We start from the raw sequence: 115,343 nt of genomic DNA, 5'->3' as shown, positions 1-115,343 counted from the left end.
ACGCGATCCAGAAAGAACACAAGAAGCTCACCGACAAGAACGACATGGCTGACTTCCTCGCCACTCAAGGCGTGGACAAGGACAAGTTCCTCGCCACTTTCGACTCGTTCGCTATCAAAGGCCAGATCGTCAAGGCCCGTGAGCTGGCGAAGAAGTACGAAATTACTGGCGTGCCAACCATGATCGTCAATGGTAAATACCGCTTCGACATCGGCTCTGCCGGTGGTGCCGAGCAAGCATTGAAGCTGGCTGACGATCTGGTCGCCAAAGAGCGAGCGGCGAACAAGGCTGCTGCCAACTAAGCGCGGCATTCGCCATGCGCCGCTGGAAGTCCGAACGCATCGTTGGCCTGCATGATCCGCAGGTCAACGAGCATCACCTGGCGTCTACGGGCCTGCCCGCAGACCAGCGTCTGCGCTTGCTCAGTTTCAACATTCAGGTCGGCATCAGCACCGAGCGCTATCGGCATTACCTGACCCGCAGCTGGCAGCATCTGCTGCCGCACACCGGGCGTTCCGGCAATCTACAGAAGATCGGTGACCTGCTCGGCGACTTCGATCTGGTCGCGCTGCAGGAAGCCGATGGCGGCAGCCTGCGTTCGGGCTACGTCAATCAGGTCGAACATCTGGCCCACCTCGGCGCCTTTCCCTACTGGTATCAACAACTCAATCGCAACCTCGGTCGACTGGCCCAGCACAGCAATGGCGTGCTCAGTCGCCTGAAGCCGTGGGCGATCGAGGATCATCCGCTGCCCGGCCCGAAAGGTCGCGGCGCGATCCTGCTGCGCTTCGGCGAAGGTCCGGAAGCGTTGGTGGTGGTAATGATGCACCTGGCCCTCGGCGCGCGGACGCGCAGCCTGCAACTGGCCTACATTCGTGATTTGATCAGCGGCTACAAGCATCAGGTGCTGATGGGCGACATGAATACCCATGCCAGCGACCTGCTCGAACACTCGCCATTACGCGATCTCGGCCTGCTGGCCCCGCAGGTGGAAGCGACCTTCCCCAGCTGGCGCCCACAGCGTTGCCTTGATCATATTCTGCTCAGCCCGACCCTGACCCTGGAAAAGGTCGAGGTACTGGCCCAGCCCATTTCCGATCACCTGCCGGTCGCGGTGGAAATTCGTCTGCCGGGTTCGCTCACGGCCGACGCATTGCCCGCGTTGAGCCCTGCCCCTCGCGGAACCTGTGAATGAGCGACGACGCCCAGCGCTGGAAAGAGAAGTACCTCAAGAGCATCGAACAGCAGGACAAGCTCGAACGCCGCTGGGCCGCGCGACTCGACCTGCTGCGGCGCGGTCTGGTGCGCAGCACGCTGGCGGCCGAAGGCACCGACAAGGCTGTCGATCAGTGCATGAAAGAAATGCGCGAAGTGGTGCGCACCGATGACATGGACGCCGGCCTCGCCGCCCTGCTGCCGCGTCTGGAAAAAGCCGTGCTCGACTCCGAGCAGCGCCGTGAGACCCGCATTGATCAGGTCAGCACCGCGCTGACCGCGCTGGTCACCCAGTTGCAGGCTTTGCCATTGCCGCGCGAAGTCGCGCAACCGCTGAAGAAATTCGCCAAACAACTGGACAGCCGCGTCGGTCAGGCGCGGGAAATGCCACTGCTGCTGAGCGAGCTCAGTGGCTTGCAGGGCAAGGCCTTGAGTCAGTTGGAGACGCCTGCCGAGCCGGGTCGGCCGGGGTTGTTGCAGCGTTTGTTTGGTAGTCGCGACAGTGAAGAAACCGTTGCACCGGCGGCCGACATACCAGCAACACCAGTGCCGCAGCTGGTCGAAGCTCAGCAGCCTGAACCGGAGCCTGCGCAATCGGCACCGGTGGCCAACGCGGAGCCAGCGATCGCAGCGCCCGAGACCATCATCGAAACGTCCGCCCAGACGCCGCCTGATGAGCCGCAAGTCGTTGCGTTCGCTGCGCCTGTGGTCGTCGTTGAAGCCGAGCCAGCGCAAGTTGAACCCGCCGCGGACGCCGAGATGACCGTCGCTGCGCCAGCAACCGAGGCGTTCAACCCCGATGAACTGATCCACCCCGGCGATCCCTCGCCGCTGCTCCTCGACAGCCTGCCCTTGCCCGAGCCAATCGCTCAAGCATTGGCCGCTATCGACCCGGAGCAGTCGGAACACGACATCCTCTTCGCTCTGCCGGATTCCCCGGAGCCGTCCTACAGCTCCGTGGCCAGACACATCGAAGACACGCTGATCGGCCTGCTCGACGACCTGACCCTGCCCGAGCGCCACCGGCCGCAAGCCGAAGCCATGCGCGAACGGCTCAAACACGGACTGAACTGGTACGAGCTGCTACCGATCCTCGACGATCTCGCAACCTTGATGCTGGCGATTACCGATAGCGGTCAGCACGAATTCGAAGCCTATCTGCAACAGCTCAACGAACGCCTTGAAGCGTTCCAGAGCAACCTGCAAGCGGCCAGCGAAGGGCATGCCGACAACAGCTCGGCGGCGCGGGCCATGGACACGCAGATTCGCGAGCAGGTCGACGGCTTGCAGAGCAGCGTCCAGCAAGCAGCCGACCTCGATGACCTCAAGCATGTGCTGGAGAATCATCTGGAAGGCCTGCTGGGAACGATGGATCAGCACCAGAAGCAGCGCGACGCCCGCGAGCAGGAAGTCGCCGCCAGGTTGAAGAGCCTGTCGGAGCGCGTGGCGCATATGGAGCAGGAAGCCATGGGCTTCCGTGAACATCTTGAAGAGCAGCGGCAGAAAGCCCTGATCGATCCGTTGACCGGCCTGCCTAACCGCGCGGCGTGGAGTGAACGCCTGGAGCATGAAATCCAGCAATGGCAGCAGCACGGCAACACCCTTAGCCTGGCCATGCTCGACCTCGATCATTTCAAGCGCATCAACGACAGCTACGGCCACCTGGCCGGCGACAAAGTCCTGAAGATCATCGCCACAGTGCTGCGCAAGCGCCTGCGCGGCTCGGATTTCATCGCCCGTTTCGGCGGTGAAGAGTTTGTGCTGTTGCTGCCGGCGACGCCGCCAGCGGTTGGCGCAAAACTGCTGGAAACCCTGCGCGCGGCGATCGAAGCCTGCCCGTTTCATTTCAAGGGCGAGCGAGTGACCATTACGATTTCCATGGGACTGGCATCGTTCAAGGTCGGAGAACACAGCGATCTAGTGTTGAAAAGAGCCGATCAGGCGCTGTATCGGGCAAAAAACGCCGGACGCAACCGAGTGGAGCTCGGCTAAGGCAATTGTTCCATTTTGTTTAATTCCGCCCGCTGGCGAACGCTGGCCAAACCGGTACGTTACACTGTTGCATTACTGTCTTCTGCGTATTGTCCTCTGCCATGAAATTCTTTGCCCTTGTTGCCTCGCTGTTCGTCCTCGCTGGTTGCGCCAGCGGCCCGCGTTACGACACCAGCCACCCTTCGGCCAATTACGACAGCCGCATCCAGTTTGTCGTGGTGCATTACACCTCGGCGTCGCTGGAGCGTTCGCTGCAATTGCTGACCCATGGCGACGTCAGCAGCCATTACCTGATCGGCGATGACAACAACGCCACAATCTACAAACTGATGGACGAAAACCAACGGGCCTGGCACGCCGGCGAGAGTCAATGGCAAGGCCGCACCTGGTTGAACTCCAGCTCCATCGGCATCGAAATCGTCAATCCCGGCTACAAGGACACCCCGACCGGGCGCCTGTGGTATCCGTACAGCGAAGCGCAGATCCAGTCGCTTATTACGCTGCTCAAGGACATCAGCAAACGCAACGGCATCAGCCCGCGGCACATCATTGGTCACAGCGACATTGCGCCGCTGCGCAAGCTTGATCCGGGGCCATTGTTTCCGTGGAAACGTCTCGCTGATGAAGGCTTGGGACTGTGGCCGAACGAGCAAGCGGTAGCGCGTCAGCAAGCCGTGTTCAACAGCAGTCCGCTGCCGGAACCAGGCTGGTTCCAGGCGCAACTTGCGCGCCTGGGTTACGACACGCCGCAAACCGGCGAACTGGACGTCGCCACGCGCCATGTCCTCGCCGCGTTCCAGATGCATTACCGCCCTGCTCGCTTCGACGGCACGCCGGATGCGCAAACCGCAGCACTTCTTCTGGTCCTCAATCAGACAAAATAATGACGCCCGCCCGACGGTCAGGGCGAAATCGCAATCAGCAGCTATAACTCATGGTAATTCTTCGGAAAATCCTTGATGGCTGCGACCCGAGAGACGCTGCGTAGCTGGTTTTATCGCCCTGCTTTTTTGGCGATGATCGCGGCTGTCCTCAGCGCCAGCCTGTTGATCGCCGGCGGTATGTTCGCGGCGATACGCCAGATAGAAATGCGCGAGAGCCAGGAAATGAACGCCCAGGGCGAGCGTTTCCTCGCTCGCCTCGAACAATTGTTCGGTCAGTTGCGCGAAAGTCTCGACGACCTTGAAGCCCAGCCCTTGCGCGGCTGCGACGAAGAAATGATCGCGACTCTGCAGCAAGTCACCTTCAACTACCGCTTCGTCTATGAAGCGGCATATATGGACGCTTCGCGATTCTGCTCCAACCGTCCGCGCCAGGAAGGTCTGTCGTTGGTGCGCGCGCCGGACATTCAGGGCCCGACCTACAGCTATTGGCTGAATACCACCACCGAACCCGATGAAAACCGCGCGGCACTGATGCTCGGGCGCGGTAACTTTCGTGTCGCTACCTCGCGCGGACATTTGACCGACATGGTCGATCTGTCGCCCGGCAGCAGCCTGCTGGTGGTACTCGATCACGGCACTCGCGCGATCCCGGTGCTCGGCACCGCACAGACCTGGCCACCGACCGAACCCTGGCCACCGAAGAGCCGTGATGCGCTGCAAGTCACACAAACGCGGCTGATCTATCGCATGCCCACCGACAACCCGGAATATCAATTGGTGCTGATCACGCCGCGCACGGGCATGCACGTCCCGGCTGTGTGGTGGTGGCTGTTGCCGGTGTGCCTGATCGCCGGCGCCGTTGTCGGCTTTCTGACCTTGCTGCTGGTGCGTCAGCGCCAGTCACTGGATGCCGAGCTGCACGGAGCGATCCGCCGGGGTGAGTTGCAGGTGCTGTATCAGCCGATCTTCGACCTCGACAGCCGCCACTGCGTCGGCGCCGAAGCGCTGCTGCGCTGGCGGCGCCCGGACGGCACCCTGACCAGCCCCGACCTGTTCATTCCCATGGCCGAGAACACCGGGCAGATCCGGCAGATGACCGACTTCGTGTTGCAGCGTCTGCTCGAACAACTGGGCCAGTTACTGCGCGCCAATCCGCAGCTGTATATCTCGGTGAACCTCGCGGCCTGCGATGTCATGGTGCCGCGCATCGGCCAGGTCATGGCGCGGCTGCTGGCGCTGCACCGTGTCGCCGCGCGGCAGATAGCCTTCGAAGTGACCGAACGCGGTCTGATCGATGTAGTGGTGGCGCGGGAAAACCTGCAAGCCTTGCGCGACGTTGGCCATCAGGTGCTGATCGATGATTTCGGCACCGGCTATTGCAGCCTTGCCTATCTGCAGACCTTGCCGGTGGACTGCCTGAAGATCGACAAGGCGTTCATCGATGCGCTGGGCCATGACGCGGCGAGCAGCGGCGTCGCTCCGCACATCATTCACATGGCGCAGGCGCTGGATCTGAAAGTGATTGCCGAAGGCATCGAGCTGGAATCCCAGGCAGCGCTGCTCAGCAGTGAGGGGGTCAAGTTCGGTCAGGGCTGGCTGTTCGCCCACGCCTTGAGCGCCGTGCAATTCATCGAACTGATCACCCGAGGTCGACGCCTGGCCGGGCGGCGTATGGACGACGAGGCTTAAACGGCCAGCGCCATGTAGAACTGGGTGCCCTGCCCAGGCCGCGAGTAGACGCCCATGCGCCCGCCGTGCAACTGGACGATTTCCTTGCACAGCGCCAGGCCGAGCCCGGCGCCGCCCTTCTTGCGCCCGACCTGCACGAACGGCTCGAAAATCCGCCCCTGCTGGCCGTAGGCAATGCCTTCGCCATTGTCTTCGACGCTGATGATCACCCGCTCGCCATGGCGGCGCGCCTGAAGACGGATCTGGCCGTCGCGGGCGGTATGGCGCAAGGCGTTGTCGATCAGGTTGTCGAGGACGCGATCGAGTTGCGCCTGATCAGCCTGCAACCTTGGCAGCGGGCCTTGAATCTCGACGTTCAGCGCAACACCTTTGGCCGCAGCCACGTCGGCAAAGCGCAGTTGCGCCTGCTCCAGCAGGTCCTCAATGGAACATGGCGCCAGGGTGAGTTTCTGGAGACCGTTCTGGTAGCGCGAGAAATTCAGCAAGTCGTTGATCAACTGCATCAGCCGCTGCATTTCTTCGTTGACCGTATCCAGCAGGTCAGCTTCGCGCGATTCAGCCGGGAATTTCGCCCTCTCGCGAAACAGTCCGAAGGCCATGTGCATGCCGGTTACCGGCGTGCGCAGTTCATGGGAAGCGCGCAAGACAAACTCACTGCGCACGCGCTCGAACGCGCGTTGCTCGGTGACGTCGTGCAGCACCATCACCGCACCGAGAATATGCCCCTGGGTATGACTGACCGGCGTCAGGCTGTAAGTCAGCAGGCGCGATTCGCCATCGACTTCGATGCTCAGATCTTCCGGCGCGCGCTCCAGCGTGCCGCCGCGCAGGACCAATTGCAGTTGTGCATCCAGTTCCGGGCGGCCGAGCGCGGTGCCCAAGCCTTGGCCCAGTCGATCGTCTTCCCAGCCCAACTGGCGCTGAGCAACAGGGTTGAGGTGCTCGAGCTGGCCCTGGCGATCAATCATCAATAAACCGTCGTCGATGCTGTCGAGCACCGCTTGCAAGCGCTGCTGACCGGCCAACAGTTCGTCGACATTCATCGCCTGGTGTTCGCGCAACGCCTCGGCCATCAGGCCGAAGCGGCGCGACAGCAGGTTGACTTCCATGGCCGTGGAAATCGGCAGAGTCACGTCATAGTTGCCCTGGCCGATGTTGTCGGCAGCCTTGGCCAGCGCTTCGATCGGTGCGCCGAAGCGCCGAGCAATGCCCTGCGCCGTGACAAAACCGATGATCAGCACTGCCAGCCCGACCAGGCCAAGCAGCCCGGCTATCAGCAGGGCGCGTTCGCGAGCGGCGTGCTGCACCTCATTGATACTGTCCAGCGCGTGCTTGTGCTCAGCAATCAACCCATTACGCAGGATATTGAAGCGCTCGCGGAAATCCGCGCTGGTGCTGGCGTTCTTTGCCGCTTCGGCGGTGACGTCGAATGAGGCGAGGAAGTTCAGGTAATCGGCCTTGGCCTGGCGGAAACCGTAAGGCTGGCCATCGCCCTCCTGCTGCTGGGCGATGCCTTGGTCGAGCAACTCGAAGTAGTGCTGCTTGGACGCTTCGAACGCGACGGGGTCGGGCTTCTCGGCGAGCATGATGATCAATTGATCACCGAGGGTCTGGCGCAGCTTGAGGCCCAGATCCAGAGTGACAAAGTTGCTGCGCACCAGCGCTTCCTGCGACCCGGCCATCTGCATCACGCTGACCAGCCCGAGCAAGAGCCCGAGCAAGGCCACGGTGATCAACGCAGAAATGCTCAGGAACAGGCGCGTGCGCAGCTTGATCGCCAGTTTCATCGCGCAGTGCTCACAGGTTGTACTGCTTGCGTTTGCGATACAGGGTCGAGGCGTCGATGCCGAGGGTTTTCGCCGCTTGATCCAGAGTGCCGGCGGTGGCCAGAACCGCGCCGATGTGCGCTTTCTCCAGCTCGTCCAGGCTCAGCGCCGCGCCGACCCGTGGCGCGTTGTTGGCCGGTTGTTCGGCCATGCCCAGGTGGCTGATTTCCACGCGTTCCTGCGGGCAGATGATGCTCGCTCGCTCGACCACGTTGCGCAGTTCGCGAATGTTGCCCGGCCAGCGATAACCGAGCAGTGCTTCGCGGGCCTCGTCGCTGAAGCCCCGCGCCGGACGCGCGTACTCTTTGACGAAACGTGCGAGGAAGCGATCGGCAAGGGTCAGGATGTCTTCGGCGCGCTCGCGTAATGGCGGCAGATGCAGGGTGATGACGTTGAGGCGATAGAGCAGATCTTCGCGGAAGCGGCCGTCGCGGACCATGTCTTCGAGATTGAGGTTGGTGGCGGCGAGGATGCGCACATCGGCGCGGCGAGTGACCGGATCGCCGACCCGCTCGTATTCCTTGTCCTGGATGAAGCGCAGCAATTTTGGTTGCAACGTCAGAGGAAAGTCGCCGATCTCGTCGAGAAACAGCGTGCCGCCATCAGCCTGATTAACACGCCCCAAGGTGCTTTCACTGGCACCGGTAAACGCGCCACGACTATGGCCGAACAGCTCGCTTTCCATCAGCTCGGCAGTCAGCGACGGGCAGTTGATGGTGACGCAGGACTTCTTCTCGCGCTTGCTCCAGCCGTGGATCGCACGGGCCAGTTCACCTTTACCCGTACCGGACTCGCCAAGGATAAGAATGTTGGCGTCGGTGCTTGCGACCTGCCGTGCGGTTTCCAGCACGACTTTCATCGCCGGGCTGTGGGAATCGAGACCGTCTTTCGGTTTGCGGATCTCGCCTTCCAGCGCTTCGAGCCGCGCGGAGAGCTGGCGCACTTCCAGCTGCTTGGCGGTGGCCAGGCGCAGTTGATCAGGGCTGCACGGCTTGACCAGATAATCGGCGGCGCCAGCCTGGATGGCATCAACCGCAGTGTCGACCGCCGAATGGGCGGTGACGATCACTACGCGCATCCACGGCGCCTGAATGCGCATCTGTGCAAGGACGTCGAGACCGTTGTCCTCGCCCAGACGCAAATCAAGGAAGCACAGATCGAAGACCTGACGTTGCAGCAAAGCATCGGCCTGAGCTGCGCTATTGGCGGTGGCTACCGTATAGCCTTCGTCTTCGAGGCAATAACGAAACGTACGCAGGATGGCGGATTCATCGTCCACCAGCAGAATGCGGCCTTGTTGCTCAGTGGCAGATTCCATTTTTCCTACGCTCCATAGTGATTAGTCTTGGGTTAGTCCCGGAAAAATCGGGCAAGTTGCATGGTTGATTCTGAACGATACCAGCCATAGGAGGGTAGCTCTCTACTGCCATAACGGCTAATTCATTGATTTCGTTGAGTTTTAAAACATTCGGCGTTTTGCAGGGCAGATCCTGCGTCCTCTTCTGACATCTGCGTACCGGTAGCAATTCCATATCATCGAAATTTCCCACGAAATAATCGTGCATTGCGCACGACCGCAGAAGAGCCATCGTGCAGGATGCGTCGCAGGAAATTTCCGAAGAGTACGTAACTTATTGTTTTTATTGATAATTTCTGACATCAAAAAACTGGCATGCAGGCTGCAATACCTCACTCAGCCCGGGCAGAACAGCACTGCCCCAACAGAACAAGCGTGAGGAACACAGGATGACTCGCCCAATCGCCGCCCAAGTACGTATTTCGCCACTGCAGATCCAGCAAGGTCTGTTCGGTGTACTGGCGTTGCTGATCACCCTGATCGTCTGCCAGCAGTACATGAGCTGGGAAAACAGCCGTAAACCCGAGCCATTGATTTCGATGCAGCACAGCACTCAGACGCACTTCAGTGCCGTGAGCAGCAGCCAGGCTGAAAACGCTTCGATGCACATGATCGATGTCGACCAGGCGCAACCGCTGGATCAATTGCCACGGGAAGAGCGCTGGGTTTTCTAAGTCAGTGAATACACTCGGGCGCGTAGCGCCGGAAACCGGAAACACCCCTAAATAGAGAAGTAAGGAGAATCACCATGTTGAGCTGGGCAATTACATTCTTGATCATTGCCATCATCGCCGCCGTTCTGGGCTTCGGTGGTATCGCGGGCACCGCCACGGGTATCGCCAAGATTCTCTTTGTCGTGTTCCTGGTGATGTTCATCGCTTCCTTCTTCTTTGGCCGTCGCGGCCGAGGTTAACGATGATCGGTCTCAAGACATTGGCCGCCGCCCTGTTTCTGGGCGGCAGTGCCATGGCCATGGCGGCCAATGACGGCCAGACCCGGGTCAACGAACTGCTCGCCTCCGACGCGCAGTACCGTGAAACCTGGGAAGGCGTGATCAAAAAGGAAGAGCGCGTACCGGAATGGGTGATCAACCTGTCCGGCACTTCCGAGCAACAGATGCACGCCGTTACGGAAGATGGTGATCAGTATCTGGTCGGCCCGCTCTGCGAGAGTCAGGACAAGTGCCTGAATCACCGGTTGATCGTGGCCTTCAGCTTCGACAAGGATGACGCCTACGCCATGCTGGTCGATGTGCCGGAAGGTCTGCCGCAAGACAAGTCGCCGACGCGACACGCGACTTATCGCTTCTTCGGCAAACCTGATCAGGGCATGCAGGATCTGCTGATGGAAACCCTGAAGAAAGATCCGAAGTGGTACTGACGCAGGACGCGCAAAGGTTTCGAACACGAAAGCAGCGCCCCGCTGCTTTCCATTGCGCCGCCCGATGAGGGTCGGTGCATGACCAGGGGGCCGGGACGTTCTGACTGATGCAGAGTCGGAGTGACCTACGGGTACAGGGAGTACCTGCGCAAGGGCCGGGTCAGGGTAAAAGCTGCGCCGCAGGTTCGTCGACCCGATGGTCTGACGAATCTGCGCTGGGCTTTGAATCAGCTAAACCATTGATCCAGCGCGCCAATACCCTTCTTAGAATCGTCGACACTGTGCGGAAAAACATTTCGCGGTGTTTCCTGACGACCGTATATCGACAAAGATCGCGCTCGATTCGTGTGACTCCTAGTCTTTCGATTTGGAGTTTTTCTGGAAATTTCCGCCAATTCCCGCTGTACAAAATTTGACCGCCCTAAGCTGTAATGGCCGGTTCACGGCACTTATGCCGGCTGAAATGTCACAATCGAACCGCTTGGGACGCCAGTTTCAATTGAAAAAACTCATGCCGATTCGGCATAGGGTAGGCGTTTACGGCATTAGACGGCGCCACCTTGCATCGGAATAGTTGCGCCTTTTTTCGCCTGCCGAAGAGCCGTAAACACGCGCTTCGGGGCACCTTATACGGAGGCAGATGCACAGACTTTTCCGCTGATGAGCGTTCCAGTTCCTGCATGTGCCTGAGTCAAACGCAAGTAAGGGTAAAGATAATGAAGAAGGCAAAAATCAGCCTCGCCTGGCAGATCCTCATCGGTCTGGTTCTGGGGATTGCACTGGGTGCGTTGCTCAATCACTTCAGCGCCGAGAAGGCCTGGTGGATCAGCAACGTCCTGCAACCGGCAGGCGATATCTTTATCCGTCTGATCAAGATGATCGTGATCCCGATCGTCATTTCCTCGCTGATCGTCGGCATCGCTGGCGTGGGCGACGCCAAGAAGCTCGGGCGTATCGGCCTGAAGACGATCATCTATTTCGAGATCGTCACCACCATCGCCATCGTCGTCGGCCTGGTGCTGGCCAACGTGTTCCATCCGGGCACCGGCATCGACATGAGCACTCTGGGCACGGTGGATATCTCCAAGTACCAGGCGACCGCCGCCGAAGTGCAGCATGAACATGCGTTCATCGAAACCATCCTCAACCTGATCCCGTCGAACATCTTCGCGGCCATGGCTCGCGGCGAAATGCTGCCGATCATCTTCTTCTCCGTACTGTTCGGTCTCGGCCTGTCGAGCCTGCAGTCGGACCTGCGCGAGCCGCTGGTAAAGATGTTCCAGGGCGTTTCGGAAAGCATGTTCAAAGTCACCCACATGATCATGAACTACGCTCCGATTGGCGTATTCGCACTGATCGCGGTGACCGTCGCCAACTTCGGCTTCGCTTCGCTGTTGCCGCTGGCAAAACTGGTGATCCTGGTTTACGTCGCCATCGCGTTCTTCGCCTTCGTGGTACTGGGCCTGATCGCCAAGCTGTTCGGCTTCTCGGTGCTCAAGCTGATGCGCATCTTCAAGGATGAGCTGGTGCTGGCCTACTCCACCGCTTCCTCGGAAACCGTGCTGCCACGGGTAATCGAGAAGATGGAAGCCTATGGCGCACCGAAAGCCATCTGCAGCTTCGTGGTACCGACCGGTTACTCGTTCAACCTCGACGGCTCGACCCTGTACCAGTCGATCGCGGCGATCTTCATTGCCCAGCTCTACGGCATTGACCTGTCGATCAGCCAGCAACTGCTGCTGGTGCTGACCCTGATGGTCACCTCCAAAGGCATCGCCGGTGTACCGGGCGTGTCTTTCGTGGTGCTGCTGGCGACTCTGGGCAGCGTCGGCATCCCGCTTGAAGGCCTGGCGTTCATCGCTGGTGTCGACCGCATCATGGACATGGCGCGTACCGCACTGAACGTGATCGGTAATGCCTTGGCGGTGCTGGTTATCGCGCGCTGGGAAGGCATGTACGACGACGCCAAGGGCGAGCGTTACTGGAACTCCCTGCCGCACTGGCGCAGCAAGGAAAAACTGCCGGCTGGCGAAATCTCCAAGAACTGACACCCCCCTGTAGGAGCTGCCGCAGGCTGCGATCTTTTGATCTTGCTTTTAAAAAACAAAATCAAAAGATCGCAGCCTTCGGCAGCTCCTACAGTAGATTGAGGCCACCCAGTAAATCGGGGGGCGGCAGATCCATACGAACCCCGGAGCAATCCGGGGTTTGTCGTTTCTGGTGACCCCGCTATCATTCGCCGCATTCTTCGGGGGATTTGACTGATGCTTAATGGCCTGTGGCTTGGCTTCTTCATCGTGGCAGCCGTGTCGGCGCTGGCGCAGTGGCTGATCGGCGGCAACGCCGGGATCTTTGCGGCGATGGTGGAAAGCATTTTCGCCATGGCCAAGCTGTCGGTCGAAGTCATGGTGCTGCTGTTCGGCACCCTCACCCTGTGGCTGGGCTTTCTGCGCATCGCCGAAAAGGCCGGGATCGTCGAGTGGCTGGCCAAGGTGCTCGGTCCGCTGTTTCTGCGGCTGATGCCGGAAGTCCCGGCCGGCCACCCTGCCCTTGGCCTGATCACGCTGAACTTCGCCGCCAACGGTCTGGGCCTGGACAACGCCGCCACGCCGATCGGCCTCAAGGCCATGAAAGCGCTGCAGGAGCTCAACCCCAGCGCCACCATCGCCAGCAACGCTCAGATCCTGTTTCTGGTGCTCAACGCCTCGTCGCTGACCCTGCTGCCCGTGACCATCTTCATGTACCGCGCCCAGCAAGGCGCGCCGGATCCGACGCTGGTGTTCCTGCCGATTCTGCTGGCGACCAGTTGCTCGACCATCGTCGGCTTCCTCTCCGTTGCCTTCATGCAACGCCTGCGCATCTGGGACCCGGTGGTGCTCGCCTATCTGGTGCCCGGCGCGCTGATCCTCGGCGGCTTCATGGCCCTGCTTGGTACGCTTTCTGCGACAGCACTGGCGGGATTGTCGTCGATCCTCGGCAATCTCACGCTGTTCGGCTTGATCATGCTTTTTTTGCTGATCGGCGCGCTGCGCAAGGTCAAGGTGTACGAAGCGTTCGTCGAAGGCGCGAAAGAGGGCTTCGATGTGGCGAAGAATCTCTTGCCGTATCTGGTGGCGATGCTCTGTGCGGTTGGCGTGTTGCGCGCCTCTGGTGCGCTGGATTTCGGCCTGGACGGTATTCGTCATCTGGTCGAGTGGGCCGGCTGGGACACGCGCTTCGTCGATGCGTTGCCGACGGCGATGGTCAAACCGTTCTCCGGCAGCGCCGCGCGGGCGATGCTCATCGAGACCATGCAGACCTCCGGCGTCGACAGCTTCCCGGCGCTGGTCGCGGCGACGGTGCAGGGCAGTACCGAAACCACTTTCTATGTGCTGGCGGTGTACTTCGGCGCAGTGGGCATTCAGCGCGCGCGGCACGCGGTGGGGTGTGCGTTGCTGGCGGAGTTTGCTGGTGTGGTTGGCGCTATCGGCGTCTGCTACTGGTTCTTCGGCTAACCACAAATCCACTGTGGGAGCGAGCCTGCTCGCGAAGGCGTCGTGTCAGCCACATCAATGTGAATGACACTCCGCATTCGCGAGCAGGCTCGCTCCCACAGGGGTTGTGTCGGGCTTAAGGTTTTGGGGGGGCGAGCTTTTGGCCTTGGTCGACGGCCCACGCGACGACCTTGGCCGTAAGGCGATCACTGGCCTGGCCAAACCCGGCGACCACCGCTGGCACCTGCACATCATTCAACGACTGGCGCTCTTCAAAACGGCGGCTGGCGAGGATGCGCTGGTCATAGCCACGCACCAGCAACGCATCGACCCGCACCACAACGCCGGCCTGGGTGCCCTGATATTCCGTCTGAAACGCCTGCAAGCTACCGCCCAGTTCCAGATCTGCCTGAAAGTTGCTGTCGTCGGTGCTCAGCAGCGTCACCCGACCATCACGCTGGAATCCATCGAGCAGACGATTGCGCAGCAATACCGGCGCCGGATCGCTCCAGCGCGAGCCCTTGTAGCTGCTGATCACATCGCCCTGCGGGATCACGGCAATGCTCGGCCGGTTCAGCGCTTCGCTGGCCTGCAATTTATTCAAGCGCAGCGACCACGGCTGAACCGTCGCCGGGCTGGCCGAGGCGGGCGCCGGTGCAGCGGGCAGGCGGTAAACATCCGAAGGTTCCGACTTGGGCAAGATCGAGCACGCGCCGATCAGGGTCAGGCCAGCGCCGAGCAGGGCGATTCGAGTCAGTTTCATGGGGTGAATTCCTTGTTCTTGTCGCTGCCCAGCAGGTAGCCGCTGGGGTTGGCCTCAAGGCGTTGGGAAATGGCGCGCAGCGAGGTCAGCGTCTCGCGCAGTTCGCGAATCGCCGGGGCCAGGCCGTTGAGGCCCTGCATGCCGTTATCCAGCGAATTCTGATTTTTGCTGAGCAAGCCGTTGATGGTCACGCTGCTTTGCTCCAGCGACTTCATCGCCTGTTCGGCGCTGCCAAGGGCCTGTTTGCCCTGATCGTTGAGCAGGCCGTTGGCGTTGCGCATCAGCAGTGAGGTCTGCTCGAGCATGCTGCCGGCCTGTTTGCCGACGGTCGCCAGTTGCTGCATGGCTTGTTTGATGTCGCCGCGCTGGTCGTTGATGGTGCCGGTGGTCTGTTCCAGATGGGCGAGGGTCTTGCTCACGCGCTCGACGTTTTCCGCGGAGAACATGTGGTTGGCGTTCTGCAGCAGGGCGCTGATGCCGGTCATCAAATCGCTGCTGTCGTTGAGCAGACGCGAAATAGGCGAGGGCGAGGCGACCAGCGTTGGCAGCTTGCCGTCATGCCCGCGCAATTTCGGGCTCTCTGGCGTACCACCGCTGAGCTGGATGATCGACGTGCCAGTAATGCCGGTCAGTGCCAGCTTGGCCTGGGTGTCTTCCTTGACCGGCGTGTCGCCCGCCAGACGAATCCGCGCCAGCACCCGGCGCGGGTCCTGCGGGTCAAGGCGCAGGCTGACCACGTCACCGACCTTGATCCCGCTGTACTGCACCGAGCTGCCCTTGGACAGACCGCTGACCGCCTCGTTGAATACCACTTCGTAATCCTTGAACTCGGTGTCGACGCTGGACTTTGCCAGAAACAGGCCGAAGAGCAGGGCGCCGGCCACGACGATCACCGTGAACAGGCCGATCAACACATGATGGGCTCGGGTTTCCATATCAGACCTCGTTGAGCAGTTTGGCGGCGTCCAGCGCCGAGCGGCCGCGCGGGCCGTGGAAGTATTCGTGAATCCACGCATCGGCGGTTTCCGAGACGACGTCGATAGGGCCGGCAACCAGCACTTTCTTCTGCGCCAGCACCGCCACGCGATCGGTGATGGTGTACAGCGTGTCGAGGTCGTGGGTCACCAGAAACACGCTCAGCCCCAACGCATCGCGCAGGGTCAGGATCAATTGATCGAACTGCGCCGCGCCAATCGGATCGAGTCCGGCGGTGGGCTCATCGAGAAACAGAATGTCCGGATCCAGCGCCAAAGCCCGCGCCAGCGCCGCGCGCTTGATCATGCCGCCAGACAGCGACGCCGGGTATTTATCCGCCGCCGACAACGGCAGCCCGGCCAGCGCCAGTTTCACCGCCGCCAGATGCTCGGCGTCGTGACGGCTGAGGCCGGCGTGTTCGATCAGGGGCAGGGCGACGTTCTCGGTCACGGTCAGCGACGAGAACAGCGCGCCTTTCTGGAACAGCACACCGAAGCGGCGTTCGATCAGCGAGCGTTCATGCTCGGCCAGGTTCGGCAGGTTCTGGCCGAAGACTTTGACCATGCCTTCGCTGGGCCGATTCAGCCCGACAATGCTGCGCAGCAGCACCGATTTGCCGGTACCGGAGCCGCCAACCACGGCGAGGATCTCGCCCTTGTACACGTCCAGATCAAGGTTCTCGTGCACGCTCTGCGGGCCGAAGCGATTGCACAGGCCACGGACTTCGATCACCGCCTCCGAGGGCGCGCGGGGTAGACGACTCACCAGCCCATCTCCATGAAAAACAGCGCAGCCACCGCATCAAGCACGATCACCACGAAAATCGACTGGACCACGCTGGAGGTGGTGTGCGCGCCGACCGATTCGGCGCTGCCGCTGACCTTGAAGCCTTCCAGGCAACCGATCGCCGCGATCAGGAAGGCGAAGATCGGCGCCTTCACCAGCCCGACCAGAAAATGCTGAATGCCGATGTCCGATTGCAGCAGCGAGAGGAACATCGCCGGCGAGATGTCCAGCGACACCGCACAAACCACACCGCCGCCGACGATCCCCGAGAGCATCGCCAGAAACGTCAGCATCGGCAGCGCCACCAGCAGCGCCAGCACACGCGGCACCACCAGCAATTCGATCGGGTCGAGGCCAAGGGTGCGGATCGCGTCGATTTCTTCGTTGGCCTTCATCGAGCCGATCTGCGCGGTGAATGCACTGGCGGTGCGCCCGGCCATCAGGATCGCCGTGAGCAACACGCCGAATTCGCGCAGGAACGAGAAGCCGACCAGGTCCACGGTGAAAATCGTCGCGCCGAAACTGGCCAGTACCGTGGCGCCAAGAAACGCCACCACCGCACCGACCAGAAACGTCAGCAAGGCCACGATCGGCGCAGCGTCGAGGCCGGTCTGCTCGATGTGCGCGATCATCGGCGTAATGCGCCAGCGCTTGGGCCGCAACAGACCACGGGCGATGACTTCGAGAATCAGGCCGACGAAGCCGAGCAGCTGCATCGTGTCTTTCCACACCGTATCCACTGCGCGGCCGATGCGCGTCAGCAGTTGCACGCTGACGCTGACTTCCGGCTCCTTGATCGGCACGCAGAAATCGCTCAGCGAGCAATACACGGTTTGCAGCAAGGCGCGGTCGGCAGTTGAAAGGGTGCAATCGGGGTGTTCGGCGGTTTTGCCCAAGCGCTCGGAACCGAGCAGCTCGACCAGCAACGAGGCGCCGGCGGTGTCCAGGGCTCCGAGGCCGTTCAGATCGATGGAAGTGTTGGCGTCGTACTGGCCGCGGAGCTTTTCGCTCAGATGCTTGAGCGCGGTGTAGTGGGCGAGCGTCCAGTCGCCGCTGACCCGCAGACGGGCAGGGCTGAGCGCGGTGTCCAGATGGGCACTGCCGGGGGTTGGGCTGCTGGTCATAAGCTCCGTGCTTGTACGGCCGTTACGAGATCCTACGTAATAGCACGAACCGGATTACTTTTCTTTGGCCGGTGTGCTGTCGGTAATTGCGAAACGCAGCACGCCGATCAACTGGCCATCCTCGGTCAGCACCCGCACCTGCCACTTGCCCGCCGGGTTGCCGGGGAAATTCTGTTTGTGCGTCCACGCCCGGTAGCCTTCCTTGCGCCCGCCATGGATGTCGAGGGCGATGCGGTCGACCTCTTTGCCGTTGAAGGTCCACACGTGATAAATCCGCTCGTCGAGACCGCGCGGCGCGTTGATCGCAGTGTAGGCGTAGAGCCCGCCGCTGCGGATCTGCTCGGCACTGACGGTGTCGAGGCTGGCGCCGGGGGTGCGATCCTGCAATTGCGTGCTGATCGCTACGTCGGTCATCCACAGCGTTGCCGGCGGCACCCACGAACGCAGCGCCCAACCGACGCCGCCGATGCCGAAGGTAATGAACAGAATCGCCAGGGCATTGCGCACTGTGCGGATCGGGAAGATTGACGCCAGGCTCGGGAACGACAGCAGCACGGCAATTCCCAGCGCCCATTTGAAACTCTGCGCGGTGGTCAGGTGCATGATCACCGGCAACGCAGTGAGCAGTGCGGCGAACAGGGTCAGGGTGTGCAGCGCGAGAAACGCCCAGCGCCGTGGCGCCAGCCATTTGTAGTACAGCGGATCGACGATGGAGATCAGTGCGGCAACGCTGAGCAGCCCCGTGAAGACAAACTGGCCGCTGTTCCACGTAGTGGTGATGAAGAAGAATGGCAAAACGAAAAACAGGCTTTCCTGATGGATCATCTGCGTCGCGTAACGCAGCAGCGGCTGGGGAATTTCGCGTTTGAAGATCCGTGTGAACAGCCCGGTCAGGGTGTTTTCCAGCATCAGCCAGATCCAGCTGAGCAGCATGATCACCGTGATCCAGCTCGCCAGACCCTGTTGGCGATCGACGAGGATGAAACTGCCGACCCCGGAAATGAACCCACCCGCCGCGATCAACCCGGGGTAGCGCTTCATCAGCTCGAGAATGCGCTGGATAAGGAGGGTCAGTTTTGGCATTTTGGCGGTTCACGACGATATGGGGAAAATCCCGGAAAGGTTAACGCCGCATGACCCCTGTGGCGAGGGGATTTATCCCCGATCGGCGGCGCAGCCGTCGTAGATCCTGCGAGCGAATTCTGTCTGGATATACCGAGCTGCCCTTATCGGGGCTGCTGCGCAGCCCATCGGGGATAAATCCCCTCGCCACAAGTGCTCACTCACCACAGGATTAATGGCTTCCAGCAATTTTGTGGCGGCGATACACACGCCAGCCGATCAACATCAGCAGCACCAGACCGACGCCGCCTGCAGCCAGCCACAACACCTGATCATCACTGATCAACGGCTTCTCGATCCGAATATACCCCGGCTGCAGCAACAGCTCGCGCATCGCCTTGTTCGCCGCTTCCAGCGTCACCCCTTGCAGCTCGCGCGCGGGATTGGCAAAGCGGCCATCCTGATAGTCGGCCAGCGCGCTCCAGTAATAGTCAGCCAGTGCGCTGTTGCCCTGCACGGCCCAGGCCTGGTGAGCGATGGCGGCTTGCTTGATGCGGGCGAAGGTGCTCGGGTCGAGGCCGTTTTGCAGCAGGTCGGCCTTGAGGTCATCAAGCACTTGAATGGCTTCGTCGACGTCATCGCGATCCAGGTCAGCGTTGAGGCTCATGAAGCCGACACCGCCGAACACTTCGCGCTCGGCCCACGGCCCGTACGACAAGCCGTGGTTGAGACGAATCTGCCGGTAAAGCGCCCAGTCGAGGTAATCCTTGAGAATGTCGAACGTCTGGTCGTACTGATCGTCGAGCACCGGTTCCGGCACCAGCCAGTGCAGCTTGGCGCTGTCGCCGATAAAGCCACGGGTGAGGGTGCGTTCATGGGCGGCACTGGTGCGGATGTCCGGCAGCGGCCGATGTTCGCTCGGCTCGACCGGCTCCAGCTCACCCCAGGTACGCTCAAGATAGGCCGGCAGCAGTTTGTCGAGTTCGCCGACGACGATCAGGGTCATGTTGTTCGGCGCATACCAGGCCTTGCGCACCTTCTCCAGTTGCTCTTGGGTCAGATGGCCGACTTCGGCACGCTGCGGGCATTTCAGTCCCAGCTCGACAGCCAGTTGATTGCTCGCGGTATGGCCGAGGTCCTGACGGTCGAGGAAACGTTGCAGCTTGGTGTAATGCCCGCCGTCCTCACGCTCGACCACTCGTTTCGCCGCGTTGATTGCGTTGTCGTCAATTCGAGTCTGGGTCAGCAGCGCGAGCAGCAGGTCGAGCACCTTGCGCTGGTTTTTCGCCGGGGCCTCGATGACGAACGTGGTGTCGGCGTTGCTGGTGAACGCGTTCCAGTCCCCGCCCAGCGCCTGCATACGCTCTTCCAGACCGCCTTCGCCAGTGGCGTCGATACCGCTGAACAGCAGGTGTTCGAGCAAATGCGGCAGCTCTTTCTCGTCGCAGTCGAAGTCATCCAGGCCGACGCCGACCACCAGCCGGATCGCCACATGCCCACGCTCGGTGCCGGGTTTGAGCATAAGTTGCAAACCGTTGGGCAGCGCATAGCCTTCGACCTGAAACCGATCCAGGGCAAAAGCGGGCAGGGAACCGAGCAACAGACAGGCGAACAACAGGCAACGCATAACAGGCTTCCATACGGCTGATTTGGAGATCCGTGTCGTCAGTCAGGGCCCCATCGCTGGCAAGCCAGCTCCCACAAGGATCTGCGGCGCTTACAAAACCCTGTGGGAGCTGGCTTGCCAGCGATGACGGTCTCAAGGCTGAACCACTGTAACTGACTGGCCCCAGCCCCAGACGTTCAAGGCGAATGCGTAATGTCGGCCATGTCATCCACCGCCAGCGCGCCAGTGTCCGCCGTTTCCAGCACCACATAGGCGCTGCTGCAGAACAAAGAATTGAGCCGTTTCATGTCGGCGATCAACTCCAGATGCAGCGAGCTGGTCTCCAGGCTCTGAACGATCTTGCGTTGCAAACGGCTGACATGCGCATGGGCCAGACGCCGTTCCTGCGCACGAAAGCGGCGTTTCTCCCGCAACAACTGCCGCGCGCTTTCGCGGTCGCCGCTGAGAAACACCGACAGGCCCAGGCGCAGGTTGGCGATCAGTTGCTGTTGCAGCCCGGCAAGATCTTCCAGGCCTTCTTCGGAAAACGAACGCCGTTGCGAAGTCTTCTGCTGCTGGATCTTGCGCAGCATTCGCTCGATCAGGTCGGCGGCGAGTTTCAGGTTGATCGCCAGTTCGATGATCTCGGCCCAGCGCCGACTGTCGTGCTCGCCGAGATCCTCGCGGGGCATCTGCGCCAGATACAGCTTGATCGCGCTGTACAGCGCCTCGACGTCGTCGGTCAGTCGGCGCATCTCCTGCGTGACGGCGGTCTGCTTGCCGCGCAACACATCGAGGGAGGCGTCGAGCATGTTGTCGAGCAGATCGCCCATGCGCAGGGTTTCCCGCGCGGCATTGGCCAGCGCCAGGCTCGGCGTGACCAGCGCGGTCGGGTCGAGATGGCGCGGCTTGGCGGTGCCGTTGACCTCCGGCCGCTCCGGCAACAGCCACGCACAAAGCCGCGCCATCGGCCCGACGCTCGGCAGCAGGATCAGGCAGCGCGCGGTGTTGTAGAGCAGGTGGAAGCCGATGACCATTTCCTGCGGGCTGAAATCAAGGCTGTCGATCCAGTGCACCAGCGGGTCGAGCACCGGGATGATCAGCAGCAAACCGATCAATTTGTACAACAGACTGCCCAGCGCAACCTGGCGGCCGGCGGCGTTCTGCATGCTGGTGCTCATGAAGGCGAGGATGCCGCTGCCGATGTTGGCGCCGATCACCAGACCGATCGCCACCGGCAAACTGATCACCGCAGCCCCGGCCAGCGTGGCGGTGAGCAGCACGGCGGCGAGGCTGGAGTAGGAAATCATCGCAAACAGTGCTCCGACCAGGGCGTCGAGGAGGATGTCGCCGGTCAGCGAGGCGAAAATCACTTTCACCCCTTGCGCGTGAGTGATCGGCGCAGCGGCCTCGACGATCAATTGCAGGGCGAGAATGATCAGCCCCAGCCCGATCGACACCCGGCCCATTTGCCCGAGCCGCGTCTGTTTGCGCGACAGAAAGAAAATCACCCCGAGGAAAATCAGCAGCGGCGACAGCCATGACAGATCGAGGGTCAGCACCCGCGCCATCAACGCGGTACCGACGTCTGCGCCAAGCATGGTCGCCAGCGCCGGGGTCAGCGCCATCAGACCCTGACCGACAAACGAAGTGACCAGCATCGCCGTGGCGTTGCTGCTCTGCACCATCGCGGTGACGAGAATACCGGCGATGAACGCCAGCCATTTCTTCGACATGTTCTGGCCGATGACATGTCGCAGATTGGTGCCATAAACCCGCAGGATGCCGGTTCGGACGATGTGCGTGCCCCAGATCAACAGGGCGACGGCGGACAACAGATTGAGCAGGGTGAGCATGCAGACCCCCTGTAGTAGCAGCGCCCCAGAGGGGCAAGTGAACGGCACCGCGCGGTTTCTACGTTCTTGATACTTAAGCTGTAGTTGGCTAACGGTCTCGGCGCCAGCATTGCACAGCTAAAGAGTGGATTGAAACAAAAGTGTCATGAAAAGCGCTTCATACACTCCCTTTAAATCAACGCCGTCTCCTTTGGGAGCTGGCTTGCCAGCGATGGCGTCAGCACAACCAACATTGATGTCGCCTGACACTCCGCTATCGCTGGCAAGCCAGCTCCCACAAGGTCCGCAGTGACTGAATGTTGCACAAACAACTGTGGGAGCGAGCCTGCTCGCGAAAGCGGTGGGCCAGCCAACATTGTTGTCGACTGGCACTCCGTCTTCGCGAGCAGGCTCGCTCCCACAGGGGTGTAGCGTGCTGCCGGGACTACCGGGTTATTGGCCCGGCACATCCTTGCGCAGTTTCACCGGATCCTGCTGTTTCTTTTTCCGGGCCATCGCGCCGCGCAGTTTGATGTTGATAGCCTCAACCGCCAGCGAGAACGCCATGGCGAAGTAGACGTAGCCTTTTGGCACGTGCACGTCGAACGATTCGGCGATCAGCACGGTACCGACCACCAGCAGGAAGGACAGCGCGAGCATTTTCAGCGACGGGTGCTTGTCGATGAATTCGCTGATCTTGCCCGACGCCAGCATCATCACCAGCACCGCCACGATGATCGCCGCGACCATCACCGGCACGTGGGAAACCATGCCGACGGCAGTGATCACCGAGTCCAGCGAGAAGACGATATCGATGATCGCGATCTGGATGATGGTGTAGAGGAAGTTGCCGCCCTTGCCCGATGGCGCGTCGTCGCTTTCATCTTCACCTTCCAGCGCGTGGTACATCTCCTGCGAACTCTTCCACAACAGGAACAGGCCACCGAAGAACAGGATCAGGTCGCGGCCGGAAATCCCTTGGCCGAACACCTCGAACAGGTCGGCAGTGAGGCGCATGACCCAGGTAATCGACAGCAGCAACAGGATGCGGGTGATCATGGCCAGGCCAAGACCGAAAATCCGGGTGCGCTGCTGCATGTGTTTCGGCATGCGGCTGACCAGGATCGAAATCATGATGATGTTATCGATGCCGAGGACGATTTCCAGGGCGGTCAGGGTGAAGAAGGCAACCCAGATTTCGGGGTTGGTCAGCCATTCCATGTGTATTCCTTTGAGCGATTGTTAAACCGAAAAAGGTCCGGGCTTCAAACCGCGAAGCCAGGACCCGAAACGGTGAGTCTTGGGCTTATAGAGTGCTGAACACCGGGAAAGTCCCCAACAGCAGTGCAGCAATCAGGATGCAGATACAAACCAGGATCGCCCATTTCAGGGTGAAACGCTGGTGGTCACCGAAATCAATGCCGGCCAGGGCTACCAACAGATACGTCGATGGCACCAACGGGCTCAGCAAGTGGACGGGCTGGCCGACGATCGAGGCACGGGCCATTTCCACCGCAGTGATCCCATAGTGGCTGGCCGCTTCGGTCAGCACCGGCAAGACACCGTAATAGAACGCATCGTTGGACATGAAGAAGGTGAACGGCATGCTCACCAGCGCCGTAATCACCGCCAGGTACGGGCCGAGGAATTCCGGAATCACCGCCAACAGGCTCTTCGACATCGCATCGACCATGCCGGTGCCCGACAGGATACCGGTGAAGATACCGGCCGCAAAGATCAGCCCGACCACTGCCAGCACGCTGCCGGAATGCGCGGCGACGCGATCCTTCTGCATTTGCAGGCATGGGTAGTTGACGATCATCGCAATACTGAACGCCACCATGAACAGCACCGGCAGCGGCAACAGGCCGCCGATCAGCGTGCACATCAGGCCGAAAGTCAGTGCGGCATTGAACCAGATCAGCTTCGGACGGCGTGCGTCGGGGAATTGCGAGACGCTGATTTCACTGTGATCGATCTCGTCGCCAACCAGGTGCAACTCGCCGAGACGGGCACGTTCACGCTTGCCGTAGAAGTAGGCAATCACCAGGATCGCCAAGACACCGGCGGCCATCGCCGGGATCATCGGTACGAAAATGTCCGACGGATCGACATGCAGAGCACTCGCCGCGCGGGCGGTCGGGCCGCCCCACGGGGTCATGTTCATCACGCCACCGGCGAGGATTATCAGACCGGCCATGATTCGCGGGCTCATGCCGATGCGGCTGTACAGCGGCAGCATCGCGGCCACGCAGATCATGTAAGTGGTCGCGCCGTCACCATCGAGGGAAACGACGAGCGCCAGAACGGCGGTACCGACCGAAACTTTCAACGGGTCGCCCTTGACCAGTTTGAGGATCTTGCGCACGGCCGGGTCGAACAGACCGGAGTCGATCATCAGGGCGAAATACAGAATGGCGAACATCAACATCACGCCGGTCGGCGCCAGTTTGGTGATGCCTTCAAGCATCATCGGGCCGATCTTCGGCGCGAAACCACCGAACAGGGCGAACAGGATCGGGATGATGATCAGGGCGATCAGCGCGGACAGGCGCTTGGTCATGATCAGGAACATGAACGTGATGACCATGGCGAAGCCAAGGAAAGTCAGCATGGGAATACTCCAGGCGTAGCGCGGCTAGTTGAATGAGCGGATCGGGCGGGATCAGCGCAGAACGGGAGGCGCGAGGCGTACGGGCGGAGTGACCAGCAGGAAGCGGGAGAAACGGCGGGTTGCAGAAGACATCAGAATCACCATTGTTGTTGTTAATTGGGCCGGGCCTGTGGAAAAAACACAGGGCTTGGGCCAACCGGTCTGTTGCCGGGAGTGGGGCGATCCTAATCGGGGAAGCTTTCAGCTACCTTTCGCGACCGAAAGCGATGAATGAATGGTCAACCGGCGGTCGGATGCAGCGACAGCCAATGAATACGGGCCGAGAAGCGATGCGAGGGAACGGACAGGCAACGCTGGCTGGCAGTCTGGACATATTCGTTATCAGTTCAGTCCAAGCACTTGGTTAAAAAATCGACAGATCCAGCGGCCGCACCGCGCCCATCCAGATCGCGTGTTCGGTGTGGTCGAGCAGGTCATCGCCAGTGTCCGGATGCAGGAACACCACCAACCCCTTGCGGTTAAGCGCCAGCCACGGCAGCACCTCGCCGATCAGCTCGGGACCGAAAGCCAGTTGGCAGCTCCAGTCGGGGTGCGGCCCCACCGGGCGTTCGTGCACGCGGCCCATTTTCAGCGCAAACAACTGCGCGGCCTGTTCGCACAGGGCCCGCGCCTGGTCGATGCCTTGTGCGTCGAAATAGACATGGGCGTGATAGCCCTTGATCCCTTGCATCGTGTCGCCTCTCAATCGGTTCGAACCCTTGGCTGTTTCCACCGTCACAGGTCATATAGGACAACTATAAGGAAAACAGCCATGAAAAATGCCGAGACCCCAGTGGTCAAAGTGGTGCTTTATGGTGCCATGGCCAGCCTGGGCGGTGCATTGATGGCTGAATTGCTGCGTCGCCAACACGAAGTCATCGCCATTCTCGACGATCTCACCGCACTCGCGCCGCGTCCGGGGTTGCGCACCAAGACCGGCGATCTGTTCGATGCCGAGCGGGTCAATCAGAGCGTCGCCGGCAGCTCGGCGGTGATCTGCCTGCTGGACGCGCCGGGGCTGCCGTTCAGCAGCGATCATGTCGAGCGCTCGGTGACGCTCGGCCCAGTGGAGCAGGTGCTGGCAGTCGACGCGCTGGTCGAAGGTTTGCAACTGGCCAGCGTGCCGCGCCTGTTTCTGGTCGGCAACTTCGGTGTGCTCGACGAGCCTGACAATGACGAGCGTCTGCAACGTCACGCTGCCGAAGAAATCCTCGAGGCGGTACAAAGCAGCTCACTGCGCTGGACCTTGGTCAATGCGCCCCATGGCATGGCCGGATTGACCATCGAGCACTTCAGTCAGGTCGGCGGCAATCTCGAACCGGGATTGGCCGAACCGCTGGAACGCTTGAACCGTGTCGCGGTGGGGATTGCCGATGAACTGCGGTTGAATCTGCATGTGGGGCAGCATGTGAATTTTGTGGCGGCTTCTGATTCGTAAAAGATCGGACGATCTTTTGCTCTTCACACCGCAATCGAGGGCAGGGCCAGACCGTTAAGCGATTCGGCACTGCTGGCCTGTTCCGCCATTAACCAATCAACAAATTCTTGAATCAGTGCACCCCGACGCTTGCGTTGCGGTAACACCACGTAATACCCCAGCCGCGACAGCGTGATTTCCGCCAGCGGTCGGCACAGCAAACCCTGCACCAGCAAGTTATCCACAAGGTGGCGCCAACCGATTGCCACGCCTTGCCCGCCGATCGCCGCTTGGATCAATAACGTGTAATTGTCGAAGCGCAGCTGCCCCGGCGCCGGCGGCGTGGTCAGGCCAAGTTGACGGAACAGCCCGCTCCAGTCGAACCAATTGCTGCTGTTTTCACCACGCAGATGCAGCAGCGGCAATTCCAGCAGGGCCTGCGCGGGCAACGGCAATGAACGCTCCTTGAGCAGCAGCGGGCTGCACACCGGGAACACTTCTTCGCTGAACAGCCAGTGGCTCTCACCCTGCTTGAATCGACCATCGCCAAACAGGATCGCCACGTCGATGTCGGTGCGCAGCATGTTGTGGTTGCGCTCGCTGGTGACCAGGCTGACATCGATATGCGGATTGGCCTCATGGAAGCGATGCAGGCGCGGCATCAGCCAATAAGCGGCGAAAGCGAAATCCGTGGCCACTTGCAGCACTTCATGTTGCTGCTGAGTGCTGATTGCGCTCAATCCTGCATCGATATTCTGCATACCGAGGCTAACTTGCTCGAAAAGCAGGGCGCCAACCTCTGTCAACTCGATACCCCGGTAAATCCGGTCGAACAGGCGCGTACCGAGCTGCTCTTCCAGACGTTTCATTTGCTGGCTGATAGCCGGCTGCGTGGTGCCAAGCTCCACCGCAGCAGCGGTAAAACTGCGATGGCGGGCCGCCGCTTCAAAGGTGCGCAGCAGATCGAGGGAGAGGTCACCGAGGGCGTCATACATAAGCTGTACTTATCCTAGTCATTGTCCGGCGCGGGCTTTACCGGAACAGGCATGGAATCCATGCTCGATCGCAGCACTCTCGCATAAATATTCAACATGGAATGCCGCGATCACATGAAGCGCAAGAACATTCTTTTCATCATGGCCGATCAAATGGCCGCGCCAATGTTGCCGTTCTACGGCCCATCGCCAATCAAACTGCCGAATCTGTCCCGCCTCGCCGCCCAAGGCGTGGTGTTCGATGCTGCTTACTGCAACAGCCCGCTGTGCGCGCCGTCGCGTTTCACCCTGGTCAGCGGCCAGTTGCCGAGCAAGATCGGCGCCTACGACAACGCGGCTGACTTTCCTGCCGACATTCCGACTTACGCGCATTACCTGCGGCGTCTCGGCTACCGCACCGCGCTGTCGGGCAAGATGCATTTCTGCGGGCCGGACCAGTTGCACGGTTATGAAGAACGCCTGACCAGCGATATCTATCCGGCCGATTACGGTTGGGCGGTGAACTGGGACGAGCCGGACGTGCGGCCGAGCTGGTATCACAATATGTCTTCGGTACTGCAGGCCGGGCCGTGCGTGCGCACCAATCAGCTGGATTTCGACGAAGAGGTGGTGTTCAAGGCGCAGCAATATCTGTTCGATCACATCCGCGAGGACGGCGACCAGCCGTTCTGCCTGACTGTGTCGATGACCCACCCGCACGACCCGTACACGATTCCCAAGGCGTTCTGGGATCTGTATGACGATGCTGATATCCCGTTGCCTACAGCTTTGAACCAGGACGAACTCGATCCGCACTCGCAACGTCTGCTCAAGGTTTACGACCTGTGGGACAAGCCGCTGCCTGTGGATAAGATCCGCGATGCCCGTCGCGCCTACTTCGGCGCTTGCAGCTATATCGACGCCAATGTCGGCAAACTGCTGCAAACCCTTGAGGAAACCGGGCTGATCGATGACACCGTCATCGTCTTCTCCGGTGACCATGGCGACATGCTCGGCGAGAAAGGCCTCTGGTACAAAATGCACTGGTTCGAGATGGCTGCGCGAGTGCCGCTGCTGATCAGCGCCCCGGGACAATTCGAGGCCGGCCGGGTCAGCGCCGCCGTTTCCACCGCCGACCTGCTGCCGACCTTCGTGGATCTGGCCGGTGGCACGCTTTTGCCGGGCCTGCCGCTGGACGGCCGTTCCTTGCTGCCGCACCTGCAAGGGCAGGGCGGACACGACGAGGTGTTCGGCGAATACATGGCCGAAGGCACTGTCAGCCCGCTGATGATGATTCGCCGGGGCGCCTACAAATTTATCTACAGCGAAAGCGACCCGTGCCTACTCTTCGATGTGGATAACGATCCGCGCGAAGAAGAAGAGCTGAGCCAATCGCCGCAACATCGTCCGCTGTTCGAAGACTTTCTCGCCGAAGCGCGGGCCAAGTGGGACATTCCGGCGATCCATCGGGACGTACTGGCCAGCCAGCGCCGACGCCGTTTCGTCGCCGATGCGTTAACCATCGGCAAGCTGAAGAGCTGGGACCACCAGCCGCTGGTCGATGCCAGTCAGCAGTACATGCGCAACCACATCGACCTTGATGATCTGGAGCGCAAGGCCCGTTATCCACAACCCTGCCAAAACCAAAAATGTTAAGGGGAAGTCCATGCGCAAGTTATCCACAGCTGTCACTGTCGGCCTGATCGCATTGAGCAGCGCCTCGGCGTTCGCCGAGCAAAGCTGCGAAACCGTGAAGATGGCCGATCCGGGCTGGAGCGACATCGCCGCGACCAATGCCATCACCGGGTTTCTGCTGGACGGCATGGGCTATAAGGCCAAAGTCGACACCCTTGCCGTGCCGATCACCTTCGGCGGTTTGAAGGATGGCCAGGTTGACGTGTTCCTCGGCAACTGGATGCCGGCGCAGCAGGGCTTCTATGACAAGTTCGTCGCCACCGGTGATGTGACGCAATTGGCCAAGAACCTGGAAGGCACCGAATTCACCCTCGCCGTCCCCGACTATGTCTGGGAGGCGGGTGTGCATGATTTTGCCGACCTGAACAAATTCGCCGACAAGTTCGACAAGAAAATCTACGGCATCGGTTCGGGGGCGCCGGCGAACATTTCGCTGCAGGAGATCATCAAGAAGAACGACTTCAACATGGGCCAGTGGAAGCTGATCGAGTCCAGCGAACAGGCGATGCTCGCCGAAGTGTCGCGGGCGGTGAAGAAACAGAAATTCGTCACCTTCCTCGGCTGGACCCCGCACCCGATGAACGTGCAACTGAAAATGCGTTACCTCAAGGGCGGCGAAAAATACTTCGGCGACACCGGCAGCGTATTCACCCTGACCCGTAAGGGCTACGCCGAGGCCTGCCCGAATGTGGGCAAGTTACTGACCAATCTGGCCTTCACCCAGGACATGGAGAACAGCATCATGGCCGAGGTGGTGAACAAGAAGGTCAGCAATGCCGAAGCGGCGAAGGCGTGGATCAAGGCCAATCCGGCGGTGCTGGACAAGTGGCTGGACGGGGTGAAGACCGTGGATGGCAAGGATGCGTTGGTGGCGGTGAAGGCCAAGCTTTGATCTCAGGGTTGCTGGAATAGCGTTCGGCTGGAGATTTTTGCCCCCTCACCCCAGCCCTCTCCCCCAAGGGGGCGAGGGGGAAAGGGAGCCGATCGCTGTTGAATCGAAACTTGCGTTCAACGCCGAAATCGCAGGTCGGTGAATCTTCAACAAACAGCTCGGTCAGTCCCCTCTCCCTCAGGGAGAGGGCTAGGGTGAGGGGCTTTTACACCTGACACCCTGATAACCTTGAACAAAACCCCAACCGCGAGGACCCATGGCCTTCCCCAGCCGCCATTCACTTTTTCCTTTCCTGAGCTGGTTACCGCGGCAAACCCGCGCCAGCGTCGGGCGGGACCTGATCGTTGGCCTCAGCGGTGCGATTCTCGCCTTACCCCAGTCGATTGCCTACGCGCTGATTGCCGGGCTGCCACCGGAATACGGCCTGTATGCGGCGATTATCCCGGTGTTGATCGCCTGCCTGTGGGGGTCGTCATGGCATCTGATCTGCGGCCCGACGGCGGCGATTTCGATTGTCCTGTACGCCAGCGTCAGCCCGCTCGCGGTGCCGGCTTCCGAGGACTACATCACCCTGATCCTGCTGCTGACGTTCCTTGCGGGGATTTTCCAGTGGTTGCTCGGCTTGCTGCGCTTTGGCGCACTGGTGAATTTCGTTTCGCATTCGGTGGTGCTCGGCTTCACCCTCGGTGCCGCCGTGGTGATCGCCATCGGGCAATTGCCCAATCTGCTCGGGCTGGAATTGCCGGCCAACACCACAGCGCTCGCCAGCCTGATGGACCTGTTGCGGCATCTGGGGGCTGTGGATAAGCCTTCGCTGATGCTCGGCGTCGGCACGGTAATCGTCGGCGTGGCCCTGAAAAAACTTCTGCCGCGCTGGCCGACGCTGTTGCTCACGCTGGTGCTGGCCAGTCTGCTGGTGTGGATCTGGCCAGCGATGTTCGGCCATGTGCATCTGGTCAGCGCTTTCGTCGGACGCCTGCCGCCGTTCAGTACGCTGCCGCTGGATCTGGAGGCTATCCTGCGCCTGCTGCCAAGCGCGGTGGCAGTGGGCATGCTCGGGCTGGTCACCAGCCTGTCGATTGCCCGCTCGATTTCGGCGCGCTCGCAACAGTTGCTCGACGCCAATCAGGAAGTCCGCGCACAGGGTTTGTCGAACATCGTCGGCGCGTTCTTTTCCGGGTCGCTGTCCGCCGGATCGTTTACCCGCTCGGGATTGAGTTACGAGGCGGGTGCCTGCTCGCCGCTGGCCGGGGTGTTTTCGGCGCTCTGGGTGGCGCTGTTCGCGGTGTTCGGCGCCGGGCTGATCGCGCATATTCCGATCCCGGCCATGGCCGGCAGCATCCTGTTGATCGCCTGGGGTCTGGTCGATCACCGGGGCATTCGCGCTTTGCTGCGGGTCAGCCGTGCCGAGTTCGTGGTGATGGCCCTGACCTGTCTTGCGACCTTGCTGCTGGAATTGCAGACGGCGATTTACGCCGGGGTGCTGGCGTCGTTGTTCTTTTACCTCAAGCGCACCTCGCAACCACGGGTGCAGCATTGGCGCGACGGTGACGACGATGTGCTGCGCGTGGGCGGTTCGATCTTTTTCGGCGCCAGCCATTACCTGCAAGTGCGCCTGCAACGCCTGCATGGCGCACGGGTGGTGATCGAGGCAGAGCAGATCAACTTCATCGATTATTCGGGGGTGGAGATGCTGCATCAGGAAGCGCGACGCCTGCTGGGCCAGGGTCGCAGCCTGACCCTGCGCCGGGCGCGGCCGCCGGTCGTGGAGGAGTTGAGGAAGCTGGAAGGGGCTGAGAAGTGCCCGATCAGGTTTGAGGATTGATCTGATATCGCGGTGGTGATGCGATTCGCGAGCAGGCTCGCTCCCACATTGATCGTATTTCAATGTGGGAGCAAAGCTTAAAGGGCCAGTTGGCGGCGCAGCTCGGCGAGTACCGGCGCGGTATCCGGGCGTACGCCACGCCACAGCCAGAACGCCTCGGCTGCCTGTTCGGCGAGCATGCCCAGACCATCCATCGCCAGCGCCGCGCCGTGCTCAGTGGCCCAGCGGCAGAACGCGGTCGGTTCCTTGCCGTACATCATGTCGTAGCACAGCGTCTGGCCTGGCTCGATCAGGCTTGGCGCAATCGGCGGCACGTCACCGGTCAGGCTGGCGGAGGTGGCGTTGATGATCACGTCCACCGGTTCGCGCAGCCAGTCGAAACCACTGGCCGACACCGGCCCGAGGTCGCAGAACAACTCGGCCAGCAGTTCAGCCTTGTCCACGGTGCGATTGGCGATGATCACCGAGGCCGGCTTCTCCGCCAGCAATGGCTCCAGCGCACCGCGCACCGCGCCGCCAGCGCCGAGCAAAAGGATGCGCTTACCGGTCAGGCTGAACCCGGCATTCACCGTCAGATCGCGGACCAGGCCTGCGCCATCGGTGTTGTCGCCGAGCAGTGAGCCATCGTCCAGTTTGCTCAAGGTGTTCACCGCACCGGCGCGCTGCGCGCGGGCGGTCAGACTGTCGGCCAGACGGTAGGCGTCTTCCTTGAACGGCACCGTCACATTGGCGCCGCGCCCTTCGCGAAAGAACGCCTTGGCGTAGCCGACAAAATCATCCAGCGGCGCCAGCAGCGTGCTGTAGTCGAGGCGCTGGCCGGTCTGTTCGGCGAACAACTGGTGAATCATCGGCGACTTGCTGTGGCCGATCGGATTACCGAAAACGACGTAACGATCCATCACCCGTCCTCAGGCCTCGGCCAGCCAGTCGCGATCCTGCAGGAAGTAATCGGTCAGGCGCGCTTCTGCGCTGCCCGGCTCGGCCTTCCAGTCATAGCCCCAGCGCACTTGCGGTGGCAGCGACATCAGAATCGATTCAGTGCGGCCACCCGATTGCAGACCGAACAGCGTGCCACGGTCGTAAACCAGGTTGAATTCGACGTAGCGGCCTCGGCGGAATTCCTGGAATTCGCGCTGCTGGGCAGTGAAGGCGTCGTTCTTGCGCCGTTGCACGATCGGCAGGTAGGCCTCGATATAGGCATCGCCGATGGCGCGCATGAAGGCGAAACTGGTGTCGAAATCCCACTCGTTCAGATCGTCGAAGAACAGACCGCCAATGCCACGTGGCTCATGACGATGCTTGATATGGAAATAGGTGTCGCACCAGGCCTTGTAACGCGGATAGACGTCCGCACCGAACGGCGCACAGGCTTGCTCGGCGACGCGGTGCCAATGAATGCAATCTTCCTCAACGCCGTAATACGGGGTCAGGTCGAAACCGCCGCCAAACCACCAGACCGGTTCTTCGCCTTCTTTTTCAGCAATGAAAAAACGCACGTTGGCGTGGGAGGTCGGCACATGCGGATTGTGCGGGTGGATCACCAGCGACACGCCGAGCGCCTCGAAACCACGCCCGGCCAGTTCCGGCCGATGGGCGCTGGCCGAGGGCGGCAGGCCGCTGCCGAATACGTGGGAAAAATTGACGCCGCCCTTTTCGATCAGCGTACCGTTTTCCAGCACGCGGGTGCGCCCGCCACCGCCCGCCGGCCGGGTCCAGGCGTCTTCGACGAAGCATTTGCCGCCGTCTTCGGTTTCCAGTGCAGCGCAGATGCGGTCTTGCAGATCGAGCAGATAGGCCTTTACGGCGTCGGTGCGGGTCGTCATGGCTTCACCTTGAATCGGGCGGCGCCCCGGCAGGCGGGCGGCGCAAATGGGCGCGTAGCATACCATCGCAGACCGGCGCGCCGCAGTTGACGAAGATCAAGCAGGGGAGTTGGATAGAGGGCTTAGCAACGACCCAAGGAGAGCAGGCAGATGGCAAAGCGTATCCAGTTCCGCGCCCACGGCGGTCCCGAAGTGCTCGAACATGTTGACTACGAACCCGATGAACCCGGGCCGAATCAGGTGCGCGTGGCCAACCAGGCGATCGGCCTGAACTTCATCGACACCTATTACCGCAGCGGCCTCTATGCACCACCCGCGTTGCCGTCCGGCCTGGGTTCGGAAGGCGCCGGCACGGTCGAAGCGGTGGGCAGCGAAGTCACCCGTTTCAAGGTCGGCGATCGCGTGGCATACGGCAGCGGCCCGCTCGGCGCCTATAGCCAGCTGCATGTTCTGCCGCAGGACAATCTGGTGCACCTGCCCGATGAAATCAGTTTCGAAACTGCCGCCGGGGTCATGCTCAAGGGTCTGACCGTGCAATACCTGCTGCGCCAGACCTACCAACTGCAGGGCGGCGAAACCATTCTGTTCCACGCCGCAGCCGGTGGCGTCGGCTCGCTGGCCTGCCAATGGGCCAAAGCGCTGGGCGTGAAGCTGATCGGCACCGTCAGCTCGAAGGAAAAAGCCGAACTGGCCAAGGCCAACGGCGCCTGGGCCACCATCGACTACAGCCATGAAAACGTTGCCGAGCGCGTGCTGGCGCTGACTGACGGCAAGAAAGTCCCGGTGGTGTATGACGGCGTCGGCAAGGACACCTGGCTCACGTCCCTGGACAGCGTGGCACCACGTGGCCTTGTAGTGAGTTTCGGCAATGCTTCGGGCGCAGTCGACGGCGTCAACCTGGGCATTCTTGCCGCGAAGGGCTCGTTGTACGTCACCCGGCCTACGCTGGCGACCTACGCCAACAACGCCGAGAACCTGCAGCGCATGGCCGACGAGCTGTTCGAGATGATCATCAGCGGCAAGCTGAAGGTCGACATCAGCCAGCGCCATGCATTGGCCGATGCGGCAAAAGCACAAACCGAACTGTCGGCACGGCGCACTACCGGTTCCACGATTCTGTTGCCATAACGCTTCAAGTTGATACTCGGTGAACTCTTCCATGAGTTCGCCGAGTATCTTTCAGCTATATCAAGTACATCTTCCGGTGAAGCTTCTTCGCCGCTGGCCTACGACCGGAAAACTTCCTGCGCAACTTCTTCGGCTCGTATACAAGCCATTTCTCTGCCCACTCTTCGATTATTGGCGGATCAATACTGACGGTTATGAACATCACGATACTCCGGCTGATGCACGTTCATGTTCACTGGCTGATCCAGGGCCATCAGAATTTGCCGCCATTCGGCGGACAACAGCCAATAATCGCCCCGGGCACGCTGCTCGATATGCATGGCGTGCGAAGCGATCGGTGTCAGGCCGAAGCGCTGAAACAGTTGCCGCTGTGGCGATCTGCACAAGGCCGTGACCCCATGATATCCGCGATCGATCGCCCATTCGGCGGCGGTGGCGAGCAGGCCATTGATCGACACCGGCCGGTGCTGCTGGGAATGGGTGATCAAGCGACTGAATTCGACATGCCGTGCCAATGCCACAGTGGGAGACACGTGATGCTGCGCCAGTGAGGCCCATTCGAACGGCGCCGGGGTTGCCCGCAGCACTGCAATGAGTTGATCTCGCTGGTAGAGCAAGAAGTGCGTACTGCGCGAGGTGATCGCCAAGCGGGTTTCCAGCGCCCGGGCTCTGGAGGTGAGCATGTAATGCTGCAATCGCAGGCGAAAATGCCGACCAATGAAACGCTCGAATTCTCCGGCGTCCGACCCCGCCTCAAGAATGGCCACTCGATAGTCGGCCTGTTGATTCTTGAGTGTCTCCTGAAAGCCCTGCAGATAATCCTTGAGGTGTAAATCCGTAATATCCATTACTTCTCCGCAGCCATTAACATTTCGAAGTTGTATCAAGCACATTGAAAGAATGGTTGCTTTTGAAAATCTCGCCACTGCACGCGTTCTGATAATCGCGTAGGAAAACTTACAGATATTGCAGAGTCGAAGATCCGTCTGACGCATGCAAGAACAATGGCAACGGATAAGTTTTAAGCGAGTGCAGGAATAAACTGCAGGCATGCGCAAAACTCCTCGTCGATAGCGCCGAGGAGTCCGCAAAAAATAAAAAGAATGGCGTCAGTCAGGACGAACGACGTTACCGGTGGCCAGGTCGCGGATCACGCTGGGATTCTTGCGCCCGCCAAGGCTCCCGCCGAGCACCAGATCGACCTGCCCACGGAAATACTGCTCGATGCGCAAACGCGTGCGCGCGGGCGGTCGCCCCTGTGGATTGGCTGATGTCGAGATCAGCGGCCCGACCAGCGAGCACAAGTCGCGCACCTGCGGGTGATCGCTGACTCGCAGCGCCACGGTGTCATGCACGCCTGTGACCCATTCCGGCAACAGGTTCTGGTGCGGCACCAGCCAGGTGTTCGGCCCCGGCCAGGTGCTGGCCATGCGGTCGATCCAGTCCTGCGGGAAGTCCTCGAAGAGGAAATCGAACTGGCGGATATTGTCGGCGACCAGGATCAGCCCTTTGCTCACCGAGCGATTCTTGATCGCCAGCAAGCGGTCCACTGCGTCTTCGTTCCACGGGTCGCAACCCAGCCCCCAGACGGCTTCGGTTGGATAGGCAATCACCGCGCCGGCGCGAACTTCACGCGCGGCTTGTTGCACACGCCAACTGTTGACCATGAAAAAACTCTCCACAAACAGGTTTCGCGCAGTTTACCGATCTTCATCGTAAAACCTAGCTTGACCGCGCCAACCAGCGACCGTTTTCGCATACCGCACGGCCTTCGATTTCCAGCTCGGTCAACGTTGCCAGCACTTTCGGCAACGCCCAGCCACAGCTCGCGGCCAACGCCTCGCTGTTGTGGGGCGCCGCGTGCAACAGCGTCAGCAACGGATGATCAGCCTGCGGCGGCGCTGTGGATAGCAACGGTTGCTGCCAGCCGCGCAGGGCTTCGAGGATATGTTCGATAGTCTCCACCAACACCGCCCCGTCGCGAATCAACTGATGACAACCGCGCGCGCCGGGGTGATGGATAGAGCCCGGAATGGCATAAACCTCGCGCCCTTGCTCTGCCGCCAGCCGCGCGGTAATCAACGAACCGCTGGCAACACTGGCCTCGACCACCAGCACGCCAAGGGATAACCCGCTGATGATGCGATTGCGCCGGGGGAAGTTGCTCGCGGTTGGCCCGGCGTCCAGCGGAAACTCCGAGAGCACCGCGCTTCCCGACGCAATCATCGCCTCAGCCAGGCGTTTATTGCGCTGTGGATAAAAATTCTCCAGGCCCGTGCCAAGCACCCCCACGGTCAACCCGCCAACGTCCAGAGCAGCCTGATGGGCAGCGGCATCGATGCCCAGCGCCAGACCACTGGTGATGACAAAACCGGCCCCGGCCAGACTGCGAGAAAACGCCGCCGCCGTGTCCATGCCCGGGCGCGAAGCGCGGCGGCTGCCGACCATCGCCAGTTGCGGTTTTTCCAGAATCGACGGATCGCCGGCGACGAATAACAGTGGCGGCGGGTCAGGAATCTGCGCCAGCAACGCTGGATAGTCCGCCTGGTCCCACATCAGCAAATGTTGACCGGGGCGCTCTAGCCAGCGCATTGCGTGGCTGGCGCCGTCGCGCACCGTCGGACAACGCCGTGCCTCGGCGCACGCCGCCGGCAATCCCAGCGAGCGCCAGGCACTGGCCGGCGCGCTGAGGGCTTTGGACGCCGAGCCGAAGGCTTCGAGCAGTTTGGCAAAACGCTTGGGGCCGATATCCGGCATGCGGTGCAGGCGCAGACGCGCCTCCAGTTCCGCCGGGGAAATGGCTGTACTGACAGACAACATGAATGGATCATCCTTGATCGTTCGATGCTCCGAACCATTCGGAACAAGCTGTGGATAACTCTGTTGGTAACTTGTTAAGCAAGCTTACGGATTTCGCACCTTGTCGAGCACCGCCAGCGAGCGTGAAGCATTGAGGACCAGGCCGTAACTGAGTTTGTCGTAGGTGCGGAACACCATCAGCAGGCCGGCTCGTTCATCGGGAATTTTCAGCGGTTGGCCGGTAATCCGGTCGCGCACCGTTTCGCCGGTTTTCATCACCGCCAGGACATTGCCTTCGGCCAGACCGTCACGTTTGCCTTTGTTCAGGGTAACCACGTCCATCACACCGATCTGCGTGACGCCGCGTGGCACGTCGATGATCAGGCCGTCGATGGAACGCTTCGGCGCGCTGGGCATGAACGTTGAATTGATCGAACGTTCTTCACCGCCGAACAAGCGGTCACCGAGGCGCACTTCCTGGGTGGTGCGTTGCAAGGCGAGAGTGGCGACGTCGCCTTCGGTGGCAACAACCTCGCCGCCGCCGATATCGTCGGCGTTGATGCCGAGGAATTCCTTGGTCTGCGGGTCAGTGTAGACCTTGCCCTGGCGGAAGATGCCGTACACCGGTTGCTCCGGATCGAAATGGCCACGGGCGAAGATGCGGTCACCGGTACCGCTGAGCACCCGTTCGGCATCGCCGGCGACGATGTACGGCGCCTTGTCGAAGTCTTCGGCCTTGTCGACGATGCGATTGCTCAGCAGAAAACTGTTGATCGATTTCAGCGGAATGCTCGGAATCGCCTCGGCCACCGGGCTGGTGCGAATCCGTGGCGAGAGCTTGATGGTGCCGCGCGACTCGCCACGCTGGACGGTCAACTGCGGTTGGCCGTTGACGTAGCTGAGTGTCAGCGTGTCGCCGGGATAGATCAGGTTGGGGTTTTCGATCTGCGGGTTGGCCCGCCACAGTTGTGGCCACTGCCACGGCTCGCGCAGGTATTTGCCGGAAATGTCCCAGAGCGTGTCCCCGGAAACCACCGTGTATTGCTGTGGAAAACCATCCCTGAGTTGCACTTGCCCTTGCGCGGCGCCGGCCGAAGCCAGAAGCAGCAGGGCGAGTAGTGTTTTCCTCATGCAGTGAATCCCTTTATCATGTGCATTCGCGTGAATCGTCAGAGCCCCCGTGGCTCGCTTCTGTTTTTCAGAAGCTACGCTTCACAACGGTAGCCTGCATCTTCGGACCCGCCAGGCCATCGACCCGACTTTACTCAACGTGTGCAGCAATCGAAGCCTATGGCCATTTTAAACATCCTCGAATTTCCGGACCCGCGTCTGCGCACTATCGCCAAACCAGTGGCTGTAGTGGACGACGAAGTGCGTCAGTTGGTCGACGACATGTTTGAAACAATGTATGAAGCGCCGGGCATCGGCCTCGCCGCGACCCAGGTCAACGTGCACAAACGTATCGTCGTGATGGACCTGTCCGAAGACCGCACCGAGCCACGGGTGTTCATCAACCCCGAGTTCGAATCGCTGACCGACGAGATGGACCAGTACCAGGAAGGCTGCCTCTCGGTACCGGGTTTCTACGAAAACGTCGACCGCCCGCAGAAGGTCAAAATCAAGGCGCTGGACCGCGACGGCAAGCCCTATGAGCTGATCGCCGAAGGCCTGCTCGCGGTGTGCATCCAGCACGAATGCGACCACCTCAACGGCAAATTGTTCGTCGATTACCTGTCCACGCTCAAACGCGACCGGATCAAGAAGAAGCTGGAAAAGCTGCACCGCCAGAACGCTTGATGCCCCTCTTCAAAGGCTTGCTGCGGCAAGCCTTTTTCTTTTATGAGACGCCCTTCATGACTGAGCCACTGCGCATCGTTTTTGCCGGTACCCCGGAATTCGCCGCTGAACACCTCAATGCCCTGCTGAGCAGCCCGTACGAGATCGTCGCGGTCTACACCCAGCCGGATCGCCCGGCCGGCCGTGGGCAAAAACTCATGCCGAGCCCGGTCAAACAACTGGCCCTGGAAAATAATATCCAGGTGTTGCAGCCGCCGACCTTGCGCAATACCGACGCTCAGGCAGAGCTGGCCGCGCTGAAGCCGGATCTGATGGTGGTGGTCGCTTACGGTTTGATCCTGCCGCAAGCGGTGCTGGATATTCCGCGTCTGGGTTGCATCAACAGCCACGCGTCGTTGCTGCCGCGCTGGCGCGGTGCGGCGCCGATCCAGCGCGCGGTCGAACACGGCGATGCCGAAAGCGGTGTAACGGTGATGCGCATGGAGGCCGGGCTGGATACCGGGCCGATGCTGCTCAAGGTCGTCACGCCGATCAGCGCGCAAGACACTGGCGGCACCCTGCATGATCGCCTCGCCGAGATGGGTCCGCCCGCCGTGGTGCAGGCGATTGCCGGTCTGGCTGCCGGCACCCTGCAAGGTGAGGTGCAGAACGATGAGCTCGCCACTTACGCGCACAAACTGAACAAAGACGAAGCACGCATCGACTGGAGCCGCCCGGCGGTGGAGCTGGAACGTCTGGTCCGCGCCTTCAATCCATGGCCGATCACCCACAGCACGCTCAATGGCGAAGCGTTGAAAGTGCTGGCCGCGACCGTGGCCGAAGGCACTGGCGCTCCGGGTGAAATCCTCAGCGCCAGCAAGGACGGCCTGATTGTCGCCTGCGGTGCACAAGCGCTGTGCCTGACCCGCCTGCAATTGCCCGGCGGCAAGGCGCTGAACTTCAGCGACCTGTTCAACAGCCGTCGTGAGAAATTCGCCGTCGGCAGCGTGCTCGGCGCTGCGGTGGAAGCGCAATGAACCCGCGTCTGGCCGCCGCCAAGGCGCTCGCCGCCGTACTCAGCGGCAAGGCTTCGCTGAACAGCTCCCTGCCGACGCAACTGGACAAGGTCGAGGATCGTGATCGCGGTTTCACTCAGGATCTGGCCTTCGGCACCGCACGCTGGCAGCCACGCCTGTCGGCATTGGCGGAAAAACTTCTGCAGAAACCGTTCAAAGCCGCCGACGCTGATGTCGAGGCGTTGCTGCTGGTCGGTCTGTATCAACTGCTCTACACCCGGGTACCGGCCCATGCCGCGATCGGCGAAACCGTCGGCTGCGCAGACAAGCTGAAAAAGCCCTGGGCCAAAGGTCTGCTCAACGCCGTGCTGCGCAATGCCCAGCGCGAAAGCGAGACGATCTTCGCCGAACTGGAACGCGACCCGGTGGTGCGCACAGCTCACCCGCGCTGGCTGCAAAAATCCCTGAAGGCATTTTGGCCCGAGCAGTGGGAAGCGATCTGCGCAGCGAATAACGCGCATCCGCCAATGATCCTGCGGGTCAACCGCCGTCATCACAGCCGCGATGCTTATCTGGCGTTGCTGGGCGAAGCCGGGATCGCCGCGACACCGTGCGTTTACAGCCGCGACGGCATCGTCCTCGAAGCCGCTGCCGACGTGCGCAGCCTGCCGGGTTTCGCCGAAGGCTGGATCAGCGTGCAGGACGAAGCCGCGCAACTGGCCGCCGACCTGCTCGATCTGGCCCCGGGGCAGCGGGTGCTCGACGCCTGCTGCGCCCTCGGCGGCAAGACCTGCCACATCCTCGAAGCCGAACCGGCGCTGGCCGGGGTGGTGGCGGTGGATCTGGAAGCCAAGCGTCTGGTGCGGGTGAAGGAAAACCTCGAGCGCCTCGGCCTCAACGCTGAACTGATCGCCGCCGACGGTCGCGATATCGACAAATGGTGGGACGGCAAGCCGTTCCAGCGCATCCTCCTCGACGCGCCATGCTCGGCCACCGGCGTGATCCGCCGTCATCCGGACATCAAACTGACCCGTCAGCCGGACGACATCGTTGCCCTCGCGCAACTGCAAGGCGAACTGCTCGACGCCATGTGGAAAACCCTCGAAGTCGGCGGCATCCTGCTCTACGCCACCTGCTCGACGCTGCCGACCGAGAACACCGAAGTCATCGCCGCGTTCCTCGAGCGCACCCCCGGTGCCCGTGAACTGGATCTGGCCACAGCGGCCGGCATCAAGCAGCCCCATGGTCGCCAGTTGCTGGCCCAGCAGGGCGGGCATGACGGGTTTTACTACGCCAAGCTGATCAAGATCGCCGCCGCGCGCGGCTAAACGGATTCATGGAGTGACTGGATGAAAATCATCATCCTCGGTGCGGGACAGGTCGGCGGTTCGCTGGCCGAACATCTGGCCAGCGAGGCCAACGACATCACTGTGGTCGACACCGATGGCGAGCGCCTGCGCGACCTCGGCGACCGCCTCGATATCCGCACCGTGCAGGGCCGGGGCTCGCTGCCCTCGGTGCTGCGTCAGGCCGGTGCCGACGACGCCGACATGCTGGTAGCGGTGACCAACAGCGACGAAACCAACATGGTTGCCTGCCAGGTCGCCCACACGCTGTTCCACACGCCGACCAAGATCGCTCGCGTGCGCGAAGCGTCGTACCTCAATCGCGAGGAACAGCTGTTCCAGAACGAAGCGATTCCGGTCGACGTGCTGATCAGTCCCGAGCAGGTCGTGACCAACTACATCAAGCGCCTGATCCAGCATCCCGGCGCCTTGCAGGTGATCGACTTCGCCGAAGGCGCGGCGCAACTGGTGGCGGTGCGCGCCTATTACGGCGGGCCGCTGGTGGGCCAGCAACTGCGCCAGTTGCGTGAGCACATGCCGAACGTCGAAACCCGCGTAGCGGCGATCTTCCGCCGTGACCGGCCGATTTTGCCGCAGGGCGACACAGTGATCGAGGCCGATGACGAGGTGTTCTTCATCGCTGCCCGTGAGGACATTCGCGCAGTGATGAGCGAAATGCGTCGCCTCGACGAAACCTACAAACGCATCGTTATCGCCGGGGGCGGGCAGATCGGCGAGCGCCTGGCCGAGGCGATCGAAAGCCGTTATCAGGTGAAGATCATCGAGATGAGCCCGGCGCGCTGCCGCTACCTCTCCGATACCCTCGACAGCACCGTGGTCTTGCAGGGCAGTGCGTCGGATCGCGATCTGCTGCTGGAAGAGAACATCGCCGACGCCGATATCTTCCTCGCCCTGACCAACGACGATGAAGCCAACATCATGTCGTCGCTGCTGGCCAAACGGCTGGGGGCGAAGAAGGTCATGACGATCATCAACAATCCGGCCTACGTCGACCTGATCCAGGGCGGCGACATCGATATCGCCATCAGCCCGCAACTGGCGACCATCGGCACCCTGCTCGCCCACGTACGTCGAGGCGATATCGTCAGCGTGCACTCACTGCGCCGCGGCGCGGCGGAAGCGATCGAGGCGATTGCCCACGGTGATGCGAAATCCAGCAAGGTCATCGGCAAGCCGATCGAGAAGATCGGCCTGCCACCAGGCACCACCATCGGCGCAGTGATCCGCAACGAGAACGTGATCATCGCCCACGACGACACGGTCATCGAAGCGGGTGACCATGTGATTCTGTTCCTTGTGGATAAAAAGCATATTCGCGATGTGGAAAAGCTGTTTCATGTGGGGTTGAGCTTTTTCTGACCTGAAGACAACGTTGCCCGTGATGGCCCCTTCGCGAGCAGGCTCGCTCCCACAGTGGAATGCATTCCAAATGTGGGAGCGAGCCTGCTCGCGAAAGCGGTTTGACAGACTCGCAGGTTCTCTGACGAACAATAGAAAGGAATCCGCCAATGCTCGAATCCCTGGAAAAAATGCTCGCCAAGGGTGTGGATAACGCGCTGTTGCGCTTCGGTCTGGGCAAGGGTTATCTGGACCTGGGTGAAAACGCCAAGGCTGCCGAGCATTTTCAGCGTTGTGTCGCTTTCGATCCGAAATACTCGGCAGCGTGGAAGCTGCTGGGCAAGGCGCAGCTGACGCTAGGCGATCACGCCGCTGCGCGTCAGGCCTGGGAACAAGGCTTGGAAGCGGCCCGCGCCCACGGTGACAAACAGGCCGAGAAGGAGATGACGGTATTCCTGAAAAAGCTTGAGCGGCAGGCGCCTTGAGCTACCGATTGAGCAAGGCGAGCCCGTCTGCATCAACCGTCACCCCATCGAAGTTGCTCAGTACCAGCGCGCCTCGCCCGGCGGACGCTTCTTGAAGCGTTTCATGCTCCACATGTACTGGCTCGGATACGCCGCAACATAACGTTCCACTACCTTGCTCATCGCCGCGCAGGACTCTGCGGTATCGGTGCTGTACATCGCTTCGGGCGCGGCTTCGAGAATGACTTTGTAGCCCGAGCCGTCAGGCAGGCGCAGGGCGTGCAGGAACACACCGACCGCTTTGCCGCCGGCCAGCATGTTCGGCACGAATTTGCTGGTCAGTGCCTGAGTGGCAAAGAACGGCACGAAAATCCCTGCGGATTCGGCCGGTTCCGGGTCGGCGGGGATGCCCACGGCACCGCCCTTACGCACTTCCTTGATGACGCTGAGAATGCCTTCCTTGGTCGACGCCGCGACCTTGTTGCCCAGCTGCACGCGCTGTTTGCGCAGCAATTCATCCACTGCCTTGAGCTTCGGCGGACGGTAGAAAATGATCGGTTTGCACTGGCTGCAATAGAAGTGGTTGAGCACTTCCCAGTTGCCGAGGTGGCTGGTGATGCCGACCACGCCTTTACCCGAGGCCAGCGCGTCTTTCAACACATCTAGGCCTTCGACTTCGCGGACCAGATCGATCGAGCGCTGCGCCGGCCAGATCCACGCGCAGGCGCTTTCGGTCAGCGACTTGCCGATGTCCTTCAGACTCTGTCCGACCAGACGCTCACGTTCGGCCGCATCCATCTGGGGAAAACACTTGGACAGGTTGATCCGCACCACGTCGCGGGAACGGTTGGGGATTTTCCACATGATCCAGCCGATCGCCGAACCCACGGCCTGCACGGCTCGCCATGGCAGCAGGGCAAACAGCCGCAGAGCGCCTACCAGCAAGGCGCCTTTAAACTTTTCCACAGGTCACTCCTGATCTTTGTGCTGTGCGCGAGGCGGGCATTCTAACCGGCGTTGGCGAGCTGCGCGTAGCGGTCGCAATCCTGGGTGTGGTCCATGACCATGCCCGAGGCCTGCATCAGCGCGTAGCAAATGGTCGGACCGACGAAGGTGAAGCCGGCTTTTTTCAGCGCCTTGCTCATGGCCAGCGCTTCGGGGGTGATCGCCGGGACTTCGCTGCGATCCTTGAAATGATTGATGATCGGTTGGTCGCCCACGAATGACCAGAGCAACGCCACCGGATCCTCCAGCGCCAGCCACGCCTGGGCATTGCGCCGGGCGGCGTTGAGTTTCAGGCGATTGCGGATGATGCCCGGATCGAGCATCAGTTCGTCGATCTCGGCGTCACTCATCTGCGCCACGCGCTGCAAATCGAAGCCGAACAGCACCTGACGGTAACGCTCGCGTTTGCGCAGCACAGTGATCCACGACAACCCGGCCTGGAACCCTTCGAGCAAAAGCAACTCGAACAAACCCTGCGCATCGCGCAGCGGCGTGCCCCACTCCTGATCGTGATAAGCCATGTACAGCGGATCTTCGGTACACCAAAAGCAGCGTGGCATAAGGCTCCAGGGGGCGTGCGCAGCAACGAATCGGGTATACTCCCGCTCTTTAAATCGCAGCCCAAGAAACAGGTGAATTTCGTGAGCCAGCCTACGCCAGCCGTGCGTACCTTCCAAGACTTGATCCTCGCGCTCCAGCAATACTGGGCCGAGCAAGGTTGTGTGGTACTTCAGCCCTACGATATGGAAGTAGGCGCCGGCACTTTCCACACCGCGACCTTCCTGCGCGCCATCGGCCCGGAAACCTGGAACGCCGCGTACGTGCAGCCAAGCCGCCGTCCGACTGACGGCCGTTACGGCGAAAACCCGAACCGTCTGCAGCACTACTACCAGTTCCAGGTAGTCCTGAAGCCGAACCCGGACAACTTCCAGGAACTGTACCTGGGCTCGCTCAAGCATGTCGGCCTCGACCCGCTGGTGCACGACATCCGCTTCGTCGAAGACAACTGGGAATCGCCGACCCTCGGCGCCTGGGGTCTGGGCTGGGAAGTCTGGCTCAATGGCATGGAAGTCACCCAGTTCACCTACTTCCAGCAAGCGGGCGGCATCGAGTGCTACCCGGTGACCGGCGAGATCACCTACGGTCTCGAGCGCCTGGCGATGTACCTGCAAGGCGTCGATTCGGTCTACGACCTGGTCTGGGCTGACGGCCCGTTCGGCAAAGTCACCTACGGCGATGTGTTCCACCAGAACGAAGTGGAGCAGTCCACTTACAACTTCGAACACGCCAACGTCGACAAACTGTTCGAGCTGTTCGACTTCTATGAAAGCGAAGCCAAGCGCCTGATCGAACTCGACCAGCCGCTGCCGTTGCCGAGCTACGAAATGGTGCTGAAGGCGTCGCACACCTTCAACCTGCTGGATGCGCGCCGGGCGATCTCGGTGACTGCGCGTCAGCAATACATTCTGCGCGTACGCACCCTGGCGCGTTCCGTTGCGCAAGCCTACCTGCTGGCCCGCGCCAAGCTGGGCTTCCCGATGGCGACCCCGGACCTGCGTGACGAAGTACTGGCCAAGCTGGAGGCTGCACAATGAGTGCGCAAGATTTTCTGGTTGAACTGGGCACCGAAGAACTGCCACCCAAAGCCCTGAACACTTTGGCTGATGCGTTCCTCGCCGGTATCGACAAGGGCCTGCAAGCCGCTGGCCTGAGCTACGAAAGCAAAACCGTTTATGCCGCGCCACGTCGTCTGGCTGTGCTGATCACTGCGCTGGCCACTCAGCAGCCGGATCGCAGCATCAACCTCGATGGCCCGCCACGTCAGGCCGCGTTCGACGCTGACGGCAATCCGACTCAGGCCGCCCTGGGCTTTGCCAAGAAGTGCGGCGTCGAGCTGAGCGAAATCGAGCAGAGCGGTCCGAAACTGCGTTATAGCCAGAACATCGCCGGCAAGCCGACCGCGAGCCTGCTGCCGACCATCGTCGAAGATTCGCTGAACGACCTGCCGATCCCGAAACGCATGCGTTGGGGTGCGCGCAAGGAAGAATTCGTGCGTCCGACCCAGTGGCTGGTGATGCTGCTCGGTGACCAGGTCATCGATTGCACGATCCTCGCGCAGAAGGCTGGCCGTGAATCCCGTGGTCACCGTTTCCATCATCCGGAGAGCGTGCGCATCGGTTCGCCATCGAGCTACCTCGCCGACTTGCGTGCCGCTTACGTATTGGCCGATGCCAACGAGCGTCGCGAGATCATCAGCAAGCGCACCGAAGAGCTGGCCACCCGTCAGGAAGGCACGGCGATCGTGCCGCCGGCACTGCTCGACGAAGTGACTGCGCTGGTTGAATGGCCGGTGCCGCTGGTGTGCTCGTTCGAAGAACGCTTCCTCGACGTGCCGCAGGAAGCGCTGATCACCACCATGCAGGACAACCAGAAGTATTTCTGCCTGCTGGATGCCGACGGCAAGTTGCTGCCACGTTTCATTACCGTGGCCAACATCGAAAGCAAAGACCCGCAGCAGATCATCGCCGGTAACGAGAAAGTGGTGCGCCCACGCCTGACCGACGCCGAGTTCTTCTTCAAGCAGGACAAGAAGCACAAACTCGAAGACTTCAACCTGCGCCTGCAAAACGTGGTGTTCCAGGAAAAACTCGGCAGCGTCTACGACAAGGCCGAGCGCGTTTCCAAACTGGCCGCGTACATCGCCGCACGTATCGGCGGCAACGCCTCGTGGGCTGCCCGCGCGGGCCTGCTGTCGAAGTGCGACCTGGCCACCGAAATGGTTGGCGAGTTCCCGGAGATGCAAGGTGTCGCCGGTTACTACTACGCCCTCAATGACGGCGAGCCGCAGGACGTCGCGCTGGCGCTGAACGAGCAGTACATGCCACGCGGTGCCGGTGCCGAATTGCCAGCGACCCTGACCGGTGCAGCCGTGGCGATCGCCGACAAGCTCGACACTCTGGTCGGCATCTTCGGTATCGGCATGCTGCCTACCGGCAGCAAAGACCCGTATGCCCTGCGCCGTGCGGCACTGGGCGTGCTGCGTATCCTGATCGAGAAACAACTGGACCTGGACCTGAACGACGCCGTGGCTTTCGCGGTGAATGCATTCGGCGGCAAGGTCAAGGCTGCCGGCCTCAACGATGCCGTGCTGGACTTCATCTTCGACCGCCTGCGTGCGCGTTATGAAGACGAAGGCGTCGACGTCGCCACCTACCTGTCGGTACGTGCATTGAAGCCGGGTTCGGCGCTGGACTTCGACCAGCGTGTGCAGGCGGTGCAGGCTTTCCGCAAACTGCCGGAAGCGGCAGCGCTGGCGGCGGTGAACAAGCGGGTGTCGAACCTGTTGAGCAAAGTCGAAGGCTCGGTACCGACCGTGGTCGAGGCGAAGTATTTCGACAATGCCAACGAGTTCTCGCTTTATTCGGCGATCCAGCAAGCGGATCAGGCGGTGCAGCCAATGGCCGCGGCGCGTCAGTACAACGAATCGCTGGCACGCCTGGCGGCACTGCGCGAGCCGGTCGACGCGTTCTTCGACGCGGTGATGGTCAATGCCGACGACGCCAATGTGCGAGCTAACCGCTACGCGCTGCTGGCGCGCCTGCGTGGCCTGTTCCTCGGTGTTGCCGACATTTCGCTGCTGGGTTGAGGGATTGCTGTTGAAACTGCTGATTCTCGATCGTGACGGCGTGATCAATTACGACTCCGATGCCTACATCAAGTCGGTGGAGGAGTGGATCCCGCTGCCCGGCTCGATCGAAGCGATCGCGCAGTTGAGCAAGGCCGGCTGGACGGTGGCGGTGGCCACCAACCAGTCGGGCATTGCTCGCGGCTATTACGACCTCGCCACCCTCGAGGCCATGCACGCGCGCCTGCGCGAGCTGGTCGCGGAGCAGGGCGGTGAAGTCGGTTTGATCGTGTATTGCCCGCATGGCCCGGATGAAGGTTGCGATTGCCGCAAACCGAAACCGGGAATGCTCAAAACCATTGCCGAGCATTACACGGTGCCGTTGACCAACGTCTGGTTCGTCGGCGACAGCCTTGGTGACCTGGAGGCCGCCAAAGCCGTCGATTCACAGCCAGTTTTGGTGAAGACCGGGAAAGGCGAAAAGACTCAGGGTAAAACCCTGCCGGTTGGCACCCTGATTTTTGACGATCTGGCGGCGATTGCCGCAGAACTTATCCACAACTAGAGTACTTCTGAATTTCCTGGCCAGGGATTGCTCGGGAGTGCGCTTGAACAGTCGGGGCATTGCCCCGTAACGGTAACCGTCGCCATGTCGATACTGCGGGCCTTCAGAATCTTTGTTTTTTACCTGCTGCTGGGCACAACAGCGTTGCTGTGGTGCAGTCTGAGCTTTTTCATCGCGCCGTTTCTGTCCTTCAAGGCGCGCTATCGTTTCATCAACGTGTACTGGTGCCGTTGCGCCCTGTGGCTGACCAAGGTTTTCCTTGGCATCCGCTACGAAATCAAAGGCGCGGAAAACGTGCCTGACCGGCCCTGCGTGATTCAATCGAACCATCAGAGCACTTGGGAGACCTTCTTTCTCTCCGCTTATTTCTCGCCATTGAGCCAAGTGCTCAAGCGCGAATTGCTCTACGTGCCGTTCTTCGGCTGGGCCATGGCAATGCTGCGCCCGATCGCCATTGACCGCGACAACCCGAAGGCCGCGCTCAAACAAGTCGCGGCTAAAGGCGACGAGCTGCTCAAGGACAACGTCTGGGTGCTGATCTTTCCCGAAGGCACACGAGTCCCCTACGGCACTGTCGGAAAATTCTCTCGCAGTGGCAGTGCGTTGGCGGTGAATGCGGCGCTTCCGGTGCTGCCGATTGCACACAATGCCGGCAAATTCTGGCCCAAAATCGGCTGGGGCAAACAGGCCGGAGTGATCACCGTGGTCATCGGCGAACCGATGTATGCCGAAGGCAGCGGGCCGCGCGCCATCGCTGATCTGAATGACCGTGTGCAGGCGTGGAACGAGAAAACCCAGCGTGAAATGGGCTCGCTGCCACCGGCGCCACAGGCACCGGCAGCGAGTGACCAGCTGGCTGTCTGAATTTTGTGGATAACCTGTGTACGCTTTTGCTAAAAAAGACCGCAATTGTTTTCTAAATTATTGATTTTCATAGATATTTATAAATTTATGAATTGAACAAAATCCGTGCATAAGTTTTATTCGGATGTAAAAAAACCGGCCGTTATAGCCGGTTTTTTTGTGCCCCTTTTTCATTCAGCGAGCAGCGGCAACTCGATAAGGAAAGTGGTTCCCGCATCGACCACGCTACGACACTCAATCGTACCGCCATGATGATCAATCACGGCTTTGACCATCGACAAACCCAAGCCCACGCCGTCGATGCCTTGGGCCGAAGAGAAACGCCGATACTGGCTGAACAGGTCAGGCAATTCATCGGCGGCAATGCCCTTGCCCTGATCGGTCAATTCGCAGCGCAGCCACTGTCCAGCACAGCTGACCTGCAGTTGCACAGTGCTGTCTGCGGGGCTGTACTTGATCGCGTTTTCCAGCAGGTTGAACAGGGCGCGCGTCAGCAATCCCTGATCGGCCAGAATCAGCCGCTCCTGGCATTGCTCATCGACCTCGTTGAGCAGCTCGATGCGTTTCTGCTGGGCGATCGGCAACGCCTGATCGAGCACATCCAGTACCAGCATGGCGAACAATGTCGGGCGGAACTGGTAGGTTTCGGATTCAGCCCGCGCCAACAAGACAAAACCATCAGTCAGATCCAGCGCGCGGCGCACCTGACGCTCAATCTGCTCGAACAGCGGCGCATCAGCACCCGCCTGGTGACCATGCACATCCAGCAGGGCGAGGATCGCCGAATGGGGGGCGCGCAGGTCGTGGGAAAGAAAACGCAGCAGGACGCCGCGCTGCTCCTCAGCCGCACGCTCGGCACTCAAGTCCGTCAGGCTGAGCAGCCAACCGATCGGCGTATCGCCGTCGACCGGCAGCAGCGCCGCTCTTTCCAGGCGCAGACTGCGCTCCTTGTGATCGCGAAATTCCAGCAGCGGCAGGGTGGCCAGCGGCGGTCGCGGCGCTGTGGATAATTCCGGATAGCCGAGCCGTGCCAGTTGATCGAGCACGTCATCGCCCACCAGCGGATCCTCGAACAACTCGCGCGCCTTGCGATTGCCCAGCAGGATCTTGCCCAGCGGATCACTGATCAGCGTCGCCACCGGCAGGTATTCCAGGCCATCGGCAATGAACCGCCGGGTGTCGCGGGTGCGGCTCATGGCTTGTTCGAGCGCCATGATCTGGCCCTGCAAACGGTCGGCACCGGTGAAGCGGGTCCGCCGACGTTCAGGGAAGACTTTCGGTTCGCTGTCCAGACGTGCCAGCTCCCAGCCGAAATACGTCAACACAACACTCAAGCGTCGCCAGTTCCAGATCAGGTAACCGAACAACATCCCCAGGGCTGCTGGCGTTGGCGACCACCAGTAGCGGACTTCGGCCAGCAGGGCGCTGGCGATCAGCGCACAGGCCATACCGACCAAGGTTACCCACAGCGCCCAACGCGGCCGCCACAGCAACAATCCCAGCACACCCGCGACCATCGCCACGGACAACAGAGCGCCGGGCGCTGGCGACAGATTGTGCAGATTGATCTGGGCGCGATAAGACAACAAGGCAGTCAGCGGCAACAGCACTAGACTTATCCACAACCACTCGCGCACCAGCCGCCGGAACAGACGCTGGACCTGGCTCGGCTCACGACTTTCACGTCGGCGTTGAGGGTTACGCATGAGGCAAAGGGCAGGGCAGTGGATAGGGTTTCATAGGTCTCTGGTCGGAGGCGTAGACCCGAAGAATCATAGCGGACGTCGACCACCGACGGGCTGCTTCTTTCATCGCGGCCGGGGAGTCGCTATTGTCGACATCCCAGCCCCAGCGACAAGGAACACCGCCGATGCGCGTTGCCATTCTGGACGACGAACCCGCCGAACTGCGCCGGGTCGAGCAAACCCTGGAGCAAATGGCCGAAGCGGGCGAGCAGCCGTGGTCGCTGCACAGCTTCGAGCGCGGCGAAGACTTGTTGCGCCAGTTGCGCCGGGAAACCTTCGACCTGTTGATTCTCGATTGGCAACTTCCTGATCTCACGGGCCTGGCACTGCTGCGCTGGACCCGCGAACACATGGACGCGCCACCTGCGGCGATCATGCTCACCAGCCGCGACGGCGAAAGCGATATCGTTCAAGCCTTGAATGCCGGGGCCGACGATTATGTCAGCAAGCCGTTTCGCCCGAATGAGTTGAAGGCGAGGGTGGCAGCGGTACTGCGTCGGCATAGCCAACCGCGCAGCGCGGCGGGCGAAATACAGACGTTTCACGATCTGACTTTCGACGACGCCGAACTGACCGTCACCCGTGAAGGCAAACCGATCCTCATGACCGAACGCGAATACCGCCTGGCGCGCTGCCTGTTCAGCAACCTGGGGCGGCCATTGTCGCGGGATTACCTGTACGAGCGCTTCTGGCCGAACGAGGAGACAACTTCTTCGCGGCCACTGGATACGCATATCTACCGATTGCGCAACAAGCTCGGGCTGACAGCGGATCGGGGTTGGCAGTTGCTGACAATTTATGGGTATGGGTATCGGTTGGAGAGTGTCGGCACTGGAAATGAGTGAGGCCAAAAAAAACCCCGGCATTGGCCGGGGTTTTTCATGAGCGGGTAGCAATCAGGATCAGAAATCCAGGTTGGAAACCGCCAGTGCGTTGCTCTCGATGAAGTCTCGGCGAGGTTCGACCGCATCACCCATCAGGGTGTTGAAGATCTGGTCTGCACCGATGGCGTCTTCGATGGTGACTTTCAGCATGCGCCGCACGCTTGGGTCCATGGTGGTTTCCCACAGCTGATCCGGGTTCATTTCGCCCAGACCTTTGTAGCGCTGGATGGTGTGGCGCTTGGTGCTTTCGGCCATCAGCCAGTCGAGGGCTTCCTTGAACTCGGTAACGGCTTTCTTGCGTTCGCCACGCTGGATGTACGCGCCTTCATCGAGCAGGGTGCTCAGTTGCGCGCCCAGAGTGACAACGGTTTTGTAGTCGTTGCTGCCGAAGAAGTCGCGGTTGAAGGTGACGTAGTTCGACAGGCCGTGGGAGATCAGTTCGACCTCTGGCAGCCAGACGCCACGTTCGCGATCCTCACGCAGGCTGGCCTTGTAGACCAGGCCGGACTTCTCGTTGGTGCGCAGACGGACTTCATACTGCGCCAGCCACTCTTGCATCGCCGCGTGGTCGCCCAGGGTTTCCAGACTGACGGCCGGCAGATAGATGAAGTGCTCGGTCAGCTCCTGTGGGTACAGGCGCGACAGACGCTTGAGGGTCTTCATCACCATGCGGAAGTCGTTCACCAGACGTTCCAGCGCTTCCCCGGAAATGCCCGGGGCTTCTTCGTTCAGGTGCAGGCTTGCATCTTCCAGGGCCGACTGCGTCATGTACTCTTCCATGGCGTCGTCGTCTTTGATGTATTGCTCTTGCTTGCCTTTCTTGACCTTATACAGCGGTGGCTGGGCGATGTAGATGTAGCCACGCTCGATCAGCTCGGGCAACTGACGGAAGAAGAAGGTCAGCAGCAGGGTACGGATGTGCGAACCGTCGACGTCAGCATCGGTCATGATGATGATGTTGTGATAGCGCAGCTTGTCGATGTTGTACTCTTCGCGACCGATGCCACAGCCCAGCGCGGTGATCAGCGTGCCCACTTCCTGGGACGAGATCATCTTGTCGAAACGCGCTTTCTCGACGTTGAGGATCTTGCCCTTCAACGGCAGGATCGCCTGGGTCTTGCGGTTACGTCCCTGCTTCGCAGAACCGCCCGCGGAGTCACCCTCCACCAGGTACAGTTCGGACAGCGCCGGGTCTTTTTCCTGGCAGTCGGCGAGCTTGCCCGGCAGACCGGCGATGTCCAGCGCGCCTTTGCGGCGGGTCATCTCACGGGCCTTGCGCGCGGCTTCACGGGCACGGGCGGCGTCGATCATCTTACCGACCACCAGCTTGGCTTCGTTCGGGTTTTCCAGGAGGAAGTCGGAGAAGTATTTGCCCATCTCCTGTTCCACCGCAGTCTTCACCTCGGAAGACACCAGCTTGTCTTTGGTCTGCGAGCTGAACTTCGGATCCGGCACTTTCACCGAGATGATCGCGGTCAGGCCTTCACGGGCATCGTCGCCGGTGGTGGCGACTTTGTGCTTCTTCGCCAGACCTTCCTGCTCGATGTAGTTGTTCAGGTTACGCGTCAGCGCCGAGCGGAAGCCCACCAGGTGGGTGCCGCCGTCGCGCTGCGGAATGTTGTTGGTGAAGCACAACAGGTTCTCGTTGAAGCTGTCGTTCCACTGCAGGGCGATTTCCACGCCGATGCCGTCTTCACGCTGGATGTTGAAGTGGAACACCTGATTGACCGCAGTCTTGTTGGTGTTCAGGTATTCAACGAACGCACGCAGGCCGCCTTCGTACTTGAACAGCTCTTCCTTGCCGCTGCGCTCGTCCTTGAGGACGATGCCGACACCGGAGTTGAGGAAGGACAGTTCACGAATGCGCTTGGCGAGGATGTCCCAGCTGAAGTGAATGTTCTTGAAGGTTTCGCTGGAAGCCTTGAAGTGGATCTGGGTACCGGTGGTTTCGCTGTCGCCAACGATGGCCATCGGTGCCTGAGGAACGCCGTGGACGTAGGTCTGTTCCCAGATCTTGCCACTGCGGCGAACGGTAAGGACCAGTTCTTCGGACAGCGCGTTCACCACCGACACACCTACGCCGTGCAGACCGCCGGATACTTTGTAGGAGTTGTCGTCGAACTTACCGCCAGCGTGGAGGACGGTCATGATGACCTCTGCGGCGGAAACGCCTTCCTCTTTATGCACGTCTACCGGGATGCCACGACCGTTGTCTTTAACGGTGATGGATTCGTCCGGGTGAATGATGATGCTGATGTCGTCGCAATGGCCGGCGAGGGCTTCGTCGATCGAGTTGTCGACCACCTCGAACACCATGTGGTGCAGACCGCTGCCATCGTCGGTGTCACCAATGTACATACCGGGACGTTTGCGTACGGCATCCAGGCCTTTCAGCACTTTAATGCTCGTTGAGTCGTACGTATTTTCTTCGCTCAATGCCTTCACTCCCGATGGTCGTGGGTCTGGGTGATACGGCCCTGTTCCACGTGGAACAAAGCGACTGGCGTTTCCGTCTGCCAGCCTTCCCTCAGTAATTCGTGATCTACACAGGTGATAAACACCTGGCAGCGTAAGTCTTCCAGCAAGCGGCATAGCGCGCGACGGTGGCTCTCGTCCAGCTCGGACGGCAAGTCATCCACCAGATAAATACACTGTCCGCGACGGGCCTGGCTGACCAGGTGCCCTTGGGCAATCCGCAGTGCACACACCACCAACTTCTGCTGACCCCGGGACAAAATGTCCGCGGCATTGTGTGCGCCCAATCTGAGACGCAAATCAGCTCGTTGCGGTCCGGCCTGGGTGTGCCCCATCTGCTGGTCCCGTTGTACGGAAGCGGCGAGTACGGCGCTCAATTCGCGGTCCTTGTCCCAGCCTCGGTAATAGCTGAGCGTCAAACCCTCGAGCTCAACCAGTTCGCTCAAGGTCTGTTCGAAGACCGGTTTCAAGGCTGTGATGTAAGCGCGGCGGTATTCATCGATTTCAGCGCTGGCCTGGCACAGTTCCCTGTCCCAAACCGCTTGCGAAACGGCGTCAAGTGTACCATGCCGCAGCCAGGAGTTTCTCTGGCGCAGCGCCTTCTGCAAACGCTGCCAAGTGGCCATGAAACGCGGTTCGACGTGGAACACGCCCCAGTCGAGAAACTGCCGGCGAATCTTCGGTGCGCCTTCCAGCAGACGGAAGCTGTCCGGGTTGATCAACTGCAGCGGCAGGATCTCCGCCAGCTGCGCAGCGCTACGGGCGTTCTGGCCGTCGATGCGAATCTGGAACTCGCCCTGACGGTCGCGGGAAATCCCCAGCGCACTGTGTCCGCCTTCAGCCAGTTCAACCTGACCGAATACGGTACAGGCGAGCTGTTCGTACTGAATGACAGGCAACAGCCGCGTACTGCGAAACGAACGGGCAAGCCCCAGCAGATGAATGGCTTCCAGAACACTGGTTTTGCCGCTGCCGTTGGCGCCGTAAAGAATGTTGATGCGGGGGGAGGGGGAGAAGGTCACCGGGTGCAGATTGCGCACCGCGGTGACCGAAACACGACTTAACGACATTCAGGATCAGCTGATTACAGACGCATCGGCATGACAACGTAAGCCGAATCGTCATTGTCGGACTCTTGCACCAGCGCACTGCTGTTGGAGTCGGACAGGATCAGGCGAACCTGCTCGGTGGTCATCACGCCCAGCACGTCGAGCAGGTAGCTGACGTTGAAGCCGATCTCCAGCGAGCCGCCGTTGTATTCAACGCCCACTTCTTCTTCCGCTTCTTCCTGCTCCGGGTTGTTGGCCTGGATCTTCAACTGACCGCTGGCCAGTTGCAGACGGATACCGCGGTACTTCTCGTTGGACAGAATCGCGGTACGGCTGAACGCTTCACGCAACGCCTGACGATCGCCGAGTACCAGCTTGTCACCCCCTTTCGGCAGGACGCGCTCGTAATCCGGGAATTTACCGTCGACCAGTTTCGAGGTGAAAGTGAACTCGCCCGTGGTGGCGCGGATGTGGTGCTGGCCGAGGACGATGCTGACATTGCCATCCGGCTCGGTGAGCAGACGCGCCAGCTCAAGGATACCTTTGCGCGGCACGATCACCTGATGGCGATCCGGCTGACCGATATCGGCCTGCATCGAGCACATCGCCAGACGGTGTCCGTCGGTGGCCACGGCGCGGATCACACCAGCGGAAACTTCCAGCAGCATGCCGTTGAGGTAGTAACGCACGTCCTGCTGGGCCATGGCGAAGCTGGTGCGTTCGATCAGACGACGCAGTTTGCTTTGCTCCAGGCTGCAGGTCAGCGAGCCCGGGCCTTCTTCGACGGTCGGGAAATCGTTGGCCGGCAGGGTCGACAGGGTGAAGCGGCTACGGCCGGCCTTTACCACCAGCTTCTGCTCGTCGACCTTGATGTCGATCAGCGCATCGTTGGGCAGGCTTTTGCAGATATCCATCAGCTTGCGCGCCGGCACGGTGATGGAACCGGTTTCGGCCGGCTCTTCGAGTTGCACACGACCGACCAGCTCGACTTCCAGGTCGGTACCGGTCAGCGACAGTTGCTGGCCTTCGACGACCAACAGCACGTTGGACAGTACCGGCAAGGTCTGTCGGCGCTCGACGACGCCTGCGACCAGTTGCAGGGGTTTCAACAGGGCTTCGCGTTGAATGGTGAAATGCATGGTCTAGTCCCTTGCCTTAATAAGCTGCGCTGGTGTTCATCAAGTGGTCAGTGTACGCAGCAGGTTCTTGTAGTCCTCGCGGATGTCCGCGTCGGATTCCTTAAGTTCGTTGATCTTGCGGCAGGCGTGCAGCACGGTGGTGTGGTCGCGGCCGCCAAACACATCGCCGATTTCCGGCAGGCTGTGGTTGGTCAGTTCCTTGGACAACGCCATGGCCACCTGACGCGGACGAGCCACCGAGCGCGAACGGCGCTTGGACAGCAGGTCGGAAATCTTGATCTTGTAATACTCGGCGACGGTGCGCTGAATGTTATCCACAGAAACAAGTTTGTCCTGCAACGCCAGCAAGTCTTTCAGGGATTCGCGGATCAGCTCGATGGTGATGTCGCGGCCCATGAAGTGCGAGTGGGCGATTACGCGTTTCAGCGCACCTTCCAGCTCACGGACGTTGGAGCGAATGCGCTGGGCAATGAAGAATGCGGCATCGTGAGGCAACTCGACTTTGGCCTGATCGGCCTTCTTCATCAGGATCGCCACGCGGGTTTCCAGCTCAGGCGGCTCGACCGCAACGGTCAGGCCCCAGCCGAAGCGGGATTTGAGGCGTTCTTCAAGGCCTTCGATTTCTTTCGGGTAGCGGTCACTGGTGAGAATGACCTGCTGACCACCCTCAAGCAGCGCGTTGAAGGTGTGGAAAAACTCTTCCTGGGAACGCTCCTTGCGGGCGAAGAACTGAATATCGTCGATCAGCAAGGCATCCACCGAACGGTAGAAACGCTTGAATTCGTTGATGGCGTTCAGTTGCAACGCCTTGACCATGTCGGCCACGAAGCGCTCGGAATGCAGGTACACGACCTTGGCATTCGGATTCTTCTTTAATAGATGGTTGCCCACCGCGTGCATCAAGTGGGTTTTACCCAGGCCGACGCCACCATAAAGGAACAGCGGGTTATAGCCGTGCTTGGGATTGTCCGCCACCTGCCAGGCCGCTGCACGGGCTAGCTGGTTGGATTTACCTTCAACGAAGTTTTCGAAGGTGAACGTGCGATTCAGGTAACTGGTGTGCTTGAGCGCACCTTCTACCTGCACGGTGCGCTGCTCCGCGCGAACCGGGGCCTGCTGCGAAGCGGCGCCGGCCATCGGGTCGAAGCTGTCGCGGGAAGGTTCTTCGCTGACTTCAGCGGCCTTCTGTGTGGAACGTTTGGCCGGAGCAGGGGCTGGCGTCGGTGCCGGATTGCTCGCTGGCACATTATTGGCCTGCGCCTGAGCAACCTGCGCGGCCGCCAGCGGCGCATTGGGTGCGGCACGAGGTGCCGAGCTGCGCTTGCTGCCTATTAACAAGGACAGCGCCGGCGTCGAGCCATTGCCGTGCTCATCCAGCAGTTCAAGAACGCGGCCCAGGTACTTTTCGTTGACCCAGTCCAGCACGAAACGATTCGGTGCGTAGACGCGCAACTCGTCGCCTTCGGCTTCGACCTGTAGTGGACGGATCCAGGTGTTGAATTGTTGGGCAGGCAGCTCTTCGCGCAAAAGCTCCACGCACTGCTGCCAAAGTTCCACTGACACGGATATCCCCTAAGTTGAAAGCCGGTGAGGCAAAAACAAGCGGCCATTGTAGCGGCGAGCGGTTCACTTATCCACATGCAGGTAGGTCCATCGCCATCATTTATCAATGCGTTAACGCATTAAAAGGCGACCAACGGCACATGAATAAGCCCTGTGGATAAACGCCTCTGAGGGCACTGGACAACTGGGGGTTAAACCCGGTGGATAACCAGCCTGTGGATAACAAGCCCTTTCACACACAGCTTTTCCGATAGCGCAGCACAGGCTGAACACGGTTTTCCACTGTAGTTGTCATTCTCTGTACACCCCGAAGAATAAGGCCCCATGGCAGTTATCCACAGAAGATGGCGTGTCTAGCTTTTACAAGCTTTACAGAAAAGCTTTAAATAATTCCCTTCTTTATTTCTATATCTGGCTGACAGGCTTTCGAGCTCAAACCCTGCCCTGATCTATTTATAAGGAAACGCTGGTTGGAAATTGACCTGAGGGCTTGCTTTCTCTAGAATCCCCGGTCTCTTAAAACGGGGGCCATTCCGGCCCGTTGTGGACGAACCAGGTAACACGACATGAAACGTACTTTCCAACCAAGCACTATCAAACGCGCTCGTACCCACGGTTTCCGTGCTCGCATGGCTACCAAGAACGGCCGCGCAGTCCTGTCGCGTCGTCGCGCCAAAGGTCGTGCGCGTCTGGCAGTTTGATAATCCGGTACTGGAGGTGAGTCAGGACTTCAGTCGGGAAAAGCGTCTGCTTACCCCCCGGCATTTCAAGGCAGTCTTTGACTCCCCTACCGGCAAGGTTCCGGGGAAAAATCTCCTGCTCCTTGCACGCAACAACGATCTTGATCACCCCCGTCTCGGGCTGGTTATCGGGAAAAAGAGCGTAAAGCTCTCCGTTGAGCGCAATCGCCTTAAACGTCTGATGCGCGAATCGTTCCGTCTGCACCAGGATTCACTGGTCGGCTGGGACATCGTTATCGTCGCGCGCAAAGGTTTGGGTGATGTAGAAAACCCCGAATTGATTCAGCATTTCGGCAAACTCTGGAAGCGTCTGGCACGCAACAAGCCCGTTCCGGCAGTCAAAACCGAAACTGTAGGGGTAGACAGTACCGATGCGTAAACTGGCCCTCGTTCCGATCCAGTTTTATCGCTATGCCATTAGTCCTTTAATGGCCAGCCACTGTCGCTTCTACCCCAGTTGTTCCTGCTACGCGTATGAAGCCATTGAAAATCATGGCCTTCTGCGCGGTGGCTGGCTGACCTTTCGTCGTTTAGGTCGCTGTCATCCGTGGAATCCCGGTGGTTATGACCCGGTTCCACCTGTCCCTACCTCCCGTTCTTCTTCGATGGCCGAGTAATCATGGATATCAAACGCACGATCCTGATCGTCGCCCTGGCAATCGTGTCCTACGTCATGGTTCTTAAATGGAACCAGGATTATGGCCAGGCTGCCCTGCCGACTCAGAATGTTGCTTCCAGTACGACTACATCCGGTTTGCCGGACACCGCCACTGGCACAAATGCTGCCAGTGACGATATTCCGCGCGCCGCCAGCGATACCAGCGCACCTGCCGAAACGCCGGTCGCCGCCAGCAAGGATCTGATTCAGGTCAAGACCGATGTGCTCGATCTGGCGATCGATCCACAGGGTGGCGACGTTGCGCAACTGACTCTGCCTTTGTATCCACGTCGTCAGGATCGTCCTGACGTTCCGTTCCAGCTGTTCGATAACGGCGGCGAACGTGTATATCTGGCGCAAAGCGGTCTGATCGGTACCAACGGCCCGGATGCAAACCCGGCCGGTCGTCCGGTTTATTCCTCGGAGAAGAAGGTTTACCAACTGGCTGACGGTCAGGATCAACTCGTCGTTGACCTGAAATTCAGCAAGGACGGCGTCAACTACATCAAGCGTTTCACCATGAAACGTGGCCTGTACGACGTCGCTGTCTCCTACATTGTGGATAACCAGAGCGCTCAGCCCTGGAACGGCGCAATGTTTGCCCAGTTGAAGCGCGACGCCAGCGCTGATCCTTCGTCGACCACGGCTACTGGCACCGCGACTTACCTGGGCGCCGCCCTGTGGACAAGTTCCGAGCCGTACAAGAAAGTGTCGATGAAGGACATGGACAAGGCGCAGCTCAAGGAAACCGTCACCGGTGGTTGGGTAGCCTGGCTGCAGCACTACTTCGTGACTGCGTGGATTCCGGCCAAGGGCGAGAACAATATCGTCCAGACCCGTAAAGACAGCAAAGGCAACTACATCATCGGTTACACCGGTCCGACTCTGACCGCTGCTCCAGGTGCAAAAGTTGAAACCAGCGCTGTGCTGTACGCAGGTCCGAAAAGCCAGGCTGTGTTGAAAGAGTTGTCCCCAGGTCTGGAACTGACCGTCGACTACGGCATTCTGTGGTTCATTGCCCAGCCGATCTTCTGGCTGCTGCAACATATCCACGCCATTGTCGGTAACTGGGGCTGGTCGATCATCTTCCTGACCATGCTGATCAAAGGGATCTTCTTCCCGCTGTCGGCCGCCAGCTACAAATCGATGGCGCGCATGCGTGCCGTGGCTCCGAAACTGGCTGCGCTGAAAGAGCAACATGGCGATGACCGGCAGAAAATGTCGCAGGCCATGATGGAGCTGTACAAGAAAGAGAAGATCAATCCACTGGGCGGCTGCTTGCCGATCCTCGTGCAGATGCCGGTCTTCCTGTCGCTGTACTGGGTTCTGCTGGAAAGCGTGGAAATGCGCCAGGCGCCGTTCATGCTGTGGATCACTGACCTGTCGATCAAGGATCCGTTCTTCATTCTGCCGATCATCATGGGCGCAACCATGTTCATCCAGCAGCAGCTGAACCCGACGCCTCCGGATCCGATGCAGGCGAAGGTCATGAAAATGATGCCAATCATCTTCACCTTCTTCTTCCTGTGGTTCCCGGCGGGCCTGGTACTGTACTGGGTTGTGAACAACTGCCTGTCGATTGCACAACAGTGGTACATCACGCGTAAGATCGAAGCGGCGACGAAAAAAGCCGAGGCGTAACTTGCACTGTGGATAACACCACTCAAAGCGCCCCCTAGTGGGGCGTTTTGCTATCTGCCACTTTTGTCTGGATGCCGCTTTATGAGCACACCCCGTGAAACCATCGCCGCTGTCGCCACCGCTCAAGGGCGCGGCGGTGTGGGCATCGTCCGTATTTCCGGGCCGTTGGCCAGCGTTGCGGCAATAGCCATCAGCGGCCGAGAACTGAAACCACGTTACGCTCATTACGGGCCGTTTTTCAGTGACGACCAGCAGGTGCTGGACGAAGGTCTGGCTTTGTATTTTCCGGGTCCGAACTCGTTTACCGGCGAAGACGTCTTGGAATTGCAGGGCCATGGCGGCCCGATCGTTCTGGACATGTTGCTCAAGCGTTGTCTGGAACTGGGCTGCCGTCTGGCCCGTCCAGGTGAATTCAGCGAGCGCGCCTTCCTCAATGACAAACTCGATCTGGCCCAGGCCGAGGCAATTGCCGATTTGATCGAAGCCAGTTCTGCACAGGCTGCGCGCAATGCATTGCGTTCATTACAGGGTGCGTTTTCTCAGCGTGTGCATAACTTGACCGAGCAACTGATCGGTCTGCGTATCTACGTCGAAGCCGCCATCGACTTCCCGGAAGAGGAAATCGACTTTCTCGCCGACGGTCATGTATTGGGCATGCTCGATAAGGTACGCGATGAGTTATCCACAGTGCTGCGCGAAGCGGGGCAGGGCGCATTGTTGCGTGATGGTATGACAGTCGTCATCGCTGGGCGGCCGAATGCCGGTAAATCCAGCCTGTTGAATGCATTGGCCGGTCGCGAAGCCGCCATCGTCACCGAGATTGCCGGTACTACGCGGGATATCTTGCGCGAACATATCCACATCGACGGGATGCCGTTGCATGTGGTCGATACTGCAGGACTGCGTGACACCGATGATCATGTGGAAAAGATCGGTGTGGAACGGGCGTTGAAAGCCATTGGTGAAGCGGATCGGGTTTTGCTGGTGGTCGATGCGACTGCACCGGAGGCACTGGATCCTTTTGCCTTATGGCCAGAATTCCTCGAATCACGACCGGATCCGGCGAAAGTCACCCTGATCCGGAACAAAGCCGATCTGACCGGTGAAGCGATTGCTCTGGAAACCAGTGACGACGGCCACGTGACCATCAGTCTCAGCGCCAAGTCCGCTGAAGGCCTCGACCTGCTGCGTGATCATCTAAAGGCGTGCATGGGTTACGAGCAGACCTCGGAAAGCAGCTTCAGCGCACGTCGCCGGCATCTGGAGGCACTGCGCCACGCCAGCGCGGCATTGGAACATGGCCGCGCGCAACTGACCCTGGCGGGCGCTGGGGAGTTGCTCGCTGAGGATTTGCGCCAGGCTCAACATTCCCTGGGTGAAATTACCGGGGCGTTCAGTTCTGATGATTTGCTCGGACGGATTTTCTCCAGCTTCTGCATTGGCAAATAAAAGAGGGGGCTGTGGATAATTCATCCACAGCCCCTTTTTTGTTCACCAGTTATAGGACACCGTACCGAGCAAAGTACGATCCTCGCCCCAGTAACAGCGACCTGCATCGTTGCATCCCGAAACGTATTCCTTATCGAACAGGTTCTTCGCGTTCAGATCGACACTCCAGTGTGTATCGATCTGATATCCAACCGCCGCGTCGACCAATGTCACGTCGCCGGCATCCAGTTTTCCGTAGAGAGAAGGCGAAGTGTAGGCAAACGCACTGTCGAAATAACGCACGCCACCGGCCACATACAAGCCTTTCAAATCACCGTCGAGGAAGCGATATTTCGCCCAGGCCGACGCTTGATTACGCGGCACGCCGGTCATTTGGTGGCCCTTGACCAGCGACGTCGCCGAATCCTTGGTAATTTTTGCGTCGGTGTAGGTATAAGCCGCCGTGACATTGAGGTTCTGCGTCAAATTACTGTTGAGTTCCAGCTCCACCCCTTTGGCGCGGCTTTCGCCCACCTGGCGATAGGTTGACGTCGTTGCGTCGAAATAGGTGTCGTCCTTCTTGCGCAGGTCATACACCGAAGCGGTGAAAGCGGTGTCCCAGCCCATCGGTTCGTACTTCAAACCCACTTCGTACTGGCTGCTGGTGATCGGATCAAGCGGTGCGCCGGCATTGGAAATCTGCTGCACCGGCACGAACGCTGTTGAATAGCTGACATACGGCGTCATGCCGTTGTCGAACTCATACATCACGCCGCCCTGATAGGTGAATTTCTTGTCCTCGGAGCTGATGTTGCTGCCTCGCGCCACCTTGTCGCGGAAGTCACTGTCGACCCAGTCCTGGCGCCCGCCCAGCAGGAACAGCCAGTGGTCGTACTTGCTCTGAATCTGTGCATAAACACCCTTCATCTGCTGCTCGAGCAAAGTGTTCTGCACGGCAATTGGCGTGGTCGGATCGCGCAGGTAAACCGGGTTATACACATCGATCGGCCCGACAACGCCGGCATTCCAGTCCTGGTTGAACGAGGTGCGATCGTAGCTGACGCCCAACAGCACGGTGTTTTCCAGCTCGCCCGCCTCGAACTTGCCTTCGAGCTGGTTATCCAGCGAATACACCATGGATTTGTTGAAGCGATCGTAAGCGGTCACGTTCAACCGCGTGCCGAAACCGGCGTTGTTCAGATTGCCCGGCCAGGTTTCGTGGCGGGTGATGCGCGACTGCATGTAGCGCGAGTTCTGGCGGAACTGCCAGTCGTCGTTGAACGAGTGGCTGAACTCGTAACCGCTGCTCCAGGTTTCCCGTTCGAAGGTATTCCAGTCCGGGTCGCCGAGCATTGTGTCTTTGGATAATTGGCCGTTGGGATTACTCAGCAACGTGCCGGCGGCCGGCAGGCCAAGCTCCATGTTGGTGTGGTCTTTCTGGTAGTTGGCCAGCAGCGTCAGCGTATTGAAATCGTCGAAGTTCAGGGTCAGCGAAGGGGCGATATAAATCCGGTCGTCAGGAACGTGCTCGGTCTGGGTATCGGATTTGCGCCCCTGCATCACCACGCGTCCGAGAACGTTGCCGTTGTCATTGAGCGGGCCGGAGACATCTACGCCGATTTGCCGGCGATTGTTCGAGCCATAGCCCAGTTGCACTTCGCCCTGAGGCGCGGCGGTCGGGCGTTTGCTGACCAGATTGACCAGACCGCCTGGCGCATTTTCGCCATACAGCAGCGAAGACGGGCCACGGAACACCTCGACCCGCTCAAGTCCGTACGGCTCGGTGCTGGTGTCATAGCGATTGCCCTGCACGCGCAGTCCATCGCGCAGCAAACCGTAGCCGTAATCGGTGGCGTTGAAACCACGGATATAGAACAGGTCGCCAGCCAGACTGTCACCGGCGGCAAAAGGTGGGGCGAAGATCCCCGGCACGTAGCCGAGTACGTCGGAGAGTGTCTGGGATTTCTGATCCTTGATGCGCTGCCCGGTCACCACTGACACGGAACGCGGTGTTTCCGACAGCGGCGTATTGGTTTTCGTACCGATCCGGCTGTTTTGCGCCTTGTAGCCGACGTCGGCGGTGTAATCCAGATTCATTGGATTACCCAACTGCGCATTGATGTTGGTCGGCGCCAGCTCCAGGGAGTCACCGCTGGGCACGTTCTGCAGAATGTAACTGCCGGGTGCTTGTGGCACTGCCTGTAAACCCGAGCCTTGCAGCAATTGAGCGAAACCTTGTTCGACGCTGAAATCGCCATTTAAACCGGCACTGCGCAAGCGGCTGGTCTGCTGCGGCGAGAACGACAGAATCACATTGGCGGCAGCGGCGAACTGGCTCAAGGCACTATCCAGCGGGCCGGCGGCAATGGCGAAGCGCTGGGATGTCGACGCCGCGAAGGCGCTGTTGCTGATCACCAGACAAGACGCAGCGCTGGCCATCAATAAGCTGCATGCAATGCAATGTGGAGAAAAGCGCTGACGGAACGTGGGAAGACGCATGTGTGGATTAGCCCTGAAGGTGGCGAAGAGCCGCGTTTATCGCGATTACCTGTAGGGCCGGGTCAGGGCGAAAAAAGATAACCCTGCTTGAAATTATTTTTCCCCAGGCATTTTTTGATCAAGCGCTATGGCTGATCGAGATCCAATAACGGCTGAAATAACGCACGTTGATTGGCAACGAGGCCTGAAGGTTGGCCAGCACTGCGTCGGTCGAATCGAGCCGGAAAGTCCCGGAGACCCGCAGATCCCGGGCGCGGCGATCACAATGCAATACACCACTGCGATAGCGTCCCAACTCCGCGATTACATCGCCCAGGCGCGCGTCGAAAACGATCAACTGGCCGTTGATCCAGGCCACTTCTGATGACTGGAAGGAATGACTGAGGCCGATGTGCCGACTATCGAAATCCGCGCCTTCGCCTGCTTTCAGAATGAGCGCAGCAGTGGATGACTGCGCGGGTTGAACGCTGACTCGATCTTCCAGCACCCCAACTCTGGTTGAGCTGGACATCTGATGCACCGAGAACCGGGTGCCCAAAGCTTGAATCCGCCCGTCGCGGGTTTGCACATAAAACGGCCGCTGATCGCCAAGCTTGCCGGTTTGGATGAGGATTTCACCGGCACGCAGTTGAATCAGGCGTTGCGCTGCGTCGAAAGAAACATCGATGGCCGAGTCGGTGTTGAGCTGGATCTGGCTGCCATCGGCCAGGCTGATGGTGCGACGCTGACCCACACCGGTTTTATAGTCGGCCCAAACGTTGCCGAGGGATGTGTGTCGTTGAGCACTCCAGCCAACGAAGCCTGTTCCCGCTGCGAGCAGCAACAGCTTGAGCACCTGCCGGCGGTGCTGACCAGTGTTATTGAGCGCACATCGTTTCAGATCCTGCGGCAGCGTACCGAGGTGGCGCTGCAATTGTTCCATCTGGTTCCACGCCGCCAGATGCGCTGGATCGCTGTCTATCCACAACTGCCAGGCCTTTTGTTCGGCAAGGCTCGGTGGCTGAGACTGAAACTGCACATACCAGCTGGCGGCAGTTTCCAATACCTGACGGTTTGCAGCGGCGGCCATCATGGCTGCGCCATGATCAGGGCGCACTCAGTCAGGGCGCGGATCATGTGTTTTTTTACTGTGGTCAGCGAGACTGTCAATTGCACGGCGATCTGTTGATAAGTCAGTCCGTCGACTTGCGAAAGCATGAAGATCTGCCGTGTTCGCGGACCCAGCCCGGTCAATGCTTTATCCACAGCGATCAGGGTTTCAATGATCAGCGCCCTGTCTTCTTCGCTAATGACTGACGCTTCCGGCCGAGCTGCGAGGGCCTGCAGATAAGCGCTTTCAATCGCCCTGCGTCTATAACGATCGATGACCAGGCCGCGCGCAATAGTCGTCAGGTAATCCCTCGGCTCACGAATATGAGCTGCATTGCGCGCCGCCAGAACTCGCAAAAACGTGTCATGCGCCACATCGGCTGCATCGCAGGCGTTGTGCAGTTTGCCCTTGAGCCAACCATACAGCCACGAATGATGTTGCTCGTAGATTTGCTCGATCGCAGCGGTGTGGGCGGGTAGGGGCATGGGAGAAACTGATGTTTTAATGATAATGGCTATTATTAGCTTCTGTTACGTCCTCTCACAATAGCCTTTTCATTTCCTGCCCTTGGCTTGCCGAGCGTCACTAATCCCTAGCTGACGCTTTTTTTGCGTCCGGAAAAAGACATGTTGGCGATTTTCTGTGGACTAAGCCCTGTGAATAACTGCTCCTGAGGTCAGTTGATAAAGGGGGTTGAAAACTGGATATAACCCGCTCTGTGGATAACCATCCCTTTCATCCACAGGCTTACACCGGTTATCCAAGGGCCTCATTGCCACATGAGCACAGGGTTTTTAATCTCTGTACACATTGTAATACATGGCCTGTAGCGATCTATCCACAGAAATGGTGCTCAGTAAGAATAAACATAAAAACAAAGGTTTTATAAATTTCTCTCTTTTTTATTTTTTTTAACCTCGAGTTCTCCACAGCTGGTTAAATTTTGTGCAAAGGGTTCTTTAGAAAGGGCGAAGTCCCTATACTTGCCGACCAGGTCCAGAAACCTGGTTTCAATATTTCCTGAATGACCTACTTAAGCAGGCACGAGGTGCGTGGTGGATTTCCCTTCCCGTTTTGAAGTGATCGTCATCGGCGGCGGTCATGCCGGTACCGAGGCAGCACTGGCGTCAGCACGCATGGGGGCAAAAACCCTGTTGCTGACGCATAACGTGGAAACCCTCGGCGCCATGAGTTGCAACCCGGCCATCGGTGGCATCGGCAAAAGCCATCTGGTCAAGGAAATCGATGCCCTCGGCGGCGCGATGGCCATGGCTACCGACAAGGGCGGCATCCAGTTTCGCGTGTTGAACAGCCGCAAAGGCCCGGCAGTACGGGCCACCCGTGCGCAAGCCGACCGAATTCTCTATAAGGCCGCTGTCCGCGAAATCCTGGAAAACCAGCCAAACCTGTGGATATTTCAACAGGCTGCTGACGACCTGATCGTCGAGCAGGAGCAAGTCCGTGGTGTGGTTACACAGATGGGGCTGCGTTTCTTCGCCGATTCCGTGGTGTTGACCACCGGTACATTCCTCGGCGGACTTATCCACATCGGTTTGCAGAATTTCTCCGGCGGTCGCGCCGGTGATCCACCGTCGATTGCTCTGGCCCACCGTCTGCGTGAGTTGCCATTGCGTGTCGGGCGCCTGAAGACCGGTACACCGCCGCGTATTGATGGCAAATCTGTGGATTTCTCGGTGATGACCGAGCAGCCGGGTGACACTCCGATCCCGGTGATGTCGTTCATGGGCAGCAAGGAGCAGCATCCGCGCCAGGTCAGTTGCTGGATTACCCATACCAATGCGCGTACCCACGAAATCATCGCGGCGAATCTTGATCGTTCGCCGATGTATTCCGCTGCCGGTGAAATCGAAGGTGTCGGCCCGCGTTATTGCCCGTCGATCGAAGACAAGATTCATCGCTTTGCCGACAAGGAAAGCCATCAGGTGTTCATCGAACCGGAAGGTCTGACCACCCATGAGCTGTATCCGAACGGGATATCCACAAGCCTGCCGTTCGACGTGCAATTGCAGATCGTGCAATCGATCCGCGGTATGGAAAACGCGCACATCGTGCGTCCGGGTTATGCGATCGAGTACGACTACTTCGATCCCCGCGATCTGAAGTACAGTCTGGAAACCAAAGTCATCGGCGGTCTGTTCTTCGCCGGGCAGATCAACGGCACCACCGGTTACGAAGAAGCCGGCGCTCAAGGTCTGCTCGCCGGCGCCAACGCTGCGCTGCGGGCCAAGGGCAAAGAAGCCTGGTGTCCGCGCCGCGATGAAGCGTACATCGGCGTTCTGGTCGACGACCTGATCACCCTCGGTACCCAAGAGCCGTACCGCATGTTCACCTCTCGCGCCGAGTACCGCCTGATTCTGCGCGAAGACAACGCCGACCTGCGTCTGACCGAAAAAGGGCGCGAGCTCGGTCTGGTCGATGACGCGCGCTGGGCGGCCTTCTGCAAGAAACGCGAAAGCATTGAGCTTGAAGAGCAGCGCCTGAAAAGCACTTGGGTGCGGCCGAACACCCCGCAGGGCGATGCGATTGCCGAGAAATTCGGCACACCGCTGACTCACGAATACAACCTGCTCAACCTGTTGAGCCGTCCGGAAATCGATTACTCCGGTCTGGTCGAAGTGACCGGGCAGGGCGCCGAAGATCCGCAGGTCGCCGAGCAGGTCGAGATCAAGACCAAATACGCCGGTTACATCGACCGCCAACAGGACGAAATCGCCCGTCTGCGCGCCAGCGAAGACACGAAATTGCCTGTGGATATCGATTACACCAACATCTCCGGTCTGTCCAAGGAGATCCAGAGCAAGCTCGGCGCCACACGTCCTGAAACGCTGGGCCAGGCTTCGCGGATTCCTGGCGTAACCCCGGCAGCGATTTCGCTGTTGATGATTCATTTGAAAAAACGCGGCGCGGGCCGTCAGTTGGAGCAAAGCGCTTGAGTGCCAAGGTCACTTCGCAACACGCCGAAGAGTTATCCACAGGAGCCCGCGAGCTCGGTGTCAATCTCACAGAAACCCAGCACGAATTGCTGCTGGGTTATCTGGCCCTGTTGATCAAATGGAACCAGGCCTACAACCTGACCGCCGTGCGCGATCCTGATGAAATGGTTTCGCGGCACTTGCTCGATAGTCTCAGCGTGATGTCGTTCATCGAAAACGGTCGCTGGCTCGATGTCGGCAGTGGCGGTGGCATGCCTGGTATCCCGCTGGCGATCCTGTACCCGGACTCGCAAGTGACCTGTCTGGACAGCAACGGCAAGAAAACCCGCTTTCTGACTCAGGTCAAACTGGAGCTGAAGCTGGATAACCTGCAAGTTATCCACAGTCGCGTCGAAGCGTTCCAGCCTGCGCAACCATTCAACGGGATCATTTCCCGGGCCTTCAGCAGCATGGAAAACTTCACCAACTGGACTCGCCACTTGGGCGATGCCGATACACGCTGGCTGGCAATGAAGGGCGTTCATCCGGCCGATGAGCTGGTAGCATTGCCGGCAGATTTCAAACTCGATAGCGAACACGCCCTGGCCGTCCCCGGTTGCCAAGGCCAACGCCATCTGCTGATACTGCGCCGCACGGCATGATTGGGAACACAAGCAAGAATGGCTAAGGTATTCGCGATAGCGAACCAGAAGGGTGGTGTGGGCAAAACCACCACCTGCATCAACCTCGCAGCATCCCTGGTCGCGACCAAGCGACGGGTGCTGTTGATCGATCTCGATCCACAGGGCAACGCCACCATGGGTAGCGGTGTGGATAAACATGGTCTGGAAAACTCGGTCTACGATCTGCTGATCGGTGAATGCGATCTGGGTCAGGCCATGCACTTCTCCGAGCACGGCGGTTATCAATTGCTGCCGGCCAACCGCGATCTGACCGCGGCCGAAGTGGTGCTGCTGGAAATGCAGATGAAGGAAAGCCGTCTGCGCAGCGCGCTGGCGCCGATCCGTGACAACTACGATTACATTTTGATCGACTGCCCACCGTCGCTGTCGATGCTCACACTCAACGCACTGGTCGCCGCTGACGGGGTGATTATCCCCATGCAGTGCGAATACTTTGCGCTGGAAGGTTTGAGCGACCTTGTGGATAACATCAAGCGCATCGCCGAGCTGCTCAACCCGAACCTGAAAGTCGAAGGCCTGCTGCGGACCATGTACGACCCGCGCCTGAGCCTAATGAACGATGTTTCGGCGCAGCTCAAGGAACACTTCGGCGATCAGCTGTACGACACGGTGATCCCGCGCAACATTCGCCTGGCCGAAGCACCGAGCTACGGCATGCCGGCGCTGGCTTACGACAAGCAATCGCGTGGTGCCCTGGCCTATCTGGCTCTGGCAGGCGAGATGGTTCGTCGTCAGCGCAAAAATTCACGCATTGCTGCTGCTCAGCCAACTTAAGGAATCCCCATGGCCGTCAAGAAACGAGGTCTCGGACGTGGACTGGATGCACTGCTGAGTGGTCCGACGGTCAGCGCGCTGGAAGAACAAGCCGCGCAGGCCGACACCCGCGAACTGCAACACCTGCCGCTGGACCTGCTGCAGCGCGGCAAATATCAGCCGCGCCGTGACATGGACCCGCAGGCCCTGGAAGAGCTGGCGCAGTCGATCAAGGCCCAAGGTGTGATGCAGCCGATCGTGGTGCGCCCGATTGGCGGCGGTCGCTTCGAGATCATTGCCGGTGAACGCCGCTGGCGCGCCAGTCAGCAGGCCGGGCAGGAAACCATCCCGGCGATGGTTCGCGATGTGCCGGATGAAACCGCCATTGCGATTGCGCTGATCGAGAACATCCAGCGCGAAGATCTCAATCCGATCGAAGAAGCCGTCGCCTTGCAGCGCTTGCAGCAGGAATTCCAGCTGACTCAGCAGCAGGTTGCCGAGGCTGTGGGTAAGTCGCGGGTGACTGTGGCTAACCTGTTGCGACTTATTGCACTGCCTGAAGTGATCAAGACAATGCTGTCGCACGGTGACCTGGAAATGGGTCACGCGCGTGCCTTGCTCGGTCTGCCGGACAATCAGCAGGTCGAAGGGGCGCGACATGTTGTCGCACGAGGACTGACCGTGCGCCAAACTGAGGCACTGGTTCGTCAGTGGTTGAGTGGCAAACCGGAGCCTGTGGAAGCTGCAAAACCTGACCCGGACATCGCTCGCCTCGAGCAGCGTTTGGCCGAGCGCCTAGGCTCTGCGGTGCAGATTCGCCATGGCAAGAAGGGCAAGGGCCAATTGGTGATTGGTTATAACTCGCTCGACGAGCTTCAAGGTGTGCTCGCACACATCCGCTGAAACATTTCCTCATGTAGCGCGCAGTCGGAAATCACTACCTGACAGTTGAATAGGGGCAGAACCGCCCCTATACTCTGCGCGCATTTTGTCGGCACAAATTATGCCAAGTTATTGGATTTCGGCAGCCGACCATTGGAGAGCAACTGTGATGGGAACCCGCACGCCAAACCGCTTGCCTTTCCATCGCCTGGCGGTTTTTCCGGTGTTGATGGCTCAATTTGTCATTCTGCTCATTGCCGCTTTGGCGCTCTGGCAATGGCATGGAGTCGTTGCCGGATACTCGGGACTTTGCGGAGGCCTGATAGCCTTGCTGCCCAATGTTTATTTCGCTCACAGGGCATTTCGGTTTTCCGGCGCCCGAGCAGCCCAGTCCATCGTCCGGTCTTTTTATGCCGGCGAGGCAGGCAAACTTATTTTGACGGCAGTGCTGTTTGCACTGGTGTTCGCAGGTGTGAAGCCACTGGCGCCGATCGCAGTATTCGGCGTGTTCGTGCTGACGCAGTCGGTCAGCTGGTTCGCTCCCCTGCTGATGAGAACAAGACTTTCGAGACCTTAGGGCGTTTGAGGCAACCATGGCAGAGACAACCGCTTCGGGCTATATCCAGCACCACTTGCAGAACCTGACTTTCGGTCAGCTACCCAACGGCGGCTGGGGCTTTGCCCACACCGCAGCAGAAGCCAAGGAAATGGGCTTCTGGGCTTTCCACGTCGATACCCTCGGCTGGTCGGTCGCGCTGGGTCTGATCTTCGTTCTTCTTTTCCGCATGGCGGCAAAGAAAGCGACTTCGGGTCAGCCGGGTGCCTTGCAGAACTTCGTTGAAGTATTGGTCGAATTCGTCGATGGCAGCGTGAAAGACAGCTTCCATGGCCGTAGCCCGGTGATTGCACCGCTGGCACTGACCATCTTCGTCTGGGTGTTCCTGATGAACGCCGTCGACCTGGTACCGGTCGACTGGATTCCTCAGCTGGCCATCCTGATCTCCGGCGATGCCCACATCCCGTTCCGCGCCGTGTCGACTACCGACCCGAACGCGACTCTGGGCATGGCGTTCTCGGTGTTCGCACTGATCATTTTCTACAGCATCAAGGTCAAGGGCATCGGCGGCTTCATCGGCGAACTGACCCTGCACCCGTTCGGCAGCAAGAACATCTTCGTTCAGGCCCTGCTGATCCCGGTGAACTTCCTGCTGGAATTCGTCACCCTGATCGCCAAGCCGATCTCTCTGGCTCTGCGTCTGTTCGGCAACATGTATGCCGGCGAGCTGGTGTTCATTCTGATCGCTGTGATGTTCGGCAGCGGCCTGCTCTGGCTCAGCGGCCTGGGCGTTGTTCTGCAGTGGGCGTGGGCTGTATTCCACATCCTGATCATCACCCTGCAGGCGTTCATCTTCATGATGCTGACCATCGTCTACCTGTCGATGGCGCACGAAGAAAACCATTAAGACCAGTCTCGACTAGTCTGATGTTCCTCCCGGTCAAACGGGAGGGAGCTCCTTGCGGGGCAGCTGAAACGATTTGTTTTACCGCTTTAATCTAAAAAACCTAAACCATACGACGTAAAAGTCGGGAGGAAAGATGGAAACTGTAGTTGGTCTAACCGCTATCGCTGTTGCACTGTTGATCGGCCTGGGCGCACTGGGTACCGCAATTGGTTTCGGCCTGCTGGGCGGCAAGTTCCTGGAAGGCGCAGCGCGTCAGCCAGAAATGGTTCCAATGCTGCAAGTGAAAATGTTCATCGTTGCCGGTCTGCTCGACGCCGTAACCATGATCGGTGTTGGTATCGCTCTGTTCTTCACCTTTGCGAACCCGTTCGTTGGTCAGATCGCTGGCTGATTACTCGGATCTTCCGGGTAATTTGGTGTGATGGACAACGTAACTGCGAGGTGTTGGCGTGAACATTAATGCGACCCTGATTGGCCAGTCCGTTGCGTTCCTGATTTTTGTACTGTTCTGCATGAAGTATGTATGGCCTCCGGTCATCGCTGCTCTGCACGAACGTCAAAAGAAGATCGCTGATGGTCTGGACGCTGCCAGCCGTGCAGCTCGCGACCTGGAGTTGGCCCAAGAGAAAGCGGGTCAGCAACTGCGCGAAGCGAAAGCTCAGGCAGCTGAAATCATCGAGCAAGCCAAGAAACGCGGTAACCAGATCGTCGAAGAGGCTGTTGAAAAAGCCCGTATCGACGCTGACCGTGTGAAGGTTCAGGCTCAAGCCGAGATCGAACAGGAACTGAACAGCGTCAAAGACAAGCTGCGTGCCCAAGTGGGCTTGCTGGCTGTTGGCGGCGCCGAGAAGATCCTGGGTGCCACAATCGATCAAAACGCGCACGCAGAGCTGGTTAACCAACTGGCTGCTGAAATCTAAGCGAGGGCGATCATGGCAGAACTGACCACGTTGGCCCGACCTTACGCTAAGGCGGCCTTCGAGCACGCTCAGGCCCACCAGCAACTGGCCAATTGGTCAGCCATGCTCGGCCTGGCAGCAGCGGTGTCGCAAGACGACACCCTGCAGCGCGTGCTCAAGGCCCCGCGACTGACGAGCGCAGAAAAGGCCGCCACGTTCATTGACGTGTGCGGCGACAAGTTTGATGAAAAGGCACGCAATTTCATCAACGTCGTTGCCGAGAACGACCGTCTCCTGCTTCTGCCGGAGATCGCCGCTCTGTTCGACCTGTACAAGGCCGAACAAGAGAAATCGGTAGACGTTGAAGTAACCAGTGCATTTGCATTGAACCAAGAACAGCAAGACAAACTCGCCAAGGTTCTCAGTGCACGACTCAACCGGGAAGTGCGCCTGCAAGTTGCGGAGGACGCTGCCTTGATTGGTGGTGTCGTGATCCGCGCCGGCGACCTGGTTATCGATGGCTCGATTCGCGGCAAAATCGCGAAACTTGCCGAAGCATTGAAATCTTGAGTTTGAAGGGGCAGCAGAGCAATGCAGCAACTCAATCCTTCCGAAATAAGTGAAATTATCAAGGGCCGCATCGACAAGCTCGATGTGACCTCCCAAGCCCGTAACGAAGGCACTGTCGTCAGCGTATCTGACGGCATCGTGCGGATTCACGGTCTGGCCGACGTCATGTACGGCGAGATGATCGAGTTTCCGGGCGGCGTCTACGGTATGGCCCTCAACCTGGAGCAGGACTCCGTAGGTGCCGTGGTATTGGGCTCCTACCAGTCGCTGGCTGAAGGCATGAGCGCCAAGTGCACCGGCCGCATCCTCGAAGTTCCTGTTGGTAAGGAATTGCTGGGCCGCGTAGTCGATGCTCTGGGTAACCCTGTTGACGGCAAAGGTCCACTGGGCAACACCGAGACCGACGCGGTCGAGAAAGTTGCTCCGGGCGTGATCTGGCGTAAGTCGGTAGACCAGCCTGTACAGACTGGCTACAAGGCTGTCGATGCCATGATCCCTGTCGGCCGTGGCCAGCGTGAGCTGATCATCGGTGACCGTCAGATCGGTAAAACCGCTCTGGCGATCGACGCGATCATCAACCAGAAAGACAGCGGCATTTTCTGCGTCTACGTAGCCATCGGTCAGAAGCAATCGACCATCGCCAACGTGGTTCGCAAGCTGGAAGAAAACGGCGCCCTGGCCAACACGATCATCGTGGCTGCCAGTGCTTCGGAATCTCCTGCGCTGCAATTCCTGGCACCGTACTCCGGTTGCACCATGGGTGAATTCTTCCGCGACCGCGGTGAAGACGCGCTGATCGTTTATGACGATCTGTCCAAGCAGGCAGTGGCTTACCGCCAGATTTCCCTGCTGCTGCGCCGTCCACCAGGCCGTGAAGCTTACCCAGGCGACGTGTTCTATCTCCACTCCCGTCTGCTGGAGCGCGCATCCCGCGTTTCGGAAGAATACGTAGAGAAGTTCACCAACGGCGCAGTGACCGGAAAAACCGGTTCCCTGACCGCACTGCCGATCATCGAAACCCAGGCTGGCGACGTTTCCGCGTTCGTTCCGACCAACGTGATTTCCATCACCGACGGTCAGATCTTCCTGGAATCGGCCATGTTCAACTCGGGCATCCGCCCTGCAGTGAACGCCGGTGTTTCGGTATCCCGTGTGGGTGGTGCCGCTCAGACCAAGATCATCAAGAAGCTCTCCGGTGGTATCCGTACCGCTCTGGCTCAGTACCGTGAACTGGCGGCATTCGCCCAGTTCGCTTCTGACCTGGACGAAGCGACCCGCAAGCAACTTGAGCATGGTCAGCGCGTTACCGAGCTGATGAAGCAGAAGCAATACGCACCAATGTCGATCGCTGACATGGCGCTGTCGCTGTATGCCGCTGAGCGTGGGTTCCTGACTGACATTGAAATCGCCAAGGTCGGCAGCTTCGAACAAGCGCTGATTGCTTTCTTCAACCGCGATCACGCCGATTTGATGGCCAAGATCAACGTTAAAGGTGACTTCAATGACGAAATCGACGCTGGCATGAAAGCCGGTATCGAGAAGTTCAAGGCCACCCAAACCTGGTAAGCCGCAGCGGGAGCCGCGAGGCTCCCGCTTGCTAACCTGATAGGTGTTACATGGCAGGCGCAAAAGAGATTCGCAGTAAGATTGCGAGCATCAAAAGCACGCAAAAGATTACCAGCGCCATGGAAAAAGTGGCGGTCAGCAAAATGCGCAAGGCACAAATGCGCATGGCTGCTAGCCGTCCTTATGCGGAGCGTATCCGCCAGGTAATTGGGCATCTGGCCAACGCCAACCCGGAATACCGCCACCCGTTCATGATCGACCGCGAAATCAAGCGCGTCGGTTATGTCGTCGTGAGCAGTGACCGTGGTCTGTGCGGCGGCTTGAACACCAACCTGTTCAAGGCCCTGGTCAAGGACATGGCGGTAAACCGCGAAAACGGCGTCGAGATTGATCTGTGTGTAGTCGGTAGCAAGGGTGCGGCCTTTTTCCGCAACTTCGGCGGTAACGTCGTTGCAGCTATCAGCCACCTGGGTGAAGAGCCGTCGATCAATGACCTGATCGGCAGCGTCAAGGTGATGCTGGATGCCTACCTGGACGGCCGTATCGACCGCCTGTCCGTGGTGTCCAACAAGTTCATCAACACCATGACGCAACAGCCTACCGTGGAGCAGTTGATTCCACTGGTGGCAACCCCGGATCAGGATCTCAAGCACCACTGGGACTATCTCTACGAACCGGACGCCAAAGAGCTGCTTGACGGCTTGATGGTCCGTTACGTCGAGTCGCAGGTCTACCAGGCGGTGGTCGAGAACAACGCGGCTGAACAGGCTGCGCGGATGATCGCGATGAAGAACGCTACCGACAACGCCGGTGATTTGATCAGCGATTTGCAGCTGATCTACAACAAGGCGCGTCAGGCTGCGATCACCCAAGAGATCTCGGAAATCGTCGGCGGCGCTGCCGCGGTTTAACGGTTCAAATATTCAGAGGATCCAGCTATGAGTAGCGGACGTATCGTTCAAATCATCGGCGCCGTTATCGACGTGGAATTTCCACGCGACAGCGTACCGAGCATCTACAACGCGCTGACTGTACAAAGCGCGGCCGCAACCACTCTGGAAGTTCAGCAGCAGCTGGGCGACGGCGTGGTGCGTACCATTGCGATGGGTTCCACCGAGGGCTTGAAGCGCGGTCTGGAAGTCACCGACTCTGGCGCAGCCATCTCCGTACCGGTCGGTAAAGCGACCCTGGGCCGGATCATGGACGTCCTCGGTAACCCGATCGACGAAGCTGGCCCGATCGACACCGAAGAGCGCTGGGGCATTCACCGCGCAGCACCTTCGTTCGCCGAGCAAGCAGGCGGCAACGACCTGCTGGAAACCGGCATCAAGGTTATCGACCTGGTCTGCCCGTTCGCCAAGGGCGGTAAAGTCGGTCTGTTCGGTGGTGCCGGTGTAGGCAAAACCGTAAACATGATGGAACTGATCCGTAACATCGCCATCGAGCACAGCGGTTATTCCGTGTTCGCCGGTGTGGGTGAGCGTACTCGTGAGGGTAACGACTTCTACCACGAGATGAAGGACTCCAACGTTCTGGACAAAGTGGCACTGGTTTACGGTCAGATGAACGAGCCGCCGGGAAACCGTCTGCGCGTAGCACTGACCGGCCTGACCATGGCCGAGAAGTTCCGTGACGAAGGTAACGACGTTCTGCTGTTCGTCGACAACATCTATCGTTACACCCTGGCCGGTACTGAAGTATCCGCACTGCTGGGCCGTATGCCTTCGGCAGTAGGTTACCAGCCGACCCTGGCTGAAGAGATGGGCGTTCTGCAGGAACGTATCACTTCGACCAAGGAAGGTTCGATCACCTCGATCCAGGCGGTATACGTACCTGCGGACGACTTGACCGACCCGTCGCCAGCGACCACCTTCGCCCACTTGGACGCCACCGTCGTTCTGTCCCGTGACATCGCTTCCCTGGGTATCTACCCGGCGGTAGATCCACTGGATTCGACTTCGCGCCAGCTGGACCCGAACGTGATCGGTCAGGACCACTACGACACCGCTCGCGGCGTTCAGTATGTTCTGCAGCGTTACAAAGAGCTGAAAGACATCATCGCGATCCTGGGTATGGACGAGCTGTCGGAAGCCGACAAACAGTTGGTTAACCGTGCTCGTAAGATCCAGCGCTTCTTGTCGCAGCCGTTCTTCGTGGCTGAAGTCTTCACCGGTGCTTCGGGTAAATACGTTTCCCTGAAAGACACCATTGCTGGCTTCAAAGGCATCCTCAACGGTGACTACGACCACCTGCCAGAACAAGCGTTCTACATGGTTGGCGGCATCGAAGAAGCGATCGAGAAAGCCAAGAAACTGTAATCCCGGCGCCCGGCAACGGGCGCTAATTTAGGTTGAGGCAATCAGATGGCTATGACAGTCCATTGCGATATCGTCAGCGCGGAAGGGGAAATCTTTTCCGGCCTGGTCGAGATGGTGATTGCGCACGGTGCACTGGGTGATCTTGGTATCGCTCTGGGTCACGCGCCGCTGATCACTAATCTCAAGCCGGGTCCGATCCGCCTGATCAAGCAAGGCGGGGAAGCCGAGGTGTTCTACATCTCCGGTGGTTTCCTCGAGGTTCAGCCGAACATGGTCAAGGTACTTGCCGATACCGTGCAACGTGCCGCCGACCTGGATGAAGCTCAGGCTCAGGCAGCTCTCAAGGCTGCCGAGAATGCCCTGAACGAAAAAGGCGCGGACTTCGATTACGGCGCCGCTGCCACTCGTCTGGCCGAGGCTGCAGCCCAGCTGCGCACCGTCCAGCAGATCCGCAAGAAGTTTGGCGGTTAATCCGTCATCCGCTTGTTGTGCGATTGATAAAAAAGGGTAGCCTCGGCTACCCTTTTTTCTTTTCCGAATTTCAAACCCGGTCGCAGTTGCTGACCACCCAGGATTGGTAGCCAGTCATGTCTCTCGAAATCGTTATCCTCGCGGCCGGTCAAGGCACTCGCATGCGCTCGGCGCTGCCCAAAGTGCTGCACCCGATTGCCGGCAACTCCATGCTCGGTCATGTTATCCACAGCGCTCGGCAACTTGATCCACAACGCATTCACGTGGTGATCGGTCACGGTGCCGATGTGGTGCGTGAGCGGCTGGCAGCTGATGACCTGAATTTTGTGTTGCAGGACAAGCAACTGGGCACTGGCCATGCCACCGCCCAAGCGGTGCCGTTCATTGATGCCGACACTGTGCTGATTCTTTACGGCGATGTGCCGCTGATTGAAGTCGATACCCTGCAACGTCTGCTCAAGCATGTCGTGCCGGGCCAGATGGGTTTGCTCACTGTCGAGCTGGATGACCCGACCGGTTACGGCCGCATCGTGCGTGATGCTGACGGCAAGGTCGCGGCAATCGTCGAGCACAAAGACGCCAGCGAAGCGCAACGTGCGATCACCGAAGGCAACACCGGCATCCTCGCTGTGCCGGCCAATCGCCTGGCGGACTGGATGAGTCGCCTGTCGAACAATAACGCGCAGGGCGAGTACTACCTTACCGACGTGATCGAAATGGCGGTCAGCGATGGTCTGGTGGTTGCCACCGAACAGCCGCACGACCCGATGGAAGTGCAGGGCGCCAACGATCGCAAGCAGCTCTCTGAACTGGAGCGTCATTACCAGTTGCGCGCCGGCCGCCGCCTGATGGCTGAGGGCGTGACCCTGCGTGACCCGGCCCGCTTCGACGTACGCGGCGAAGTCAGCGTCGGTCGCGATGTGCTGATCGACATCAACGTGATCCTCGAAGGCAAGGTCATCATCGAAGACGACGTACAGATCGGCCCGAACTGCGTGATCAAGGACAGCACCCTGCGCAAAGGCGTGGTAATCAAGGCCAACAGTCATATAGAAGGCGCCATTCTCGGTGAAGGCAGTGACGCTGGTCCCTTCGCGCGGTTACGCCCGGGCACTGTGCTCGAAGCGCGCGCCCATGTGGGTAACTTCGTTGAGCTGAAAAATGCACACATGGGCGAGGGTGCCAAGGCTGGCCATCTGACCTATCTGGGCGATGCAGAAATCGGCGCACGCACCAACATCGGCGCCGGCACCATCACTTGCAACTACGATGGCGCCAACAAGTGGAAAACCGTGCTGGGTGCTGATGTGTTCATCGGTTCCAACAACTCGCTGGTCGCGCCTGTGGATATCTCCAACGGTGCGACGACTGCGGCCGGCTCGACCATCACGCAAAATGTGGATAACGCTCAGTTGGCGGTAGGCCGAGCCCGCCAGAAGAACATCGACGGCTGGAAGCGGCCGGAAAAAATCAAAAAATCCTGATTTATCCACAATCCCCTGTGGGAGCGTGCCTGTTCGCGAATGCGGTCTCTCCGTCACGTCTTGAGTGGCTAGGACTCCCCTTTCGCGAGCGGGCTCGCTCCCACAGTCATTTCAATCTTTCTGAATTTTTCTCTTCGTGTCTTGACGGCAACCTTTCGATAGAGTTTCATTGCTTGCGTTATCTTTCGAATCGAAACTTAAGTCGCCATGTCCAAGCGTAACACTCCCCAACGTCGCCATAACATCCTCGCCTTGCTCAATGAGCAGGGCGAAGTCAGTGTCGACGAGCTGGCCAAGCGTTTCGAAACTTCGGAAGTTACGATTCGCAAGGATCTCGCCGCGCTGGAAACCCATGGTTTGTTGCTACGTCGTTACGGCGGTGCGATCACCATGCCTCAAGAGCTGGTCGCAGAAACGGCGCAGAGTATTTCCAAGTACAAGCAGGCGATCGCCCGCGCGGCGGTCAAACGCATCCGCGAGCACGCGCGCATCATCATCGACAGCGGCAGCACCACCGCCGCGATGATTCCCGAACTGGGCCAGCAACCGGGTCTGGTGGTGATGACCAACTCGCTGCATGTCGCCAATGCCTTGAGCGAACTGGAACACGAGCCGGTGCTACTGATGACCGGCGGCACCTGGGATCCGCACTCGGAATCCTTTCAGGGCCAGGTCGCCGAGCAGGTACTACGCTCTTACGACTTCGATCAACTGTTCATCGGCGCTGACGGTATCGATCTGGTGCGCGGCACCACCACCTTCAATGAACTGCTCGGCCTCAGCCGGGTGATGGCCGACGTTGCGCGAGAAGTGATCGTCATGGTCGAGGCCGACAAGATCGGTCGCAAGATTCCCAACCTGGAGCTGCCCTGGAGCAGCATCCATACCCTCATTACCGATGATCGCCTGTCTGTCGAGGCACGCGATCAGCTTCAGGCCCGCGGGATCACTTTGATCTGTGCGGCTGTCAGTCAGGAGAAATAACCATGTGTGGCATTGTCGGCGCTGTAGCTGAACGTAATATCACCGCCATCCTTCTCGAAGGCCTGAAGCGCCTCGAATACCGCGGCTATGACAGCGCCGGTGTGGCGGTTTATACCAATGACCAGACCCTGGAACGCATGCGCCGTCCGGGCAAGGTCAGCGAACTGGAAACCGCGCTGGCCGAACAGCCGCTGTCCGGTCGTCTCGGTATCGCCCACACTCGTTGGGCGACCCATGGCGCGCCGTGCGAGCGCAACGCTCACCCGCATTTTTCCGGTGACATCGCGGTGGTGCACAACGGCATCATCGAGAACCACGAAGCTCTGCGCGAACAACTGAAAGCACTGGGTTATGCGTTCAGCTCGGACACCGACACCGAAGTCATCGCGCACCTGCTGACCCACAAGCTCAAGGAACAACCGGACCTGACTGCAGCGCTCAAGGCAACCGTCAAGGAACTGCACGGGGCCTACGGTCTGGCGGTGATCAATGCGAGCCAACCGGATCGCCTGGTTGCCGCGCGCAGTGGCAGTCCATTGGTGATCGGCCTGGGTCTGGGCGAGAACTTCCTCGCCTCCGACCAGTTGGCCCTGCGTCAGGTCACTGACCGCTTCATGTACCTGGAAGAAGGCGATATCGCTGAAATCCGTCGCGACAGCGTGCAGATCTGGGACGTGAACGGCAACGCTGTCGAGCGCCAGACCGTGCAGTACACCGACGGTGCCGAAGCCGCCGACAAGGGTGAGTTCCGCCATTACATGCTCAAGGAAATCCACGAGCAGCCGGCCGTGGTCCAGCGCACCCTCGAAGGTCGCCTGGGCAACAATCAAGTGCTGGTTGAGGCCTTCGGTCCACAAGCTGCCGAGCTGTTCGCCAAAGTGCGCAATGTGCAGATCGTCGCCTGCGGCACCAGCTATCACGCCGGCATGGTCGCGCGTTACTGGCTCGAAGAACTGGCCGGCATCCCGTGCCAGGTGGAAGTCGCCAGTGAATTCCGTTATCGCAAAGTGGTGGTGCAGCCGGACACGCTGTTCGTGACCATCTCGCAGTCCGGCGAAACCGCTGACACCCTCGCGGCCCTGCGCAATGCCAAGGAGCTGGGCTTCCTCGCCAGCCTGGCGATCTGCAACGTCGGCATCAGCTCGCTGGTGCGTGAATCCGACCTGACCCTGTTGACCCAGGCCGGCCGCGAAATCGGTGTGGCTTCGACCAAAGCCTTTACCACGCAACTGGTTGGCCTGTTGCTGCTGACTCTATCGCTGGGTCAGGTGCGCGGCACTCTGGCCAACGGTGTCGAAGCCACACTCGTCGAAGAACTGCGTCGCCTGCCGACTCGCCTCGGCGAAGCGCTGGCGATGGACAGCACTGTGGAAAAAATCGCCGAGCTGTTTGCCGAGAAAAACCACACCCTGTTCCTCGGCCGTGGCGCGCAATTCCCGGTAGCGATGGAAGGTGCCTTGAAACTCAAGGAAATCTCCTATATCCATGCCGAAGCCTACCCGGCCGGCGAGCTCAAACACGGGCCGCTGGCACTTGTGGATAACGACATGCCAGTGGTGACCGTCGCGCCGAACAACGAGTTGCTGGAGAAGCTCAAATCCAACCTGCAGGAAGTCCGCGCTCGCGGCGGCGAGTTGATCGTGTTCGCGGATGAGAAGGCTGCGATGACCAACGGCGAAGGTACCCACGTGGTGCAAATGCCGCACATCCACGACATTCTCTCGCCGATCCTTTATACGATCCCGCTGCAACTGCTGTCGTATTACGTCGCCGTGCTCAAGGGCACCGACGTTGATCAGCCGCGCAACCTGGCGAAATCGGTCACCGTGGAATAAGTTATCCACCGTTGATCTACGCTCCCACAATCGCAGCCTCGGCTGCGATTGTCGTATCCGCCCGGAGGAATTCGATGGACCGCTTTCAGGAAATGCAGATCTTCGTTGTCGTCGCCCAAGAGCAAGGCTTTTCGGCGGCGTCGCGGCGTCTGGGTCTGTCGGCGGCGAGCGTCACCCGGGCCGTAGCGGCGTTGGAGCAGCATATCGGTACGCAGTTGCTGGTGCGTACCACGCGCACCGTGCATCTCACCGAAGCCGGGCAGCGTTATTTCGATGACTGCCGGCGGATTCTTGCCGAGGTGCAGGAGGCCGAGGATTCGGCGGCGGGCAGCCATGCCTTGCCGCGCGGGCAGTTGACGATTACTGCGCCGGTGCTGTTTGGCGATCTGTTCGTGACGCCAGTGATGGCCGATTACCTTTGTCGTTATCCGGATGTGTCGATCAACGCGCTGTTGCTGGACCGGGTCGTCAACATGGTCGAGGAGGGCATTGATGTCGCGGTACGCATCGGTGAGCTGCCGGACAGCAATCAGCATGCGATCCGAGTTGGGGAAGTGCGGCGGGTAATCTGCGCTTCGCCGGGGTTTCTGGCTGAACATCGCCGCCCGGAGCATCCGCAGGCATTGGCCGGGTTGCCGGTGGTGGCGACATCGGCGATCGGTCAGCAACGCAACTGGCCGTTTCTCGACGGCGGTGAAGCACTCAGTGTGCGCACCGAACCGCGCCTGACCGTCACGGCCAATCAGTCGGCGATCACTGCCGCGCGCAAAGGCCTGGGCCTGACGCGAGTGCTGTCGTATCAAGTGGCGGACAAAGTCGCGGCGGGGGAGCTGGAAATCGTCCTCGCCGAGTTTGAATTGCCACCGTTGCCGATCCATGTGGTGTATCAGGGCGGGCGCAAGGCACCGGCGCGGATCCGCAGTTTTGTCGACTTTGCCGTGAAGGCGCTGCGTGAGCATCCAGCCCTGAGTGCTGCGGCGTTATTGCACGAGATGAAATAATCGATTGCAGTGGCTGGTTATTCTGTTGTTCCGGCAACCCATAGATGATGACTCCATCGGCGCGCTCATCCCCGTAGCGACGTCACTTTCCATCGGAGTCGACCATGCAAGCGATCAAACTCTACAACTTTCCCCGTTCCGGTCACGCCCACCGCGTCGAGTTGATGCTGTCGCTGCTGCAACTGCCGACCGAGCTGATCTTCGTCGATTTGGCCAAAGGTGAGCACAAACAGCCGCAGTACCTGGCGATCAACAGCTTTGGCCAAGTGCCGGCGATTGATGACAACGGCGTGGTGCTGGCCGATTCCAACGCGATTCTGGTTTATCTGGCGCAGAAATATGGCAACGGACGCTGGCTGCCGGCCGACCCGGTGGGCGCAGCGCATGTGCAGCGCTGGCTGTCGGCAGCGGCGGGACCGATTGCATTTGGCCCGGCGGCGGCACGCCTGATCACGGTGTTTGGTGCGCAACTGAATGCCGAGGAAGTCATCGGCCGTGCGCACAATCTGCTCAAGGTCATGGAGCTGGAGTTGGGCAAAACAGCGTATCTGGCGGGCGAAGAACCGACCATCGCTGACGTGTCTGCCTACAGCTACATTGCACATGCGCCGGAGGGCAATGTCGCGCTGGATGACTACGCCAACGTTCGCGCCTGGCTGGCACGAGTCGAAGCGTTGCCGGGTTTTGTCGCAATGCCGCGCACGGTGGCCGGGTTGCAGAAAACCGCGTGACCTCCACTCAAGCGTAGGACAGAGCCTTTTCAGCCAGCAGTTCCTGATACAGCTCTGTCCACTTGCGGCCCATTTCATCGGCAGTGAATAACTGCCGATAGCGCACTTCCGCTTTGACGCCCATCTCGGCGGCACGCTCAGGGTTGTCCCATAGCGTACGCATGGCTTCCCGAAAGGCCTGTGGATTGCTCGGCGGCACCACCAGTCCGGTTTCGTTGTGGATATTGATGAAACTGGTGCCGGTGCCGATTTCGCTGGAGATCATCGGTTTGCCGTACATCGCGCCTTCGAGCAACGAAATCCCGAAAGCCTCGGAGCGCAGGTGCGAAGGAAAGACAATCGCATAGCTCAATTGCAGCAACGCCACTTTGTCCTCGTCACTCAGACGGCCGAGGAAATGAATATTGCGCAGGCCCAGCGCGGCGGCCTGTGCATGCAGTTCCTGCTCCAGCGGACCGGCACCGACAATCACCACGGGATAATCGATGTCTTTGAGCGCGTCGAGCAGGATGTGCAGGCCCTTGTAATAACGCATCACCCCGACGAACAGAAAAAACTTATCCCCAAGCTGTTGGCGCCAGCGGTTCATGCGTTCGGTATCGGGCTGTGGATAACCTGCTTTATTCAGGCCGTAGGGGATAACGCGGGTCTTGTCCTGAAACTGCTGCAGCACATCGCTGGTGTGCAGATAGTTCGGCGATGCAGCAACGATGCGGTCGGCGCTAGCGAGGAAGCGATTCATCAGTGGCCGATAGAGCTTGAGCAGATGCTTTTGGCGAATGATGTCCGAGTGATAGGTGACCACGCTCGGCTTGTTCACGGCGCTGGCGAAATGCACCAGGTCCATGAACGGCCAGGGGAAGTGATAGTTGATCACGTCGGCTTCGGCGGCCAGCTCACGGAACTGCTTGAACACACTCCAGGAAAACCCGGTCGAGGCGAACTGGACATCCAGCTTCGCCCGATGTACTTCGTGCTGACCCAGTTGCACCACGGGCGGTGTCGGATTGGTGCTGAGGGTCAGCACTTGCCCATCGATGCCATGCTGAGCGCCGCTTTCGCACAACTGAAAGATGACTTGTTCGATGCCGCCGACCGAATCGGGCAGGTACGTCTTGAAGAAATGAAGAACGCGCATTCAACCTCCCATGGCCTGGCGGTAGGCACCAGCCGTAGCCTGTGCACAACGTTGCCAGGAAAAAAGTGCCGCCTGCTGCAATCCCGCTTCGCGGCAGGCCTGCCAATGCAGCGAGTCGTCGATCAGCCGGCCCATTGCATCACGCAGACCCTCGGCATCGTCCGCTTCAATATAGTTGCCAGCCGCGCCAGCCACTTCCGGCATCGCCGAAGAACGGGTGGTCACCACCGGTGTGCCACTGGCCATGGCTTCCAGCACCGGCAAGCCAAAGCCCTCATACAACGACGGAAATATCAGCGCCCGGGCGCCGGCCAGCAGTTGCGCCAATTGCTCATCGGGCAGATAGCCGAGCAGGCACACGTGGCCGCTGGCCAATGCCTGGCGCAGTGGCTCGCTGAACTGCTCGCGCTGCCATCCGGCCATGCCTGCAATCAACAAGGGAAAGCGCTGGCGCACGGCGTCTGGCAGCAGGGCGTGGGCCTGCAACGCCAGGCTCAGGTTCTTGCGCGGCTCCAGGGTGCCGACACAGAGGAAATATTCCCGTGCCTGGACGGCGTGAGCCTTGAGCACACTGTCGATTTCCTCAAGTGGCCGGGGACGGAAGCGCTCGGACACACCCAACGGCGCCACAACGAATTGCTGTGCAGGGAGATTAAAGTAGGCCTGCGCCTCGTCAGCGATCGCCTGCGAATCGGTCAGAATGACCCGCGCCTGCTCCACGCCGGCGGCCAGACGACGTTCGATTTCCCTCAAACGTGCAGGTGGCTGGGTTTCTGGAAAATGCAGGTGCGTCAGATCATGCAGGGTGATCACGGTCGGGCCGTCGAAGGCCAGCGGCCACAGGCTTGGCTCGTGATAAAGATCAATCTTTTGTGCACGCACCTGATCGAAACGTTTCTGCTCCAGCCAGCGGCGTGCCTGATAGGCCCCGGGAATTTTTCGCAGCAATGGCGTCATGCGCGAGTAGCCGGGCATGGCCGCGTCCGGCAGGGCCGAACTCCAGCCCCATCCGTGAAACAGGCTTACGTCCACATCGGGTTCGCTGCGCAAGGCGTTGACCAGTTCGGCGACGTAGTGGCCAATGCCGGTGCGCGGCGCTTGCAGGATGCGGGCGTTAAGAGCAATGCGCATGCGGCCTCGCTTGCACGCGCAGGGCCTGCTGAACATGGGCAAGGCTGCGTGTCGCCAACTGCTCACTGGCCTCGCGCCAGCCGATCCAGCGCCAGTCAGCGACGTCGCGGGCGGCGGGAAACTGTCCGCTGCGCTGATAGGTTTCGATCAGATCGGCAAGGCTTTGTGGATCCAGCAGATCGAAATACGCCATGAACTCGCCACCGATTTCGCGGAATACCGCGATGTCGCTGCCCATTGCCGGCAACCCGCGTTGCATCGCTTCCACCAGCGGCAGGCCGAAGCCTTCGACAAACGAAGGAAACACCAACGCGCTGGCCTGCGCATAGGCGTATTCGAGGCTGGTGTCGCTCAGGTCATTGAACATGAACAGGCGCCGATTCAGTTCCGGATGATTGCGGATTCGCTCAAGCAGCGCCTCGCATTTCCAGCCGATACGCCCGGCGATGCACAAGCGTGCGGTCGAACCGGCAGCCCAGGCGCGTTCGAAGGCGTCGAGCAGGTACCCATGGTTCTTGCGCGGCTCGATGGTGCTGACCATCAGAAAGATCGCTTCGGACCCGGCGAACAGATTCTTGAGGCGTGGTTCGACCGATGCTGCGCTGTGATGCAGATCGAGTTCGGAACCCAGATGGAAGAAATCAAACCAGCGACTGTCAGTCTGGTCAGCGCCGATTCTGCGCTGCAATTCGCCACGCACCTGATCACGCACTGTGGCGGAAATCGCCATGTAGCCATCGGCCGTGCGGGTGATCCAGGCGAACCACTCATTGAAAACTTCGACCAGCCGCGTGTCGTAAAACTGCGGATGCGTCAGCGGAATAAGGTCGTAGATCACCGCGATCATGCCGACGCCGTCGCGTTTGAGCTGCTCGACATGGGCGAAAAAGTCCGAGTGCCAGGATGAATCCAGCAGCACCAGTTGATCGCCCGGGTGGTGTTGAAGCGGCGAGCAACGTTTAAGCAGCTGCCTGCGATTGATCCGTCTGACGAGCCGAATCGGCAGGCCGAGCACGGCAAACTGGGTCAACCGATAGCTGGCGTAAAGGAGCCGCCGCGCCAGTTTCGAAGTGCATCGCGCATCACGGCGCTGATGCCACTGCCAGAAACGATGGGCGAGGCGCTCCAGGCGTTCACCGAAGGTTTCGAGGCTGTTCCAGAACGGTGTATCGAGTGGCGCCAGTTGCAGCACGCGGTAGAGCTGGCGATTGATCACCACCACCGGCAAGCACTCAACGCCGTCAGCGCTGGCGGGCAGCTGCTTGATGACGTTGCGCACCACGCGCTGGATCCCCGAATTGATCTTGGGGTGTTTGAATACGTGGGTGCATTCAACCAAGAGGCGGGTCATGGCGCACGCTCGACAGGCCGGGCCTCGGTGTCGCGGCTGATGGTGGTTTTAGCGTCCAGCCAGGTACAGCCGACGAAGTCTTCCCGACGGCTGTTGATCACCTGGAACACCATCCCGTAGTCACGCCACTCGAAATTGCGATCCAGATGTGAGTCCAGACGCGACAGGCTCAGCGACACCGAATAGTTGCCTTTGCCCAGGCCCATGATGAAGGCGAAGCGATAGGTGAAGCGTTCACCGGCGCGCAGATCGGTCAATGCCTTGTTCAGCCGGTGGGTGTTGATGCCGTACATCATCTGGCCGAGGCGATCCTTGAGAATGAAGCCCAGCACCAGCCGTTCGATGTCCTTGCGCACTTCGACCTGCACTTCGAGCACCACCGGTTGGCCGACTTCGACAGCCTCAATGCTGCGCTGGTTTTCATCGAGCAGGCGTACGCTCAGAATCGCCGCCTCGCCGGTGCCGGAGACCGTTTGCACCTCGCCGCCGGCGAGCGTTTCCTGGCGTACTACCTGACCCTCACGTTCGGCCATCAGCGCATTGTAATAATCGAGAACCGGCTCCGGTTTGCCGCGCATGGCCACGCGCCCATCCTTGAGCAGGATCGCCGAGTCGCAAATCGACTGAATCGCGAAGCGATCATGGGACACGATCAATAACGTCGTGCCGGATTTGCGAAAGCTGCGGATGCGTTCGAAGCTCTTGTGCTGGAAATAGGCATCGCCCACCGACAGCGCTTCGTCGACGATCAGGATGTCCGGGCGCCGGGCGGTGGCGACACTGAACGCCAGGCGCATCTGCATGCCGCTGGAGTAAGTGCGGACCGGGTGATCGATGGCTTCGCCGATTTCGGCAAAACGCTCGATATCGGGCATCAGGGCCTGGATTTCTTCAAGCTGCATGCCCAACAACTGACCGGCCATGATTGCGTTCTGCCGACCGGTAAAGTCTGGGTGGAAACCCATGCCCAGCTCCAGCAGCGCTGCGACGCGCCCTTGCAATTCAATCTTGCCTTGGGTGGGTTGAGTGGTGCCGGTGATCATTTTCAGCAAGGTGCTTTTGCCTGCTCCGTTGGCGCCGACGATACCCACCGCTTCACCCGGAGCAATCTCGAATTCGACATCTTGCAGTACCCAGTGCTGTTGATGCCGAAGCGGCGAAAACGGAATCAGCCACTCGGCCAGCCGTGCCCAGCGATTTGGGTATTGCTTATAGGCCTTGCCCAGGCCGGTGACGCGAATATGTCCCATCAGAGTTCATCCACCATTTCGCCGACGCGCTGGCGAAACAGCCGCAGACCGATCAGACAGAACACCACGCCAGTAATGAATACCGGCAGCAGCGAACTCCATACCGGCCACTGACCGTAGAGAAACAGGTTCTGATAACTGCTGAACAGCTTGGTCAGCGGGTTGAGTTGCAGCAGGCGCTGCACCCATTCCGGCAGGATCGTGATCGGGTAGACGATCGGTGTCAGCCAGAACCAGAACTGCAGGCAGATTCCGAACAACTGGCCGACATCGCGAAAGAACACGTTCAACACGCCAAGGACCATACCCAGCCCGGCGCAGAACATCATTTGCAGAGCAATCAGCGGAATCAGCGCCAGCAAAGCCATTCCCGGCCAGCGCCCGGTGATCAGCAGAAAACCGAGAAACAGACTGATGATGATGGCGAAATTGATCCCGGCATTGATCAATACAATCACCGGCAGGCAGATCCTCGGGAAGCTGATTTTCTTCAGCAGGTTGGCGTTTTCCAGAAACATGTTCTGGCTGCGCAGGGTTATTTCGGAAAACAGTCCCCAAGCCAGCAGACCAGCGCACAGGTAGACGCTGTAGGCCATGCTGTCGTCCATACCCGGTAAACGTGCGCGCATGATCTGGGAAAAGATCACCGTGTAGACAATGATCATCGACAGCGGATTGAAAATCGGCCATAGCGCGCCGAACAGCGAATTGCGATAACGCGCTTGAAACTCGCGCTGCACGCTGCCGAGGATGAATCCACGGTAGCTGTGCAGCGAGCGGTACAGGGAAAGCAGCATTCAGACCGTCCTGCCATATTGATCTTCGAAGCGAACGATATCGTCCTCGCCCAGATATTCGCCGCTTTGCACTTCAATGATGACCAGATCGATCACCCCGGGGTTCTCCAGGCGATGCTTGTGGCCGGCGGCGATGAACGTTGATTCATTCTTGGCGACCAGGGTCGTGCCGGAACCGTTGTTGGTGACCTTGGCCATGCCTTCGACCACCACCCAGTGCTCGTTGCGGTGATGGTGCATCTGCAACGACAACTTGCCACCGGGTTTGACCACGATGCGCTTGATCTTGAAACGCGGGCCTTCCTCCAGAACGGTGTAGGTGCCCCACGGACGGCTGACCGTACGATGCAGGCGATAGGCTTCGTGGGACTTGTCCTTGAGTTGCTTCGCCACGCGGCGTACATCCTGCGCACGGTCGGCATGGGCCACCAGCACCGCGTCGGCGGTATCGACAATGATCAGGTTATCCACGCCGACGGTTGCCACCAGCCGGCCTTCGCTCTGCACGAAGTTGTTGTGGCTGTCGATGAAGATCGCTTCGCCGCTGGCGCGGTTGTTGTCGGCATCGGCGGGAATCAGCGCGGCGACCGCGCTCCACGAACCGATGTCGCTCCAGTCGAAACCGGCAGGCACCACCACGACTTTTTCCGAGCGCTCCATCAGCGCGTAATCGATGGAGATGTCGGTGATTTCGGCAAACAGGGTCGACGACAACTCCTGTTGCAGGCAGCCGACCGTTTCGACCGGTGCGCTGACGGCCATGCAGGCGCGGGTCTGTTCCAGCAACTCGGGTGCGTGCAGTTGCAGTTCGGCAATGAGTGTCGCGGTGGTGAAGCAGAACATCCCCGAATTCCACAGGAAGTTGCCGCTCTCCAGGTAATGCGTGGCGGTCTGCAGGTCGGGTTTCTCGACGAAGCGCTGCACCTTGGCCGCGCCTCTGGCGTCCAGCGGCGCACCGGTTTCGATATAGCCGAAGCCGGTTTCCGGCGCGGTAGGGACCACGCCGAAGGTCACCAGATAACCGTCCTTCGCCAGATTCACTGCGTGCTCGACCGCACACTTCAAGGCGTCCTGATTGACGATCAAATGATCCGCCGGCATCACCACCATGATTGCGTCGTCACCATGCAGCGCCTGCAATGACAGCGCTGCCGCTGCGATCGCCGGTGCGGTATTGCGCCCGCTCGGCTCCAGCAGAAAGTGCCCGCGATGGCGCGACACCTGAGCCGCGCAATAGTGATCCTTGCTCTGGAAGTAATACTCGCGGTTGGTCACCGTGACGATGTCGCCCCAGCCGTCCAGCAACGCCGCCGCTCGCTGGTAGGTCTTGCCCAGCAGCGACTGGCCGTCGGGCAGGGTCATGAACGGCTTGGGGTGGCCCTCACGGGACACCGGCCACAAACGGGTGCCGGCACCGCCGGACAGAATCACCGGAATCAGCATGGCCTACTCCTTGGCGACGCGTTTCATGTCCGCATCCATCATCATGCGGATCAAGGTATCCAGGTCGGTTTTCGGTTTCCAGCCCAGCACACGCTGGGCCTTGGCCGGGTTGCCGAGCAGCACTTCGACTTCGGCCGGGCGGAAAAACGCCGGGTCGATCTTCACGTAGTCACGGTAGTTAAGGCCGACGTGATCGAAGGCAATGCGGCACATTTCGCGCACGGTGGTGGTGACGCCCGTGGCGACCACAAAATCGTCGGGTTTGTCCTGTTGCAGCATCAACCACATGGCCTCGACGTAATCGCCGGCAAAGCCCCAATCGCGCTTGGCGTCAATGTTGCCAAGCGCCAACTCGTGCTGTTTGCCCTGCTTGATGCGCGCGGCAGCGTCAGTGACTTTGCGGGTAACGAATTCGATGCCGCGCAGCGGTGATTCATGGTTGAAGAGGATGCCGCTGCTGGCGTGCAGGTTGAAGCTTTCGCGGTAGTTGACGGTGATCCAGTGGCCGTAGAGCTTGGCTACGCCGTAAGGGCTGCGCGGGTAGAATGGCGTGTTCTCGTCCTGTTGCTCAGCCTGGATCAGGCCGAACATTTCGCTGGTCGAGGCCTGATAAAAACGCGTGTGCGGACTGAACTGACGGATCGCTTCGAGCAGGTGTGTCACGCCCAATCCATCGACGATGCCGGTGGTCACCGGTTGATCCCAGGAGGCGGCGACAAAACTCTGTGCGGCGAGGTTGTAGACTTCGTCCGGTGCCGATTTGATTACCGCACGCTGCACCGAGCAGGCATCGGCCATGTCGCCGTCGAGGTAGACAATGTCGGCTTCGACACCCATCTCGCGCAGGCGCCAGCGTGAATCGCTGCTGCGTCGAGCAACGAGGCCGTGAACCTTGTAACCCTTGTCCAGCAGCAGTTTGGCCAGATAGGCGCCGTCCTGGCCCGTAATCCCGGTAATCAGTGCACTTTTTGTCATTGTTGTCGTACTCGCATCTCCCAGTCGGACAGGATCGCCCGCAGGGATTGTTGTGTGGTGATGGCTGGCGCCCATCCTGTGGCGTTGGCCAGTTTTGCGTGGCTGCCGCAGACGCGGCGCTGGTCGGCGCGACGCATGCGCGCCGGATCCGGCACCAGTTCAACGTCGACTTCGGCCAGATCGGCCAATTGCTCGATCAGGCTGCGAATGCTTTGCTCGCGGCCCGAGCAGATGTTGTAGACCTGCCCCGGTGTGCCGTTTTCCAGCAATGCGAAGTACGCGCGAATCACATCGCCGACATCGAGGAAATCGCGGGTCACGTCGATATCGCCGACTTGCAGTTGCGGTGCTTGCAGGCTCTGTTTGATGCGGCAGATCTGCCGGGCTGCGCTAGCGATGACGAAGCTGTCTTTTTGCCCGGTGCCGATGTGGTTGAACGGGCGTGCGACCAGCACTGGCCAGCCTTCACTCAGGCCCCATTGCAAACTGAGGAACTCCGCTGAAAGTTTGCTTACCGCGTACGGATTGCGTGGCAGCGGTGGTTGTTGCTCGGTGATCGGCAGGTGCTGCTCGCCGACTTGCCCGTAAACGTCGCCGGAGCTGACGTACAGGAAAGTGCCGGCAAAGCCGCGAGCCTTGAGCGCCTGCAACAGGTTGAGGGTGCCGAAAAGATTGATATCGAGGGTGCGGGCCGGGTCACGAAAGGCCTCCGGCACGAAGGTCTGTCCGGCCAGATGAATGACTGCATCCGGCATCTCGGGCCAAAGGTCGATGAGGCTGTCGGCGTTCGTAAGGTCGTAGGCCGATGCGGCAGGCAGCAGCGCCCACGACGATCCCGGCGAAGCCAGACGAGACTGAATGTGTTGTCCCACGAAGCCGCTGAGGCCCGTGACGAACAGACGTTTTTTCAAACAGCGACCCCTTGGTCATGACTCGCGCCGCTTTCCCGGATGCTTTTGGGATAAGTCTGAAATACAGCGGGGAATATCCGCGCAAACAGCAGGCGAAGCCGTTGTTGTAGTTGTTTGGTTGCCAATCTGTGCCAATTGCTCGGCAATTTCAACCGGGCAAACCGTGACTGGTCAGTTCTCGTCAGCATAGTCCGATTTATTCTCGCCCGGCGGTTCCCGGACTCGCGATGGATGTGTTTAGAATGGCCTTCGTCGCGAGTTGGCCGATTGTTTTCCGGACGCCGCGACGCGGGGTGAAACTGACCACTAAAACAAGAACAGAGACGTGCCCGATGATGACGGACGAGTGCCGGCCCTGCCGACCCGATCCGACGCGCGGCCGTCATAGCATGAAGTCGCCGGGATGGCGCTTCATCGTGGGATGCCATGAATTTCATTCTCTACTCGGACGTCAACGACAGCTCCATCAGTGCCAGTCTGGGGCGTCCGGAATACAGCTATTACTTTGTCCTCAAAGCCTATCGCCCGGTGCTGGAAAGCCTGGGGCGCGTGCACGTGGCCGGATCTGTCGCCGACGTCGATGTGATTTACCGGCAATTGCTCGCCGCAGGTGAAGACACTGTGTTCCTGTCCTTCACCCCACCGCAGAAGACCCCGGTTGATCTGGAATGCCCGACGATTTGCGTGGTGGCCTGGGAGTTCGATTCGATCCCCGATGAACAGTGGGACGACGATCCGCGTCAGGACTGGACACGCATGCTCGCACGCCACGGCCGGGTCATCACTCTGTCGAGCCACACGGCAACGGCCATCCGCCGCGCCATGGGCGAAGCGTTCCCGGTGCTGGTTTTGCCGACGCCGTTGTGGGACAGCTTCGCAACGATTCGTCAGCAACACCAACCCATGCCGGTCAATCCCGGGACTGCACTGGCGATCAAGGGCTGTATTTTCGATTCGCGCACCCTCGGCCTGTCAGCCGATGCGCTGATCCCAACGCCAATCAGCCCTGAAGAGCAGGCTGCACTGGCCGCAGCAATTGAAGCCGCGCGCCCGCCACCGTTGACGTTCAAACGCCGACTGGTCATTGCTCGACATTATCTGCGCCTGTGGGCACTGGACTTGGGACGCGAACAGACGGAACCGGTGCCGCGGGTGAAATTTCTGCACAACTGGTACTGGGAGGGCATTCGCGATCTGCTGCCGGACGCGTTGCATGGCTGGCTGCAACAGCGTTGGCCTGAGGTGTGCGGCGCTGCGCCGGTGCCCGTGATCGAACCGGCGCCACTCGATCTGCCGGACACCTCATCGGTGGTCGAAACCACAGTCGAGGGTGTGGTGTACGTCTCGGTATTCAATCCCAAGGATGGCCGCAAGAACTGGCATCGACTGATCAGCGCATTCTGCTGGGCGTTCCGCGAAACGCCCGACGCGACGCTGGTGCTCAAGATTACCCAGAATGATCTGGCGTCCTATTACAGCGAGTTGATGACCCTGCTGGCGCAACTCACACCGTTCGCCTGTCGGGTCGTGGTGATGCACGGTTACCTCGACGACGCGCAGTACGCCAGGCTCTATCAGGCGGCCAGTTTCTACGTCAACGCGTCACGCTGCGAAGGGCTGTGCCTGCCCTTGATGGAGTTCATGTCCAGCGGTAAACCGGTGATCGCCCCCGATCACACGGCGATGGAAGATTACATCGATGACTCGGTGGCGTTCGTGGTCAGGTCCAGTGAAGAGCTGACGATCTGGCCGCAGGACACGCGGATCATCTACCGCACGCTGCGGCACCGCCCCGACTGGGGCTCGCTGAAAAACGCCTACGAAAACAGCTATCGAATGGCCAAGGCCCAGCCGCAGGAGTATCAGCGGATGTCTGCCGCCGCCGTCGCGCGCATGCAGCAATACTGCGCCTTCGCGCCGGTGCGCAAACGGCTCGCGGAGTTCTTTGCGCTGACAGCAGGCCCCAACGATGCTGCGCCTGTGACGGATAACGCCTCATGCTGATCATCATTCATTCGGAAACCAACCGGCACACCATTGCGCAGAACCTCGGGCGTTCGGAGTACAGCTATTACTTCGTGCTCAAGGAGTATCGCCCGGTGCTCGAACGCATCGGTCGGGTCGTGGAAGTGGCCGATCCGCAGACGGAAGTCGATGCTCTGTATCTGGAGTGTCTGAGCCGTGGCGAGCCCTGCGTGTTTCTGTCGTTCTCGCCGCCGCATCGCACTCCCGTTCAGCTGGCCTGTCCGACGCTGCCGGTGTTTGCGTGGGAGTTCAGCACGATCCCCAATGAAGCCTTTGCGGGCGAGCCGCGCAATGACTGGCGTAGCGTCTTGCATGCCTGTGGCGCAGCGATCACCCACTCCAGCTACACGGTCAATGCCGTGCACGAGGCGATGGGTGCCGAGTACCCGATCGTCGCGGTGCCGGCGCCGGTCTGGGACCGCTTTGCTGCCCGTGGCGCGAAAATGCCCGAGCAAGCCCTGGCCACCGCCTACAGCCTGACGATCAAAGGTCTGGTCGCGGACAGCCGCACCCTCAATCTGAATGCATTCGGGCCGGCGCACCTGCGCAGCGGCGACGGCATCGACTTCGCCGCGCCGGCCTCCGAGCAGACGCTGGTGCTTGACGGAGTGGTTTATACCTCGGTGTTCAATCCCGGTGACGGGCGCAAGAACTGGGAAGACATGCTCAGCGCTTTTTGCGTTAGTTTTCGCGATGTCGAAGACGCGACGCTGGTGCTCAAGCTCACTCACCACGACGCCGAAGAAGCGCTCAGCGATATCCTCCACCACTTGTACAAGAACCAGTCTTACCGCTGCCGCATCGTTCTGATCTACGGTTACCTTGCCGATCCGGACTACGAGCAACTGGTGCAGGCCACGCGGTATGTGGTCAACACCTCGTACGGTGAAGGCCAGTGCCTGCCGCTGATGGAATTCATGTCCTGCGGCAAGCCGGCGGTGGCGCCGCGTACCACGGCGATGATCGATTACCTGAGCACGGAAAATGCCTTTCTCATCGAGTCCACGGATGAGCTGACAGCCTGGCCTCACGACCCGCGCAAGGCCTTTCGAACCCTGCGTTACGTGACCAACTGGACCTCGTTATGCGAGGCCTATCGGGCCAGTTACGATGTCGCGAAAAACCAGCCGCAGCGCTATGCCGATATGTCCGCGCAGGCAGTCGACAGTTTGCAGGCGTTCTGCAGCCAGACTGTGGCTGAACAGCGTTTGCGAGGGTTTCTGACGCAGTTGTTCGAGCATCGTGCGCCTGCCTTGGAAGCCCCCCAAGCATGAACGCCAAGCGCATCATGGACGTTGAAGTCCTGCGTGCGGTCGCGGTGCTCGCGGTGTTGTTCCACCATTTGCCGGACAATCTGTTCACTGACCCGGTGCCGTCGCTGGCCCGGATCCACGAATGGGCGCAGACGTGGTGGGGCGTCGACCTGTTTTTTGCGATCTCCGGTTTTGTCATCGCCCGCAGCTTGATCCCGGTGCTGCAAGGCTGCACGACGGGTCAGGAGCGCTGGCAACAGGTGCGCCATTTCTGGCTGCGCCGGGCTTTTCGCCTGTTGCCTTCGGCCTGGTTATGGCTGGCGGTGATCCTGCTGGCCTGTGTGTTTTTCAACCGGTCCGGTGCGTTCGGCACGCTATCCGCCAATCTTCAGGCGACCTTGGCCGGGGTGCTGCAATACGCCAATTTCCGCTTCGCCGACAGCTTTTTCCAATACGAATACGGCAGCAGTTTCGTCTACTGGAGCCTGGCGCTGGAGGAGCAGTTCTACCTGCTCTTTCCGTTGCTGATCCTGTTGTTTCGCCGACACCTGGTCTGGGCATTGCTGGCGCTGGTGGCGGTGCAGATTCTGACTGTGCGCACGCCTTTGCTGATGGTAGTACGCACCGATGCGCTGGCCCTTGGCGTGCTGTTGGCGATGTGGAGTGCGCAGCCGGGTTTTCAGCGCTGGCAGCCCTCGTTCTTGCGCCGACCATGGCTTGGCATTTCAGCGTTGATGGTCATTGGAGCGCTGTTGAGCTTCATGGCCACCGACCGTTTTACCCTGGCCAATTATCGGATCGGTTCGATCGCCGTGCTCAGTGCGCTGCTGGTCTGGATCGCCTCGTACAACTGTGACTACCTGATGCCTGCCGGACGCTTGCAGCGGTTGCTGGCATGGATCGGCAGCCGCTCCTACGGTATCTACCTCATTCACATTCCGGCGTATCTATTGGTGCGTGAACTGATCTTTCGCTTGCAGAGCAGTGGCCTGCCGAGCCCCGCCGGACATCCCATCATTACGATGCTGATTGCCTTTGGCCTGATCGCGCTCCTCAGCGAACTCAACTACCGCGTGGTCGAAATGCCGATGCGCAATCGCGGTGCTGCACTGGTCAAGCGCCTCGGCACCTCCCGAACTGCAGTTACCTCACCCGGAGCCACCTCATGCTGAGCTTTTTGAAGAAACTCTCGGCGACAGCGCCTGCACAGCCTGCAGCAGAACCGGTCGCTGCGGTCGCCGACAAAGTCGACCCGTACATGCTCGGCCTTTACGATGCGAAGCTCAGCGGCTGGTTCAACCAGGAAACTCACGAGCTGTACACGGGGTTCGCCGTGAGCGCCGACGACACGCTGCTTGATGTCGGCTGCGGTGATGGCGGCAACGTGCACTTCTGCGGTATGCGCGGGGCGAAGATCATTCTTGCCGATATCGATACCGCCAAGGTCGAGGCCACGCGCCGGCGTCTGAGCGACACCCCGGCCCGGGACATCGAATGCCACGTTACCGACTGCAACCCGCTACCGATTGCCGAGGCAACGGCGACGCGCGTGGTCTGCACCGAGGTGATCGAGCATGTTGATGATCCCGCGCAGTTTCTCGCCGAACTGGTGCGTGTCGGCAAGCCGGGCGCTTTGTATCTGCTGAGCGTGCCGCATCCCAGCTCCGAGGACCTGCAAAAGGACATCGCCGCGCCGGAGTATTTCCAGAAACCCAATCACATACGCATTATCAGCGAAGACCAGTTCAAGGCCATGGTCAGCGACGCCGGGCTGGAGATCATCAGCCACAGTAAATATGGCTTCTACTGGTCGATGTGGATGATGTTGTTCTGGGAAGCCAAGGTCGATCTCAGCAACCCCGATCACCCGATGCTCGAGCACTGGGCCAATACCTGGCAAGCGGTGCTGGATTCCCCGCGCGGCGCGCAGATCAAGCAGGCGCTGGATGCGGTGGTGGCCAAGAGTCAGGTGATTATCGCGCGCAAGCCTGCGGCATCCCTGTAGGCGCTACGGCACGCTGCGATCTTTTGATCTGGAGTCTTGAAGCAAGATCAAAAGATCGCAGCCTCGTTTCACTCGTCAGCTCCTACACGGTTTTTGTGTAACCTTGCAGCCCTGTGGTTTCAGGGATTTTCAAGGTATGCGGTTGATTGTGTGTCTGTTCCTTGGCGTCTTGCTGGCAGGTTGCGAGCAACACGTCGCGCCGGCCCTCGACCAGCAACTCTACGTCTGGCAGCGCCAATGGACACCGGCGCATGAACCGGCATTGCGTGACAGTCGCGATGATTTCTCGACGCTGCGCGTACTGGCATTGCAGGCCTTTCCCGGCGAGCGGTGGAGCAGGGCGCGGGTTGATCCAGCCTTGTTGAGAGCCGATGGCCGGCCGTTGATTGCAGTGATTCGCCTTGATGGTCAGCTGCAATCACTGGACCAGCAGCAGGTCACCGCGCAGATTCTGCAAGTCATCGCCGATTGGCAGGCGCAGGGCCTCACGTTGAGCGGCGTCGAGATCGATCACGACGCCGGTACAGCACGGCTGCATGCGTATGCCCAATTGCTCAAAGATCTGCGCGCGACCTTGCCGCCATCGTTGCCTTTGAGCATCACCGCACTGCCGGCCTGGCTCGACAGCGCGCACTTGCCGGCGCTGTTGCAGAGCGTCGACAGCAGCGTGCTGCAAGTCCACGCCGTGAGCGATCCGCGACTGGGTCTTTTCGACGCCAGGCAGGCGTTGAAATGGGCCAAGGCCTGGGCACGTATCAGCGACAAACCCTTCTATCTGGCGCTGCCGGCCTACGGCGTTGCGCTGTTGAGCGATGACGGTGGCGCGCCGGTAGTGGAAAGCGAAGTGCAACTGGAGCGCGGCGGGCAGCGCCGGGAGTTGCTCGCCGATCCGCAGCAACTCAGCCAATTGGCCAAGACCTTGCGCGAGGATCCGCCCGAGCATCTGGCCGGGCTGATCTGGTTTCGCCTGCCGCTGGCCAACGATCGTCGCGCCTGGAGCCTGACTACTTTGCGCGCCGTGGCGCGGGGCGATGGGCTGAACAGTCAGTTGCGCTTGTCATTCAAAGAGCAGGGTGGACTCTATGACATCCTGCTCGATAACCGCGGCAATCTCGACAGTCCGTGGCCCGCGCAAATCACGCTGAAGGCGCAGGATTGTGCAGGCGCCGATGCGCTCGCCGGTTACTCGTTGCAACAAAGTGCCAATCTGCTTACCTTCACCCGCCTGCGTGACGGCCGCTTGCCGGCGGGCGGGCAGCGCGCTGTCGGTTGGGCGCGTTGTGCACATATTGATCAAGGAGGTTCGCATGTTGACCCGTAACTGGCCCCGCCATCTGCTCTGCCTGAGCCTTAGCCTGCCGCTGGGTTCGGCGCTGGCCTGCGGCCCGGACTTCCCGATGCGCTTGCTCGACAACCGCGCGCAGACCCTCGCCGATCTGCCCGAAGGCAGTTTCAGCTTCGAAATCAGTCGCCTGGGTAAAACCATTGCCGGGCTGAAAAACGTCACCGCAGCGACCCATAACCCCAACGACTATTCCGAAGACAACGCGTCAGAGCTGGCCCGCGAACAGGCTGAGCAGGTGGGCCTGAGCGCTGAGCAATACGCGGTGGTCAAGCGCCTGCGTGGGCTCAGCGATGCGCGTCAGGCCGAGGAGCAGGGCGCCAGTCTGCCGGCGGAAATACGTTTGTACGTCGCCGGCGCGGTGGCCTTTGCCACCGGTGATCATCAATTGGCCAGTGAGTATTTCAACAAGGTGCTGGCCCTGCCGGCAGACCAGCGTCCGTTGCGCAGCACGTGGGCGGCGTATTCCCTCGGGCGCATTGCCTTCGCCATGAGCAACGGGGCGCACGACCGCATCGAAACGCTGGAGCAGGCGCGCGATGCCTTCCGCCAGGCACGGCAACTGAGCATCGACGGCTTCAGCGATCCGCTGGAACTGGGCGTTGCCAGCCTCGGTGAAGAGGCACGGGTGTTGCGCAGCGCGGGCGACTGGAGCGGCGCCATCGAACTGTACGAAGCACAGAACCTGCACGGTTCGGCCGTCGGTTACACCTCGCTCAAGCAACTGATGAACGAACTGGCCGAGTTGCCGGAATCTCAACTGGCCAAACTGCTGCAGCAGCCAGCGGTGCAGCAACTGGTCACGGCGTCGCTGGTCAGCCGCCAGGGCTGGTCATTTGGCGAGCAGCCGGCCAACGAAAAGAAATTGGTAACGCTGTTGCAGAACAGCACCCGTGGCAGCCTCGACAATGCCGATCGACTGGCGGCGATGAGTTATCAACAGGGCGCCTACGCGTCTGCCAAGGCCTTTCTGGTAAACGCCGGGGACGGCGGACTGGCCTGGTGGCTGCGGGCAAAACTGGCAGTGCGTGAGGGCGACACGACTGCCGCCGCTGCCGCCTACGCCAAAGCCGCCCAGGCCTTCCCGCAGAACGAAGACTGGGGTTATCGCCGCACACCGGACTGGGCGTTTGAAACGGTACAGCCAAAATGTCGGGTGGAGGGCGAAAGCGCGATCCTGGCGCTGCAACGCGGCGAATACCTTCAGGCGTTCGTGCAGCTGTATCGCAGCAACAGCCTTTACTGGTTCGATGCCGCCACCGTTGCCGAGCGGGTGCTGACGGTCGATGAGCTCAAGCGGTACGTCGATGAGAACGTGCCGGCGCCGCCGCCATTGACGCAGCAAGAGCGCGACAACTATGTGCCGCTGTCGGTGGCCGCCAATCTGCGCAATCTGCTCGGTCGGCGCTTGCTGCGTGAGGGCCGTTACGAGGAAGCGGTCGGTTATTTCGCCAGTGACGATCTGCAGCACAAGGCCCGGCTCTATGGCGAGCAACGGCTCAAGGCTGAGTCGGCGTGGTGGCCGAGCAAACGCGCCAGTGCGTTGTACAACGCCGCGTGGACAGCCCGGGAGTGGGGCATGGACATCCTCGGTTATGAGATGGCCCCTGATTACGCCACCTTCGGTGGCAATTACACGCTGGAGAGCACGAAGCTGGATGTCGGCCCGCTGATTTCCACGGCGGAAGTGCAGCGCCAGCAGGCCAGCGCCGCGCAACCGGATCAGCGTTATCACTATCGTTTCGTCGCCACGGCACTGGCCAGTCGCGCCGCCGATAACCTGCCGCACACCAGTCAGGCGTTTGCCGCCGTGTTGTGCAACGCGGCCGGCTGGAACAGCAGCCTTGCGGACCAGAGCGCGCTGTATCAGCGCTACGTCAAGGAAGGCCCTTATGTGCCGTGGGCGCAAGACTTCGGCAATCAATGCCCGTACCCGGACTTCGAAAATGCCAACAAGCGTTACGTTACCCAAGTGACCGATGCCGTGCGTGGGACGCTGCGACCGTACAAGTGGCCGGTACAGATCGGCGCGATCGTCGTAGTCGCGGCCATCGCGTTACTGCTGATCACCCGTCGTCAGCGCAAGGTACGCAAGGCTTAAGTCTGCTGAAGGAAGCTCAGGCGTACGGCGAAGCCAATCAACAGGCTGCCGAACAACCATTGCTGAACGCGCTGGGCGGTTGGACTGTGTTGCAGCCAACGGCCCAGTGCCGCGCCAGTCAGGGCAACCACGCTGTCGAACAGCAGACCGACGGCGACCAGCACCATGCCAAGCACGGCAAACTGGCTCAGCACCGGCGCGCCGTGACTGACGATGAATTGCGGCAGCAGCACTGAGCAGAACAGCAAAGCCTTGGGATTAAGCAGGTTGGTCAGCAAGCCGCGACGGATCGCATCGCGCCACTGGCCGGGAGCAGGTGCCTGCTCTTGGTTTTGCAGACGCGGTACCAGCGAGCTGCGAAAACACTGGATGCCGATCCACAGCAGATAGGCCGCGCCGGCGATGCGCACCACGTCAAACGTCCACGGCGCCGTTTTGAACAGCGCCGCCAGCCCCAGTGCCGCCAAGGCAACGTGACAGGCGCGGGCGATGGCCAGGCCCAGTGCGGTGGCCAGCGCCGCACCGCGACCTTGCCGAGCACCGGTTTGCAATAGCAGGATCATGTCCGGTCCCGGCAGTAGCAGAACCACAGCCAGCGTCAGAATAAACAGCCAAAGACTTGCCACATCACACCCCGTTTTCGATGTCGATTTTCTCGCGCCAGTCTAGAGCGAGACGGCAGGGCAGGTGCTTGCGTAGTCGGCTTCAATTGTTTACAGCTTTGGCATAACCTGCTGGTTTTCAACCGTCAGACTATCGGGATCTGCCAAAGATGAAACTCGACGCTTATGACCGCAAGATTCTCGCTGCGCTGCAGCGCAACGGCCGCCTGAGCAATGTCGAGCTGGCGGAACAAATCGGCCTGTCGGCCTCACCGTGTCTGCGGCGGGTGCGCATGCTGGAAGAGGCGGGGGTGATCCGGGGCTACCAGGCCAATCTGGATCGCGATGAAGTCGGGCTGGGGCTGACGGTGTTTGTCGGGGTCAAGGTCGAGCGGCACAACGAAGAACGCGCCGAGGCTTTTTATGCGGCTGTTACTGCGCTGCCTGAGGTGGTCTCAGCGTTTCTGGTGTCCGGCGAATCGGACTTTTTGTTGCAGGTAGTGGTACCTGACTTGCGCGCTTATGACCGCTTTGTCAGCGGCCATCTGCTCAAGCTTCCGGGTGTGAGCGATATTCGCAGCAACTTTGCCATTCACACGGTGAAGGCGCCGGGCGCACTGCCGCTGGGGCATCTGCCGCTGTAGACCGGGTGGCGCCATTCGCGAGCAGGCTCGCTCCCACGGGGGAACGCATTCCAAAGTGGAAGCGAGCCTGCTCGCGAAGACGGCGGCAAGGTTTAGAACCTACATCTGCGTCGCCATCCCCTCGACATTCATCGCTGCCTGACGCAACGCCTCCGAACGCGTCGGGTGCGGATGGCAGGTCAGGGCAATGTCCTCGGCCGAGGCGCTGAACTCCATCGCCACACAGAATTCGCCGATCATCTCGCTCACGCTCGGCCCGACCAGGTGCACGCCGAGCACTTCGTCCGTGCGCTCGTCGGCGAGGACTTTGGCAAAGCCTTCTGTTTCGTGATTGATCTTCGCCCGGCTGTTGGCGGTGAAGGGAAACTTGCCGACCTTGTAGGCGCGGCCCTCGGCCTTGAGCTGTTCCTCGGTCTGGCCGACGCTGGCCAGCTCCGGCTGGGTGTAGATGACGTTGGGGATCAGCGCGTAATTGACCTCGCCGGCCTTGCCGTGGATCTGCTCGACGCAGGCCATGGCCTCATCTTCTGCCTTGTGCGCGAGCATCGGGCCGGACGTGACGTCGCCGATCACCCAGACCCCGGCGGCTTCGGTGCGATGTTGCTTGTTGGCGAGCATGCCGCGTTTGTCGGTACTCAGGCCGACGTTCTCCAGCCCCAGGCCTTGGGTGTACGGGCGGCGCCCGATGGCTACCAACACATAGTCGGCTTCGATCAGCTCAGCCGTGCCACCGGCGGCAGGCTCGACGCTAAGCTGCACGCCTGTGGCGGAGCTGGTGGCACTGGTGACCTTCGAGCTCAGTTTGAAGGCGATGCCTTGCTTGCTCAGCGCGCGCTGCAAGGTCTTGCCGGCCTCGCCATCGACGCCGGGGCAGATACGATCAAGGTATTCGACCACGGTGACCTGCGCGCCGAGTCGGCGCCACACCGAACCCAGCTCCAGGCCGATCACCCCGGCACCAATCACTACCAGATGTTTGGGTACTTCACTCAATGACAGCGCGCCGGTGGAATCGAGGATGCGCTGGTTGTCGATCTCTACGCCGGGCAGGGGAGTGGGCTCGGAACCGGTGGCGATGATGATGTCCTTGGCGCTGAGCTCGCTCTTGTTGCCTTGAGCGTCGGTCACCGTCACTTTGCCCGGGCCGTCGATATGGCCCCAACCCTTGATCCAGTCGACTTTGTTCTTGCGAAACAGAAACTCGATGCCCTTGGTCAGGCCGGCGACGCTCTCGTCTTTCTGTTTCATCATCTGCGCAAGGTTCAGCGTCGGTTTGACCTCGATGCCGAGATTGGCGAACTCTGTCCCCACCGCAGCGGCGTACAGCTCCGACGCGTGCAGCAAGGCTTTGGACGGCATGCAGCCGACGTTCAGGCAGGTGCCGCCGAGGGTTGCACGTCCTTCAACGCAAGCGGCCTTGAGCCCGAGCTGGCCGGCGCGGATCGCTGCGTTATAACCGCCGGGGCCGCCGCCCAGAATCACCACGTCATAGTTGCTCATGCGCTTGCTCCAGATTGCTCGATGGGGATAGCCAAGATTAGTCGCGATAAAAATTATGTGCGTAATATGAGCTTCGTCGAACATTTCGGTCAAGGCTTCAGGCAAGCGACAGCTGCGGCATCTTTGAATAGATGAAATTGTGTACGAATATTTCACAGTGTCCGTTATATCGTAACGCTATGAACGCTGAGCCTACATTTCCGGGGTTTTATGCAAGTCGATCTTGAGTTGGACGCCACGCCAGTCACCGGGCTGCCGCGCTTTCAGCAAGCAGATGCGCAGTCACGCAAATTACGTCGGCTGGCTTATGGACTCGGCGCATTGGCCGGTTTGGGCTGGGTGCTGGCGTTTTTCGTCGGCCTGTTTGCGCCGCAGTCCCTGTGGTTATCGTTATTGGTCAATCAGAGCGCGGCGTTGCTGGTACTGGTCGCCGGGTTGCAATCGGCGTGGTGGGTGACGCAATGGCGCGCGCGGGTGATGCATCCGCCCGCCTCGCAATCGACCGTCGAGGAAGAGGGCGCCGCAGCCGAGGGCTGGTACGAAAGGCTTCTGGAGCGCTTGAGTCAGCAGAGCCGCCATGTGCTTGGACAAATCGGTGCGCCGACGTTGTGGCTCGGCGGTTGGGCGTTGCTGGTTCTGCTTGGTATTGAGCAGGTGTGGAATCTCACGTTGCCTGCGGCGGCCTTGGGGCTGTCGGCGAGCATCGGTGCGGCATTGGCGTTGTTGCTGGCGTTTGCCCTGCTGGTGCTGGAGCGGCAACTGGCGCAGGAACCGCCGGCGCAGTGGCCGGAAGCGGCTGCGCTGGCACAACTGATCCGGGTGGTGATCATCACTCTGTTGATCGGTGCGCTGTGTCTGTTGTTTGCCAGCGAAGACGCAGTCTGGCCGGCGCGTGTTGCGGTATTCAGCGCAATCCTGCCGATGTTGGTTGCCATCGAACTGTTATTGCGCGCAGTGCTGTCTGTTTTCAGCCCGCGCCGCGAACAACTCGAACCGACCCTGCTGGCGCGCAGTTATATCGCCGATATGCTGCGTTGGCCGCCGCAGCCGTGGCTGGCGTTACAGCATGAAATGCACAACCGTTTCGGCATCGATTTGCGCCAGATCTGGGCCTTCAGTTACATGCGCCGGGCCTTGTTGCCAGTGTTGGCGGTGGTCGCCCTTAGCGGTTGGCTGCTGACCGGCGTACATGAAATTCCCCTGCAAGGTCGCGGCATCTACGAGCGCTTCGGTAAACCGGTACAGGTTTTCGGCCCGGGTTTGCATAGCGGGTTGCCTTGGCCATTGGGGCGTGTGATCTCCGTTGAAAACGGCGTGGTCCATGAACTGGCAACCAGTGTCGGCGACAAGCCAATCGCCGTGCAGTCCGACTCCGCTGAAGGCCCGGCGCCGCTGACCGCCAACCGTTTGTGGGACGCCAGCCATGTCAATGACAAATCCCAGGTCATCGCCAGCAGCCGCGGCGCGCAACAGGGCCTGCAAATCGTCAACATGGACGTGCGCTTCGTTTATCGCATCGGTTTGAACGACGAGGCGGCACTCGCCGCGACTTATAACAGCGCCGATGTACCGACGCTGATTCGCAGCACCGCCAGCCGCATCCTGGTTCACGATTTTGCCTCGCGCACCCTCGACGGTCTGCTCGGCGACGACAGGGCAGGGCTGGCCGAGGAAATCGGTCGCGCGGTGCAAAGCGATCTGAACAGATTGAACAGTGGCGTGGAGATCCTTGCCACAGTCGTCGAAGCGATTCATCCACCGGCCGGCGCGGCGAATGCCTATCACAGTGTGCAAGCGGCGCAGATCGGCGCGCAGGCGTTGATCGCTCGCGAACGCGGGGCGGCTGCGCAGGCCACTAACGAGGCGCAGTTGCAGGCGAGCGCGGCGCGGGATCAGGCAATGGCAAACGCGCGGGAGATCAACGCCGCTGCGCAAACCGCCGACCTGAAGTTCAGCGCCGAGCAGAAAGCCTTCGCCAGTGCTGGCCAGGCCTTCGTGCTGGAGCAATATCTCAGCCAGCTCAGTCAGGGCTTGAGTAAAGCCAGGTTGCTGGTGCTCGACCATCGACTTGGCGGGAGCGCAAATGCGCCAACCATCGATCTGCGTACTTTCACACTGCCGACTGATCCGTCGCCCGCCCGTACCACCGCTCAACCAGGAGCCACCCATTGAGCCAGTCGCCTGTTCATGACGTTCACGACCACAGCGGCCACGACCACGGCCACGGCGGGCATCACCATCATCATGGTCATCATCACCATCACGGCGAGGTGCCAGAAGCCGGACCATTTCCATGGCGGCGTATGGCCTGGGCTGCGTTGCTGGTGGCGTTTGCCATTGCCGCCGCGAGTCTGGTGCAAGTGCGCTCCGGCGAAGCCACGGTCATCACGCGTTTCGGAAATCCGTCGCGGGTATTGCTTGATCCCGGTTTGAGCTGGCGCTGGCCTGCGCCGTTCGAAGCGGCGATTCCAGTGGACTTGCGTCTACGTACCACCTCAAGTGGTTTGCAGGACGTCGGCACCAAGGACGGTTTGCGCATCATCGTTCAGGCCTACGTGGCGTGGCAGGTGCAGGGTGATCCTGAACATGTGCAGCGTTTCATGCGTGCCGTGCAGAATCAGCCGGATGAAGCGGCGCGGCAGATTCGCACCTTTGTCGGCTCGGCACTGGAGACCACGGCCAGCAGTTTCGATCTGGCCAATCTGGTCAACACTGATGCCAAACAAGTGCGCATCGGCGATTTTGAAGCGCAGTTGCGTCAGCAGATCGAGCAACAGTTGCTCGCTACATATGGCGTGCGCGTTGTGCAGGTGGGTGTCGAGCGTTTGACTTTGCCATCGGTCACGCTTAGCGCCACGGTCGACCGCATGCGTGCCGAGCGTGAAACCATTGCTACCGAACGCACGGCTGTTGGCAAACGCGAAGCGGCGCAAATCCGTGCCGCCGCCGAGCGCGATGCGCGGATCGTCCAGGCTGATGCAATGGTGAAAGCCGCTGACATTGAAGCGCAATCGCGAGTCGAGGCTGCGCAGATTTATGGGCGCGCCTACGCCGGCTCGCCACAGCTTTACAACCTGCTGCGCTCGCTCGACACCCTCGGCACCATCGTCACGCCGGATACCAAATTGATTCTGCGCACCGATGCTGCGCCGTTCCGTGTATTGGTCGACGGCCCACCGACGCTCGACAACAAAGTCGGATCGCAGCCATGAGCGAAGAAGTTCCACGTGGAACACATGCATTGAACAGTCCGTGGATTCAGGCGGGACGTCTGACCTTCATCGCCCTGTATGCGATCACCGTGTTGGCGGCGCTAGCATGGGCGTTCTCGAATGTCCGGCAGATTGATCCGCAAAACCGCGCCGTGGTGCTGCACTTCGGTGCGCTGGATCGCGTTCAGAATGCCGGACTGTTATGGGCATGGCCGCAACCTTTTGAACAGGTGGTTCTGTTGCCGGCGGCTGACCGGGTGATCGAGCGCCGGGTGGAAAATCTGTTGCGCAGTGACGAAGCTCTGAAGGCAGACCGGGTGGCGTCCTTCGCCACGCCATTGAGCGATGCACTCGCCGGATCTGGTTATTTATTGACCGGTGACGCCGGCGTAGTGCAACTGGACGTGCGGGTGTTTTACCAAGTCTCCGATCCCTACGAATTCGTGTTGCAAGGCGAGCATGTGCTGCCAGCACTCGATCGGCTGGTGACGCGCAGCGCCGTGGCCCTGACCGCCGCGCGAGATCTCGACACCATTCTGGTCGCTCGCCCGGAACTGATCGGCGCCGACAATCAGGCGGCCGAGCGTCGTGAACGATTGCGCGGTGATCTGCTGCAAGGCATCAACGCGCGTCTCGCTGAACTGAAGGCGAGCGGGCAGGGCATCGGTATCGAGGTATCGCGGGTCGATGTGCAATCAAGTCTGCCGGAGCCAGCGGTCAGTGCCTTCAATGCGGTGCTGACCGCCAGTCAGCAGGCTGACAAAGCAGTGGCTAACGCGCGCACCGATGCCGAGAAACTTGCCCAGTCCGCCAACGAACAGGCAGACCGCACGCTCCAGGTGGCTCACGCGCAGGCAGGCGAGCGTCTTGCAAAAGCCTCGACCGATACCGCAACCGTCTCGAGTCTGGCCACGTCTGCCGACCCGCAAATGCTCCTGCGTCTGTATCGCGAGCGCATACCGAAGATCCTCGGTCAGGCCGGGTCGGTCACCACCGTCAACCCGAAAGACGATTCCCGGTTGATCATTCAAGGAGCCAGTCAATGACGGCGACCACCGCTGCTCCGAGTCTGTTGTCCTCGGCCGAACAACGTCGCGCCGCGCGCCAATTGACCCTGGCGATGCTTGCGCTCGGGCTGCTGGGTCTGGGGCTGGTCTGGCGCTGGATACTCCCGGAGCAAATCGGTGTCAGCCAACTGCTGCTGGGTTTCGCTTCTTTGCTGGTAGCGGTTCCGGTGATGCGTTCGGCCTGGTACAGCCTGCGTTATCCAAGCCTGCACGGCATCACCGATCAGTTGATCGCGCTGGCCATGCTCGGTGCCTGGGCGACCGGTGATCTGCTCACTGCGGCGTTGTTGCCGATCATCATGATCTTTGGCCATGTGCTGGAAGAGCGTAGCGTCATCGGTTCCCAGGAAGCGATCAATGCGCTTGGCCAGTTGACCCGCAGCCATGGGCGCAAGCTGCAAGCAGACGGTTCGATCATCGAAGTGGACAACGGCACGCTCAGCGCTGGCGATGTTGTCGAGGTGCGGGCCGGCGATCGGGTGCCGGCGGACGGTCGGGTATTGTCCGGCCAAGCGAGTCTCGATACGGCGTCGATTACCGGTGAGTCGGTACCGGTGGAAGCTGGCGTCGGCATGCTGGTGTTCGGCGGCGCGATCAACCTGGATGGATTGCTGCGCGTCGAAGTCACCCGCACCGGCGACGAATCCACTTTGGGCAAAGTCATCGCCCTGATGCAAAACGCCGAGCGCTCGAAACCGCCGATCACGCGATTGCTCGAACGCTATGCCGGCAGCTACATGGTGCTGGTCTTGTTGCTGGCGGCGGTGACCTGGTTCGTCACCCATGATGCACAGGCGATGCTCGCGGTGTTGGTGGCGGCGTGTCCGTGTGCGTTGGTGCTGTCGGCGCCGGCCACGGCGATTGCCGGTGTCGCCGTCGCCGCGCGTCACGGGATTCTGATTCGCAGCTCGGCGTTCCTCGAAGAACTCGCCGATCTGACCTCGCTGGTGGTCGACAAGACCGGCACGCTGACGTACGGCACCTTGCGTTTGCAGTCGATCGACAGCCTGAATGCGGAAACCGCCGAAGTGCAGACACTGGCCGCCAGTCTCGGCGCGGCGAGCAGTCATCCGGTGAGCCGGGCACTCGCCGGGATGACCGATCAGGAGGCCTATTGGCCTCTGACCAACATCCATGAGCGCCAAGGCTTGGGCGTAGTGGCGACGACAGAAAAGGGCGAGGCCGCGCTCGGTCGTCCAGAGTTGTTCACGCAACTGGGTATCACAACCACCCTTGTTCCTGAGCACGATGGCCCGATCGCCGGGTTGGCCCTGAACGGCGAATTCCTCGCCTGGCTGCTGCTAGCAGACAGCATCAAACCGGAAGCGCGCTTCGCCTTGAACGAGTTACGCGAATTGGGGCTGGGACGCCAACTCCTGTTGACCGGTGATCGTCAGAGCGTCGCGCGAAACCTGGCGCAGGACGTCGGGCTGAACGAAGTCCAGGCGCAAGCGCTACCGGAGGACAAACTCAATCGCGTGCTCAAGGAAATCGATCACGGCTTTCGTCCGATGGTGGTAGGCGACGGCATCAACGATTCGCTCGCGCTCAAGGCCGGCGTGGTCGGCGTGGCGATGGGCGCTGGCGGGGCCGATATTGCTCTGGCTTCAGCGGACATTGTGTTGATCGGCAGCGACTTGCGTCGCCTCGGTACTTGCGTGCGCTTGAGTCGTCAGTGCCGGCGTACTTTGCAGGTCAATGTGATCATCGGTCTCGGCTGGACCATGGCGATCGTGGTCTTCGCGGCGTTCGGCTGGCTTGGTGCGGCCGGGGCGATGATCGCGGCTCTGCTGCATAACCTGAGCACCCTGTTGGTGTTGGGCAACGCCGGACGTTTGCTGCGCTTTCAGGAGCCATTGCCCAGGCTCGACCCTCGGGATAAATGAAAGAAAATTCATCGAACCGCCAAGTGCGCAGGCAGTCATCTATCGTAAGGCGCGTCGTCTGTGGCGTTCAGCCGAAGTGCCGATCACGATAGACAAGGCCGATCGAATCGATAGCCTGCTATTTTTCCAGGTTGGTCTACCCTCAGATCAGACGTCTGAAACAAGGGGGGATTTTCCATGCTCGCGCAACTTCCACCGGCCTTACAGAATCTGCAGCTACCGCTTCGCCTGCGACTCTGGGACGGCCACGAGTTCAATCTGGGCCCGACGCCCAGCGTAACCATCGTGGTCAAGGACCCGCAGATGGTTACTCAATTCACCCACCCAAGCCTGGATGCGCTGGGTGCGGCGTTCGTCGAAGGCAAGCTGGAACTGGAGGGCTCGATCAGCGAGGTCATCCGGGTTTGCGATGAATTGAGCAATGCGCTGCTCGACGAAGACGAAGAGAGTCAGCCGGTGCGTGCGCATCACGACAAAGACACCGACGCCAAAGCCATTTCCTATCACTACGACCTGTCGAATGCGTTCTACCAGCTCTGGCTGGATAGCGACATGGCGTATTCCTGTGCCTATTTCGAAACCGGTAGCGAAACCCTCGAACAGGCGCAGCAAGCCAAATTCCGCCATCTGTGCCGCAAGCTACGCTTGCAACCGGGCGAGTATTTGCTGGATGTCGGCTGCGGTTGGGGCGGTCTGGCGCGGTATGCGGCGCGAGAGTTCGGCGTAAAGGTGTTCGGTATTACTTTAAGCAAGGAGCAGTTGGCGCTGGCGCAGGAGCGGGTCAAGGCCGAAGGTCTGGAAGATCAGGTCGAACTGCAATTGCTCGACTACCGCGATCTGCCGCAGGACGGCCGCTTCGACAAGGTTGTCAGCGTCGGCATGTTCGAACACGTTGGTCATGCCAATCTCGCCGAGTATTGCGCAACGCTGTTTGGCGCGGTGAAGGAGGGCGGCCTGGTGATGAACCACGGCATCACCGCCAAGCACACCGATGGCCGCCCGGTTGGACGCGGCGCTGGCGACTTCATAGAAAAATACGTGTTCCCCAACGGCGAGCTACCGCATCTGGCGATGATCTCAGCCGAGATCAGTGAAGCCGGGTTGGAAATCGTCGATGTCGAAAGCTTGCGCCTGCACTACGCGCGCACGCTCGATCACTGGAGTGAGCGACTGGAGGATAACCTCGAAGCTGCGGCGAAACTGGTGCCTGAGCAAGCACTGCGTATCTGGCGTCTGTATCTGGCCGGTTGCGCGTATGCCTTTGCGCGGGGCTGGATCAATCTGCATCAGATCCTCGCCGTGAAAGCGCATCCGGATGGCAGCCACGAACTGCCTTGGACCCGCGACGACATCTACCACCCCCTGAAACGGGGCGCTCAGAGTATCGGTGAAATCAGCCGGGCGATCCGCATGCCGACCTGTTGCAGGCGGTGGATCTCCCGGCTTTCTTCTTTGGCCACTTCATCGGCCAGGGCGAAATCGTCATTGAGCATGTGTTCCACGGCGGCGGCGAACTCGCTGTCGACGGTCAGCAACATCACTTCGAAATTCAGGCGGAACGAGCGATTGTCCAGATTGGCGCTGCCGATGGCGCTGATTTCGCTGTCGATCAGCACGACTTTCTGATGCAGAAAACCCGGACGATAGCGGAACACCCGCACGCCGGCACGCACCGCCTCGAAGGCATACAGGCTGGAGGCGGCATAGACGATGCGATGATCAGGCCGCGACGGCAACAGCAGGCGCACATCGACACCACGCAACACCGCCAGCCTCAATGCCGCGAACACCGCTTCGTCCGGGACAAAGTAAGGGCTGGTGATCCATACGCGTTGCGTTGCTGCGTGAATGGCTTCGACGAAAAACAGCGAGCAGGTTTCGTAGGCATCCGCCGGGCCGCTGGCGAGCAATTGGCAAAGCACGCCATCCTCCGGGTATGTATCCGGAAGGATCAACGGCGGCAATGTGCGAGCAGCCCAGAACCAATCTTCGGCGAACGATTCCTGCATGCAGGCCACCACCGGCCCGCGGACTTTGACGTGGGTGTCACGCCACGGCGCTAATGGTGGCTTCTCACCCATGTATTCATCGCCGACGTTATGCCCGCCGACAAAGCCGACTACGCCATCAACCACAACGATTTTGCGGTGGTTGCGAAAGTTGACCTGAAAGCGGTTGAGCCAGCCGCTGCGCGTGGCAAAGGCTTTGACCTCGACGCCGGCATCACGCAGCGCCTGCACGTACTGATGGGGCAGGGCATGGCTGCCGATGCGGTCGTAGAGCAAATGAATTGATACGCCTTCGGCGGCTTTCTTCACTAGCAAATCACGCAAGCGCTGGCCGAGCCGATCGTCGTGAATGATGAAGAACTGGATCAGCACGGCTTCCTTCGCTTGTGCGATCGCCTGAAAAATCGCATCGAAGGTCGCGGTGCCGTTCACCAGCAGTTGCACCTCGTTGTTCGCCAGGCACGGCATGCGCCCCAGTTTCGGCATCGCGCGCAATGAGGCATAGGCACTCGAAGCGCGAGCGGCGAGGGCTTCTTCCACCCACGGGCGCCAGTTCAATTCGGAAATGGCCAGGCGCATCTGCTCGTTGGCCTGGCGCCGCGCCTTGATGTAGCCATCGAAGGTGCTGCGACCAAATACCAGATACGGAATAAGCGTGAGGTAGGGAATGAAGATCAGCGACAATGCCCAGGCGATCGAGCCTTGCGCAGTGCGCACGGTAAGCACCGCATGGATCGCAGCGATCGAACCGAGTGTGTGCAACAGGGCGATCAGATAACCGAAAATGTGCGGTCCGAAAAAATCCATGGGGCAGCCTTGCTCCGTGAGATGCAATGCTTAACAGACCATGTTCTGCGGCGAATGTCTCTATTTAATCGGCGCATGAACCGACACAATCGGCCGGCGTCTAACGGCCACAACTGATCAGGAGTTACTCGATGAACGTTCGTCTGCTGGGTTTGGCGCTGGGCCTGGGTTTGGCATTACCGGTGGTTGCGCAGGCACAAATGCTGCAGCCGGGGTTGTGGGAAATGTCTTCGAGCAATCTGAAGGTCGATGATCAGGCCATGGACGTGCAATCGATCCTTGGCCAGATTCAAGGCCAGATCACCCCGCAGCAGCGCGCTGCGCTCGAGAAAAACGGCATCAATATTGGCGGCAAGGGGATCCGTGCCTGCCTGACGCCGCAGCAGGTGGCAACCAACGATATCCCGCTGGCCGATCCGCAATCGGGCTGCAAACAGCAGATCACCGAGCGCACCGGCAACCAGTGGAAATTCCGCTTCAGCTGCCCGAAAGCCCAAGGCACCGGCGTGGCAACATTCCTCAGTGACCGCGAATTCACCACCGTCGCCAATGGCACCTTCAACGCCATCGGCATCAACCAGAAGGGCAGCCTGGAAACCCGGGCAGTCTGGCTGGGCCAGGATTGCGGCACGGTAAAACCCCGCGCTTAAACCCCTCGCAGCGCTCCCACAGCTGGAACCCATTCCAACTGTGGGAGCGAGCCTGCTCGCGAATAGATCGGAAGTACACCTCAAGTCATGGCTGACTCAACGCCTTGTACAGCGTATTGAGGTTGTATTCGAACAGCCCGGTAAAGGTGCTCGCCGGTCCACTCGCCGCCAGCGCATCCGAGTACAGTGTGCCACCGATGTGTGCGCCGCTTTCGTCCGCGATCTGCTTGAGCAGACGCGCGTCCTTGATGTTTTCCATGAACACCGCTTTGACCTTGGCCTGGCGAATCTGCGTGATCAGCGCAGCAACTTCGGCTGCGGAGGGTTCGCGTTCGGTGGACAAACCCTGTGGCGCGATAAAGTCGATGCCATAGGCCTGTCCCAGATAGCCAAAGGCATCGTGGCTGGTGACGATCTTGCGATTACCCGGCGGCAGCGCGCCGAGTTTGTTTTTGGCTTCGTCGAGCAGGGCATAGATCTGCTTGAGGTAGGTCTGGCTGTTGCGCTCGTAGTCAGGCTTGTTGGCCGGGTCGGCGGCGATCAGCG

The 115,343-nt window shown here is 60.1% G+C and carries 101 protein-coding genes and 1 pseudogene (2 of these 102 running past the window's edge); 61 read left to right on the top strand and 41 right to left on the bottom strand.

The annotated features are described in order from the left end of the window. From AB4O12_RS21930 to AB4O12_RS21910, 5 genes are all read left to right on the top strand, one after another. Positions 1-302 carry the final stretch of a thiol:disulfide interchange protein DsbA/DsbL gene (locus tag AB4O12_RS21930; RefSeq protein ID WP_016772349.1) on the top strand. Its footprint begins 340 nt before the window's first position, so the window shows 302 of its 642 coding nt (coding positions 341-642); its start codon lies beyond the left edge, outside the window; it ends in the stop codon at positions 300-302. A gap of 14 nt (positions 303-316) precedes the next feature. Further along, on the top strand, positions 317-1,195 hold the full coding sequence (locus AB4O12_RS21925) for an endonuclease/exonuclease/phosphatase family protein (protein WP_024014985.1): 879 nt from the start codon (positions 317-319) through the stop codon (positions 1,193-1,195). Next, on the top strand, positions 1,192-3,207 hold the full coding sequence (locus AB4O12_RS21920) for a GGDEF domain-containing protein (protein ID WP_095182297.1): 2,016 nt from the start codon (positions 1,192-1,194) through the stop codon (positions 3,205-3,207). Before AB4O12_RS21925 ends, AB4O12_RS21920 begins: the two co-directional genes overlap by 4 nt. Before the next feature lie 101 nt (positions 3,208-3,308). After that, entirely contained in the window at positions 3,309-4,091 is a 783-nt protein-coding gene (locus tag AB4O12_RS21915; protein ID WP_353188719.1) for an N-acetylmuramoyl-L-alanine amidase, read from the top strand. Positions 4,092-4,166: 75 nt separating this feature from the next. After that, positions 4,167-5,780, top strand: coding sequence for an EAL domain-containing protein (locus AB4O12_RS21910; protein WP_315435065.1), 1,614 nt, complete (start codon positions 4,167-4,169; stop codon positions 5,778-5,780). Here AB4O12_RS21910 and AB4O12_RS21905 read toward each other — a convergent pair. Both AB4O12_RS21905 and algB read right to left on the bottom strand, forming a co-directional pair. Beyond that, positions 5,777-7,567, bottom strand: coding sequence for an ATP-binding protein (locus tag AB4O12_RS21905; RefSeq protein WP_056791205.1), 1,791 nt, complete (start codon positions 7,565-7,567; stop codon positions 5,777-5,779). The genes AB4O12_RS21910 and AB4O12_RS21905 overlap by 4 nt on opposite strands. A gap of 10 nt (positions 7,568-7,577) precedes the next feature. Beyond that, entirely contained in the window at positions 7,578-8,924 is a 1,347-nt protein-coding gene (gene algB / locus AB4O12_RS21900) for a sigma-54-dependent response regulator transcription factor AlgB (protein ID WP_024014980.1), read from the bottom strand. Positions 8,925-9,352: 428 nt separating this feature from the next. Between algB and AB4O12_RS21895 the strand changes: the two genes are divergently transcribed. The 5 genes from AB4O12_RS21895 to AB4O12_RS21875 all read left to right on the top strand — a co-directional run bounded on the left by AB4O12_RS21895 (position 9,353) and on the right by AB4O12_RS21875 (position 13,837). Further along, positions 9,353-9,637 carry a hypothetical protein gene (locus AB4O12_RS21895; protein ID WP_024014979.1) on the top strand — a complete coding sequence of 95 codons (285 nt, stop codon included), beginning with the start codon at positions 9,353-9,355 and terminating at the stop codon, positions 9,635-9,637. Positions 9,638-9,711: 74 nt separating this feature from the next. Beyond that, positions 9,712-9,876 carry a DUF1328 domain-containing protein gene (locus AB4O12_RS21890; protein WP_003177151.1) on the top strand — a complete coding sequence of 55 codons (165 nt, stop codon included), beginning with the start codon at positions 9,712-9,714 and terminating at the stop codon, positions 9,874-9,876. A gap of 2 nt (positions 9,877-9,878) precedes the next feature. Then, positions 9,879-10,343, top strand: coding sequence for an inhibitor of vertebrate lysozyme family protein (locus AB4O12_RS21885; protein WP_130899314.1), 465 nt, complete (start codon positions 9,879-9,881; stop codon positions 10,341-10,343). 716 nt (positions 10,344-11,059) lie between these two features. Continuing rightward, positions 11,060-12,391: a glutamate/aspartate:proton symporter GltP gene (gene gltP / locus AB4O12_RS21880; RefSeq protein WP_039757150.1), complete on the top strand. Its 1,332-nt coding sequence runs from the start codon at positions 11,060-11,062 to the stop codon at positions 12,389-12,391. A gap of 216 nt (positions 12,392-12,607) precedes the next feature. Next, entirely contained in the window at positions 12,608-13,837 is a 1,230-nt protein-coding gene (locus AB4O12_RS21875) for a nucleoside recognition domain-containing protein (RefSeq protein ID WP_041476489.1), read from the top strand. Between the two features lie 115 nt (positions 13,838-13,952). Here AB4O12_RS21875 and AB4O12_RS21870 read toward each other — a convergent pair whose 3' ends face one another. The 10 genes from AB4O12_RS21870 to AB4O12_RS21825 all read right to left on the bottom strand — a co-directional run bounded on the left by AB4O12_RS21870 (position 13,953) and on the right by AB4O12_RS21825 (position 25,311). Continuing rightward, complete coding sequence (locus AB4O12_RS21870; protein WP_353188720.1) at positions 13,953-14,579, bottom strand: ABC-type transport auxiliary lipoprotein family protein; 627 nt, start codon at positions 14,577-14,579, stop codon at positions 13,953-13,955. Continuing rightward, positions 14,576-15,514, bottom strand: coding sequence for an MlaD family protein (locus AB4O12_RS21865; protein WP_016772359.1), 939 nt, complete (start codon positions 15,512-15,514; stop codon positions 14,576-14,578). Before AB4O12_RS21865 ends, AB4O12_RS21870 begins: the two co-directional genes overlap by 4 nt. A 1-nt stretch (position 15,515) precedes the next feature. Continuing rightward, on the bottom strand, positions 15,516-16,319 hold the full coding sequence (locus tag AB4O12_RS21860; protein ID WP_056791199.1) for an ABC transporter ATP-binding protein: 804 nt from the start codon (positions 16,317-16,319) through the stop codon (positions 15,516-15,518). Further along, positions 16,316-17,464, bottom strand: a complete 1,149-nt coding sequence (locus AB4O12_RS21855) for an ABC transporter permease (protein WP_305381897.1) — start codon at positions 17,462-17,464, stop codon at positions 16,316-16,318. Before AB4O12_RS21855 ends, AB4O12_RS21860 begins: the two co-directional genes overlap by 4 nt. Positions 17,465-17,518: 54 nt before the next feature. Beyond that, positions 17,519-18,547, bottom strand: coding sequence for a DUF5924 family protein (locus AB4O12_RS21850; RefSeq protein WP_423521965.1), 1,029 nt, complete (start codon positions 18,545-18,547; stop codon positions 17,519-17,521). Between the two features lie 211 nt (positions 18,548-18,758). Continuing rightward, positions 18,759-20,153, bottom strand: coding sequence for a M16 family metallopeptidase (locus AB4O12_RS21845; RefSeq protein ID WP_375122930.1), 1,395 nt, complete (start codon positions 20,151-20,153; stop codon positions 18,759-18,761). 176 nt (positions 20,154-20,329) lie between these two features. Continuing rightward, a complete protein-coding gene (locus AB4O12_RS21840) occupies positions 20,330-21,988 on the bottom strand; it encodes a Na/Pi cotransporter family protein (protein ID WP_122612878.1) in 1,659 nt (552 codons plus the stop codon). Positions 21,989-22,420: 432 nt separating this feature from the next. Next, positions 22,421-23,188 carry a TerC family protein gene (locus AB4O12_RS21835; protein WP_460059731.1) on the bottom strand — a complete coding sequence of 256 codons (768 nt, stop codon included), beginning with the start codon at positions 23,186-23,188 and terminating at the stop codon, positions 22,421-22,423. Positions 23,189-23,273: 85 nt separating this feature from the next. Then, positions 23,274-24,581, bottom strand: coding sequence for a CitMHS family transporter (locus AB4O12_RS21830; protein WP_460059730.1), 1,308 nt, complete (start codon positions 24,579-24,581; stop codon positions 23,274-23,276). A 403-nt stretch (positions 24,582-24,984) separates the two neighbouring features. Then, a complete protein-coding gene (locus AB4O12_RS21825; protein WP_460059729.1) occupies positions 24,985-25,311 on the bottom strand; it encodes a DOPA 4,5-dioxygenase family protein in 327 nt (108 codons plus the stop codon). Positions 25,312-25,392: 81 nt separating this feature from the next. Here AB4O12_RS21825 and AB4O12_RS21820 point away from each other — a divergent pair, with 81 nt between their 5' ends. Next, positions 25,393-26,058 (top strand): NAD(P)-dependent oxidoreductase, encoded by a 666-nt coding sequence (locus AB4O12_RS21820; RefSeq protein ID WP_236167879.1) that lies wholly within the window; start codon positions 25,393-25,395, stop codon positions 26,056-26,058. A 23-nt stretch (positions 26,059-26,081) separates the two neighbouring features. On the opposite strand, the gene AB4O12_RS21815 is transcribed toward AB4O12_RS21820, so the two are convergent. Further along, on the bottom strand, positions 26,082-27,032 hold the full coding sequence (locus tag AB4O12_RS21815; RefSeq protein WP_460059728.1) for a choline sulfate utilization transcriptional regulator: 951 nt from the start codon (positions 27,030-27,032) through the stop codon (positions 26,082-26,084). A 114-nt stretch (positions 27,033-27,146) separates the two neighbouring features. Between AB4O12_RS21815 and betC the strand changes: the two genes are divergently transcribed. The 3 genes from betC (at position 27,147) to AB4O12_RS21800 (ending at position 31,423) form a co-directional block, all read left to right on the top strand. Continuing rightward, positions 27,147-28,667 carry a choline-sulfatase gene (gene betC / locus AB4O12_RS21810; protein WP_460059727.1) on the top strand — a complete coding sequence of 507 codons (1,521 nt, stop codon included), beginning with the start codon at positions 27,147-27,149 and terminating at the stop codon, positions 28,665-28,667. A 10-nt stretch (positions 28,668-28,677) separates the two neighbouring features. Continuing rightward, entirely contained in the window at positions 28,678-29,598 is a 921-nt protein-coding gene (gene choX, locus AB4O12_RS21805; RefSeq protein WP_056791166.1) for a choline ABC transporter substrate-binding protein, read from the top strand. Positions 29,599-29,854: 256 nt separating this feature from the next. Further along, positions 29,855-31,423: a SulP family inorganic anion transporter gene (locus AB4O12_RS21800; RefSeq protein WP_353188842.1), complete on the top strand. Its 1,569-nt coding sequence runs from the start codon at positions 29,855-29,857 to the stop codon at positions 31,421-31,423. Positions 31,424-31,500: 77 nt separating this feature from the next. On the opposite strand, the gene aroE is transcribed toward AB4O12_RS21800, so the two are convergent. Beyond that, complete coding sequence (aroE, locus tag AB4O12_RS21795; RefSeq protein ID WP_460059726.1) at positions 31,501-32,322, bottom strand: shikimate dehydrogenase; 822 nt, start codon at positions 32,320-32,322, stop codon at positions 31,501-31,503. 9 nt (positions 32,323-32,331) lie between these two features. Continuing rightward, entirely contained in the window at positions 32,332-33,246 is a 915-nt protein-coding gene (gene hemF / locus AB4O12_RS21790; protein ID WP_024014963.1) for an oxygen-dependent coproporphyrinogen oxidase, read from the bottom strand. Positions 33,247-33,396: 150 nt separating this feature from the next. Here hemF and AB4O12_RS21785 point away from each other — a divergent pair, with 150 nt between their 5' ends. After that, a complete protein-coding gene (locus AB4O12_RS21785; protein ID WP_252887065.1) occupies positions 33,397-34,374 on the top strand; it encodes a quinone oxidoreductase family protein in 978 nt (325 codons plus the stop codon). 179 nt (positions 34,375-34,553) lie between these two features. Here the strand turns inward: AB4O12_RS21785 and AB4O12_RS21780 are convergent, their stop codons facing one another. The 4 genes from AB4O12_RS21780 to AB4O12_RS21765 all read right to left on the bottom strand — a co-directional run bounded on the left by AB4O12_RS21780 (position 34,554) and on the right by AB4O12_RS21765 (position 38,304). Continuing rightward, complete coding sequence (locus AB4O12_RS21780) at positions 34,554-35,222, bottom strand: hypothetical protein (protein ID WP_460059725.1); 669 nt, start codon at positions 35,220-35,222, stop codon at positions 34,554-34,556. Positions 35,223-35,483: 261 nt separating this feature from the next. Beyond that, entirely contained in the window at positions 35,484-36,041 is a 558-nt protein-coding gene (locus AB4O12_RS21775; protein WP_039757175.1) for an L-threonylcarbamoyladenylate synthase type 1 TsaC, read from the bottom strand. Between the two features lie 55 nt (positions 36,042-36,096). Further along, complete coding sequence (gene dprA, locus AB4O12_RS21770) at positions 36,097-37,194, bottom strand: DNA-processing protein DprA (RefSeq protein WP_460059724.1); 1,098 nt, start codon at positions 37,192-37,194, stop codon at positions 36,097-36,099. Between the two features lie 84 nt (positions 37,195-37,278). Beyond that, entirely contained in the window at positions 37,279-38,304 is a 1,026-nt protein-coding gene (locus AB4O12_RS21765) for a LysM peptidoglycan-binding domain-containing protein (protein WP_150743208.1), read from the bottom strand. A 159-nt stretch (positions 38,305-38,463) separates the two neighbouring features. Here AB4O12_RS21765 and def point away from each other — a divergent pair, with 159 nt between their 5' ends. The 5 genes from def to AB4O12_RS21740 all read left to right on the top strand — a co-directional run bounded on the left by def (position 38,464) and on the right by AB4O12_RS21740 (position 43,155). Further along, entirely contained in the window at positions 38,464-38,970 is a 507-nt protein-coding gene (gene def, locus AB4O12_RS21760; protein WP_095182315.1) for a peptide deformylase, read from the top strand. A 56-nt stretch (positions 38,971-39,026) separates the two neighbouring features. Further along, entirely contained in the window at positions 39,027-39,986 is a 960-nt protein-coding gene (gene fmt / locus AB4O12_RS21755) for a methionyl-tRNA formyltransferase (RefSeq protein ID WP_353188840.1), read from the top strand. Continuing rightward, complete coding sequence (gene rsmB, locus AB4O12_RS21750; protein WP_460059723.1) at positions 39,983-41,293, top strand: 16S rRNA (cytosine(967)-C(5))-methyltransferase RsmB; 1,311 nt, start codon at positions 39,983-39,985, stop codon at positions 41,291-41,293. Before fmt ends, rsmB begins: the two co-directional genes overlap by 4 nt. Before the next feature lie 21 nt (positions 41,294-41,314). Beyond that, positions 41,315-42,691 (top strand): Trk system potassium transporter TrkA, encoded by a 1,377-nt coding sequence (trkA, locus tag AB4O12_RS21745; protein WP_041476512.1) that lies wholly within the window; start codon positions 41,315-41,317, stop codon positions 42,689-42,691. 149 nt (positions 42,692-42,840) lie between these two features. Then, complete coding sequence (locus AB4O12_RS21740) at positions 42,841-43,155, top strand: tetratricopeptide repeat protein (protein ID WP_460059722.1); 315 nt, start codon at positions 42,841-42,843, stop codon at positions 43,153-43,155. Positions 43,156-43,212: 57 nt separating this feature from the next. Here AB4O12_RS21740 and AB4O12_RS21735 read toward each other — a convergent pair whose 3' ends face one another. Together AB4O12_RS21735 and tag are read right to left on the bottom strand one after the other, a co-directional pair. After that, positions 43,213-44,100, bottom strand: coding sequence for a lysophospholipid acyltransferase (locus AB4O12_RS21735; RefSeq protein ID WP_310218551.1), 888 nt, complete (start codon positions 44,098-44,100; stop codon positions 43,213-43,215). A 41-nt stretch (positions 44,101-44,141) separates the two neighbouring features. Beyond that, positions 44,142-44,699 carry a DNA-3-methyladenine glycosylase I gene (tag, locus tag AB4O12_RS21730; RefSeq protein WP_460059721.1) on the bottom strand — a complete coding sequence of 186 codons (558 nt, stop codon included), beginning with the start codon at positions 44,697-44,699 and terminating at the stop codon, positions 44,142-44,144. An 81-nt stretch (positions 44,700-44,780) separates the two neighbouring features. Here tag and glyQ point away from each other — a divergent pair, with 81 nt between their 5' ends. From glyQ to AB4O12_RS21710, 4 genes are all read left to right on the top strand, one after another. Then, positions 44,781-45,734, top strand: a complete 954-nt coding sequence (gene glyQ, locus AB4O12_RS21725; protein WP_003187265.1) for a glycine--tRNA ligase subunit alpha — start codon at positions 44,781-44,783, stop codon at positions 45,732-45,734. After that, on the top strand, positions 45,731-47,785 hold the full coding sequence (glyS, locus tag AB4O12_RS21720; RefSeq protein ID WP_460059720.1) for a glycine--tRNA ligase subunit beta: 2,055 nt from the start codon (positions 45,731-45,733) through the stop codon (positions 47,783-47,785). Before glyQ ends, glyS begins: the two co-directional genes overlap by 4 nt. Before the next feature lie 4 nt (positions 47,786-47,789). Beyond that, complete coding sequence (gene gmhB / locus AB4O12_RS21715) at positions 47,790-48,329, top strand: D-glycero-beta-D-manno-heptose 1,7-bisphosphate 7-phosphatase (RefSeq protein ID WP_164488352.1); 540 nt, start codon at positions 47,790-47,792, stop codon at positions 48,327-48,329. Positions 48,330-48,413: 84 nt separating this feature from the next. Beyond that, positions 48,414-49,193 carry a lysophospholipid acyltransferase family protein gene (locus tag AB4O12_RS21710; protein WP_041476517.1) on the top strand — a complete coding sequence of 260 codons (780 nt, stop codon included), beginning with the start codon at positions 48,414-48,416 and terminating at the stop codon, positions 49,191-49,193. 170 nt (positions 49,194-49,363) lie between these two features. Here the strand turns inward: AB4O12_RS21710 and AB4O12_RS21705 are convergent, their stop codons facing one another. Continuing rightward, positions 49,364-50,899 carry a sensor histidine kinase gene (locus tag AB4O12_RS21705; protein WP_460059719.1) on the bottom strand — a complete coding sequence of 512 codons (1,536 nt, stop codon included), beginning with the start codon at positions 50,897-50,899 and terminating at the stop codon, positions 49,364-49,366. A gap of 164 nt (positions 50,900-51,063) precedes the next feature. On the opposite strand from AB4O12_RS21705, the gene AB4O12_RS21700 reads away from it, so the two are divergent. Beyond that, positions 51,064-51,783, top strand: coding sequence for a response regulator transcription factor (locus AB4O12_RS21700; protein ID WP_073470814.1), 720 nt, complete (start codon positions 51,064-51,066; stop codon positions 51,781-51,783). Positions 51,784-51,840: 57 nt separating this feature from the next. On the opposite strand, the gene gyrB is transcribed toward AB4O12_RS21700, so the two are convergent. From gyrB to dnaA, 4 genes are read right to left on the bottom strand one after another with little or no spacing between them, the layout of a single operon-like run. After that, the gene (gene gyrB, locus AB4O12_RS21695) at positions 51,841-54,258 is read right to left on the bottom strand and encodes a DNA topoisomerase (ATP-hydrolyzing) subunit B (protein WP_024014948.1); all 2,418 of its coding nucleotides are present in this window, start codon (positions 54,256-54,258) and stop codon (positions 51,841-51,843) included. Positions 54,259-54,263: 5 nt separating this feature from the next. Beyond that, positions 54,264-55,367, bottom strand: coding sequence for a DNA replication/repair protein RecF (gene recF / locus AB4O12_RS21690; RefSeq protein WP_056791117.1), 1,104 nt, complete (start codon positions 55,365-55,367; stop codon positions 54,264-54,266). A gap of 14 nt (positions 55,368-55,381) precedes the next feature. Further along, positions 55,382-56,485: a DNA polymerase III subunit beta gene (gene dnaN, locus AB4O12_RS21685; protein ID WP_016772390.1), complete on the bottom strand. Its 1,104-nt coding sequence runs from the start codon at positions 56,483-56,485 to the stop codon at positions 55,382-55,384. Between the two features lie 39 nt (positions 56,486-56,524). Continuing rightward, a complete protein-coding gene (gene dnaA, locus AB4O12_RS21680; RefSeq protein ID WP_024014947.1) occupies positions 56,525-58,048 on the bottom strand; it encodes a chromosomal replication initiator protein DnaA in 1,524 nt (507 codons plus the stop codon). 566 nt (positions 58,049-58,614) lie between these two features. Here dnaA and rpmH point away from each other — a divergent pair. The 5 genes from rpmH (at position 58,615) to mnmE (ending at position 62,536) form a co-directional block, all read left to right on the top strand. Next, positions 58,615-58,749: a 50S ribosomal protein L34 gene (gene rpmH, locus AB4O12_RS21675; protein WP_003213577.1), complete on the top strand. Its 135-nt coding sequence runs from the start codon at positions 58,615-58,617 to the stop codon at positions 58,747-58,749. Between the two features lie 16 nt (positions 58,750-58,765). Beyond that, complete coding sequence (gene rnpA / locus AB4O12_RS21670; protein ID WP_024014946.1) at positions 58,766-59,167, top strand: ribonuclease P protein component; 402 nt, start codon at positions 58,766-58,768, stop codon at positions 59,165-59,167. Beyond that, positions 59,160-59,405, top strand: a complete 246-nt coding sequence (yidD, locus tag AB4O12_RS21665) for a membrane protein insertion efficiency factor YidD (protein WP_027901580.1) — start codon at positions 59,160-59,162, stop codon at positions 59,403-59,405. The genes rnpA and yidD overlap by 8 nt, the downstream gene beginning before the upstream one ends. Before the next feature lie 2 nt (positions 59,406-59,407). Then, positions 59,408-61,087: a membrane protein insertase YidC gene (yidC, locus tag AB4O12_RS21660; protein WP_041476523.1), complete on the top strand. Its 1,680-nt coding sequence runs from the start codon at positions 59,408-59,410 to the stop codon at positions 61,085-61,087. 81 nt (positions 61,088-61,168) lie between these two features. Next, complete coding sequence (gene mnmE, locus AB4O12_RS21655) at positions 61,169-62,536, top strand: tRNA uridine-5-carboxymethylaminomethyl(34) synthesis GTPase MnmE (RefSeq protein ID WP_041476524.1); 1,368 nt, start codon at positions 61,169-61,171, stop codon at positions 62,534-62,536. A gap of 42 nt (positions 62,537-62,578) precedes the next feature. Here mnmE and AB4O12_RS21650 read toward each other — a convergent pair whose 3' ends face one another. The 3 genes from AB4O12_RS21650 to AB4O12_RS21640 all read right to left on the bottom strand — a co-directional run bounded on the left by AB4O12_RS21650 (position 62,579) and on the right by AB4O12_RS21640 (position 66,589). Then, positions 62,579-65,014 carry a TonB-dependent siderophore receptor gene (locus tag AB4O12_RS21650; protein ID WP_460059718.1) on the bottom strand — a complete coding sequence of 812 codons (2,436 nt, stop codon included), beginning with the start codon at positions 65,012-65,014 and terminating at the stop codon, positions 62,579-62,581. A gap of 118 nt (positions 65,015-65,132) precedes the next feature. Beyond that, positions 65,133-66,083, bottom strand: a complete 951-nt coding sequence (locus AB4O12_RS21645) for a FecR domain-containing protein (RefSeq protein ID WP_236167837.1) — start codon at positions 66,081-66,083, stop codon at positions 65,133-65,135. Further along, positions 66,083-66,589: a sigma-70 family RNA polymerase sigma factor gene (locus AB4O12_RS21640; protein ID WP_460059717.1), complete on the bottom strand. Its 507-nt coding sequence runs from the start codon at positions 66,587-66,589 to the stop codon at positions 66,083-66,085. The genes AB4O12_RS21645 and AB4O12_RS21640 overlap by 1 nt, the downstream gene beginning before the upstream one ends. A gap of 570 nt (positions 66,590-67,159) precedes the next feature. Here AB4O12_RS21640 and mnmG point away from each other — a divergent pair. The 18 genes from mnmG to AB4O12_RS21550 all read left to right on the top strand — a co-directional run bounded on the left by mnmG (position 67,160) and on the right by AB4O12_RS21550 (position 84,698). Further along, complete coding sequence (mnmG, locus tag AB4O12_RS21635; RefSeq protein ID WP_460059716.1) at positions 67,160-69,058, top strand: tRNA uridine-5-carboxymethylaminomethyl(34) synthesis enzyme MnmG; 1,899 nt, start codon at positions 67,160-67,162, stop codon at positions 69,056-69,058. Beyond that, positions 69,055-69,699: a 16S rRNA (guanine(527)-N(7))-methyltransferase RsmG gene (rsmG, locus tag AB4O12_RS21630; protein WP_016772399.1), complete on the top strand. Its 645-nt coding sequence runs from the start codon at positions 69,055-69,057 to the stop codon at positions 69,697-69,699. Before mnmG ends, rsmG begins: the two co-directional genes overlap by 4 nt. 18 nt (positions 69,700-69,717) lie before the next feature. After that, positions 69,718-70,515 carry a ParA family protein gene (locus AB4O12_RS21625; RefSeq protein ID WP_016772400.1) on the top strand — a complete coding sequence of 266 codons (798 nt, stop codon included), beginning with the start codon at positions 69,718-69,720 and terminating at the stop codon, positions 70,513-70,515. Between the two features lie 9 nt (positions 70,516-70,524). After that, the gene (locus AB4O12_RS21620) at positions 70,525-71,397 is read left to right on the top strand and encodes a ParB/RepB/Spo0J family partition protein (protein ID WP_007960777.1); all 873 of its coding nucleotides are present in this window, start codon (positions 70,525-70,527) and stop codon (positions 71,395-71,397) included. Positions 71,398-71,545: 148 nt separating this feature from the next. After that, positions 71,546-71,953 carry a F0F1 ATP synthase subunit I gene (locus AB4O12_RS21615; protein ID WP_056791105.1) on the top strand — a complete coding sequence of 136 codons (408 nt, stop codon included), beginning with the start codon at positions 71,546-71,548 and terminating at the stop codon, positions 71,951-71,953. A 16-nt stretch (positions 71,954-71,969) separates the two neighbouring features. Further along, complete coding sequence (gene atpB / locus AB4O12_RS21610) at positions 71,970-72,839, top strand: F0F1 ATP synthase subunit A (RefSeq protein ID WP_016772402.1); 870 nt, start codon at positions 71,970-71,972, stop codon at positions 72,837-72,839. A 133-nt stretch (positions 72,840-72,972) separates the two neighbouring features. Next, positions 72,973-73,230, top strand: a complete 258-nt coding sequence (gene atpE / locus AB4O12_RS21605) for a F0F1 ATP synthase subunit C (protein ID WP_003097235.1) — start codon at positions 72,973-72,975, stop codon at positions 73,228-73,230. Positions 73,231-73,288: 58 nt separating this feature from the next. Continuing rightward, positions 73,289-73,759: a F0F1 ATP synthase subunit B gene (locus tag AB4O12_RS21600; RefSeq protein ID WP_016772403.1), complete on the top strand. Its 471-nt coding sequence runs from the start codon at positions 73,289-73,291 to the stop codon at positions 73,757-73,759. A gap of 12 nt (positions 73,760-73,771) precedes the next feature. Then, positions 73,772-74,308, top strand: a complete 537-nt coding sequence (locus AB4O12_RS21595; protein ID WP_016772404.1) for a F0F1 ATP synthase subunit delta — start codon at positions 73,772-73,774, stop codon at positions 74,306-74,308. A 21-nt stretch (positions 74,309-74,329) separates the two neighbouring features. Next, positions 74,330-75,874 carry a F0F1 ATP synthase subunit alpha gene (gene atpA, locus AB4O12_RS21590; protein ID WP_016772405.1) on the top strand — a complete coding sequence of 515 codons (1,545 nt, stop codon included), beginning with the start codon at positions 74,330-74,332 and terminating at the stop codon, positions 75,872-75,874. Between the two features lie 50 nt (positions 75,875-75,924). Then, the gene (atpG, locus tag AB4O12_RS21585; protein WP_007911960.1) at positions 75,925-76,785 is read left to right on the top strand and encodes a F0F1 ATP synthase subunit gamma; all 861 of its coding nucleotides are present in this window, start codon (positions 75,925-75,927) and stop codon (positions 76,783-76,785) included. Positions 76,786-76,812: 27 nt separating this feature from the next. Further along, positions 76,813-78,192 (top strand): F0F1 ATP synthase subunit beta, encoded by a 1,380-nt coding sequence (gene atpD / locus AB4O12_RS21580; RefSeq protein ID WP_016772406.1) that lies wholly within the window; start codon positions 76,813-76,815, stop codon positions 78,190-78,192. 45 nt (positions 78,193-78,237) lie between these two features. Then, on the top strand, positions 78,238-78,663 hold the full coding sequence (locus AB4O12_RS21575) for a F0F1 ATP synthase subunit epsilon (RefSeq protein WP_016772407.1): 426 nt from the start codon (positions 78,238-78,240) through the stop codon (positions 78,661-78,663). A 116-nt stretch (positions 78,664-78,779) separates the two neighbouring features. After that, positions 78,780-80,147, top strand: a complete 1,368-nt coding sequence (gene glmU, locus AB4O12_RS21570) for a bifunctional UDP-N-acetylglucosamine diphosphorylase/glucosamine-1-phosphate N-acetyltransferase GlmU (protein ID WP_460059715.1) — start codon at positions 78,780-78,782, stop codon at positions 80,145-80,147. Positions 80,148-80,354: 207 nt separating this feature from the next. Next, on the top strand, positions 80,355-81,131 hold the full coding sequence (locus AB4O12_RS21565) for a DeoR/GlpR family DNA-binding transcription regulator (RefSeq protein ID WP_016772409.1): 777 nt from the start codon (positions 80,355-80,357) through the stop codon (positions 81,129-81,131). A gap of 2 nt (positions 81,132-81,133) precedes the next feature. Further along, a complete protein-coding gene (glmS, locus tag AB4O12_RS21560; protein ID WP_460059714.1) occupies positions 81,134-82,966 on the top strand; it encodes a glutamine--fructose-6-phosphate transaminase (isomerizing) in 1,833 nt (610 codons plus the stop codon). Positions 82,967-83,040: 74 nt separating this feature from the next. Continuing rightward, positions 83,041-83,967 (top strand): LysR substrate-binding domain-containing protein, encoded by a 927-nt coding sequence (locus AB4O12_RS21555; RefSeq protein WP_423522009.1) that lies wholly within the window; start codon positions 83,041-83,043, stop codon positions 83,965-83,967. Positions 83,968-84,071: 104 nt separating this feature from the next. Beyond that, complete coding sequence (locus AB4O12_RS21550; RefSeq protein ID WP_095181171.1) at positions 84,072-84,698, top strand: glutathione S-transferase family protein; 627 nt, start codon at positions 84,072-84,074, stop codon at positions 84,696-84,698. Between the two features lie 7 nt (positions 84,699-84,705). Here the strand turns inward: AB4O12_RS21550 and AB4O12_RS21545 are convergent, their stop codons facing one another. From AB4O12_RS21545 to AB4O12_RS21510, 8 genes are read right to left on the bottom strand one after another with little or no spacing between them, the layout of a single operon-like run. Further along, positions 84,706-85,836: a glycosyltransferase family 4 protein gene (locus tag AB4O12_RS21545; protein WP_460059713.1), complete on the bottom strand. Its 1,131-nt coding sequence runs from the start codon at positions 85,834-85,836 to the stop codon at positions 84,706-84,708. Then, a complete protein-coding gene (locus AB4O12_RS21540; protein WP_150637253.1) occupies positions 85,837-86,967 on the bottom strand; it encodes a glycosyltransferase family 4 protein in 1,131 nt (376 codons plus the stop codon). Then, positions 86,951-88,318, bottom strand: a complete 1,368-nt coding sequence (locus AB4O12_RS21535) for a glycosyltransferase family 4 protein (RefSeq protein ID WP_460059712.1) — start codon at positions 88,316-88,318, stop codon at positions 86,951-86,953. The genes AB4O12_RS21540 and AB4O12_RS21535 overlap by 17 nt, the downstream gene beginning before the upstream one ends. Then, entirely contained in the window at positions 88,315-89,568 is a 1,254-nt protein-coding gene (locus tag AB4O12_RS21530; protein WP_095181174.1) for an ABC transporter ATP-binding protein, read from the bottom strand. The genes AB4O12_RS21535 and AB4O12_RS21530 overlap by 4 nt, the downstream gene beginning before the upstream one ends. Further along, the gene (locus tag AB4O12_RS21525; RefSeq protein ID WP_460059711.1) at positions 89,568-90,365 is read right to left on the bottom strand and encodes an ABC transporter permease; all 798 of its coding nucleotides are present in this window, start codon (positions 90,363-90,365) and stop codon (positions 89,568-89,570) included. The genes AB4O12_RS21530 and AB4O12_RS21525 overlap by 1 nt, the downstream gene beginning before the upstream one ends. Then, complete coding sequence (locus tag AB4O12_RS21520) at positions 90,366-91,808, bottom strand: mannose-1-phosphate guanylyltransferase/mannose-6-phosphate isomerase (RefSeq protein ID WP_095181176.1); 1,443 nt, start codon at positions 91,806-91,808, stop codon at positions 90,366-90,368. A 3-nt stretch (positions 91,809-91,811) separates the two neighbouring features. Further along, entirely contained in the window at positions 91,812-92,783 is a 972-nt protein-coding gene (gene gmd / locus AB4O12_RS21515; RefSeq protein ID WP_105704732.1) for a GDP-mannose 4,6-dehydratase, read from the bottom strand. After that, the gene (locus AB4O12_RS21510) at positions 92,780-93,694 is read right to left on the bottom strand and encodes a GDP-mannose 4,6-dehydratase (RefSeq protein WP_460059710.1); all 915 of its coding nucleotides are present in this window, start codon (positions 93,692-93,694) and stop codon (positions 92,780-92,782) included. Before AB4O12_RS21510 ends, gmd begins: the two co-directional genes overlap by 4 nt. Before the next feature lie 426 nt (positions 93,695-94,120). Here AB4O12_RS21510 and AB4O12_RS21505 point away from each other — a divergent pair, with 426 nt between their 5' ends. From AB4O12_RS21505 to AB4O12_RS21480, 6 genes are all read left to right on the top strand, one after another. Then, complete coding sequence (locus AB4O12_RS21505; protein WP_460059709.1) at positions 94,121-95,698, top strand: glycosyltransferase; 1,578 nt, start codon at positions 94,121-94,123, stop codon at positions 95,696-95,698. Next, on the top strand, positions 95,692-96,993 hold the full coding sequence (locus tag AB4O12_RS21500; RefSeq protein ID WP_460059708.1) for a glycosyltransferase: 1,302 nt from the start codon (positions 95,692-95,694) through the stop codon (positions 96,991-96,993). The genes AB4O12_RS21505 and AB4O12_RS21500 overlap by 7 nt, the downstream gene beginning before the upstream one ends. Then, on the top strand, positions 96,990-98,144 hold the full coding sequence (locus tag AB4O12_RS21495; RefSeq protein WP_252877157.1) for an acyltransferase family protein: 1,155 nt from the start codon (positions 96,990-96,992) through the stop codon (positions 98,142-98,144). Before AB4O12_RS21500 ends, AB4O12_RS21495 begins: the two co-directional genes overlap by 4 nt. Beyond that, positions 98,138-98,977, top strand: a complete 840-nt coding sequence (locus AB4O12_RS21490) for a class I SAM-dependent methyltransferase (protein ID WP_460059707.1) — start codon at positions 98,138-98,140, stop codon at positions 98,975-98,977. The genes AB4O12_RS21495 and AB4O12_RS21490 overlap by 7 nt, the downstream gene beginning before the upstream one ends. A 136-nt stretch (positions 98,978-99,113) precedes the next feature. Further along, positions 99,114-100,298, top strand: a complete 1,185-nt coding sequence (locus AB4O12_RS21485) for a DUF3142 domain-containing protein (protein WP_460059706.1) — start codon at positions 99,114-99,116, stop codon at positions 100,296-100,298. After that, entirely contained in the window at positions 100,285-102,420 is a 2,136-nt protein-coding gene (locus AB4O12_RS21480; protein ID WP_460059705.1) for a hypothetical protein, read from the top strand. The genes AB4O12_RS21485 and AB4O12_RS21480 overlap by 14 nt, the downstream gene beginning before the upstream one ends. On the opposite strand, the gene AB4O12_RS21475 is transcribed toward AB4O12_RS21480, so the two are convergent. Next, a complete protein-coding gene (locus AB4O12_RS21475) occupies positions 102,417-103,046 on the bottom strand; it encodes a LysE family translocator (RefSeq protein WP_460059704.1) in 630 nt (209 codons plus the stop codon). The genes AB4O12_RS21480 and AB4O12_RS21475 overlap by 4 nt on opposite strands. 146 nt (positions 103,047-103,192) lie before the next feature. Here AB4O12_RS21475 and AB4O12_RS21470 point away from each other — a divergent pair, with 146 nt between their 5' ends. Beyond that, a complete protein-coding gene (locus AB4O12_RS21470; RefSeq protein WP_056791036.1) occupies positions 103,193-103,666 on the top strand; it encodes an Lrp/AsnC family transcriptional regulator in 474 nt (157 codons plus the stop codon). A gap of 99 nt (positions 103,667-103,765) precedes the next feature. Here AB4O12_RS21470 and lpdA read toward each other — a convergent pair whose 3' ends face one another. Further along, on the bottom strand, positions 103,766-105,166 hold the full coding sequence (lpdA, locus tag AB4O12_RS21465) for a dihydrolipoyl dehydrogenase (RefSeq protein ID WP_016772429.1): 1,401 nt from the start codon (positions 105,164-105,166) through the stop codon (positions 103,766-103,768). Positions 105,167-105,376: 210 nt separating this feature from the next. Here lpdA and hflK (AB4O12_RS21460) point away from each other — a divergent pair, with 210 nt between their 5' ends. From hflK (AB4O12_RS21460) to cfaB, 5 genes and pseudogenes are all read left to right on the top strand, one after another. After that, a complete protein-coding gene (gene hflK / locus AB4O12_RS21460) occupies positions 105,377-107,338 on the top strand; it encodes a protease modulator HflK (RefSeq protein ID WP_460059703.1) in 1,962 nt (653 codons plus the stop codon). Further along, positions 107,335-108,378 carry a protease modulator HflC gene (hflC, locus tag AB4O12_RS21455; RefSeq protein WP_423663700.1) on the top strand — a complete coding sequence of 348 codons (1,044 nt, stop codon included), beginning with the start codon at positions 107,335-107,337 and terminating at the stop codon, positions 108,376-108,378. Before hflK (AB4O12_RS21460) ends, hflC begins: the two co-directional genes overlap by 4 nt. Then, complete coding sequence (gene hflK, locus AB4O12_RS21450) at positions 108,375-109,424, top strand: protease modulator HflK (RefSeq protein WP_243241241.1); 1,050 nt, start codon at positions 108,375-108,377, stop codon at positions 109,422-109,424. The genes hflC and hflK (AB4O12_RS21450) overlap by 4 nt, the downstream gene beginning before the upstream one ends. Beyond that, positions 109,421-111,331 carry a cation-translocating P-type ATPase gene (locus AB4O12_RS21445; RefSeq protein ID WP_423663698.1) on the top strand — a complete coding sequence of 637 codons (1,911 nt, stop codon included), beginning with the start codon at positions 109,421-109,423 and terminating at the stop codon, positions 111,329-111,331. The genes hflK (AB4O12_RS21450) and AB4O12_RS21445 overlap by 4 nt, the downstream gene beginning before the upstream one ends. Positions 111,332-111,508: 177 nt before the next feature. Beyond that, positions 111,509-112,693 (top strand): annotated as a pseudogene (cfaB, locus tag AB4O12_RS21440) (C17 cyclopropane fatty acid synthase CfaB); the annotation flags it as partial. Positions 112,694-112,707: 14 nt separating this feature from the next. Here cfaB and cls read toward each other — a convergent pair. Then, positions 112,708-114,147, bottom strand: a complete 1,440-nt coding sequence (gene cls, locus AB4O12_RS21435) for a cardiolipin synthase (protein ID WP_460059702.1) — start codon at positions 114,145-114,147, stop codon at positions 112,708-112,710. 131 nt (positions 114,148-114,278) lie between these two features. Between cls and AB4O12_RS21430 the strand changes: the two genes are divergently transcribed. After that, positions 114,279-114,797, top strand: a complete 519-nt coding sequence (locus AB4O12_RS21430; protein ID WP_016772436.1) for a DUF3617 domain-containing protein — start codon at positions 114,279-114,281, stop codon at positions 114,795-114,797. 85 nt (positions 114,798-114,882) lie between these two features. Here the strand turns inward: AB4O12_RS21430 and AB4O12_RS21425 are convergent, their stop codons facing one another. Next, positions 114,883-115,343, bottom strand: the 3' portion of a protein-coding gene (locus tag AB4O12_RS21425) for a metal ABC transporter substrate-binding protein (protein ID WP_423663693.1). Its footprint extends 415 nt past the window's final position; the window shows 461 of its 876 coding nt (coding positions 416-876); its start codon lies off the right edge, out of view; the stop codon is at positions 114,883-114,885.

This window comes from Pseudomonas sp. S2_A05 (genome assembly GCF_054668485.1).
The sequence above is the reverse complement of the archived record's forward strand: the minus strand, read 5'-3'. Positions and strand labels throughout refer to the sequence as shown.

Bases quoted from the DNA above. Each gene is read 5' to 3' on its own strand.
- AB4O12_RS21535 (WP_460059712.1), bottom strand. From the start codon at position 88,318: ATGACCCGCCTCTTGGTTGAATGCACCCACGTATTCAAACACCCCAAG.
- AB4O12_RS21550 (WP_095181171.1), top strand. From the start codon at position 84,072: ATGCAAGCGATCAAACTCTACAACTTTCCCCGTTCCGGTCACGCCCAC.
- fmt (WP_353188840.1), top strand. From the start codon at position 39,027: ATGACTGAGCCACTGCGCATCGTTTTTGCCGGTACCCCGGAATTCGCC.
- AB4O12_RS21555 (WP_423522009.1), top strand. From the start codon at position 83,041: ATGGACCGCTTTCAGGAAATGCAGATCTTCGTTGTCGTCGCCCAAGAG.
- hemF (WP_024014963.1), bottom strand. From the start codon at position 33,246: ATGACGACCCGCACCGACGCCGTAAAGGCCTATCTGCTCGATCTGCAA.
- AB4O12_RS21765 (WP_150743208.1), bottom strand. From the start codon at position 38,304: ATGAGGAAAACACTACTCGCCCTGCTGCTTCTGGCTTCGGCCGGCGCC.
- AB4O12_RS21920 (WP_095182297.1), top strand. From the start codon at position 1,192: ATGAGCGACGACGCCCAGCGCTGGAAAGAGAAGTACCTCAAGAGCATC.
- yidD (WP_027901580.1), top strand. From the start codon at position 59,160: ATGCGTAAACTGGCCCTCGTTCCGATCCAGTTTTATCGCTATGCCATT.
- AB4O12_RS21520 (WP_095181176.1), bottom strand. From the start codon at position 91,808: ATGCTGATTCCGGTGATTCTGTCCGGCGGTGCCGGCACCCGTTTGTGG.
- AB4O12_RS21865 (WP_016772359.1), bottom strand. From the start codon at position 15,514: ATGGAAACCCGAGCCCATCATGTGTTGATCGGCCTGTTCACGGTGATC.
- rsmB (WP_460059723.1), top strand. From the start codon at position 39,983: ATGAACCCGCGTCTGGCCGCCGCCAAGGCGCTCGCCGCCGTACTCAGC.
- AB4O12_RS21575 (WP_016772407.1), top strand. From the start codon at position 78,238: ATGGCTATGACAGTCCATTGCGATATCGTCAGCGCGGAAGGGGAAATC.
- AB4O12_RS21505 (WP_460059709.1), top strand. From the start codon at position 94,121: ATGAATTTCATTCTCTACTCGGACGTCAACGACAGCTCCATCAGTGCC.
- atpD (WP_016772406.1), top strand. From the start codon at position 76,813: ATGAGTAGCGGACGTATCGTTCAAATCATCGGCGCCGTTATCGACGTG.
- AB4O12_RS21480 (WP_460059705.1), top strand. From the start codon at position 100,285: ATGTTGACCCGTAACTGGCCCCGCCATCTGCTCTGCCTGAGCCTTAGC.
- AB4O12_RS21595 (WP_016772404.1), top strand. From the start codon at position 73,772: ATGGCAGAACTGACCACGTTGGCCCGACCTTACGCTAAGGCGGCCTTC.
- AB4O12_RS21820 (WP_236167879.1), top strand. From the start codon at position 25,393: ATGAAAAATGCCGAGACCCCAGTGGTCAAAGTGGTGCTTTATGGTGCC.
- AB4O12_RS21800 (WP_353188842.1), top strand. From the start codon at position 29,855: ATGGCCTTCCCCAGCCGCCATTCACTTTTTCCTTTCCTGAGCTGGTTA.
- AB4O12_RS21565 (WP_016772409.1), top strand. From the start codon at position 80,355: ATGTCCAAGCGTAACACTCCCCAACGTCGCCATAACATCCTCGCCTTG.
- AB4O12_RS21775 (WP_039757175.1), bottom strand. From the start codon at position 36,041: ATGGTCAACAGTTGGCGTGTGCAACAAGCCGCGCGTGAAGTTCGCGCC.
- trkA (WP_041476512.1), top strand. From the start codon at position 41,315: ATGAAAATCATCATCCTCGGTGCGGGACAGGTCGGCGGTTCGCTGGCC.
- lpdA (WP_016772429.1), bottom strand. From the start codon at position 105,166: ATGAGCAACTATGACGTGGTGATTCTGGGCGGCGGCCCCGGCGGTTAT.
- AB4O12_RS21845 (WP_375122930.1), bottom strand. From the start codon at position 20,153: ATGCGTTGCCTGTTGTTCGCCTGTCTGTTGCTCGGTTCCCTGCCCGCT.
- betC (WP_460059727.1), top strand. From the start codon at position 27,147: ATGAAGCGCAAGAACATTCTTTTCATCATGGCCGATCAAATGGCCGCG.
- AB4O12_RS21650 (WP_460059718.1), bottom strand. From the start codon at position 65,014: ATGCGTCTTCCCACGTTCCGTCAGCGCTTTTCTCCACATTGCATTGCA.
- AB4O12_RS21925 (WP_024014985.1), top strand. From the start codon at position 317: ATGCGCCGCTGGAAGTCCGAACGCATCGTTGGCCTGCATGATCCGCAG.
- AB4O12_RS21835 (WP_460059731.1), bottom strand. From the start codon at position 23,188: ATGGAATGGCTGACCAACCCCGAAATCTGGGTTGCCTTCTTCACCCTG.
- AB4O12_RS21815 (WP_460059728.1), bottom strand. From the start codon at position 27,032: ATGTATGACGCCCTCGGTGACCTCTCCCTCGATCTGCTGCGCACCTTT.
- AB4O12_RS21540 (WP_150637253.1), bottom strand. From the start codon at position 86,967: ATGCGCATTGCTCTTAACGCCCGCATCCTGCAAGCGCCGCGCACCGGC.
- def (WP_095182315.1), top strand. From the start codon at position 38,464: ATGGCCATTTTAAACATCCTCGAATTTCCGGACCCGCGTCTGCGCACT.
- glmS (WP_460059714.1), top strand. From the start codon at position 81,134: ATGTGTGGCATTGTCGGCGCTGTAGCTGAACGTAATATCACCGCCATC.
- AB4O12_RS21495 (WP_252877157.1), top strand. From the start codon at position 96,990: ATGAACGCCAAGCGCATCATGGACGTTGAAGTCCTGCGTGCGGTCGCG.
- AB4O12_RS21640 (WP_460059717.1), bottom strand. From the start codon at position 66,589: ATGCCCCTACCCGCCCACACCGCTGCGATCGAGCAAATCTACGAGCAA.
- atpA (WP_016772405.1), top strand. From the start codon at position 74,330: ATGCAGCAACTCAATCCTTCCGAAATAAGTGAAATTATCAAGGGCCGC.
- dnaN (WP_016772390.1), bottom strand. From the start codon at position 56,485: ATGCATTTCACCATTCAACGCGAAGCCCTGTTGAAACCCCTGCAACTG.
- AB4O12_RS21840 (WP_122612878.1), bottom strand. From the start codon at position 21,988: ATGCTCACCCTGCTCAATCTGTTGTCCGCCGTCGCCCTGTTGATCTGG.
- AB4O12_RS21470 (WP_056791036.1), top strand. From the start codon at position 103,193: ATGAAACTCGACGCTTATGACCGCAAGATTCTCGCTGCGCTGCAGCGC.
- AB4O12_RS21700 (WP_073470814.1), top strand. From the start codon at position 51,064: ATGCGCGTTGCCATTCTGGACGACGAACCCGCCGAACTGCGCCGGGTC.
- AB4O12_RS21490 (WP_460059707.1), top strand. From the start codon at position 98,138: ATGCTGAGCTTTTTGAAGAAACTCTCGGCGACAGCGCCTGCACAGCCT.
- AB4O12_RS21785 (WP_252887065.1), top strand. From the start codon at position 33,397: ATGGCAAAGCGTATCCAGTTCCGCGCCCACGGCGGTCCCGAAGTGCTC.
- hflK (WP_243241241.1), top strand. From the start codon at position 108,375: ATGAGCGAAGAAGTTCCACGTGGAACACATGCATTGAACAGTCCGTGG.
- algB (WP_024014980.1), bottom strand. From the start codon at position 8,924: ATGGAATCTGCCACTGAGCAACAAGGCCGCATTCTGCTGGTGGACGAT.
- mnmE (WP_041476524.1), top strand. From the start codon at position 61,169: ATGAGCACACCCCGTGAAACCATCGCCGCTGTCGCCACCGCTCAAGGG.
- AB4O12_RS21855 (WP_305381897.1), bottom strand. From the start codon at position 17,464: ATGACCAGCAGCCCAACCCCCGGCAGTGCCCATCTGGACACCGCGCTC.
- aroE (WP_460059726.1), bottom strand. From the start codon at position 32,322: ATGGATCGTTACGTCGTTTTCGGTAATCCGATCGGCCACAGCAAGTCG.
- AB4O12_RS21615 (WP_056791105.1), top strand. From the start codon at position 71,546: ATGGGAACCCGCACGCCAAACCGCTTGCCTTTCCATCGCCTGGCGGTT.
- AB4O12_RS21875 (WP_041476489.1), top strand. From the start codon at position 12,608: ATGCTTAATGGCCTGTGGCTTGGCTTCTTCATCGTGGCAGCCGTGTCG.
- AB4O12_RS21830 (WP_460059730.1), bottom strand. From the start codon at position 24,581: ATGCTGACTTTCCTTGGCTTCGCCATGGTCATCACGTTCATGTTCCTG.
- atpE (WP_003097235.1), top strand. From the start codon at position 72,973: ATGGAAACTGTAGTTGGTCTAACCGCTATCGCTGTTGCACTGTTGATC.
- glmU (WP_460059715.1), top strand. From the start codon at position 78,780: ATGTCTCTCGAAATCGTTATCCTCGCGGCCGGTCAAGGCACTCGCATG.
- AB4O12_RS21500 (WP_460059708.1), top strand. From the start codon at position 95,692: ATGCTGATCATCATTCATTCGGAAACCAACCGGCACACCATTGCGCAG.
- dprA (WP_460059724.1), bottom strand. From the start codon at position 37,194: ATGTTGTCTGTCAGTACAGCCATTTCCCCGGCGGAACTGGAGGCGCGT.
- choX (WP_056791166.1), top strand. From the start codon at position 28,678: ATGCGCAAGTTATCCACAGCTGTCACTGTCGGCCTGATCGCATTGAGC.
- yidC (WP_041476523.1), top strand. From the start codon at position 59,408: ATGGATATCAAACGCACGATCCTGATCGTCGCCCTGGCAATCGTGTCC.
- AB4O12_RS21705 (WP_460059719.1), bottom strand. From the start codon at position 50,899: ATGCGTAACCCTCAACGCCGACGTGAAAGTCGTGAGCCGAGCCAGGTC.
- glyS (WP_460059720.1), top strand. From the start codon at position 45,731: ATGAGTGCGCAAGATTTTCTGGTTGAACTGGGCACCGAAGAACTGCCA.
- AB4O12_RS21530 (WP_095181174.1), bottom strand. From the start codon at position 89,568: ATGGGACATATTCGCGTCACCGGCCTGGGCAAGGCCTATAAGCAATAC.
- AB4O12_RS21915 (WP_353188719.1), top strand. From the start codon at position 3,309: ATGAAATTCTTTGCCCTTGTTGCCTCGCTGTTCGTCCTCGCTGGTTGC.
- AB4O12_RS21525 (WP_460059711.1), bottom strand. From the start codon at position 90,365: ATGCTGCTTTCCCTGTACCGCTCGCTGCACAGCTACCGTGGATTCATC.
- AB4O12_RS21545 (WP_460059713.1), bottom strand. From the start codon at position 85,836: ATGCGCGTTCTTCATTTCTTCAAGACGTACCTGCCCGATTCGGTCGGC.
- rpmH (WP_003213577.1), top strand. From the start codon at position 58,615: ATGAAACGTACTTTCCAACCAAGCACTATCAAACGCGCTCGTACCCAC.
- AB4O12_RS21825 (WP_460059729.1), bottom strand. From the start codon at position 25,311: ATGCAAGGGATCAAGGGCTATCACGCCCATGTCTATTTCGACGCACAA.
- AB4O12_RS21905 (WP_056791205.1), bottom strand. From the start codon at position 7,567: ATGAAACTGGCGATCAAGCTGCGCACGCGCCTGTTCCTGAGCATTTCT.
- AB4O12_RS21710 (WP_041476517.1), top strand. From the start codon at position 48,414: ATGTCGATACTGCGGGCCTTCAGAATCTTTGTTTTTTACCTGCTGCTG.
- AB4O12_RS21895 (WP_024014979.1), top strand. From the start codon at position 9,353: ATGACTCGCCCAATCGCCGCCCAAGTACGTATTTCGCCACTGCAGATC.
- AB4O12_RS21625 (WP_016772400.1), top strand. From the start codon at position 69,718: ATGGCTAAGGTATTCGCGATAGCGAACCAGAAGGGTGGTGTGGGCAAA.
- hflK (WP_460059703.1), top strand. From the start codon at position 105,377: ATGCAAGTCGATCTTGAGTTGGACGCCACGCCAGTCACCGGGCTGCCG.
- atpB (WP_016772402.1), top strand. From the start codon at position 71,970: ATGGCAGAGACAACCGCTTCGGGCTATATCCAGCACCACTTGCAGAAC.
- tag (WP_460059721.1), bottom strand. From the start codon at position 44,699: ATGCCACGCTGCTTTTGGTGTACCGAAGATCCGCTGTACATGGCTTAT.
- AB4O12_RS21485 (WP_460059706.1), top strand. From the start codon at position 99,114: ATGCGGTTGATTGTGTGTCTGTTCCTTGGCGTCTTGCTGGCAGGTTGC.
- AB4O12_RS21910 (WP_315435065.1), top strand. From the start codon at position 4,167: ATGGCTGCGACCCGAGAGACGCTGCGTAGCTGGTTTTATCGCCCTGCT.
- AB4O12_RS21850 (WP_423521965.1), bottom strand. From the start codon at position 18,547: ATGCCAAAACTGACCCTCCTTATCCAGCGCATTCTCGAGCTGATGAAG.
- gltP (WP_039757150.1), top strand. From the start codon at position 11,060: ATGAAGAAGGCAAAAATCAGCCTCGCCTGGCAGATCCTCATCGGTCTG.
- AB4O12_RS21620 (WP_007960777.1), top strand. From the start codon at position 70,525: ATGGCCGTCAAGAAACGAGGTCTCGGACGTGGACTGGATGCACTGCTG.
- AB4O12_RS21870 (WP_353188720.1), bottom strand. From the start codon at position 14,579: ATGAAACTGACTCGAATCGCCCTGCTCGGCGCTGGCCTGACCCTGATC.
- AB4O12_RS21780 (WP_460059725.1), bottom strand. From the start codon at position 35,222: ATGGATATTACGGATTTACACCTCAAGGATTATCTGCAGGGCTTTCAG.
- gmd (WP_105704732.1), bottom strand. From the start codon at position 92,783: ATGACAAAAAGTGCACTGATTACCGGGATTACGGGCCAGGACGGCGCC.
- AB4O12_RS21430 (WP_016772436.1), top strand. From the start codon at position 114,279: ATGAACGTTCGTCTGCTGGGTTTGGCGCTGGGCCTGGGTTTGGCATTA.
- recF (WP_056791117.1), bottom strand. From the start codon at position 55,367: ATGTCGTTAAGTCGTGTTTCGGTCACCGCGGTGCGCAATCTGCACCCG.
- AB4O12_RS21645 (WP_236167837.1), bottom strand. From the start codon at position 66,083: ATGGCCGCCGCTGCAAACCGTCAGGTATTGGAAACTGCCGCCAGCTGG.
- cls (WP_460059702.1), bottom strand. From the start codon at position 114,147: ATGGATTTTTTCGGACCGCACATTTTCGGTTATCTGATCGCCCTGTTG.
- AB4O12_RS21445 (WP_423663698.1), top strand. From the start codon at position 109,421: ATGACGGCGACCACCGCTGCTCCGAGTCTGTTGTCCTCGGCCGAACAA.
- AB4O12_RS21740 (WP_460059722.1), top strand. From the start codon at position 42,841: ATGCTCGAATCCCTGGAAAAAATGCTCGCCAAGGGTGTGGATAACGCG.
- AB4O12_RS21890 (WP_003177151.1), top strand. From the start codon at position 9,712: ATGTTGAGCTGGGCAATTACATTCTTGATCATTGCCATCATCGCCGCC.
- AB4O12_RS21885 (WP_130899314.1), top strand. From the start codon at position 9,879: ATGATCGGTCTCAAGACATTGGCCGCCGCCCTGTTTCTGGGCGGCAGT.
- atpG (WP_007911960.1), top strand. From the start codon at position 75,925: ATGGCAGGCGCAAAAGAGATTCGCAGTAAGATTGCGAGCATCAAAAGC.